The organism is Myxacorys sp., from assembly GCF_059501405.1.
This window is the reverse complement of the sequence record NZ_JCACCM010000187.1, coordinates 1-92,429: the sequence shown is the minus strand read 5'-3', so window position 1 is coordinate 92,429 and position 92,429 is coordinate 1. Positions and strand designations below refer to the sequence as shown.

Here is a 92,429-nt window from a genome sequence, read left to right as displayed (position 1 = left end):
GTGCTTCCTATCCTACTTTCTCTACTCTCACAATGAATTAACCCTGGGGGCAACCCTTCTTCCCGTGGGGAAAGGAGCCAAACTCTTGTTTCCTCTCCTGCGGGAGAGGGCTAGGGTGAGGGCGATTCGGATGGCAAATTAAATATTGTCAGGGTAATAATTGCAATCACCTAATTTTCGCGTAATTTCTATCCCTCACCTTTGTTCATTGTTAGCGTTACATCGCAATTGAGTCCTGCCTGTTGCTGCTCTGCGGTTTTCCGTTCTCATCATTGGGTTTCATATCTTTAACTTTGGGCGTTGAATAGCTAAACTCGCCGCTATCCTTAGGCGTTTGGTAGAGCCGTTTCCAAGGAGGTGCACCCTACGCTAATCGCAGGCAACATCTTGTTCAACTTGATGCCGAAATCAGTAGAATCCTCTGTAGTAGTCGGAGAAGGAGGGAGCATTGCCACTATGAAGAGTATTCCTGAAAGACGTTATGATCTCGATTGGCTCAGAGTGCTAGCGGTGCTGCTCCTGATTTATTTCCACACCGCCGCCATTTTTTATCGGGGCAACTTGGGAGAGTTTTATGTGACGAATGCTGTGCCAAGTCCAGCGTTGGGAGTCTTTATCTCGTTTGTGCATCAGTGGCACATGCCGATGTTCTTCTTTCTATCAGGAGCCGCCGCTTGGTTTTCTCTAGAAACTCGTACAGCGGGCCAGTATGCAAAGGAGCGATTCCAGCGATTGTTTATTCCTTTTGTATTTGGCACGCTGGTTTTAGTTCCTCCCCAAGTTTACTACCGATTGTTAAATACACGTGAATATAAGGCTTCTTATCTCCAGTTTTATCCGCAGTTCTTTAATGGCATTCGCCCAACTGGAAACTTTGAATGGGCGCATCTGTGGTTTATCGTTTATCTTTTTGTGTTTTCGCTCATTGCCCTACCCATTTTTATTTATTTAAAGCAGCAATCTGCACAGCGTTGGTATACCTCGATTGCAACCAGGTTAGAACGATCAGGGGTGATCGCTTATCCTGCGTTGCCTCTAGCGCTGATTGAAGGACTGCTTCGCCCTAGATGGATTGGCTTTCAGAATCTCTACGATGATTGGGCAAATGTCTTGCTCTATCTTTCTTACTTTGGGTATGGCTACATTTTTTGCAGCGATCGCCGATTTGGGCAAATCGTTGATCGACAGCGAGCGTGGATCATGGGGATTGCGATCGCTAGCATGTCAATTTTGGTTGGATTGTGGATCACCGACACGGTTCCAGACCGAAGCTATTCCCCTGCTTATATGAGCTACCAAGCGTTTCGGGGCTTTACTTCCTGGTGCTGGGTGCTGCTGCTGCTGAGTCTAGCGCGATCGCACCTAAACGTTAAGACTCGGCTGCTGCAATACGCGAACGAAGCATCCTACCCGTTCTACATCCTTCATCAAACGGTGGTTGTGATGATTGGATTTCATGTTGTGCAGTGGAATACAGGAATCTTGGAGAAGTTTATCGTCATCAGTACAGGTTCACTTATAGGAACGCTCGGCTTGTATGAGGGGTTGGTTAGGCGCATCAATTTCACAAGATTTTGTCTTGGACTGAAGCCTATTCAGCCGCAGAAAACAACTGATCAATCTATTCAAAAGTAAACAGGTCTAGAATACTTTAGACTGATTGCACGACGCCCGTTCATTTTAAGCTATCTAAAGAATGAGTTTGATTAGCGCCTCATTTTGCCAGAACCTCTGCCTAAGGGGCGATTTGGCTGATGAACCAGATGCAGTAGAACGTTAGAGTATAAATCTTATGGAGATTGTATTCTATGAAACTGAACTATTTAACGAAAACGCTTTCGATGATGGGACGCTGGATCGTTACAACCTTGTTCTGTGTATCCGCGATCGCGTTTGTTTGGCAGGGTGCATTCTTCTCAAACACCTCAGCCCTCGCTAGTCCTGCTGCAACATTGATTGCGGATGCAGGCAGTAAGGCTGAAGGGAAAGTAAATGAATTTGCTGGAGACAACAAGAGTTTTGTCCGAGATGTGAAAGACAAAGTTCAGGACGCTGCTAAGAGCAATGCCGCTAAAGTTGATCAAGCAACTGATGATGATAACCCTATTGCAGGTAAAGCCAAGCGAGATGCGGCTCGAATTCAGAAGAGAGCAGAAGAAGATGCAACTCGGACTCAGGAAGCGATCGACAACAACAAGAACGTTGTTGAGCGAGCTGTAGAAGGTATCAAGGATGCTTTCGGTAACTAGAGAACCGCTACTAGTTTGAACAATCAATGGACGTTGTTTATCACTGCATCTACTCAGATCTGAAGAAAGGATGCACATTGATTGACTATGATTCTATTTCCATAGACAGAAGATAGAATGTGAAGATAAAGCTTAGCGCGATTGTGTTTAGACCAGCGATCGCGCTGAGCTTTTGAATATATAGGTTGTGATAATAAATTCAATACGCAAATTGCACTATCTCCGCTGCTAACTCAATCACGAAACTTAGATGAGGGTTGAAGCATGTTTGTAAGACGTTAAGCTATTGCCCGAAACAACAGCCTTAGTTCAGCAGCTTAGATAGATTAGAGGTTTCTGAGCCTGTAACAACCCTACTAACAGTTAAAAGGGGTAGTGTTCTAGAATTGACCTCAACAAAGGCATATTCGACTGGCGTACGTCAGTTAAGGCGTGAGATAGTGACTACCGAAAGACCAATGGGGGTCAATGAAGAGACGATTGCCAGATTCAACTACTTCCTCGAGTCTTTGCGGTAAACCTTGCTGTTGTCTTGTATCTCTAATGAACAAGCATCAGATATCAAGACGATGAACCGCTTTTTTACTCTGGTTTTGACCACGATTCTTTGGATTGCCGCCTGCTCAGGTGTTGCACAATCTGCTTCTCGGTCTGATGCGATGGCACAACTGCCACGCCCTTTGCAAGCCTGTCGTTCAAATGCTCCAGTATTGTCAGTTGCACCCTTCCCAACGTTGCACCCCGATGCTTTAAACGCGAGAGTGCCAGTCATGATGTATCACGACATTCTACCTGCAAAGAAAGTCGCTTATGACTTGACGCCTCAAGAATTAAGACAGCACTTTGAGCGAATAAGGTCGAGTCAGCTCACGCCAATAAGCCTCGATCGCTTGATTGCTCATCTGCGCACAGGCAGCCAGTTACCTGAAAAACCAATCTTACTGACGTTCGATGATGGCTACGGAGGGCACTATCAATACGCCTATCCGCTCTTGAAAGAATATGGATACCCGGCTGTGTTCTCGATTCACACCAGTTCAGTTGGTGTGAATGTCGGACGAACGCATGTGAGTTGGCAAGACCTGAAAACGATGGCAAATGATCCCCTCGTGACCATTGCCTCTCATAGCAAAACTCATCCTGCGCTAACCAGACTCTCGGATCAAAAGCTGACCCAAGAAGTTGTGGACTCGAAGAAAATTCTTGAATCAAAGCTCGCTCGCCCGGTGCAGTACTTTACTTATCCGTATGGCAATTACGATGCTAGAGTCAAGCGAGTTGTGGCAAATGCTGGCTATCTTGCCGCGATCGCGTTTGCCATGCCGACGGAGCGCTTTGCGAATCAGTCAACAGATTTGTTGAGTCTGGCTCGATTTGAAAAATCTCAGCTCGAAAAAGTGATTCCTCGAGCTTGGGGTGGTTCTTCAAAGTTGTGCCAGTGAACTGCAAACGACTGGTGCGATTTCACTGGGATCAAGCGATCAACAATGCCATGACTAATCCTGTCCGGTATCGTCAACTTAACGCAATCTAGCCCTACTGATTGAGAATAAGTACATTTACCCCGAAGCATCAGCATTCTGGTCTCCGTAAATTAACTATATGTCTCAACCAGAAAACTCTTGAACTGTTAAGTTGACAATCCCAATTGATGTCAAGCCCTCAAAACTGCGAACTCTCTGCGCTGCGAGGACAAGATTCTGCTATTTGATTGACAACGCTACCTGAAGGGCTTGATCTAGAACTTTAGTGGCTTTTGTTCGATTTGCAACTCGGTCTTTAGCATTGTATTGAGCAGCGATCGCGATCAGTGCTCGGCTCTTATACTCTTTTGCTCGTGTCGCTTGGGCAACTCGTAAGGCTTGCTCAAATTGTCCATTTCGAGCGAATGATTGGGCTAAAGCAGGCATCAACCAATCTAAATGAGCAGAATCGTTAGAAGGCGGTTGAATCGACTGCACGATTTGCTTTGCCCGCTCTGGTTTGCCTGCCTCAGCATAAGCCAGCGCGACTTCAGGTAGGATGCCTCTAACCCGCTCCCGTTGAGCAATTTGCAAGGCCTGGTCATACTGCTGGTTCGCCAGATAATATCTGACAATTTCAGAGAGGGTCAAGTCTTTTGCCGTTACGAGCGATCGCGCCAACTTCACCGCTTGAGCGACTTCTCCAGCTTTGGCATACTGCATCGCGATCGCTTGAAATACTCGCTCCCGGTCCATCCGCGTCCCAATTCGACCTGCCAGCTGCCGCGCCGTCTGCAACTGTCCGATTTCAGCATACCCCCTTGCGACTTGTGCCAAGGCAGAATTGCGAAGAGATGGTTTTAATGCCTGTGCTCTGGATTGAGCCATCGCTAAAACCGTCTTGGCTTGGCTCAATTGCCCTACAGCGGCGTACTGAGTCGCCACATTGGTTAGAGAATAGACTTTGTTTGATGGAAACTGAGTCAATCGCAGTGCCTCAATTTCCGGTAGGACTTGATCGAGCAGTGCGATCGCTTGCGGTTTCTGTCCACTCCCAATTAGCATCTCGGAGATTTGCAGTTTTTGAGTGATGTCCCAAGACTTATCCTCTTGCGATTGCGACTGAGGATGAGCGCGGATACTCTCGAGAGCTTGCTGAAGTGTTGGTAGTAGGAATTTTGATTGTCCGATGCGCTTGAGTTCAAAGACCATTCCCAGGAGGATTTGCCGTCCAGTTTGACGATCCGGATTGCGTTGAGCAATGGTGATCGCTTCGTCTAAAATTTGCCTCGCTTGATCGGGCTTTTGGTCTTCTTGATAAGCTGCAGCAATTCTTACCATTGCGATCGGGCGAAACCAATTATCAACTCCTCGGATAATTGCTAGCGCAAAATCGTAATAATCCGCTTTTGCGTATTCACCCGCTCTGTTGAGCAACGATTCTTCCGGTGAGGTCGCGCTGAGGGTACAGTTTGCGATCGTCTGAGCGTGGCCAACTTGAAATGCTTTCGTGAGCAATTGTTGGCCTTTACTTGTTTGCCCCACTAGCGTGTACCCGTTTGCAACTCGCATTAGAGGCACCGCTTTATAACAATCACTCGGCATTGTCTCTGCCATGGATAGCGCTTGGTCCAAAATTTTCACAGCCGCTTGCGGTTCAGTCACTGCATATTGAAACGCAATCTCAGCCACTAAAGGAGCTTTAAACGCGCTTCTTTCCTTATATTGAGAGGCAGTCCCAGCTAAAGGAGCTTTAGACGCGCTTCTCTCCTTCCCAAATCCCGACTGAATCGGCAATAGCACCGTAAGCAGAGCAGCAACTGTTAACACTGTGCCTCGTTTGATCCCTAGCGCCATGTCTCCGTCCTCAATTTTGGAAATGTGGTCATGATTTTGGTGACGCGAAATCAAACAGTAAGTCCGACTTTGTTATCCCAATTTCACTTAAGCTTCATCAATACCTTCAACTAAGCTTCATCAATGCCTTCAACTGGTATCGTCTGGTTCAGCATATTTGTGAATGTTATGTCGTAAGTTCTTAAAATTCTTACAGGAAGTAAGTTGCGTAACTTTTGCACTCTAGACTGAGTCAGCAAGTTAGGTTGGAATTGAGTGATAGTGATGTTGAGGTTCTGTTTGAGACCAATTTCTGCTGCAAGTTTAGTGATTGAATAGAACCAATCAGCTTGTTGCATATTCAATTAAATGTTCATTCACCTCACTGGAATGATGTCAAGCAAGAACCTATGGCATTAGTACATACAATTTTGGCGGTCTTAGTCGAGCAGCCCTGTAGTGGGTATGACTTGAGAAAGCGGTTTGAAGGCTCGGTTGGCTTCTTCTGGAAAACTAGCTTTCAACAGATCTATCGAGAGTTGACCAAATTAGAAGAACAGGGACTATTGCAGTCTCAAGTTGTCCAACAGGAGAATCGCCCCGATAAGAAGATTTATTCGGTCACTGAAACGGGAAAACAGTATTTAAGGGATTGGATCGCTCACCCATCTGAAGTCAGTTCCTTAAAAGATGATCTACTGGTAAAGCTGTTTGCTGGATATTTAGTGCCTACGCAGGCGATCGTAGCGGAGCTCGAGCAACATCGACAGCAACACTTGCAACAGTTATCGACCTATCAAGGAATCGAGCAACGCTATTTTGAGAACCCAGATGCCCTTTCTACACAGAGCAAGTTTCAATACATGACCTTGCGCTATGGCATTCGGCAGGAGATGGAATGGTTGAACTGGTGCGATGAGGCAATTCAGTTTTTGAGCATAGACTCGCACGAATGCTGCTAATGCCGCTTACGACTATTCAACCATATTGCTCCAGTAGAGTGATTAAAGTCGAAATTTTGCACCCCGATTCATTACATCTCTTCCAACTCCATCCCTTTAGTTTCCTTGATGAAAAAGGCCACGAAAAAGATTGAGATTGCGGCAGCTATTGTGTAAAGACCGTAAGCAGTACCCAAGCCAAAATATTGTAATAGCGGAGGAAAAGTTGTAGAGACAATAAAGTTCGCTATCCACTGAGCCGCTGCCGCGATCGACAACGCAGCCGCGCGAATCTTGTTATTAAACATTTCTCCCAGTAGCACCCAGACTACAGGCCCCCAGGAGAACCCGAAGCAGAACACGTAGAGGTTGGCGGCGAGAAGAGCGATGATGCCTGACGACCCAGCTAACGTAGGATTGCCTGCCGCATCTACCTGAGCCTGCCCAAAAATAACGGTCAGTATCCCTAAGGTAATGGTCATGCCAACCGAGCCCAGCAGGAGCAGGGGTTTGCGACCAAATTTGTCTACAGAAGAAATCGCAATCAGGGTTGTAATAATGTTGACGGCTCCGGTCAGCACGGTGAGCTTGAGGGAGTCTTGTTCAGAGAAACCCACAGCTCTCCACAACACGCTGCTGTAGTAGAAGATCACATTAATGCCAACGAACTGCTGCAATACCGATAAGCCGATGCCTACCCAAACGATCGGTAACAGTCTGTTGTTTCTGCCTAACAAGTCAGAAAAGTTGGGCTTGCGCTCTCGTAGGACTGTTTCCCGAATTTCCTCAATCTTTGACTGGACGTTGCCTCCCAAAATCTTGCCAAGAACGAAAGACGCTTCCTGTTCCCGCCCTTGGGCAACCAAGTAGCGGGGAGATTCTGGAATCGATAGGGCTGCCACCCCATAAAGTACGGCTGGAAAGGCTTCCGTCCAAAACATCCAGCGCCAAGCTGCAATTCCGAACAAGAACGGCAACTCTGCTGAACCGGCTGATATAGCAATAAAGTAGTCGGTCAGTAAGGCAATGAAAATCCCAACGACGATCGCGAGTTGCTGAAGAGACCCGAGCCGTCCTCTCAAGTTGGAGGGAGAACACTCGGCAATGTAGGCAGGCGCGATCACGCTGGCCGCACCGACGGCCAGCCCACCTAATGCCCGCCAAAAGATAAAATCCCAAATGGTGAAGGCTATTCCAGAACCAATGGCACTAATGGTAAACAGCACAGATGCGATGACCATTGCCTTGACTCGACCATAGCGGTCTGCAATTTGTCCGGCACAGAAGGCTCCGATCGCAGATGCTAACAGCGCTAAAGATACTGCAAGACCTGTCATCCAACTGGTGGCATTGTAGGCTTTTGTCAAAGCAGCGACCGCACCGTTGATCACAGCAGTGTCAAACCCGAACAAAAAACCGCCGAGAGCAGCAGCCCCAGCGATCAAAATGACATAATATGTGCCAGCTTTACGAGTTGTAGAGGACATGGATATTCCCTTTAGAATCTAGAAGTGTTACGAGCCGCGATGAAGTGCTACGCAGTGGCTGAAAGCTTTCTAGTAAGGCTATTGAGCTTTTCTGCTTCTCAGTCTGTCTAGGAGTTTTGGCATCCTTTAGAAGTTACTCCATGTAGCGTGGATGCCCTTGTACTCAAGATTAGGTTTAGCTGACTGAGATATCCTACCCTCTAGGGTAGGGTTCTAGGGGTTGTTAGGAGTTTTGGAGATGTTCATACCGATCTGCGATCGCAAGTTTATAGCTTGAGTGATCAAATGACGCGATCGACAAAACTCCGTACCCATTTTTAATTGACCGAAACATGATCCTCAGTGAACTCTGGTGGCATACATAAAAAAGCGTCTGATATAAAATATCAGACGCTTTTCATTAAAGACTATAACTAATGGCGAGCTTACTTAGTCTGCTTGTGCAGCGTTGTCCTTCAACGCATCAACGCTCCGCTTAGCCGTATCGGAATACATCTGTCCAAAATCTTTGACAGCTTCTACAGATTCTTTGCCAATTCGTCCCGCCCGTCCGTCAGAATCACCTTTCGTCTCGCGAGCTTCTTTGTTCCATTCTCCGGTCGTTTTGGGTCGATCAGAATCATTTTGGTGAGCTATCTTGTCTATCTCTTTGGTTGCAGCCTGGGCACCGCCCTCTAGATTAGGATTTGTCGTCAGCAATAGAAAACCAACGAGAGCAACGGCCAAGAGGCTTTTAACTTGAAGGGTTTGAAGTAAAGAACCAACGTAAGCAACTGCCTTAGAAATCAAATCTTTCATAATACATTCCATCCATTTTTCAAATGTAGACCTACAACACTGCTTAGCTAAAACACTAACTAAAACAGTCCAACCTTATTGAGCAACACCATAATAAGCACCGGCAGCAACAGCAATCAGAGTGAGGACTCCGATCGAAGTGCTAACGATAAAAAGCAATGAGGGCTTTTGAGGAAGTGGAGTTTCGCTGTCGTGCTGGACTCCAGGAGTTTTAACTTGATCTGAATCTGTTTTCATTGTATTGACCACTTTGTACTGTACTAACCACTTACTACTGAGCTACTGAGCAGCTTTTCCGCCGTTGGTCGGAAGGCTGTCAGTGAGAAAGCTTCTTCAAAATCAACGTCGTTACTCTTAACTCTTAGTTTGTCGTTCTTTTAGTTTGAGTAAGTTCACGATTTTGTACTGTCGTATATCACAGTAATCAAACGCTGCCCTTGACTCTTCCTTCGTAGGTAATAAGAAGCCAGTGAACGTTTGAAAGACTTTTCGGATTAAGCTTCTCTCTCTAGATACGGAGGAAATTTTCTAATAAAGCAAAATACCTGAACTGCAATTAGCGCAAAGCGCAACTTTAGAGGAAACGACTTTGCAGGCTCCGAAGAACCGCGTCATTCTTCCAAATTGCACTGTCGAGTTGCACTGTGCGCTGATCGCACTGGCCCACTAAATTTTTTCTGACATCACTGTTTTGTAGAAGGCGCAGGAGACGCAGGAGGGGGCGCACTCGAAGCTGGAGCCGTTGACGCTGCTGGAGAAGCACCAGGAGAAGGAGAAGCACTCGGAGACGGCGTTTGCTCTCCAGATTGAATAACGAGAGGGACTCCATATCCGCCGCCTGTGCCTTCCGTCACGAGTTGCCTGGGATTTGTGGTTGAGCGAGTTTGAGCATCAGCGAGACTGCGCTGATATTGAGATAGTTTTTGCCTAACAGCCGAGTTTTGATTGGCGATCGGTTTGAGGAGCGCGATCGCTTTTTGCCATTGGCTCACGGCCAGCAGCCAATCGTCTTTAGATTGAGCCGATTCAGCCAAGCTTGAAGCACTCACCGCTTTATCGTCTGCCTGTTCCAGAAGTGCAGCAAGATCTGCCTGAGAGAGCTTCTTTCCAGGTTTGACAGCAACGACTGTCCGAACCGGAGCACCATTACTCGTGAGCGGTGCGATCGTTGGACTCGGAGTTGCGATCGTATAGCCCTTCTTCTCAAACGGGAGCGGCTCCACGGGGCGCGGAGTCGGAGGCGACGAGTAAGCGGTCGGCAAGGTCGAACAACTTCCCATCAGCACCATCAGCAGCGCAAGGCTGGAAGGCTTGATCCAGCTGTCTCTTTGAAAGTTGCGCGTTGCGCTAATCGTACGGTTAGGAGCAGACATCGACGATCACACCATTTCACTACTGCTCGTTATTGTGCCTTCATCTTCTGGTTTGATCGCATCTGCTTCCCTTGGTTCTGCATTACCGTTAAAATCTGTAAAGGATGTTGTAGGTGAAATTGCGGAATGCGTGTTGCGATCGTTGGGGCAGGATTGGCAGGGTTAGCGGCGGCGGTAGAACTGGTAGACGCAGGACACGAGGTTGAACTGTTTGAAGCTCGTCCGTTTGTGGGCGGCAAGGTGGGTAGCTGGGTTGATGCCAGTGGCAACCATATTGAAATGGGCTTGCACGTCTTCTTCAACAACTACTACAACTTGTTTGCTCTACTCAAGAAAATTGGCGCATTTGAGAATTTGCTGCCCAAAGAGCATGTGCATACCTTCGTGAATCGAGGCGGCGAGATTAGTACGCTCGATTTTCGGTTTTTGCTCGGTGCGCCGTTTCATGGGCTGAAGGCATTTTTTACCACCGGGCAATTAACGCTACAAGACAAAGTGCAGAATGCGATCGCGCTGGGCACAAGTCCGATTGTTCCAGGTTTGGTGAATGCTGATGTCGCCATGAAAATGATTCGTGACCTCGATGATATTAGCTTTGCCGATTGGTTTCGCCGTCACGGTGGATCGCAGAATAGTCTCAAGCGGATGTGGGATCCGATCGCACTGGCGCTTGGCTTCATTGACACCGAAGAGATTTCGGCGCGATGTATGTTGACGATCTTTATGATGTTCGCCTCCAAAACAGAAGCATCGCGGCTGAATCTGCTGGCTGGATCACCTGCGGAATACCTGATTAAACCGATTATTCAATACATTGAGTCAAAAGGGGCAACGGTTCACACCCGTCGTCAAACGCGCAAAATTTTATTTGAGGGCGAAGGCGAGCGCACAAAAGTAACTGGATTAGCCATTGCCAACGGCGACTCAGAAGAGATTGTGACTGCCGACGTTTATCTGGCCGCCTGCGATGTTCCTGGCATCCAGCGCCTTTTGCCCAAAGAATGGCGCACCATCAAATCCTTCGACAACATCTACAAACTCGAAGCGGTTCCGGTGGCTACGGTTCAAATGCGATTTGATGGTTGGGTGACAGAATTGAGCGATTCGGAAGCACGTAAACAAGTTGACCATGCAGCGGGCATTGATAACTTGCTCTACAGTGCCGATGCCGATTTCTCGTGTTTTGCCGATCTAGCGCTCTCAAGCCCGAAAGACTACTACCGGGAAGGGCAAGGTTCACTCATGCAGGTTGTGCTGACGCCTGGTGATCCGTTTGTGCCCATGAGTAATGAAGCGATCGCGCAACATGCTCTGAAGCAAATTCACGATCTGTTCCCTTCCTCTCGTGAACTAAATATGACTTGGTTTAACGTGGTCAAACTCGCACAATCGCTGTATCGCGAAAATCCTGGCATGGAGCCTTATCGCCCGGCTCAGAAAACGCCTGTCGAAAATTTCTTCTTAGCGGGTAGCTACACCGCGCAGGATTACATTGACAGCATGGAAGGCGCGACGATTTCCGGTAAGCAAGCGGCACAAGCCATTCTTGAACCGACAGGTCATAAAGTCCAAGGTGTAGGATTGTTCAAGTACTAATTGACTTAACTCTCTAATTAACTTAACTCTATGTCTGACTGGTTGGAACACACGGTTCAAGTTGAAGTCGAGGCTGCGATCGATCAAGTTTGGAGTCTCTGGTCAGACTTGGAGCAAATGCCCAAGTGGATGAAATGGATCGATTCAGTAACGGTGTTGCCAGAAGATCCAGAACTGTCGCGCTGGAAACTGGCGACGGGTGGACTTGAATTTAGTTGGAAGTCCCGTATTACCAAGAAGATTCCGAATCAGATTATTCAGTGGGAATCGGTCGATGGATTGCCCAATCGAGGGGCAATTCGGTTCTACGATCGCGGCGATCGCGGCAGCGTTGTCAAAATGAGCATTGCCTATGCGATTCCTGGATTTCTCGGTCAGTTGATGGATAACCTTTTTCTCGGTCGCGCGGTCGAGGCAACGCTAAAGTCAGACTTAGAGCGCTTTAGAGCCTACGCGCTAAAAGCTCAAAACACGGAGATCTAGGCTCGACCGAAAGCCTAAGAAGATTGACACTGGCGGTCTATTTTCTAGAGCTTATTTTCACCAAATTCTGTAGTTCAAGGCTGCATATTGCCCTGAACTTAATGGGATTTTGATGTGCGGCTCCAATTGGAAACAGAGCTTATTTGCTTGCTGTAGAACTCGTTTGAGTCTGAGCCACCTGAAGCGATTTTGCTAATTCTGCCACGGCTGTCTCTAACGCGAGTCCCGCATCCATCGCGACCCAACCTTCCGTTGTTTCCTGTCGAAACTCAAAGTGGAGGTGCGGTCCGGTAGAATTTCCTGTACTTCCCACTCGCCCGATCGCATTTCCCTGCTTAATCACCTCGCCTGGTTTCACAAACACTTCAGACAGGTGAGCATACAGAGTCTGCTGGCTGCCCTGACCATGCTCTAACGCCACTGCCAATCCATATCCGCCAAAAAAGTCCGCCATAATCACGCGACCCGTTAAAGCGGCTAAGACAGGCGTTCCCATTGGCGCACCGAGATCCGTTCCAGAATGGAAGCGGCTATTTCCGGTGATGGGGTGAATGCGCCAACCAAATAGAGACGTGATTGAAGCGGGAAGCGACAACGGAAATAGCAGCTTAATATCGCCATTGCCGACTTGCCCGATCGGTCTAACCGTGCGATTGTAATAGGCTTTTACCGTACTGTAGGCTTGTCCTACTGACGGAGTGTAGGGCGCTTCAATCTGTGCTGATTCTCCAGAACTCCAGCCGATTCCACTAGAGGATAGATGAATGGGTCCCACTTGAACTGGGGCCACACTCACCGCGTCTCTCGATGACCAGGTGGGAGCGCTGTATTCTGGAGCAGATTGCGATCGCCGGGAAATGCCTTCAGAATTCCGTTCTGCACTGATTGCAGGTGTTTCGTAGCGTTCCGTTGCACCTAAGCTGTAATCGGTGCGATCGATGAATGAACCTGCATCTCCACTGCCAGTCTCACTAGGAGCAACAGATGGCTCTGGTAGTGCCTCAGCGGGGGCAGAAGGGGCAGGAGCCGTTGGTACAGCAAGGTCAGGCTGCACAGCGGGAAGAGTATCGATCGCCTCTTGTGCCAAGCCACTGCTTGTACTCAATACAACTATCCCAACGATCCATCCTAAACCCTGTAGCCCCAGTAAACGTCGAGCCAGAAATGTCTGAGCGGCAGTGCGAAGAGTCATGTCATCAAGTCCTTTAACGTAAAGAAGCAAATACTTACAAGCGTTCTATTTCCAATTGCGACTCTACATATGCACCTAAGAATAAACGTCTGGGAAACAAAAAATGGATCAACGCAAGTCATAAAAGCTTCACATGGTCTATTTTGCCTCATCCATTCAAAATCCATTCAAAAAAATGGCTTCACTCAGCAGAACGGTTTTCTAGTTGCTCAAAAATCAGTCATGTTGAGGCTCTAAACGGAGCACAGGTTAGCCAATACCATTTATCCAGAGGGACACGATTGATAAGGGACACGATTGATGCGATCGCGGATGCCCAATAAGCTTTCACCCTTATTATTGAGCCAGATTGCTAACCGCTCGCCGCAATTGAGCTAGAGAGCGGTTGTAGCCAATGATGGCGCTGACCCGGTTACCACGGGCGCGAGTCAAATCCGTTTCAGCGTTAATTCGCTCAGTCTGCGTTCCGACGCCCGCCTGCAGTCTTAGAACCGCCAATCGTAACGCTTCTAGCGCCTGTGTCACGGCTTGCTCTGTGGTTGCAATGTTAACGAGGTTCGCTTGGAGATTCGCATAGGATTGCTCAACTTGAAACCGAATCGTATTGCGGTTTTGAGCAAACCGGCTTTCAGCAATTTCTTTATCTTTCTCTCGTTGTCTCGCTCTTGCGATCGTCGCTCCCCCATCAAACAGGTTCCACCGCGCTTGCAGCGCAAAGGCGTAGTTATCGCCTGTTGATGCATCGCTGCCAAAGCCTTGAGAAAAGCCGTAATCAGCACTTGCGCTGAGGGTTGGACCATTAGCCGATAAAACCGCGCGGCGCTGTTGCTCGCTAATGTCTCGTTGCACTAGTTGCTCTTCTAACTCAGAGCGATTTCTGTAGGCTAAGACAATGCTATCCTCGAGCGGTAGTGCCCAACTTCCAGCTACTTCCACCGGATCAGCCGCTGTCACATTGGCATATTCAGGTAAACTCAATCGCTGTGATAGCTGACGCCGCCGAATCACCTGGGCGGCTTGCGCATTGGTGAGTTGCTGTTGAGCATTGGCCAGGTTCACTTGGGCACGCAAAACATCAAATCGAGTTCCCAGTCCAGCCCTTTCTTGGGCAAGCGCGTCATTCACGTTTGCTTGGGCATTGGCAACGGCGGCTTGATTGATTCGCACCTGCTCATCGGCATCTTGCAAATCGTAGTAGTCGCCGGATACATCGAGCCGGAGTTGTTCGCGAGTGCGTTCCAAGGCTAACTCAGTCGCTCGCACTTGTCGTTCGGCAGCTCGCAAATTCGCGTTGCGTAAGCCAGACGTATACAGGTCATAGCTTAGTTGCAGTGAGCCGCTCAAGGCAGTTCGCACCGAACTGGTACTGCCTAAATTAGAGAAGTCAGTTACGGTAGTTGGCGATGTAACGCCTGTAGAGGTCTGAGGTTGCTGCACCGTGCCGCTCGTATCACCACCATCAACTGTCTGAGCGGCAACTCGACTAGCACTGGTTAGACTACTCGTTGGGCCAGTTGCGCCAGTCGTAGTACCTGTTGTCGTGCCGCCAGTTGTGGTACCTGTATTGTTTGTAGTAGTACCCGTTGTATTTCCGGTTGTATTTCCCGAGGTAGTACCCGTTGTGTTACCTGAGGTAGTACCCGTTGCGTTACCTGTCGTGTTTCCCGTGGTCTGACCTGAGAGAGGCGACGTTTGGGTTTGCGGCGTTGTCACAATACTACCAAGGCCAGTACCACCAACCGTACTACCTGTAGACAGCCCTGTTCCAGAGGAACCCAAAGAACTAAAGGACGACGATGAGCCGCCCACATTGCTACCGGAGCGAGACAGACGTGCCCCGAAACTCAAGGTTGGCAAAAAGGATGAGCGCGCTTCTCGTAAGGTTGCTTGACTGCGTTCTACCTCTAGGCGAGAAATTTCGATATCTCGGTTGTTGCGCTCGGCAAGTTCAATGGCTTGCTGTAAAGAAATTTGCCGAGTGTCACGAAGCTGGACTTCACTGGGTCGGGTGGGAAATGAAAGCGGATTTGCAGATGGATTAAGTTGTTCTGGAACAGGAACAGATTTAGCCGGTGGAGTAGATGGTGCGCTTGAAGGAGCCGAACCAGGTTGAGGAGTGGGCGTTACGGTTGCTGGGCTGGGCGCAGGGCTGGGTTGAGTAGGGGTTGTTGGGCTGGATGGGGGGGTGGAGGTACCAGCGGGTGGAAACGGAGTGGTTTGGGCTGGAGCGGACGTTGCTTGGCTGATGGTTGCTTGGCTAGTTGGAATAGGCTTGGCAGTGTTACCAGGGTTCGCCGCATTTACCCATAGCTGGTTAACAGACTGAGCCGAGGGCAGGGAAGCGCCAAACTCATTCGCGATTTGAGCGATCGCAGATGGCGTTAACGTCGCCGTTGCAGCTGAAGCAAGCGAGATGGGCGGTTCTGGCTCGTCTTGGGCAGCACGACTAGAAGCAGGCTTTGCGTGTGTCATTTCTGTATGACCCAAGACGATCAACGCTCCTACACCAAATGCAAATAAATGAAGACACGTTTTCATACGATTTCGATTAGCCCACAATGAAACGTCTAGGAGAAACTGAGGCTTTAGGATTAGAGATTTAGGATTATAAGTCAAGCACTCACCTCTCACCCCTTAAGTCCAGATTTAATAGGTTCAGATTTTATCTTGAACGTCAGCAACCTTAAGCAGGATACCGTTTGACGCAGAAAATCGCCAAACCTTTTTGTAATTTGCTCAGAACGGATGATTATTCGCCCTTTAAGTACATTGCTTAGCCTAAAAAAGATTCAGTTGTCTAATTAGGCATCTAACTAAGCTGTGTACGGAATTTATTAGTACTGATCGTTAGGAGAACGATCGCGAACCCAAGTAATGCAAGTGCTTCAGGATACAATACATCAAGACCGTTTCCTTTTAGAAGAACGCCGCGTGAGATGGTGACAAAATGGCGCAAGGGATTCGCAAGCGAGAAGATCTGGAAGAATTTTGGCATACTTTCCACAGGCGCGATCGCGCCTGATAGCTGAATCAGGGGCAGATTGATAAAAAATGAAGTCAGAATTGCCTGCTGCTGCGTCCGACACACCGTTGCGAGTAGAAAGCCAATTCCGATACCGACGCAGGCATACAGCCCCGCAAAAAATAGGTATAAAAAGATATTTCCTCTAAAGGGAACTCGGAAGATAAAAGTGGCAACACTCAGCGCTAAGATCACTTCTCCTAGCAACAGAATAAACAATGGAACCACTTTCGCTAAAATAATTTCCCATGCGGCAGCAGGCGTCATCAATAGCTGTTCGAGCGTACCCGTATCTTTTTCTCGCACAACTGCCGCCGTAGACACCAGAGAACTGCCTAAGTTGAGAACCAACCCAATCACTCCCGGCACAATAAACCAGCTAGACACTAATCCAGGATTGTACAGAATCGTCGCTTGCGTTTGAATCGGCGGCACAACGTCTGGCGTGAACTGGCGACTAAATTGATTGATGATCTGGCTCATATATCCGTTGGCGATTCCTGCTGTATTGGCATCAACCGCATCAATCAGTACCTGAACTTCGGCGGGCTGATCGCTCTTCAACAGACGGTTGAAGTTTGGCGGAATGACCAGCCCAGCGGTGATTTGTCCTCGTCGGACTTGTTCGCCTAGAGCCTGTTCGTCGAGAGTGGCTGATTTCACCTCAAAGACCTCGTTTGCAGTTAAGGCAGAAATTAACTCACGGCTCATGGGTGTATTGGAATAGTCGGTAATGCCCAGTTTGAGATGCTGCACATCGGGGTTGAGTGCAAATCCAAAGATCAGCAGTTGAATGGTGGGAGGAAACACCAGGAGGAAGATGAGTTGCTTGTTGCGAAGAATTTGACTAATTTCTTTGACAGACAGCACCCAAAAGCGACTCTCAATTAACCGTCGAAAAAGTTTCATAGGACCGCATGGGACAAGATTGGCAAAAACCGAAAAACCAGTAATAAAAGAACCATTCGCTCTTTAAAAATCGTGATTGTTAAACTCTATCTACTGCTTCCACCTCCGTTTCCTAACCAGATAGCTGCATTCGACGAATAATTTTGCGAGCAATATTAAATAGAAGAAACGCCAGTAAAGCCAACAGCAAAGGAGCCGACCATACGCCTGACCAACCTGTTCCTCGCACAAAGGCATCACGGGTTAATTCGATGTAGTACCGGGCTGGAACTAGGTTTGTGATCAGCGATAGCGGAAACGGAATGTTGCTGAGGGGATAGATAAAACCAGACAATAACAGGGACAACAGAAAGCCTACAGTGGCTACTCCCTGAACGGCAACCGATCGATTACTCGCACGCACGCCGATAAGCAATCCAAACATGATGTTGGCAGCCAAAAACACAACCGAACCAATCAGCAACGGGGTTGGATCTCCAACAAATCCGAGTTGCCAAATCGTACAGCCTAATCCCAGGACAAATAACGTTTGCCCGATCGCAACGATAAAATAGGCAAGTCCTTTTCCAAGCAGTAGCTCAGCTGCGCTGACGCTGGACGCATAGATTTGCAGAATCGTTCCCTGCTCCTTCTCACGAGACATAGCTAACGCCGCTAACAACGATGGGTAAATCGCCAAAATTACCCCAAAAACACCCGGAACAATATAAAGCGACTCTTGACGCCCTGGATTAAACCAAAGCCTAATGCGAGGTAAAATTTTGCTAGACGACTGCAATAGATTTTGATCTTGGATAAAAACATTCGTGAACGCTTGAATACTATTTTTGATCACACGAGCGTTGTTCACATCGGTTCCGTCAATCAAGACTTGAACAACACTAGTTTTTCCAGCTTTAACATCTCGGCTAAACTCTGGGGAGATAATCACAGCCGCTTTTGCTAATCCTCGTTCAATTCCATCCCGAATCGGATCAGTGCCGCTCCATTGAACGGGAAGAAATTGATTCGTGGCGTATAAGCGTTCAACATAACTTTGGCTAAGATTACTGTGATCAAAATCCTGCACAATCAGGGTGATGTTCTTGGCTTCCAACCGAATTGCAAAGCCGAAGATAAATAGCGTCATCACAGGCAGGATGAACGCTAACGCTAACGTTAGGCGATCGCGCCGAAATTGAGCCAGTTCTTTGCTGCATTGAGCTAAAATTCGCTTCATGGCTTGACCTGCGCGCGTTGAACCACACTGATAAAGGCATCTTCAAGAGAGTAAGGGATTGGGCGGATTGAGGAGATCGTCAGGTGAGCCGCTTGGAGGCGCGATCGCACCGCGTCTATTTCTGCTGGATCCTCGATCGCGACATGTAAGCGATCGGCAAAAATTGACACCCGCCACGACTCCATCTGCTGTTTCAGCACATTAGACGCCGCTTGAGTTGGATTTGGTTCATGACGCTCTGAAGCAGTAACAATCACTTCAACGAGTTGTCCTGGCTGTGCGGCTTTGATTTGGCTAGGAGAGCCCTCTAGCACGGTTTCTCCTGCCACCATAAAGCTCATACGATTACACTGCTCGGCTTCTTCGAGGTAGTGGGTAGTCACAAGAATCGCGGTTCCGTTGCGGGCGAAGTCGTTGATGAGCCGCCAAAACTGACGACGCGCCAACGGATCAACGCCCGATGTAGGTTCATCGAGAAACAGAATGTCTGGTTCGTGCATCACAGATGCCCCAAAGGCGACGCGCTGCTTCCAACCGCCGGGAAGTTGTCCAGTCAGCATGTTTTCTTGTCCTTCGAGTCCGCACGTGGCGATCACCCAATCGATTTTTTCGCGGCGGAGTTTACGCGGCACACCATAGACACCGCTATAAAACTCTAGGTTCTGAAGAATGGTGAGGTCATCGTAAAGCGTAAATTTTTGGCTCATATAGCCGATTCTGCGTCTCAGTTCGCTCGTGCGAAGATTGCCACGCTCTCCGCCTAAAGAGATATCGCCAGCGCTAGCAGGAAGTAAACCACACAGCATTTTGATCGTTGTGGTTTTGCCTGCGCCGTTGGCTCCAAGTAACCCAAAAATTTCGCCATAGCGGATCTCAATGTTGACGTTTTTAACTGCCTGAAAGTCGCCAAACCTACGATCGAGCTTATTTGCGTAAATCGCAATTTGATCGTTGGCGCGTCTTTGTCCGCCTCGCGCTCTTGGAAATTCAAAAAATTCAGGAGCAGAACCTTGTTGACGGAGACGAGTCACGAAGACATTTTCTAGCGTCGGCTCGGCGGATTCAAGGGCAGATAGGTCTAAATTGTGTTGGGCAAAAAGCTGTTTGACTTGAGTTTTCCCAGCTTGAGGATCGCTGACGAGAACATCTAAGCGATCGCCAAAGGTTTGAGTATCAATCAGGTGAGCGGATGGGGCACTCGTGAGAATGCGTTCGGCGCTAGCGAGGTCAGAGGTGTGAACTTCTAGACGGTGCAAGCCTAAGTTGCGCTTGAGTTCGGCGGGCGTTCCGATTTCTTGAATTTGACCGTCGTACATGAGGGCGACGCGATCGCAGCGTTCGGCTTCATCGAGATAGGGCGTGGCAACCACGACGGTGACCCCTTCTGATGCAAGCGCAGCGAGAACATCCCAGAATTCCCGGCGAGAAACCGGATCAACTCCGGTCGTGGGTTCGTCGAGCAGCAGCAGTTCGGGTTGAGACACCAAAGCACAGCAAAGCGCCAGCTTTTGCTTCATCCCGCCTGAGAGTTGCCCCGCTAAGCGATCGCTGAACCGATCCAAACTCATTAACTGGAGATACTTACGCCGCCGCTCTTGAAAAATCTGAGCATCGACTTCGCGCAAGCCTGCAACATAGCGCAAATTCTCATCGAGGCTCAAATCTAGGTACAGCGAAAACTGCTGAGTTAGGTAGCCAATTTTTAGCCGTGCATCTCGCGCAGGTTGCCCCAAGACCTGAACCTCTCCCGCCGTCGCTTCTAAAACGCCGCCAAGAATATGAAAGGTCGTCGTTTTTCCAGCACCATCAGGACCAATCAAGCCAAAAATTTCGCCCCGCTGCACTGTAAAGTCGATTCCTCGAACGGCGGCAACCCGTCCGTAGTGTTTGTGGAGATCGTGAACGTGGAGAACATCGTTGGAGGGATGAGGAATGAGGGAGATCTTCGACCCGCTTCGCGAGGAGGGATGAATTGGGTTTTGAGAATGTATTGGATTTTGAGAATGTGTTGTGGCACTCTGACTCATACAGTTGACCTCACAAATGGCTCTACGCTTAATTTTTCATCCCTCATCTCATCCTTCATTCCTCAACTTAATCTCTCCATCCGCAGGCATTCCAGGTTTTGCAAACCCCGATGGATCGTCAATCGAGAGTTTGATTCCAAAGACTTGTTTCACGCGATCGTCACGAAAATAGATATTCTCTGGCGTGAACGACGCTTTGGGATCGATCGCAGCGACTCTAGCACTCAATGGCTGAGTCGGATTGGAATCGAGAAAGACACTAGCTGGCTGCCCCACTCGAATCTTTCCGATGTCTCCTTCTGGAACGAATCCGCGTAAATAAACCGTGTTCAAATCGATGACTGTTAGTAATGTTCGACCTGTTGCGACAACGGCTCCAGGTTCCACAGGTCGGGCCGTTACGACCCCATGAATGGGGCTTTTAATCTCGAATGAGTCTAAGCGTTTCTGATATTGCTGCTGTTTTGCGATCGCAGTTTTAACGTTGGCTTGAGCCGCCGCGAGTTTGGCTTGGGCTTGCTGACGTTGTTGATAAAGTCCTTCTAGCTGAGCATCTCGGATTTGAGGATTGAGCCGCGTGGTTTCAACTTGAGTCAGGCTACCAGAGGCAGCATTCAGCTGATCACGGGCAGCTCTAGCGGCATCTTGACGAGCTTGTAGGGTGGCTTGAGCCGTTCCAACTGAGGCTTGAGCGACTTCAAAATTGGTTTGCGACTGCTCAAACTGCTGGCGATCGATTGCGCCTTGAGCGACGAGTTGAGCATAGCGATCGCGGTCTTTCTGAGCAAATTTCAGTCGCGACTCGGCTTCTTTTACCTGCGCTTGTGCCTGTTTCACCTGCGCCTCTGCCTGCGACAGTTGCGCCCGCGCAGACGACACGGTAGAAGACGCTTGCTCAATCCGACCCCGTGCATCTCCTCTAGACTGCACTAGATTGAGTTGCGCTTCCTGAATCCGACTATCGACGACAGCAATGTCGAGTTTGGCTTGCTGTTCTGCCTGCCTTGCCGCTGCGACCTCTGACGTTGCCGCTAGCAGTTGAGCATTGACTTCTTCATCGGTGAGTTGCGCCACAACTTGCCCTGTCTGTACTTCATCTCCTTCCCGAAAATTCATTGAGGTGATGCGTCCAGCCGTTTTCGCGCCAATATCGGTTTCATTGGCTTCGATGCGTCCACTCAACTTGAGACTTGTGGCAGCCGGACGCGGAATCAGCAACCAAATGCCATAACCGAGTGCCGCGATCGCTAGCACAACTGGAATGAGTAGTCTAGGATTTGGCTTGCGTCTCGCAGATTTCTGCGGTTCAGCCGCTTGAGGGCTGTCAGCAGGTTGAGGAAGAGTCTGAGTCATAATTAGTACACCTTGCGATCGCGGCAAATCGTGATCGTTTCTGATGATTTATACCAATCATACTAGACCGTCTAGTATGATTAGACAAGTCTGATTTGAAAAAATTAATCTCGATTCGGGTTCCTCACTATGACTAAATCAGCGACTAAATCAGATCCGCCCCTCACCCAAAAGCAAGAACAGATTCTTCAAGGAGCAACGCGGATTTTCTTGACCTTTGGGTATGCCGGAACCAGTATGGATCGGGTGGCAGCCGAAGCAGGCGTTTCTAAGCAGACTATTTACAGCCACTTTGGCGATAAGGAAAAGTTGTTCATCGCGCTGATTGAACGCATCACAATTGGGCGATTTCGGGATCTGATCGGGTCTGAGTCTCACGCAAAAGCGCCTGAAACGTTGCTACGAGAACTTGCAACGACGTATTTAACGAAGGTTGCAGGCAACCCAGAATACATTTCTCTAATGCGGATAACGATTGCTGAATCAGAGCGATTTCCAGATCTTGCAAAGTTGTTTTCTCAAACTGTGATTCTGCGTGGAAAATTCCTGCTAATTGAGTATCTCAAGGCTCACCCAGAGCTGAATATTTCTGATGCAGAAGCGATCGCTCACATTTTCTTTGGCTCCCTCGTCTCTTATGTGATGTTTCAAAACATTATGCACGGTCGAGAATTGATGCCGTTGGAGAGCGATCGCTTGATTAACACGCTGATCGATTTGATTTTAGGACGCTCTAACTGAAGGACGAACGCTTTGATCCTTGCTGACGGTTCCGTACAAGCTACTGCCCTTGTAGCCTTGCAGCCGCATTCTCGGCGCGTTGGCGTTCATCACTCAGTTTCTGCTCTCCGTACAGTCTTGCGGCTTGCTGATAGTCCTGAAGCGCTGCGTTATTGTCTCCAGATGCAAGGTAGGCGTTAGCACGATTGAAATAGGCATCAGCAAACGCAGAGTCGATGCGAATCGCTTGATCGTAGTCTGCGATCGCCCGCTGTCGATCGCCTGCTTTTGCATACTCAATGCCTCGGTTGTAGTAAAAGTTAGGATTATTGGGATTGAGCGTGATCGCTTGGGTGTAGCTGTCGATCGCACCTTGGCGATCGCTTCCCTGGCTTTTGCGATAGGCATCTTGAAAAAATTCTTCGGCGTTAGAGAAGTTATTGGCGGAGCGGGGAAGCAGCGGCAGAAACACAGCAAATAGAACGGCTCCGAGCAATGCTAGAACGGCGAGTCCTGCAAGTGCAATCAACCAACCATCCGAAGAAAAGTCGCGCGGTAAATTTCGCTCTTGGAGAAACTGGTTCATCCGCTCTAAACGAGTGGAAGGGCGATTGTCGAGTTCTGTTGGGGCAACTGGAGGGTCAGGAGCGTTAAGAGACGTTTCGGGTGGGGGAGCTACAGTTTGTTGACCTGGATCAGCCACTCCTGCTGCTGCCATGCCTGCCACAGGGTAAGGAGCGAGAGTAGGAGTATCCCTTCTTGCATTAGAGTCTGGTTGTAGATCGTATCGAGAACCAGAGTCTGGGCTTAGATCGTAGACTTCTTGCAATCGCATCAACTCGGTTTGAGTGTTGTCGCTAATTTGTCCACCTTGGGCAATGTTGGTGCGGAGGTCTTCTAGCTGCTTGCGCTTGTTCTGTTGGATCTCGAACGGCTGAACGACTTCTGCTTTGATTTGATTCGCGATCGCATCTGGAACACCGTGCTTAATTTGTAGTGCATCCAAAATTTTATTTCCGACCGGAGAAATCTCTCCTTGACTTGCCAAACTCAGCGCTTCTTTGCGGAAGTCGAGATATGGAGCCTGAGCGATCGTAATTTCGTAGCCATGACCCATTGTGTAGAGTCTGGGTTTAGCAGCAGGAAGCTTTGTAGCAATGCGATCGCAAATATAGTCATGCAACTCGATGATCGAAATTTGTCCGTCAAGAGTTCGATGCCCGATTCCGTCTGCCATCCCCGTCGATAGACCCTCGATCAGAGATTGAGTGTAGGTAGAGAGGGCAGATTTTTCTTGAGGCGAGTAGTCGAGTGACCACGGCGACGTAAGCAGGACGCGGCGTTTACCGCTAAGCTGCTGTCCGATCTTGTCAATATCGCTGTCTGCAACCATACCTTGAGCATAGGCACCACTAAAACAGCCATCGAGAATGAGAATTTGCTGCTGTGATCGACAGTTCTCTAAGCTCTCTTGCACCTCTGCCATCGAAAGCGCGGTCTCGTTTAGCTTATCGCGTCGGGTCGCGCGGCTTGCTAAAAATAATTGCCCATAGTCATCGACAATGCCATATCCAGAGAAGTAAACCAGAACAACTTCATTGGATGAGCAGTTGGTCAGCATTTTCAGGGCGGAGCGCAACTGTTGCAAATCTGGATCGAGCAGCGACGCCACTTCTAATGCACGAACCGCGCCGATGTGTGGATGTTGCAGAACGTCTTGCAGTTTTTTTACGTCTTCTGTCGCGGCAGGCAACGCGCTAAAACTTTTGTCTTCGTACTGACCAACCCCAATAAGCAGTGCTGCTGTCATGCAAGCCCCCGATCGATGTGCTAATCGTCAAACTATCAAGCAATCCCTTGGTAAAGAAGATTATCAGAATTTCTTCTGAAAAGGGGTGTATCAGCACGAGAAGTAGCCAGAAATAGCGCGAATACAGAAATAGCGCATCCAGATCTGCGATTTCTCGAAGCAGATCTTTGCACAAGATTTTTGCGATTTTTTGCACAGTGGAGGATGCAATTTAGGATGTCCCACTACGCCGATCGAGAATGATGAAGAACTATCGCTTAATCATACTCATAACGACTATGATTAAGGAATTACAGTTTAAATTTGTCGTTTTAATTCTGGATGTCCTATGGCTCACCTCACTGAACGACGCCCTGAAAACGCAGACGGTGATCTTTACGTCGATCGCTCCTGCATCGATTGCGATACCTGTCGTTGGATGGCTCCAGCCATTTTTTCTCGCGATCGCGCTCAATCGATCGTCTATCATCAGCCTCAAACCGAATCCGAACGCCTAAGCGCAATGCAGGCGCTTTTGGCATGTCCTACCGCATCGATTGGAACCGTTGACAAACCGACAGATATTAAAATCGCTCAAGCGAGTTTTCCGATTCTAGTAGCAGAGAATGTTTATCACTGTGGCTATCACGCTGAGAATTCCTTCGGGGCAGCAAGCTACCTGATCCAGCGATCGGAAGGAAACATTTTGGTCGATTCCCCTCGATTTACACCGCCGCTTGTGAAGCGAATCGAAGCGATGGGAGGCGTGCGCTATTTGTATCTAACCCATCGTGATGATGTTGCCGATCACCAGAAATTTCATGATCATTTTGGCTGCGATCGTATCCTCCACACCGACGAAATTACTCGCGGCACGGAGAGCGTTGAACTCAGATTGACTGGGCTCGAGCCAATCCAACTCGATCCAGAATTGCTGATCATTCCTGTTCCTGGACATACCAAAGGACATACGGTTCTGCTTTACCAAAATCGATTCTTGTTCACGGGCGATCATCTCGCGTGGTCTGCCAAGCAAAATCACTTGGTTGGGTTCCGAGAAGCGTGTTGGTATTCGTGGGATGAGTTGAAGAAATCGATGGAAAAACTGAGCCACTATTCGTTCGAGTGGGTGCTTCCCGGTCACGGACGACGCTTTCATGCAGACGAGAAAACGATGCACCAAGAAATGCTGAAGTGTTTATCTTGGATGGGACTAGATGCGCGTACGGGAGAGTGGGATTAAAGAGTGTTGGCAGCAGATTTGGTAGTGGAGGTAGCGGATGAGCAGATGGCAGCAATAATGTCATCTGCGACTGCTAAAAAATCTGTTGTCAACTGGCGATCGCGGGGCGTTTACGATGAGTCCCGCGGTTCCTTCGGAGTTGCGCTCTGCGCTAATTGCATAGAGCATTACGAAAGCCGTCAGTTTCCTTTCTAAACACAATTGATACTATGCTTAGAAATCGACTATCTCGGCTGTAATAGCAAGACACACGGCAATGGCACAGCGTAAACGCTCACTTCCTCTGTTTAGACATTGGCGCATCGGATTTCTCACAACGTTGTTTGCCTTGTCAGTAATCCTGACGAACTGCACTCAAAACCAAAACGCCTCGAATCCTTCTACAAGTGGAGCTGCTGGCTCATCTGGTGTTTTGGTGTATGGTTCGGGTGGGCAGCCTGTGAATTTGGAAGCGGGCAATGTCACCGATGGAAATTCGCTGATTGTTCACAACCAGATCTACAACCGTTTGCTGGAGTTTAAACCTGGAACAACAGAGATACAGCCGAGCTTAGCCACCGCTTGGAATGCTTCTTCAGACGGTAAGACCTATACATTTAAGCTGCGTCAAGGCGTAAAATTCCACGACGGAACTGACTTCAACGCAGAAGCCGTGAAATTTAACTTCGATCGCTGGTGGGACAAAAATAACCCCAATAGTTTTCGCAATGCTGGAAAGACTTACGAGATTTGGGGTCAAATTTTTGGCGGATATAAAGGTGAACCAAATTCGTTAATTCAAGATATTAAAGCTGTTGATTCGTCTACGGTTCAGTTTGTCTTGAAGCAACCGTTTGCTGCCTTTCCATCCACGATCGCATCGGGTTATTTCAGCATCGCTAGCCCGGCGGCAATTCAAAAAGCAGGCGCAAATTATGGCACTCCAGCGGGCGGCGCGGTTGGAACAGGCGCGTTTGTGTTTAAAGAATGGCGAAGCGGCGATCGCATTGTTCTGGAAAAAAATTCTAACTACTGGAAACCAGGGCTGCCAAAATCTAATCAACTCGTCATGCGTTTTGTTACAGATGCCAGCGCTAGACTTGCTCAACTCCGGGCTGGACAGCTTGATTTTACGGTCGATCTTGCTCCTGATCAAAAGGCCGAAATTGAGCGAGATACAGCGGTTTCGGTTGTTACCCGTCCGTCGTTCAATGTTGGTTATTTAGCGCTCAATCCCAGCTACAAACCATTTTCTGATGTGCGAGTGAGACAAGCGATCGCCCATGCGATTAATCAGCAAGCGATCGTTCAAGCGTTTTGGAAAGGAGCAGCCGTCAGTGATGCTCACTTTGTGCCGCCATCGCTGGAGTGGGCGCAGGCTGCAAACTTGCAGAAATACGAGTTTAATGCGCAAAAAGCAAAAGATTTGCTGCGGCAAGCAGGTTATGCCAATGGGTTTGATTTAGACCTGTGGTATATGCCTGTGTCGCGTCCTTATTTTCCAACGCCCAAGCCGATTGCAGAAGCGTTTGCCGCAGATTTGAGCGCGGTTGGAATTCGGGTCAACCTCAAGACAAAAGATTGGGCATCTTATCTGGCCGATCGCATCAAAGCTCCCGGCTATCAATCATTCATGATGGGCTGGATCGGAGACTATGGCGACCCGGATACGTTCTACTATCCTCATTTTGGGCCTGATGCGACGAATGATTTAGGGAAATGGAAAAACGATCAGGTTTTGCAACTGTTAGAACAAGCGAGAACGACGTCAGAGCGACCGGCGAGATCGCAGCTTTATGCCCAAGTGGATGAAATTATTCATCGGGAAGCGGTGAGACTGCCAATCGTTCATGCTGAGCCGTTGTTGGTGCAGCGTAAAACGATTGATGGATGGACGCCTAGTCCATTGGGGACTGAACCGTTTGAAGCGATCGCTAAGAAATAAGGAACGCAGACTTAATAAGTTCCATCATTCCTGTTTCAAATGGAAATGCTCCTGTTTGAAACAGGAACGTTCATATCTGAAGCAGGAATGTTCTTACTTAAAGCAGGAATGCTCCTGTTTCAAATAAGAACGGTGGCTATGCCAAGCTAAAGCAACGCACCTGAAACAGAGATGTTTCAAATGGAAACGGTGGCTATGCCAAGCTAACGTTCTCGCTAACCCTTCACACCACTGCCCGATTCCGTCGGCACGATGTAGTGCTGCATTGCCACAAAAAACACGAGAATCGGCACGATCGAAATGACTGAACCAGCGGCAATCAATCGCCAATCTAAGGTAAACGTGCCAGCAAGATTGGCAACGCCAAGCGGCAAGGTAAACAATTCAGGACGATCTAACACTAAAAGAGGCCACAGAAAATCGCTCCACGAGCCGATAAACACAAAGATCGCTAGGGTGACGAGCGCAGGACGAATAGACGGAATCATCACATGCCACCAGACACCGAGTTCTGAGCAGCCATCCATTCGTGCCGCTTCTTCAAGCTCTTTGGGAACCCCTTGAAAGGCTTGTCGAAGTAGAAAGATCCCAAACGCAGAAGCAATTCCGGGAAAGATTACGCCTAGATAGGTGTTGAGCAACTCCAGCTTCACCGCTAACACGTATAGTGGAATCATCACAATCTGAAACGGAATTAGAATCGTCGCCACGATCGCGCTAAAAATAATTTCTCGACCTCGAAATGCAAGCCTTGCTAGTGGATAAGCAGCCAGTGAGCAAAACAATAAATTTAACGCAACTGTTAATACAGAAACTAACGTGCTGTTAAATAAATATTGCCCAAATGGATTGCTTCGCCAAACAGTAACAAAATTCTCAAATGTCGGCTGAGAGGGAATTAGCTGCGGCGGAAACTGAAAAATATCTTCGGTGGGCGACTTAAACGATGTACTCACCAACCACACTAAAGGAATCAGCATGACTAGCGCGATCGCACTGAGCACACCATACATTCCCCACGATCGCCAACTCTGGTTACGCTGAATCATCGCACTTCAAACGCCTGTCAAAAAATTATTTTGTCGCCACCACTGCCAGATTCCAAGCCATGCGTTTCATCAATGGCAACTTTTTCAGAATCTTATCGAGCTTTTCTAACCGGAGATACGTTTTCTCTAGTCTTGCTTGCTCGACAATGATTTTCTTCCAATACCGTTCTTCATTTGGATTCACTTTTTCAATGAGATAAAACCGCAGAAAAATCCATAAACTGGCTAACCAGAAGGTGTCATAGTTCGTTTGTGAATATAGCGATTTAATGTAATTGACAAGATTGATATCTAACGGCGTTTCATCTTCGGTTCGCACTTCCGTTGCCATTCTGCGATAGACATTAATCACTGGATTGTGTTTTAACGGATCCCAAAAACAGGCTTTGCCACCGGGTTTTAAGACGCGATGCATTTCTCGCAGCGTCACTTTAGGGTGTGGAATATGATGCAACAGGTTAGAAGCGTAAATAATATCAAACGTGTTGTCAGGAAAGTCGATTGCCATCGCATTGATCACTTTACCCTCAACGTGAACTCCATTTCGCGCCGCTAACTTCGTCGCAACCTCCACCATTCCCGGTGAATAATCGGTCGCAACACACCGCGCTCCTAGTTGAGCAAAATAAACGCTATTCTCTCCCGCACCGCACCCCAAATCGAGCAGATATTTCCCTCGCACATCGCCCAACTGCCTCAAAATAAACCGATTTTCAGGAGCAGTACAGGCTTCAAAATAGTCTCTGACTTGAATCCCGTCGATATCGATCGTGCTTGCCCACTGATCGTGAAAATCTTGCTCTCGGCGGAGTAAATCGTCTTGCATAGGGTTCAGGACAACATCAAAAAGGGGCAGCGATAAACCACCCCAAAATAACACTGAATGAAGCTTTGTAGAACCAAGAGTGAAATTCTACAAATTCTTCGTTAGTTAACGGATGCTGCTACAGGCTCAGCAGGCTGCAACGAGGCATACAAGCGATTTAATGCATTCACATAAGCTTGTGCCGACGCCACAATAATGTCTGTATTAGCGGCATGACCAGAGAAAATACGATCGCCATATTTCAGCCGAATCGTTACTTCCCCGATCGCATCAATTCCTGCCGTCACCGACTGCACCGAATACTCAATCAGTTGGTTGGGCACATTCACCACGCGGTTAATGGCTTTGTACACCGCATCGACGGGGCCGGTTCCTGTGGCCGCATCCGTCAATTCTTCACCATCAGGATTAATCAACGATACTGTTGCGGTCGGACAAGAGCGATTTCCGCAGGAGACCTGCACCAACTCCAACCGAAATAGATCGGGAACTTGCTGAACTTCATCATTAACAATCGCTTCTATGTCGCGATCGCCGACTTCTTTTTTCTTGTCCGCCAGTTCTTTAAATCGCAAGAAGGCTTTGTTGAGGTCTTGCTCGGATAGCTCGTAGCCCAATTCCTTCAGACGCGTGCGGAAGGCGTTGCGACCAGAATGCTTGCCCAATACAAGCTGCTGCGTATTGGTTAGCCCGATCGTTTGAGCATCCATAATCTCGTAGGTTTGCCGATTCTTCAGCATTCCGTCTTGGTGAATGCCCGACTCATGAGCAAACGCATTCGCCCCAACGATCGCTTTATTTGGCTGTACCAACATTCCCGTCAAGGTCGAAACCATGCGAGAGGTTTTGTAGATTTCTTGAGTGTTAATCTGGGTCAGAGGCGCTTCCGACTCGACCGGACGCCCTAAGAACGAATTAAAGTACTGACGACGCACATGCAACGCCATCACCAATTCTTCGAGGGACGCATTTCCGGCGCGTTCGCCAATGCCGTTGATCGTACATTCAAGCTGTCGTGCGCCATTTTTAACCGCTTCTAAAAAGCACGCTACGGCCAAGCCCAAATCGTTGTGACCGTGGACGGAAATAATCGCTTGATCGACGTTCGGCACATTGTCTCGGATGCCGCGAATCATCTCACCAAACTCACTCGGCGTCATGTATCCCACCGTATCGGGGATGTTAATTGTGGTTGCACCCGCTGCGATCGCGCGTTCCAACACCTGATACAGATACTCTGGATCGGATCGTGCGGCATCCATGGGTGAAAACTCGACATCATTCACGAACGACTTGGCATAGGCAACCATTTCTTCTGCGATCGACAAGACTTCCGCGCGAGTCTTCTTCAACTGATATTCCAGATGAATATCCGACGTTGAGATAAAGGTGTGAATTCTCCCCTTCGCGGCGGGTTTAAGCGCTTCGGCTGCCGCTTTAATGTCGTTTGGAATAGCCCGCGCCAAACTACAGATAACAGGGCCCTCGGGCGTGCCCACTGTTTGAGCAATTTTTTGCACCGCTTCAAAGTCGCCTGGACTCGCAAACGCAAATCCCGCTTCAATCACATCTACGCCAAGGCGAGCAAGTTGCCGTGCGATCGTCAGTTTTTCATCGACATTAAGCGTTGCGCCAGGGCACTGTTCGCCATCGCGCAAGGTCGTGTCAAAAATGATAATTCGATTCGGCTGTGATTGAACGTTCATGGCTCCAATTAGGGGGTAGAGAACGGGCATAGCAGATCTCAGCAAGTAGCCCTCAAATAGATTGGCAACCTGCATCTCGATCAAACGCTATCGCTAATGGCGATCGTATAGCCCTTATTCTAGACTTTAGTATGGACTTTAATCTCGTTTAGAGACTTTTACTGTAGATAGTAGCGAGATAGTAGGCGGTTTTAATAGTCAGCTTTTTCAATCTTGGCTCGAATATCGTTGAGATCAATATAACGGTCGGTGACATTCCTCAGTTCACGGGCAATCATGCCTTCGGTCGAGACGACCGTAATGTGAGTATTTTTTGACCTAAGAAACTCGATCGCGCGTTCAAAATCGCCATCTCCGCTAAACAAGATGACGCGATCGTACTGCTCGACCGTATTAAACATATCCACCACAATTTCAATATCTAAGTTCGCTTTTTGCGAGTAGCGCCCAGAGGTATCGTCATAATATTCTTTCAATATTTTAGTTCTAACTGTGTAGCCGAGACTGATGAGCGCATCGCGAAAGCCCCGCTGGTCTTGCGGATCTTTCAGCCCGGTGTACCAAAACGCATTGACTAATTCAACGCCGCGCTCAGTTGTAAAATGCTCCAGTACTCGTTTTGGATCGAAGAACCACCCATTTTTCTGCTGAGCATAAAACATATTATTGCCGTCCACAAATATAGACAGACGGTTCATCAAATAACGCATAGCAGGCTTAGACCCAGAATTTGTAGAAACTAGCATGTGAATAATTAATTCTAACAACGGAAAACAAAGGAAAACGCAAAACCAAATTGACTTGGGGATGGCGATTTGCCCCGAATCAGACGTATTTATGTAAAACTACTGACGATATGCTTCTCTTGAAATTTGGAAAGCGCCGCCTGACAAGCCGGAACTTTGCTCTAACCACCGGAGTCGCTGAGCCAGAAAGAGATACAGAGAAACAGTTGGATAGGAAAACGTGGATAGGAAAACGATATAGAGAGTGGATATCAAGAAAATTGACAGCGACTGTAGACGGCGGTTTTTCTAACATTCAGGTTTCTATAACATCAATTGTGCAAGGTAAACTTGCGCTGGATACAGACCCTTTCAATAAAGTGAACTGCGATCAATCAAATGAATTCCTCATCTTATAGATAGATTTCTTTACTTTTGAGAGTACCAATTCTTCACATAAAGGGAGGGAATGGGCAGTTTCAGGATTTATCGAATGCTCGTCGTAGAATTAAGTAGATCAAAGAGCGAGCTTACAGAGAACCGACTGGGACTAGGATGCAGTCTAAATTGATGAGGATTAAATTCTCCTAACACGATTCAGTTGCCCAACGATCTAAACTGATCTAAATTGCCACCCAAACCGCTTATGCCCAAGAAACGATCATCGGCAGGGTTTCTGCAATCGCTGACGCTAACATTGCGGTCAGGCACACTGAAATCAACCGCTCCTAGCTCGTCTACAACGGCTAAGCGCACCCTGATGCTGTCTGACGAAGAAGCAGCCCCCACGCTGCCAGAGCAAGGTCGGGGGTCGCCGCTGAGACTGAAGCCGTTGGGTCATGGATTGATGATGTTTTGGGCGATCGCGGCAGGCTCGGCGATCGCGACTCAGTTTATGCCGCTGCAAGCTTGGGAGCGACAGGCGCAAAGTGTCATCCTGCGCGTCCGGGGAGCAGTTCCTTCCCCAACGCAGGTGGTGATTTTAGCAGTCGATGATGAATCTCTGTTGCAGCTATCCGGGTCGAGTTGGCCGCTCCGGCGAGCGACGTATGCTGAAGCGATCGAGAAAGTACTGCAAGCGGGCGCAAAATCGGTAGCGGTCGATGTTCGCTGGGATTTGCCTAGTAGTTTTGGAGGCGATAGTCAAGCTTCTTCTGATTGCTCTAACGACAATATTCTAGTATCAGACGATGATCAGCAACTGCAATCAGTATTGGAACGCTACGACGGAAAAGTTACTCTCGCGACCGATTTGGATCAATTAGAGCAGCGGCAAGGGGCACAATCTCGCATCAGTCTGCCGTTCTGCCCGTTTCGCACAGCTAACGCTTCCTATGGCTTAATCAAATTTCCTGTAGAGCCGGACGAGCGGGTACATCGGTTTGGAAGTGAGTTCATCCGGCAAGAGTCGTCGGGTATGGACTTGCTGCGAGCCGAAAAGATTGAGTCGTTTGCAGACGCAACGCTGAAAGCGAGTGGTGTCAAGTATGCAAGCCCCCAGGGAGAAAATATTTTTTTCTACGGTGGGGCTGGAACCTTTAAACGAATTCCGTTTTGGACCGTGCTATCGCCAGAAAACTGGAATGATGCTTACCTCCAACAAGGTCGCATTTTCAAAGACAAAATTGTGCTGATTGGTCCGGTCGCCTCTGGAGTAGGGGATGAAATCAGCACGCCGATGGGTACGATGCCAGGGGTTGAGCTTCATGCTAATGCGATCGCATCTCTTCTAGAATTCCGGTCGCTGCGCACTGCGTTTCCCAATCCGGAAATCACCGGCTTAGCGGTATTTTTGATGGTTGCGAGTGCTGGAGGGCTACTCCGGTTAACCAAGCGACCAACTGCTCGATTGGGATGGGCACTTGCGATCGCGCTGTCTTGGTCTGGCGTTGCTTATGTACTGTTAACTCAAGCCTCAATTATCGTGCCGATGGTTGCGCCAATGGGCGCGATCTCGCTTGTCGGCATCTCGTATCTGGGAACGGGACTTGTCAGCGACTACCGAAACAAGCAACTGTTTCGGAAGACCCTCAAGCATTACTCGCGATCTCCCTTGGTGCAAGAACTTATTAGTGGGCAAGACGACTTTAAGGATCTATTGCAGGAACGAGAACTCGAAATTTTGGGCAAAAATTTAGGCGGACGTTACAAAATTACGAAAGTTCTCGGATCGGGCGGTTTTGGAGAAACCTATATTGCAGAAGACATTCAGCGCCCTGGTACGCCTCAGTGCGTGGTGAAGCAATTGCGTCCTAGCACAAATAATCCGAGGCATCTGCAGTTGGCGCGGCGTCTGTTTCAGGTGGAAGCAGAGACGCTCGAACGCTTGGGAGAACATGATCAGATTCCGCGTCTCCTAGCGTATTTTGAGGAAGATCAAGAATTTTATTTGGCGCAGGAATTCATTTCCGGTCCGCCGCTTAGTGAAGAGTTGTCGTTGGGCAGACACTTGCCCGAATCCCGGATCGTCACCATTTTGAAAGAGCTTCTGGAAGTCCTGAGCTTTGTTCACAGCAAAAATGTGATTCACCGCGATATCAAACCGAGTAATGTGATCAAGCGGCAGTCCGATGGCAGACTGGTACTGATTGATTTTGGAGCCGTCAAGGCGTTGCACGATCAGATTTTAGACGATCGTTTGTTTTCAGGAACGATTGGAATCGGCACGCAGGGCTATATGCCACCAGAGCAATGCGCCGGAAATCCCCGCTTTAATAGTGACATTTACGCCGTGGGCATGATGGGCATTCAGGCCCTAACTGGACTGCCCCCCAGCCAATTGAAGGAAGATCCGCAAACGGGCGAGGTGCAATGGCGAGAAAAAGCGATCGTCAGCCATCCCCTCGCCGCCATTTTGACGAAGATGGTGCATTACGATTTTCAGAAGCGCTATCAATCGGCGATCGCGGCACTGCAAGATCTGATGAAGTTAACTGATTTGTCTACACTTTCGTTGATGCTAGACGATTTGCGAATCGAGGGAACGGCTGAGGAAGACATCACGACGACTCGACCTTGGCCTGAAACTTTTGTGTCTGACGAACTACCGCAAACGGAGCCGCCGCCAACAGAATAGAAGGTTTGAGAAAGGGATGAGGGACGCCTTGCGGCAACGTGACGCAGGGATGAATTGGGTTTTGAGAATATATTGTGATGCGTTGACAACACTATCCAGTTAGATCTTTCAGCCCAGTTGACCTTTCGGATAGTGTTGGTCTTTCAAATAAGTCTACTTCTGGTTTCTCATCCCTCACTCTTCCATCTTTGCGTTAAAGGTGTTCCTCTAGTTCAGAGTGGCAGACCAGGAGGACATTGCTCAGTTTCTGTTGTTTGCATGTCCCATGTCACTCAGCGCAGCAACGATCGCTTCTGCTTCTCCGCTGATGCGCCAAAGCGTCCGGCTAGCCTCTTTGCTGACTAATTCATACTCGCCTCTAAACGCTTCGATCAAAGCAGGAATGGCAGACTTGGCATCTGGACCAATGCAGCCTAATGCGTAGGCAGCTACCCACCGCACCTGCCAGTCGTCATCTTTGAGGGCGGCAGTGAGCGCTGGAACGGCTGATCTAGCGGCAGAATTAAAGCTCGCCAGTACCCAGGCGGCTGTACTGCGAACATGGGCAGGCTGAGATTCTAGTGCTGTCACCAAGGCAGGAAGAGCGCCCGTTCCCATTTTGCCCAAGGCCGCGATCGCTTCTCCACTCACTCGTCGATCTGGATCGCGTAATCGCTCCATCAACGCGGGAATTGCCAGTCGCGCTTCTGGTCCAACATGTCCCATCGACCGAGCCACTTCTCGCCGAATTTGCCACTCGCGATCTTGAAGCTCTCGGATCAAAGCAGGCAATACGCCTTTTGCGGCAGCACCCAGTTCGCCCAGTTCTCGAATGGCATCTAGCCGCGCTGTGGTCTCTCCAGTAGATAGGAGCGGCGTTAACCGCCGCATTCGTTGCTCAATTTGAGATTTTCGCAGGGTTTCAGCGCTGAGGCCCACACGCTGACCCAACCCTTCTAATACAAAATCAGGAATATTGATTTCTGTGCCTCGCGTCAAGCAGCAGTCTCGCATTGCTAGGAGAAAGCCTTGAGTACTCTCAGGCGCACCCGGCATCGCATCGGCTAACACTAACCATTCCTGCCACAACGCTCGGTCGCTGCCATAGCGTTCGACAAGGTGCAGTGCTGCCAAACATTCAGCTAACGGGTCGAGGGCAAAGCAAATTTGATCTTGAGCCGGACCGATCGCTTGCACGATCCGCAAGCGTTTCTCTAAATGCTTCAGCCGTGCTTTGGCTGCTTCTTCATTCAGACTGGCTTCACCCTGCGACGCTCCAAAGGATTGCAGTTCTGCTAGAATCGCTTCGCGTTTGGCAGGAGCAGGGCGATAGTATTGCTTCAAGCATTCCCAAGCAATGATTTTCGCGTCTTCATGCACCGTTAGGTTGGTTGGCTCATCGTCGGCGGCGTCGCGATTGAGCTCATTTAAGTAGCTCAGCATCAAATCAGGAATGTTGTCGGGCAGCGTGCTTTCGTCGTTAACACCTTCTTTTTTGCCGATCATTTGTTCAGCATAGAGGGTCGCGAGGAGCACGGTGATGTGGCGCTGACCAACCATTTTTGAGAGTTGGCTACAGGCGTCGAAATATTCAGAATCGGTAAAGAGTTCGCGCTTGCTGCGTTGCATCAAATACGCCTCTAGAAAGGAAGACAGGCGATTGCCTTCAATGCGGAGCGGTTTAATCGTTGTTTTTGGCACTTCGTCGAGCGTTTCTTCAACCCGTGACGTGACGATCAGCGCATTCGCCGGAAAGTCTGGATGTCCAGGACGAATCTGCTGACGAGTTTCTGCACTCAGTTCTGATAAGCGATCGACAATCACCAAGATGCGTCGCTGCCTGAGTAGCTTTTCGAGAAAGTCATCTGAAATCGGTTCTGACGCATCGATCATCGCCTGTAGCTGTCCGCGAATCGCTTCTCGGAAAGGATTTTTGCCGTCAGGAAGTTTAAAGTCTAGTTCCTGCTCGATCAACACGGGCAACATGCGATGACGGCAAAGGCGTTGGGGTCGCTTATCTGCCATTGCCCATTTGGCTAAGTGACACGCCAAACTCGTTTTACCAATTCCCCCTTCTCCCCAAATCAGCAGACATTGCCGCCCGTCCCAAAACGTTGTGTGCAGGTCATGATTCGCTAGTTCCGGAACCGTGTTGCCATCGAGAACGACGGGAATCGGAATGTAGACCTTACGATCGCTGACGGTGTTTTTGTGAGCAAAGCCTTCGCGTGCTCCATCGATTTGCTGACCGACCCATGCATCTAGCACCCTGGGATGGTAGTGAAACCAACCCACAAATAAGACAAACCGCAGGGGTACTTTGATGCTGCCGCCCATTGGACTGGGAATTTCAAAATCGGTGTAGGGCTTGAGGGCGTTGTTCAGTTTGAGCAGCCAAGACGGACGGATCAACAGAATCGCGAGCCATAGGCTCGGCATGGCGATTAGATAGAGCAGCACGCCTGCGATTGCAGGATTGGCCTGTCCCCACTCAACCACGCGCTCAAACGGACGGGAATCTTTTTCGTTTTTCAGTACGCTAATTGATCGCCGCACCGAGGTTACTAATTCTTCGTTGAACTGAGCTTTAGGATCTTCTAACAGAGGTAAGGCAGTTCCCAGAATCGTATAAGCGGTGTGGATTTCGACGACGGATAGGGATGGCGCTTTGTCTTGCAGACTTGCTGCAATCAGGCGGACGGCATTCGCCGTGTTCAGCCGCACTCCAGTATTCTCGTCGCTCAGCAATTTCACTAATTCGGGCAGGGCTTCTTTCGCCTCTAGCCCAATACGCCCCAATGCCACGGCTGATTGCGATCGCACATCTTTGTCAGCATCGCTCAGCGTTTTTGTGAGTTGAGGAACGGCCGCTTTTGCAGGACTGCCAACTCTGCCCAGTGCGATCGCAGCAAACGATCGCGTTTTGTGATCGGCATGACTCAGCGCTCGAATTAACTGCGGCACGGCTGGGCTTGCTTCAGCGCCAATACTACCGAGAGCGCTGGCAGAGTTGAGCCGAATATCTGTGTCCGGGTCAGCGAGCGACTGCGCCAGAAACGGCACGGCTGATTTTGCCTCCGCGCCCAGTTTTCCAAGCGCTGCGATCGCGGCTAAGCGCACCTCTGATTCTGAGGTCGATAGGATTTGAATCAGTTCTGGGATGGCAGGCTTTGCCTCCGTTCCTAGATTAGAAATCGCGGCGATCACCTCCAATCTCACTGATTTACTCGGATCGCTCAAGGCTTCAACTAAACCTGGAACAGCGATTTCTGGGTTACTTCCAATGCTTGCCAAGGCACGGGCAGCCGCGATCTGTACCTCTGGCTGATCATCTTTCAGTGCTTTTGCGAGGCCAGGAACAGCAGCTTTAGCGGCCAGCCCGATTTCTCCTAACGCCTCTAATGTCTTAACCTGAACTTCTTTCTGACTAGAATTGATTCCTTTCGCCAAAACAAGAACAGCGGGTTTGGCATCGGCTCCCCGTTTACCCAGGGCTGCGATCGCGCTCAAACGATCGCCGGGGTTTGCTTTATTGTTCTTGAGAATAAGGATCAAGTCTGCAACCGAAGCGCTTGATTTCTTCGCGGAGGTGCCCGCAAGGTCAAGTGCTTCGTGCTTCGCCTGTTGCCAAGTCCGAGCAGAAAGCTCGATCGCGTCGGCGCGTTCACTCTCATCTCGGTTAGGCGGATGCAGTATTACAGACGTACAGAGGAGGCTGATCTGACACGCAAGTAGGAAAAGTTGTCGGTTACGCACTGCCATAAAAACACTGCAAAGCAAATAGGTGGGCTACGGTACAAGGTTGCCACCTAACACAGATGAAGCAAGTAATACAGACGAAGCAAGGGGCGTTACTCCGTGGAGCTAACCAGATGATGTGACGTTTAAGGATAAGTTTTGATGAAGATGCAACCTTGACCCCGTGATTATTCCCAGTCGGTTGTACGGAGTAACGTCTTGAGAAGTAGAGATTAGGGAAAATGTCTCAAAAATGTTTCAGTAGTGCGATCGTGTCAGGAGCGGAATGTAAAAATCCAGAAAGGGCGGCAATCGGGTTAGAAAGCGATTCGTCTTGTGAAGTTTCGAGTGAAGTTTCGAGTGAAGCTCCGAAGCCCCCAATGACCTCTCATCATTGCTCTACTAATTAATTGTGAATTTTCCGCGCTAATAGTTCACAATTCAATAAATTTATAGTCTTTCTTTAGATGATTGACAAATCAGAGTATCACTGCTTGCATTTATTTTTCAGCGTTTAAACCAAATCTCTGAAAGGCTTGAAATATCAGTAAAAGTGTTTGAATTAGAGCCGAAAATTGCGGTTTTAACCTTAAATTTTACGGAGTAAGCATAATTGCTTAAAAGAGGATTTACGGACGCTGAAGTTTAACTTTTTTTGAACTAGTATTCCCACCCCAAGAAGATTTACCTATACTGAAATTCACTTGAAGCGGTCGCGGGGATCGCTAAAACAGATTTTTAATCACACCAATAAATCTAGCTCTGGGAGAATCGATATGACCTTAGCACGCAGCCAAAATTTGGGCAATTTGTATTTCTTGTCATCAGTCAAAAGCTTTCTGCTTTGGACATTTACCCTGACTGTTTGCATGATTGTTATCGGTTTTCCGCTGTTGGTTTTAGTTGTTTCAGTCGGCGCTTTGTTGGCAGGTGCATTGCACGCTATTCTGCCATTAAGTGGAGTTCTATTTGCCATTATTTCTGTGATCGGCATTCACGCTTTAGCCATTATGTTTATGGCGGGTTTACTAACCGCGAAAGGGATTCATCCCCAAGAAGTTGAGTGGTTGCGTTGGTTGAATGGACAAGCAAATCCATTGCATACGTCTGTTTATGCGTCTTGCCCTTTGACCTGCGATATCAATCAGTTATCGATTTAGCATTACAGATTTAGCATTACAAGAGTTATCGTCTTTCGGTGAACTGGTCTGACTTTTCCTGGCTTCGGCTGGGAATTTTTTTATGAAAATGTAGGATTGTCCTTCCACCTCATTCCTTACCCGGAATTCCTGTACCATAGTGAAGACAATTTCTAGTGAAGACAAGTTCTGCTTAATCGGATTATCGAGGTGACCCAGATTCTGGGGTCAATGCGGAAAGCTTGATTAGCGAAGCGCTGAACGGCTGTGCTAAATATGTTCCTGTTCGTATGACTCGACAAATTCCATGCTGAAGTTTCCAATTCCGGTTTGTCTCATTGTGGGGACTCGCCCTGAAGCGATTAAAATGGCTCCTGTCATTCAGGCATTTCAGCGTTCTGAGGCGTTCAAAACTCAGGTTGTGCTGACGGGGCAACACCGCGAAATGGTGGATCAGGTGATGCAGTTGTTTGACTTATCTGCTGATCAAGATCTGGCAATTATGCAGCCCAAACAAACGCTGACTGATATTACCTGCGGAACATTGCGCGGTTTAGAATCATTGTTTCAATCGCTTCAGCCGCGCATAGTGCTGGTACAAGGCGATACAACAACGGCCTTTGCCGCCGCGTTAGCCGCGTTCTATCAGAAAATTCCGGTCGGACATGTGGAAGCGGGCTTACGGACAGAGGACTTATTCAATCCGTATCCAGAAGAAGCAAATCGACGATTGGTGTCGCAGGTGACGCAACTCCATTTTGCGCCAACATCGCTATCGGTAGAGAATTTACAGCGATCGCAGGTGTTAGGCGAGATTCATCAAACCGGAAATACAGTCATTGATGCGCTGCTGGCAGTAGCAAATCGTCAGCCTGCCTGTGACATTCCAGGGCTAGAGTGGAGCAACTACCGCACAATTCTCGCAACAGTACATCGTCGAGAAAATTGGGGACAACCGTTAGAAGATATTGCTCACGGCTTTCTGAAGGTGTTGGATCAGTTTGAAGACACGGCGCTACTATTGCCGTTACATCGTAATCCGACCGTGCGCGAACCTCTGACGGCGTTGTTAGGCAGTCATCCCCGCGTATTTCTGACAGAACCGCTAGATTACACTCAGTTAGTCGGGGCAATGCAGCGCTGCTATTTGCTATTAACCGATTCTGGCGGCATTCAGGAAGAAGCGCCTAGTTTGGGTAAGCCTGTTTTGGTATTGCGAGAAACCACCGAACGCCCAGAAGCAGTGATGGCAGGAACCGCAAAGTTAATTGGAACAAATCCCGACATCATTTTTCGTGAAGCGGCTGAGTTGTTGAGCAATTCCCAGTCATACGCCGCCATGGCCAATGCGATTAGCCCGTTTGGGGACGGGTTAGCGTCGGAGCGAATTGTGCGAATTGTGGAGCAATACTTATCCGAAAAGTAGGTATCCGAATAGGGTTGTGCCCACTTCATCAGGAGGTCAAATCTACTTGGATTCAGCAACGCCGAAGGATGAAAGAATGACTATGTTCGCTTCATCCTTTTTCTGCTGTTTTGTTAACATCCCGTAACCTTGTTATGGTGAAGAAATGTGAATCGACATTTTGATCATTGTGACAAAAACAGTATTGATTACAGGCGCATCGTCCGGCATTGGGTTAGCCACTGTCCTGAAATTTCAGCAGCAGGGATGGAACGTGATCGCAACGATGCGATCGCTTGAAAAAGCGGGTAAGTTTGCGGCGCTTGGAAATGTTTACTGTTTAGGGCTAGATGTGACAGATCAAAACTCGACTGAAACCGCTGTCAGTGAGGCGTTAGAGAAAGTAGGTGATGTTGATGTCTTGGTGAATAACGCTGGATATTCGCTTGTAGGCGCATTTGAAGCTTGCACACCGGAACAAATTCAACGTCAGTTTGAGACGAACGTGTTTGGGTTAATGAACGTAACGCGATCGCTCCTACCTCATTTTCGCGATCGCGAGTCAGGCACGATTATTAATATTGCCTCGATTGGCGGAAAGATGACGTTTCCGCTCTATAGCCTCTATCACAGTACCAAATGGGCAGTTGAAGGCTTCTCAGAATCGTTGCAGTACGAATTAGAACCGTTCAACATTCGCGTCAAACTGATTGAACCGGGCCCCATCAAGACGGAGTTTTACAGTCGATCTGCCGACATTGCGAATCGTCCTGGGCTAACAGCTTACGATTCGTTTGTGAAGAGGGTCTTGCCCAACCTTACTAGAGCAGGCGAATCTGGCGGCACTCCAGAAACGGTTGCAGAGGTTATTTATCGGGCTGCTACCGATGGCTCGGCTAAACTGCGGTATCCAGCAGGCGGAAATGCAGGTACACTTTTACTACTACGAAAGCTTCTCCCCGATCGCATTTTTACCAGCATCGTTCGCCGTAGCACGGTTCGCTGATCTATGAAAGTTCTTCTATGAAAGTTCTTCACCTCTCCGACATCCACTTAGGTAGCGGGTTTTCCCACGGACGGATCAACCCTGAAACAGGGTTAAATACTCGCTTAGAGGATTTTGTTGCCACGTTGGGACGCTGTATCGATCGCGCCCTGTCTGAACCTGTGGATCTGGTGTTGTTTGGTGGAGATGCCTTTCCCGATGCGACGCCGCCGCCTTACATTCAACAAGCGTTTGCGCGCCAGTTTCACCGTCTTGTGGAAGCCCAAATTCCTACAGTTTTACTGGTCGGGAATCATGATCAGCATTCTCAAGGCGCAGGCGGCGCGAGTTTGTGCATTTATCGCACCTTGGGCGTGCCGAATGTGATTGTTGGCGATCGCCTCGATACTTATACAATTAACACCAAAAATGGTGCCGTCCAGGTGATTACGCTGCCTTGGTTGACGCGATCGACGCTGCTGACTCGTCCTGAAACCGAGGGCCTATCTATGACAGAAGTCGGGCAGTTGTTGCTCGATCGCTTGCGCGTTGCCCTAGAAGGAGAAATTCGTAAACTCAATCCTGACCTTCCGACGGTGCTGTTGGCGCATCTGATGACCGATACAGCCAACTATGGGGCAGAGAAGTTTTTAGCAGTTGGAAAAGGATTTACGATTCCGTTGTCATTTCTTACGCGCGAATGTTTCAACTATGTTGCGCTAGGGCATGTCCATAAGCACCAAGTCTTGTGTGAAAATCCGTTTGTTGTTTATCCCGGCAGCATTGAGCGAGTTGATTTTAGCGAGGAAAAAGAAGATAAAGGATTTGTGCTGGTTGAGCTAGACGGCCATTCTACAACGGTGGAATTTTGCCCGTTGCCTGTGCGATCGTTCCGCACGATCGAAATTGATCTTTCCGAAAAGAAAGATCCGCAAGCGGCATTAATTCGAGCGCTCAAACCTGAGTTGATTGAGAACGCAGTAGTACGCCTCAATTATCAAATTCGCCCTGAACAACTAGATCACCTTGATGATGCTCGAATTCACAAAGCGCTAGAGCTGGCTCACAGCTATACGATTCAGTCAGAATTGACCAACAACTTGTCGCGATCGCGCCTGCCAGAACTGGGAGTGGGATCTACGATCGCGCCCTTCGACGCGCTAAAAGCTTACCTGTCCAATCGAGAGGATTTGCGAGAACTCGAAGAACCGATTTTAGAGGCTGCAAGACGACTACTTGCACAGCAAGAGCCGCTTGTCGAGGTTGTTTTGGCAGAAGAACTAGAGCCCGCCCAAACGCAGTTGCGACTGCTCTAACATTGTAGACAGTCATTCTCTAATCTCTAAATATAAGTAGAACTGATTGAATAACAATTGCGCCGAATTGAAACAGAGTTGTATATTGGACGCTACGCATAGCGTTTCTGCAAAGAAATTGACCCTAGGTATAGCCTATATAGCGTCTCAACATCAGATCTAACTCGATCTGTATTCTACACATGTCATACGGAGTCTCTTATGGTTCAAGACATCGCACGTATACGAGACCGTTCTGGCTCAGATAGTCAGGATACCCCAGTTAAAGACAACTTGAATGGGCAATTTCCGGCAACGGCTCCCGCCGCAAATCCCGTTTTCTACCGCACCTACAGTCGAAAGTTGGGAGAAACTCGTCGCGAGTCTTGGCAAGAGGTGAGCGATCGCACCCTGAACGGACTCGCCGAACTGGGCAAGTTTACCTCTGAAGAAAAAGCTCTAATTCAGAAGATGCAGCAGACGATGCGGTGTCTTCCCTCTGGGCGCTGGCTATGGGTCGGCGGCACAGACTGGATTGCCAAGCCCGAAAACTTTTCCGGTGCTTACAACTGCACCAGCACCAATGTCACTGACTGGCGTTCTTTCGGCTTGATGATGGATCTCGCCATGATGGGAAGCGGCACGGGAGCCGTTTTAGAGCCAAAGTACACCGAGCAACTTCCGGCTATTCGGAACCGACTGAACGTGAACCTCGTGGGCGAGATTGGAACGGCAATAGCCGACCTGCGCCAAGACAAAACCGAGACGACAGTCAACGGCAATCACGTCACAATTCGCGTCGGCGATAGCCGTCAGGGTTGGGTAGAGTCATATCAAAAATTATTAGAGCTATCGAGCGACACTCGGTTTGCGGCTGGAGAGATCGAAGTCTCGATTAACCTTAGCCATGTGCGCCCCGCGGGAGAGCGACTCAAAGGCTTTGGTGGCGTTGCCAATCCGGTGAAGCTCCCCGAATTGTACGATCGCTGTGCAAGGGTTCTCAATCGCGCAATCGGTCGGAAGTTATCGCCCGTTGAGTGTTGCTTACTGATTGATGAAGCGGCGGCCTGCGTGGTTGCTGGCAATATCCGACGATCAGCAGGTATGCGTCAAGGCAGCAGCGATGATGCTGGGTTTGCAACAGCAAAAGATAATTTGTGGCAGCAAGACGCAAACGGGAACTGGAGAATTGACCCCGATCGCGATGTGCTACGGATGGCAAATCACACGCGCGTCTATCACCACAAGCCAAGCCTGCAAGAAGCGATCGATGCGGTTCGCAAGCAATTTTACTCGGGTGAAGGCGCAATTCAGTATGCGCCGGAAGCGATCGCGCGTTCCAATGCCGACATTCTGACTACACCCCAGCAGAAAGCGGCATTTATTGAAGCGTATGAAGCGGGTCAAGGGCAACAGTGGCTTCAGAATAATGACGCCCAAATGCCAGACGCAGAAATTGAACACCGCTTGGGACGCTACGGATTGAATCCATGCGGAGAAATTCTGGGTGAAAATTTCCACTGCAACTTATCCGAAGTTCACCTCAATCAGATTGATCCGCTAGATTATGACGCGCAAGAGCAAGCGTTTACAGCCGGAGCGCTCTCCGTCGCGGCTTTACTGAATCACCAATTCACCGAGCCTCGCTATCAGTACTCTCGCGAACTCGATCCGATCGTTGGCGTCTCTTTCACTGGCTTATTTGACTTCTTTGTTCATGCCATGGGAGTAGAGTGGCTGCGGTGGTGGGAAGCAGGCAGACCGGACACCGTGACAGGCTTGCAGTTCAAGGAGCGTGAGAAAGAGTACCTCAGTCGTTGGAACGCGATCGTGCATCGCGTCGTGTGGGACTACTGCGATCGCCACGGACTGCGCCGCCCCAATCGCTGCACCACCGTTCAGCCTGCGGGGACAAAATCGCTGCTCACAGGCGCTAGCCCTGGATGGCATCCCCCCAAAGCCCAGCGCTTTATTCGCCGGATCACCTTCCGCAAGAACGACCCGGTCGCCATGGCATGTTTAGATTACGGATACAGCATCGTGCCGTCGCAGTCTGACAAAGATGAAAACGGCAATCTGTTAACCGACCCGTTTGATCCCCGGTGTACAGAATGGCTAGTCGAAATTCCAGTCGAAGTGCCGTGGGCAACCCTTCCCGGAGCCGATCAGATCGAGATCGAGAAGTTTTCAGCCGTGGCGCAAATGGATTTCTATCTGCAAGTCCAGAAGTACTACACCGCTCACAACACTAGCGCCACCATCGAACTGCGCGAGGATGAAATTGATGCTTTAGCCGCTCGAATTCATCAAGCGATCGCACAGAATGAGGGTTATATCAGTGCTGCTTTGTTAGCCCGATTTGACGCACCGTTCCCTCGGTTGCCGTTTGAGAAGATTGACCAAGCCACCTACGAGCAGTTGCAAGCGGAAGTGTTAGCTCGTCAGCGCACCAACGATTTTTATAGCGCTTTGAGCCGATACGATTCGGGCGAAGGGATTGCAGAAGGCCCAGCAGGATGCGACAGCGATAAGTGCATGTTGCCTGAGAAGAAAGGGTAGTTCTTTCGTCAATAGCATTTGGGGATAGAGGAGATTTGCGTTTCCTCTATCTTTTTTGATATTGAAAATTAATTACTTCCCCTGCACCCTCAAGCGATAATTTCGGCTTTTATTTGGCTCAACCGTACCGACCCACACCTGATACATCCCTGCTTGCCAGTCGGCATCTTCTAAAGCACCATCGCTGCACCGAAGCACTCCATTCGGTCCCACGATCGCTAGGGTTAGATCACCGCCCCCCGCTGCAATCGCAAATCGCAGGGTTGAAGCGGGCTTTTGCAAAATCAAGGTGTGATCTGGTGTAGGGTCACCATAGCCAAGGCAATTTCGACCGTGGCGATCGCGATTACTGACGACTGCAGGGAGTGATGTATTTCCCCCGGTTGATCCAGACAGCACTCCAGACATCGATTTTGATCCCAACGTGAGCGATCCAAAAGTTGCAGGTTGCGCTAACGTGGGAACTGTTCCTAGAAGAATAAGACCAACACATCCGCTGCTGATATATTGCCGTTTAATAAACCATTTCTGCCAAAGTTTCACTTTCCACTCCTAGTTAAAGTTGTTGATCAATGGGTTTGCAAGCCGACTAGTGTTATGTAAGTTTTTGGCTTAAGAGCTTGGGCTTAAGAACTTGATATGGGCAACGAAATATCGTTCTGGGGGCGATCGCGAAATTTCGGGCCAATTTCTTCCATTCAAAATTTATATGTTGTCCTGATAGAAGCACTCTACAGCTTGAGCCACTTTCTGAGAGTGCCACATGCAATCAAAGTCTCAAAACGCACCTGAAGAGCCATTATGCTGCTAGTTGTTCTCTCACTCTCAGTTTTATTCGTTGGAGTGCTACTCACCCGGATCATCCTAGTTCCTTTAGACTTCCTTCACGGATTACATGTTCCCATCTGGCTCCTGGGAATCAGCATCGTCGCACTGCTGACTTGGTGCGTGGGGGATCCATAACCACTGATACTGTGTAACAATTATTGCAAACGCCTCTGCACGGACCGTTCTGAATAAAAGCTGAGGGAGAAACTAGAGTATTGGGGCGATATCTTAGGAAATTTTCACTTGCATCAAGACCCATGAATTTAGCGATCGATTGGGAGCATCTGCACCAAATTTCCGATGGAAATGCTGCATTTGAGCGGGAGTTGCTAGAAATTTTTGTCGAAGATACTGAGCAGCATCTAGCCACAGCGAAAGTTGCAGTGGCTGCTTGGCATGACGCTCAAGCAACTGCACAGCAAAATAAGGCGCAATTAGCACAAGTAGCACACCACGTTAAAGGCTCTAGTGCCAACGTTGGACTCTATCAAATGCAGAAGGTCGCGCTACAGCTTGAGCAATATGTTGAAGATAATAAGTTGACAGAAATTACAACGCTATTAACACAGCTAAAAAATATGCTAGAAGAAATACAAAAGCATTTGAAGGAATGAGGAATGTTTTACAGCAACCTAATTCAGTATCAACCTGGCTTAAGTTCTTAAAAATCTGTAAAACTCCGTACAAGTCATTGCTTCGATTCAGCAAAGAAGACACATTTGACAACACATAGCTTGGTTCAGGCAACAATGTTAATTTGAGAAACAGAGATTTGCTACCATTCAGAACAGCACCAAAGATAGAATTTTCTTGTTTCAAATCTGTCAACCTATCGCTCAATGCTTAAAGAATTGCCTCGGTCAACACTAGTTCCGAGTTTTTAGATCCGATAGCAGCAATTCAAATTTGATGCTGCAATACCAATATATCAACATTGCCTTGAATGATTTCTCCATCTTCGGCAACCACTTGAATTCCTGTCTCGCCAGCTACTCAAACGGCGACGGACATCGTCTGGCCTTTGCTGTTCTAGTTTGGTTAACTCTGGCAAATCTTCTAACCATTTATAGAAGAACGTTTCATCTTCCGTTCGTTGCACTCCGAATTGAGGAATGAAGGTCTGCTAGTTTAACTGCTTCAGCAAGCTTAGTTTGAACCATAAAAACAGCGTATGGGATCTAAACTTAAAATCGTTGTAGTAGGGCGAGCAAATAACCACCCTACTACAACGATCTTGATCAGATTTAACGGAGAGCCAATTGTTTAGCTTTGAGGCGCCGCCGCATCTTTCTCCTTCGCTAGAAACTTCTCTAGCTCAGTGATGGCATCTGCATCCATTTTGGTTTGCATTGGGCAGAACTTAGGACCACACATCGAGCAGAATTCCGCAGTCTTGTAAATATCTGCCGGAAGCGTTTCGTCGTGATACTCCTTAGCGCGATCGGGGTCAAGTGATAACTCAAACTGCTTATTCCAGTCGAAGTTGTAGCGAGCGTGGGAGAGTTGATCATCGCGATCGCGTGCCCCCGGACGATGCCGCGCAATATCCGCCGCATGTGCCGCGATCTTGTAGGCAATCAGTCCGTTCCGCACATCTTCAGCATTGGGTAAGCCGAGATGCTCTTTCGGTGTGACATAACAAAGCATAGCTGTGCCATACCAGCCCGCCATTGCTGCCCCGATCGCAGAGGTAATGTGATCGTATCCCGGCGCAATGTCGGTCACCAACGGACCTAATACATAGAACGGGGCTTCCGAACACTCTTCCATCTGCTTGCGGACGTTGAACTCGATCTGATCCATTGGCACATGTCCCGGACCTTCCACCATCACCTGGACATCGTGTTCCCACGCTTTGCGGGTGAGTTGTCCAAGGGTTTTGAGTTCGGAAAGCTGTGCATCATCGGAAGCATCGTGTTGACAGCCGGGGCGCAGCGAATCGCCTAGGCTAAACGACACATCGTACTTCTTGAAGATTTCGATAATGTCATCAAAGTGAGTGTAGAGCGGATTTTGCTTGTGATGTTGCAGCATCCACCGGGCAATGATGCCGCCACCCCGAGACACAATTCCAGTAATTCGAGATTTGACGAGGGGCAAATACTCAATCAATAACCCGGCGTGAATTGTCATGTAATCTACGCCTTGTTGAGCGTGCTTTTCGATCACATGCAGAAAGTCATCCGGCGTGAGATTTTCTAAGTTGCCGTGAACGCTCTCTAGTACTTGGTAAATCGGAACTGTACCGATCGGAATGGGAGACGCGTTGATAATAGCAGTCCGAATCTCGTCTAAGTTGCCACCGCCTGTTGATAGATCCATCAGCGTATCTGCGCCATATTTGACGGCTAGATTCAGCTTCGCAATTTCCTCGGAGATGTCTGAGGAATTGGGAGACGCACCGATGTTGGCATTTACCTTACATTTAGAGGCGATGCCGATCGCCATTGGTTCTAAATTAGGATGATTGATATTCGCTGGAATAATCATCCGCCCCCGCGCTACTTCGTCGCGAATTAGCTCGACCGGGAGGTTCTCTCGTTTAGCTACATAGTGCATCTCTTCGGTGATAACGCCCTGCCGTGCATAATGCATTTGGCTGACGTTAGCTTGCCCGCGACGCTTTGCGATCCAGTCTGTCCGCATATTCGGTTCCTCAAATAAACAGCTTCCCTTCGCTGGCATTACCCAGTCTCAGGTTCTAAGAGTTTGTTCTCAGCCCATCTGGACACCCCTAGCTGATCGATAAGCTTAGCACTTTGAGCAGAAACTGGAGTGGGTGTTGAACAAACGTCAATAAGTGCTGCAATATTCTACGAACCCTTGCCTTTTTTTGCGCGACCAAACTTAACCGTGAGTCTGCGTATTCGCTCTTGAAGAAATATTGCGATCGCTGGGCGAACCTTAATTAGCACTTGTTGCAAGAGACGGAATTGAGATATTTCTTCAAAAAAACCAAATTTGTCGATCGCAGAATGGGCCCTGTTGAGAATTGAAGTGAAAAACATTGAGGCACTGTATCAGGAATATTTGAGCCGCGATCGAACGCTGATTTATCTTGATGGAGCGTTAGAGCGTAAAGCGTGGGGTAGCCAAGAGTTCTCAATTCTCGATCCGAATGGCGTTTGCATTGCCTTTTATGAATTTCTAGCCACGGCGTAATGCTGCAAACTGATCATCATCTCTTGAAGGTTCTTTTGCTGTTTCAATGAATAATCTTATTTCTAAGACACGCATTCTTTATAGCTTGGCAGGGCCAAGGGCATACTACCCCTCATTCGGAGACGTTATTATCAATAAATCAATAACAAACTAGCATCATCAACCGCATTGGGATAATTCTGATGACAACGATTACTGCTAAGTGGACGCTAGATGAGTATCACCGCATGGTGGATGCTGGCATTCTCGACGATCGCCATGTTGAGTTATTGAGAGGAGAAATTGTCGAAATGCCTCCTGAAGGAGCACCTCATGCTTATTGCAACAGCGAAGCAAGTGAGTATTTAATTCGTTTACTTGGAGATTGCGCAACCGTTCGGCAGACAAAACCCATTATATTACCCAATAGTTCTGAGCCTGAACCAGATTTAGCGATCGTACAACGCTTAGGACGCGAATATTTTAATCACCATCCTTATCCAGAAAACATCTTTTGGCTCGTCGAATATTCTTGCTCTAGTCTCGATAAAGACTTAGAAATCAAAAGTAAACTTTACGCTGAAGTTGGCATTCCAGAATATTGGGTTGTGAATCTCAAAACATTTAAGTTGGTTGTATTTCGTAATCCACAGGATGGAGAATATGCTTACAAAGTGGCCTTTTCAAGTGGAATAATTCAACCGTTGGCATTTCCAGATGTAGATGTGGAGTGCGATCGCATCATCAATGGATAAAATTAAAGCGGCTTTGGCATTAGCTCAGTGTTCCAAACGCCAAATGTGCCTTTCAAATGAAAGTAACTAAATTCATGTCCATCAGAACTGCGAGTTATTTATACCTAATTTGAATTTAATTACTTAGCATCTGCACCATACTGGTTGATCTTGCCTTAAATGTAACCAGTCGACGCACAATAAAATCTGTATATTAGAGAAAACGCTTATTTCAGTAGTTAGAGATTCCGAACGATCAAAACTGGTTCGAGACTTGCAGACGCGGGCAAAGTTTATAGTGTTATTTAATGCAGGGCTTAGATTAGTGTTTGATTGTGTGACAGGTATTGCATTATTTCAATTGCTTACGTTAGGAGTACCAATTGAAGCGCCTGCCCCACCAAGTTTAGAAATAGGTACAACCTTTAGTTCGGTTCTTGGATTTCCTATCCGTAATGAAATTGGTAAAGGACAAGCTCTACAATTACGTTGAAGGGAAATGTTATTGCTGAAAAGAGCAACAACGATTAATTTTAAGTCTAGCGATCGCACCTTTCGCCTCAAAGCCGCGATCGCTAACTTACTTTCAAAGCGGCAACTCAACAATCAGTTTGGCATCAGCAATCAGGCGACGTTAAATTAGTAGGCTTATTTCGCAATCGCTTCTTCACCCGTCTCGGCTGCCAACTGTTCTAATCGATCCTGCTGGTCTTGCGAGATGCAGGTCTGGATTACTTCTTCCAAGTTACCTTCTAGCACAGGGGCAAGCGCGAAGTTTTGACCCAACCGATGATCCGTCACGCGATTATCTTTGTAATTGTAGGTGCGAATCTTTTCTGAACGAGAGCCTGTACCAACCTGCAATTTTCGCCTTGAGGTCACCTCTGCCTGCTGTTCCCGCAGTTTGATGTCATAGAGTTTTGCGCGTAAGATCTGCATCGCCCGCTCTCGGTTTTGAAGCTGCGATCGCTCCTCCGTGCAAAAGATCCGAATTCCGGTTGGCTTGTGCATCAGGTCAACGGCTGTTTCTACCTTGTTAACGTTCTGACCACCCGCGCCGCCAGATCTTGCAGTCGTCAATTCGATATCTTTTGGATCGATTTTGATTTCGACCTCATCTACCTCTGGCATCACAGCCACTGTTGCGGTTGAGGTATGAACTCGCCCTTGAGTTTCCGTTACCGGAACCCGCTGAACCCGATGAACTCCCGCCTCAAACTTTAACTTGCTGTAGACGCGATCGCCTTGAATCTCCATAATGGCTTCTCGAAAACCACCCAAATCTGCCAGAGATTCGCTCGCCATTTTAATGCGCCAGCCTTCTTGCTCCGCATAGCGAGAATACATTCTCACCAAGTCGCTCGCCCAAATGCTGGCTTCGTCACCACCGGTACCGGCGCGAATTTCCAGCATGATGTTCCGATCATCATTTGGATCGCTGGGCAACAGCAGAATCTTGAGCCGAACTTCGAGATCTTTAATTTTTTGCTGGAGTTCTTCCGCCTCCATCGCCGCCATTTCTTGCAATTCGAGATCGTTTCCCGACTCTTTAACAACCTGACGTGCGCCTGCTAAATCTTCTTCCGCCTTGCGCCATTCTTCATAGGTGTTGACCACCTCTTCTAACGACGATCGCATCTTTGCAACACGCTGAAACTCACCCGGATCTTTTGCAACATCCGGGTCAGCCAATCGCCTTGTCAATTCGTTAAATGTCTGCTCAACCGAGTTGAGTTTGCTTATAAGATATGCTTCAGCCATGAGATTACCGCCAAAATAGGGTTTGCCGCTAGGAGAGGACGATCGGAACGGGGATCGACCGTCAACACAACCTAGCTACCCTAGCCGTTAGCGCGATCGTCGCTCATGCCATATTTGCGTAAGAAGCGCTCAACTCGTCCCTCAGTGTCAATAATCTTCTGAGTGCCGGTGTAGAACGGATGATTTCCAGACCACACATCCACATGTAGTTCAGGCTTGGTAGACCCAACGGTTGCTACCACTTCGCCGTTGCAAATTACTTTTGCTTCGGGATACCACTTCGGGTGAATTCCGTCTTTTGCCATTTTCTGTCTCCTGGTTTAAGTAAGCTACGTTTCTTTCGGAGTTACGCTCGGTGTTAATCGCTTGATCTATTCTAACAATTGACCTAAGCCAAACACTTAGCGCTTCGAGAACTGAGGAGCCTTACGCGCCTTTCTCAAACCGTATTTGCGACGCTCTTTCGCTCTCGGATCGCGAGTTAAGTACCCTTCAACCTTAAGCGGCTTACGATTCTCAGGGTCAAGCTGGCACAAGGCGCGAGCCACGCCCATCCGAATGGCATCCGCTTGTCCGGTCAAGCCACCACCGTGAGCATTTACAAGAATGTCGTATTCCCCTTCAAGACCTAATGTTTCTAAAGGAGCTTTAGCCGCCGCTAGATAACCCGCATTAAATTGGAGATACAAATCGCCAGGCTTACCGTTCACGACGATTTGACCATCACCCGGAACGAGACGAACCCGTGCGATCGAGGTCTTTCGGCGACCTGTTCCTTGATACATTACCCGTCCTTCAGTCGCTTGCATTACCCTTCTCCTCCAGGAATGGTGTTAATTTCTAAAACTTGAGGCTTTTGAGCCGCGTGGGGATGATCGGGTCCCGCGTACACGCTCAGTTTAGTGAATAGCTGACGACCCAACGAGTTCTTGGGCAGCATTCCTTTGATCGCTTTTTCAAGAATCCGCTCAGGCAAGCGAGCTTGCAGCTTATCGAACGTTTCGGTCTTCATACCACCAGGGCGACCCGAGTGGCGACGATAGAGCTTTTGAGTGCTCTTTTTGCCCGTCACAACCACTTTCTCAGCGTTGACGATAATGACGAAATCGCCCGTATCTAAATGGGGAGTAAAGTGAGGCTTATTTTTGCCGCGCAATACATTGGCGACTTCGGTAGCCAAACGACCGAGGCGTTTATCGGTAGCGTCTACGACGTACCAATTGCGCTCCATCGTGGCAACAGAGGGAAGATAAGTTTTGTTGTCCATGAGAGTGTTTCAGGTTGAAGTTGAATTAGGTGAGGCAATATTTGGGCGAGGTGACGGGCGGTAAGGTAAGCTTTGGCTGCGTGTCAAACCAGATGTCTGGCGAGAATGGCGTGTTAGGATATCCCACTCGTAAAAGACATAATCCCTGAGCGGGAGCCGCATATTTAACCTCTTCTCGACATTGCTCCGTCCAGAGCCGAGTAAATTCGCTCAGCGACAGCGCTCCTCGTCCGACTTGCACTAGCAAACCGATCAGAAGCCGCATCATGCCGTACAGAAAGCCACTAGCTTGCACTTCGATATACACAAATGAGCCGTCGCGCTGACAGATCACTTCTTGCACATCGACCCACGAGTGGGGGCGACTCGACCCGGCTCGGTGAAATGCCGCTAGATGATGCCGACCGATTAGCGGATCAAGAGCCTTCTGAATGATCGTCTCATTGATCGGCTCGTAGTAGTAATGCCACGCCTGCGATCGCACAAATAAATTCGGGCGGGGATCAGTATAGAGAGTATATCGATACCGCCGCCAAGACGCTGAAAATCGAGCGTGCCAGGTAGACTCTACCTCGGCAGAAGCCCGGATCAAGATATCGTCTGGCAGCCGAGCATTGATTACACTCGCCCAACGATGCGCCGGAATTTGAGATACGACATCGAAGTGAGCCACTTGTGCTGCTGCATGAACACCCGTATCGGTTCGACCAGCGCCATGGATGACAGCTGGATAGTTGACCACTGATGCGATCGCCCGCTCAATCTCCTCTTGCACCGTGCGCTGATTCGGTTGCCGTTGCCAACCATGAAATCGAGTGCCCAAGTATTGAATCACTAAGGCAACTCGCTGAGTCGTTGGCTGAGGCATCGATTCCATACTGCAATTAGGTCAATTCAATGATTGCCATATCTGCGTTATCGCCTCGACGACTCACCGTTCTTAAAATCCGGGTGTAGCCGCCCTCACGAGCACCGTAGCGCTCCGGAGCTTGCTCAAACAGCGCGTGAACAAGCTGCTTGTCGTAGATATAGCCCATCGCCTGACGACGAGCCGACAAAGAGCCGTCTTTCGCTAGCGTAATCATTTTTTCCGCTTCAGAGCGGACAGCTTTAGCACGGACTTTGGTCGTAGTAATTCGACCATTGCGAATCAGTTCAGTCGTGAGCGCTCGGAGGAGGGCTTTGCGCTGATCCGCAGGTCTGCCCAACATAGGGACTCGGCAACGGTGACGCATGATAGTTTGTTATGAAAATAAGGTTTGACTGGAGGGGAAGGGATGAGAGACGAGGAGTTAAGTCAAGGTAGAAATAAACTGCGGTTGCAGCGTCTTCCCTACTCTCCTTATATGCCTCATCCTCCTTCTATCCTTGACTACTCAGCTTGCAGACTTCGAGTGAGGCAAGGTGATCCCCAACCGCTGTTGCAGGGCTTCGACCACTTCCTCTGCCGACTTTGCACCAAAGTTCTTAATCTCTAGCAAGTCTTCTTGGCTGTAGTCGAGCAAGTCAGCGACTGAGTTGATTTGAGCGCGCTTCAGGCAGTTGTAAGCCCGCACCGAAAGCTGCAACTCTTCAATCGGAATTTGGCTTTCAGGATGGTCATCTGAAGCCGAGTCATCATCTGATGGCTCAAAGGTAATATCCTTAAGAGGATTAAACAGGTCTACCAGAATATTAGCGGCTTGACTCAGCGCTTCTTGCGGAGTCATGCTGCCGTTTGTCCAGATTTCCATGATCAAGCGGTCTTTTTCAAGCGTTCCGCCGACCCGACCATCTTCAACACTGTAGTTTACTTTCCGCACAGGCATAAATACAGAGTCAATTTGCAGAAAGTCCATCGCCGTTTCATCGCGAATTTTCTCGACGCCGCGATAGCCTTTTCCTTTCTCAATCCGAAACTCCATTTCCAGGGTTGCCCCAGCGGAAAGGGTGGCAATGTATTGATCAGGATCAACAATCTCAATTTCCGAGGGCACATCGAACTGCTCAGCGGTCACTGTTGCCGGACCCTGCACCAACAAACGACCAATATGAGGCTGGGAAGAAAAGGTTTTGAATACCAACTTCTTCATGTTCAGCATGATGTCTAACACATCTTCTCGAACACCTGGAACGGTCGCAAATTCGTGAGTGACGCCTGCAATTCTAATGGCGGTCACCGAAGCGCCTTCTAAATTAGAAAGCAGCACTCGACGCAGCGCATTACCGACGGTCATTCCTTGACCCCGATCGAGGGGTTCTAAGACAAATCGGCTATATTGGCTCTGGTCGTTCTCTGAACTAGACTCTACACATTCAACCTGAAACTGTGCCACGGAGTAACCTCCCTTTTCCTTCGTTGCGAGGGTCAACGCCCTCTGTTATGACTCCGAAACTGAGTTTCGCTGCTAAATATCAGCAAAATAAAACAAACACGGCTAGCCCTTTTGCAACGGGCGATCCTTAGACTCGGCGACGCTTGGGCGGACGGCAACCGTTATGCGGAATGGGGGTAACATCGCGAATCAAAGTAATTTCTATTCCAGAGCCTTGCAATGCCCGGATCGCAGTTTCTCGTCCTGCACCAGGTCCGCTCACCATGACTTCAAGTTGGCGCATTCCCTGATCCATCGCTCGGCGCGCGGCAGCTTCGGCAGCAGTTTGAGCCGCGAATGGCGTCCCTTTTTTCGCTCCTTTGAAACCACTTGACCCAGCGGACGCCCAAGAGATCACTTCTCCTTGAACATCCGAAATGGTCACGATCGTATTGTTGAAGGTGGACTGAATATGCGCTACACCGCTCGGCACATTTTTCTTTGCCTTACGCGGTCCCGTTTTCCGTGCTGGTTGTCTTGCCATGTCAAATTCTCAAGTACGTCGATCGAGGAAAATGTTGAATTGTTTCTCTATAAACTCAGGGAAAGCTGCCACAAGCAGACTCACAAAAAGCGTCTCGTGGCAGCTATCCATTATTTCTTACCTGGTGCTTTCTTCTTACCAGCAACGGTGCGACGACCGCCGCGACGAGTCCGGGCATTTGTCCGGGTTCTTTGACCTCGTACTGGTAAACCCATTCGATGACGACGACCGCGATAGCACCCGATGTCCATCAATCGCTTGACGTTCAACGATTCAAATCGTCGCAAATCCCCTTCAATTTGATAGCCCCCTTCAACCGCTTCCCGAAGCGCCGCGACATCAGCATCACTCAGATCCTTCACGCGAGTATCTGGGTTAACGCCTGTTTTTGCGATTACTTCCTGGGCGCGTGTAAGTCCAATTCCAAAAATATATGTCAGACCAATTTCAACCCGCTTATCGCGAGGCAGGTCTACCCCGGCAATCCGTGCCACGCTCGTATCTCCCTAACGTGTGATGACTTAAAATTGTGTGAACAACACTTAAATTGTGTGAACAACACTCCGTGAACAACTCGAAGCGCCTGCTGCAAGAGCAACTCCTTCTTGCAGCAGGCGGCCAATCTTTGACTGCCTAACCTTGACGCTGTTTGTGCTTGGGGTTAGAGCAGATCACCATGACGCGACCGCGACGACGAATGACGCGGCATTTCTCACAAATCGGTTTGACTGATGCTCGAACTTTCATGCCTAATTCCGGCAACGCTACAAACACAGCATCCTAACAATTTTTTATAGCATTTGTCAAAGATATCTTGCTATCTGGCATATTTTGTGATCAATGGAGCGTTTATCTGCCTTTATTTTTGAGGCGATAAGTAATTCTACCTTTTGTGAGGTCGTAGGGCGTCAGTTCGACTTTGACGCGATCGCCGGGAAGAATCTTGATGTAGTTACGACGAATTTTGCCTGAGATGTGGGCGAGGACGTTGAATCCATTGTCTAAATCAACGCGGAACATAGCGTTGGGCAGGGAATCAACAACCGTACCTTCCATCTCAATTAGATCTTGTTTAGACAAACGGAAATTCCTCCAAATACAGGTGGGGTCAAATCATACCCTATTTGAGTGTAGATCATTAAATTGATTTTCAGCAGTGATTCAACATCCGGGATGTCCGTACTCGAAAATGATGCGATGCTCAATCAAAAACTGGCTGAGAATGTTGCATCCTAGCCAGTTTGATTTTCTATTTCAACTCTAAGCGAGACTTTAAGCGAGATTATTCAATGCCGAGGAAACCGCCTCCATCGACTGATTACCATCAACTGTCACAAGCTTTTCACGTGACTCGTAATAGCTGATTAGAGGAGCCGTTTGATCGCGATAGACCTCCAGACGCCGCCGAATTACCTCTTCGTTATCGTCCTTGCGACCGCGGCTGAGCAACCGAGCTACCAGCGTCTCATCCGGAACGTCGAGATTGATCACGCGATCGTAGTCATGACTGAGCTTGCTCAGGATAAAGTCTAGGATCTGAGCTTGAATGACATTTCGAGGAAAACCATCGAGAATCCAGCCAGATTGAGTATCGGGCTTATCTAGCCGTTCTTGAATCAGGTCAACAACTAGTTGGTCAGGCACAAGTTCACCCCGTTCCATGTAGCGTTGAGCCTTCATGCCTAGCGGCGTTTGACTCGTCACTGCCTCCCGCAAAATTTCTCCGGTCGAGATGTGCGGAATCGAATGAGAGTCTGCCAAGATTTTCGATTGTGTACCCTTTCCGGCTCCCGGTGGTCCTAGAAAAATCAGTCGCGCCACTATTGTTTCACCATTCCTTCATATCGCTGAGAAATCACATAGGTTTGAATCTGTTTCGCCGTATCGATCGCAACCCCTACCAAAATCAACAGTGAGGTTGCTCCGAAGCCTTGAAATGTAGGGACTTTCGTTGCAGTTTCAATCACCGTTGGAACGATCGCGACGACCCCTAAGAAGATAGCACCCAAGAAGGTCAAACGGTTTAAAACACGCTCAATATATTCTGTTGTCGCCTTTCCAGGACGAATGCCCGGAATGCTTGACCCCATTTTCTTTAAGTTCTTCGACATGTCCTCTGGTTGAACGACCAGCGACGCGTAGAAATAACTGAAGAACAAGATCATCACGAGATACAGAATGTTGTAGAACCATGATGTTGGGCTGAAGAAATTGGCAAACTGGGCAACCGTGACGTTATTTCTAAACGAGTTAGCAATCAACGCCGGTAGCGTCAGAACGGTAGAGGCAAAAATAATTGGCATCACGCCGCCCTGGTTGAGGCGCAATGGTAGATAACTGCTTCTTTCCATATACTGGCGACGCCCAACCTGACGACGAGCCGAGATAATCGGAATCCGGCGAGTGCCTTCTTGAACGAAAACGATGCCAACAACCATTGCTAGAAAGACGAGCAACAGAACGACGATACCCCCAACAATGGTACGATCGCCCGTCTGCGCCAAGTCGAAGGTTCTCCCTAGCGACTGCGGCAATGACGAGACAATGTTTAGAAAGATCAGCAGTGATGCCCCGTTGCCAATCCCGCGTTCTGTAATCAGTTCGCCAATCCACATGACAAACATTGAGCCGGCCGAAAGTGCCAGAACCGTCTCAACAACGAAAGCAGGTCCCCACTGTTCCGCAAATGGCTTGAGTAATCCGACAGTCAACAGCGTGCTTTGAATAACAGCCCAAGCGGCAGCAACATAGCGGGTAATTTGGGAAATTTTGCGGCGTCCGGCCTCACCTTCATTCTTCTGCAAGTCCTCTAGAGCCGGGATGGCAGCCGTGAGCAATTGTAGAATAATTGATGCGTTAATAAATGGCAGAATACCAAGGGCAAAAATACCGAGGGTTTTCAGACCGCCGCCTGCGAACAAGTCCAAGAAGCCCAAGGCGCTATTACTTGCGATGCTGGCAGAAAATGCCGCCCGATCGATGCCCGGAATCGGAATGAAGATTCCTAAACGAACCAGGATGAGTGCCCCGATCGTCAACAGGAGACGACCCCTCAACCCAGAGGCTTGTGCCATCTGAGCAAAGGTTTCCTGTGCACTGGGCGTTTTATCTCGACTAACGACCATGAAGGGTGTACCTCTTACATTAAATTCGGATGTTCTTAATGACAGTACGATTAGCAGAATTGCAGATGAAATAATCTTAGAACGGCAAAACGTCCCTCAACCAGAACGGCACAGAAGGACGACTTCACCACGCACATTTTAAGGGGTGTCTTAGAGTTAGGTGAAATTATGCTCCAGTCACAACTTCACAGCTTCCGCCTGCTGCCTCAATTTTAGCGCGAGCACCAGATGTAAATGCTGCGGCTCTCACCTTCAGCGCTACAGACAGATCGCCGTTCCCCAAAACTTTAAGCGGAGCGCGATCGCTCGTCAAAATTCCCGCTTCAAGCAATGATTTTAGGGTGACTTCAGCATTAGCAGGTAGCTCAGCCAAATCTTCAACGTTGACAATGGAATACTCTTTGGCATTGATTACCGTAAAGTACTTCAACTTCGGCAAACGACGATAAAGTGGCGTTTGTCCTCCTTCAAATCCAGGTCGAGTCGGGCGACCAGAACGGGATTTCTGACCTCTCATGCCAAAACCGCAGCTTGCCCCCTGTCCCGCCGCGATTCCCCGACCGACCCGACGACCGCGCTTTGTTGACCCCTTTTGGGGTTGAGCATCTTCTATTCTCATGATGTTCGCTTCGGGTAAGTGTTTACAAACGGATTGGATAGCGCATTTTGTAACACGCTTTAGCCATAAAGGTTTTCAACCGGAATGCCACGCTCTTCAGCTACATCCTGAAGGGTACGCAGATTGTCCAATGCCGTGACCGTTGCACGAGCGTTGTTAAGCGGATTATCAGAACCGAGTTGTTTTGCGAGAATATTCTTCACGCCAGCCAACTCAAGCACTGTGCGTACCGCACCCCCAGCAATTACCCCCGTACCCGGAGCCGCCGGGCGCATCATCACTTTCGCGCCACCGCCTGCACCAGTTGCGGGGTGAGGAATCGAATTGGCTCTGGTGAGTGGCACTTCAACCAAGTGCTTCTTGCCGTCCGCCACACCTTTCTTCACTGCGCCGATCACGTCTGCCGCTTTACCAACGCCAACGCCGACTTGACCGCGCTCGTTTCCGACCACAACGATCGCACGGAAGCTGAGCTTTTTACCACCCTTGACCACTTTGGTCACTCGACGGATCTGCACAACGCGCTCTTGCCAGTCGCTTTCCTTTTCACGGGTGCGCTTTTCTTTTCTAGCCTTTGCCATGATTCAAGTTCTCCTAGAAATTTAAGCCCGCTTCACGAGCGGCGTCTGCTAACGCTTTCACACGACCGTGATACAGGTTTCCGCCCCGATCAAACACGACTTGATCGATCCCCTTCGCCTTCGCCCGCTCTGCAATTAGTTTGCCTACTGCTACTGAAGCATCGCAGTTTGAACCCGATTTCAGCTCCTCCTTGAGGTCTTTATCGACTGTAGAAGCAGAAACTAATGTACTTTGAGCGACATCGTCAATCACCTGCACATAAATGTGCTGATTGGACCGAAATACAGCCATCCGGGGACGCTCCGGTGTGCCAGAGAGGGAACGGCGAATGCGGCTGTGACGACGACGAACAGAATCTCGACGACTTAATTTCATAGTTTACTTCTTCCCTTTACCACTAGCCTTACCAACTTTGCGTCTAACCGCTTCACCCGCATAGCGAATGCCTTTGCCTTTATAGGGTTCAGGCGGACGAACGGCACGAATCTTAGCGGCAGTGTTACCAACAATTTCCTTGTCGATTCCGGTCACCGTGACGTTGACATTGTTTTCAACTACAAACTGAATGCCGTCTGGTGGCTCGATCAACACAGGATGGCTGTACCCCATGTTGAGATTCAAATTTTTTCCTTGAACTGCCGCCCGATAGCCGACCCCTTGAATTTCAAGCTTGCGCTGAAAGCCTTGAGATACGCCATCTACCATGTTGGCAACTAAGGTGCGACACAATCCGTGACGCTGACGAGCGGCGCGAGATTCATCACGGCGAGTCACCGTAATCGTGTCTCCTTCCATCACAACAATGGCTTCAGGGGGCAAAACCCGTGAGAGTTCACCTTTCGGTCCTTTGACCGTGACGTGTTGCCCGTCGATTGTGACCGTGACTTTGGCGGGAATGGGGATAGGACGTTTTCCAATCCGAGACATAGCTGATTCCTCGTTTGACTGTTTCTGCTGACTTCTTTTATGGTTGCTCTAGTAAACTGCGACAACAACCTTCTTTACCAGACATAGCAGAGGACTTCGCCACCCACACCCGACCGCCGAGCGTCGCGATCTGTCATCACGCCGCTTGACGTAGAGACGATCGCAATTCCAATGCCGCCTAACACGCGTGGCAAATCCTTGGTGTTGGAGTAAACTCGCAGTCCTGGAGTAGAAACACGCTTCAAGGCGGTGATGATCGGCTTGCGGGTTTTGCCTTTGTACTTGAGGGTGAGGACGATGTTGCGCTTGACGCCTTCGCCAACTTCCTCAACGTCGCCAATAAATCCTTCTGCTTTTAGCACTTGGGCAATGCTGCGAGTCATGCGAGTTGCCGGAATCTCTGTTGTTTGATGCCGCGCCAAGCTCGCGTTTCGGATGCGCGTCAGCATGTCTGAAATTGTGTCGTTAGCTGCCATAGTTTCCTCTGTGATGCTGCATCAGTTGTCCCGGAAAGGCATACCCAATTCCTTGAGCAGGGCACGACCTTCTTCGTCAGTATTTGCAGTAGTGATGATTGAAATGTCCATGCCGCGAATCTGATCGATACTGTCGTATTCGATTTCTGGGAAAATCAACTGTTCTCTCAGACCGAGCGTATAGTTTCCTCGACCGTCAAAACTTTTCGGACTGATGCCACGAAAGTCGCGAATGCGAGGTAAGGCAAGATTCACCAGGCGATCCATAAAGGCATACATGCGATCGCTTCTCAGCGTTACCATGACTCCGACGGGCATTCCCTCGCGGAGTTTAAACGCTGCGATCGCTTTTTTGGCTCTGGTTACGACTGGCTTTTGCCCTGTAATGGTTGCAATTTCTGCTACCGAAGCTTCTAGCGCCTTGGCATTTTGGGAGGCTTCTCCCAAACCCCGGTTCACCGTGATTTTCACGAGCTTCGGAACCTGATGGATGTTCTCATAATTGAACTGTTCCATCATCGTTGGAACGACCTTATCTTGGTAGATCGCTTTTAGTCCTGTCGCCATACTGATTTAATCCTTTCCCTGGGCTTGGTCAGGGAGCTATAGAGAGTATTGGGGCTGAAGCTAGTCAATGATCTCGCCTGTTTTCTTCAGCATTCGCACCTTACGACCGTCTTCGGTAAAGGTGTAGCAGACGCGGCTTCTGACCTTTTGCTTCTCGGAATACAGCATTACATTGGAGCTGTGAATCGGAAACTCTAGGGTCTCAATCCGCCCGGATTCACCTTCGCCTTGAGGCTTAATGTGCTTTGTTTTAACGTTTACCCCTTTAATCAGCACTTTGCTGGTTTTGGGAAACACTTCTTCGATCGCACCGACTTTGCCTTTATCGTTACCTGCAATCACTTGCACCGTATCGCCCTTTTTCACATGCATTCTGTGACGGGTGACGGTCTTCTTTTTCGTCGCCATTACAGCACCTCCGGAGCCAAGGAAACGATTTTGGTGTAGTTCTTATCGCGCAATTCACGCGCAACCGGACCAAAGACACGGGTACCTCTAGGGTTGCCGTCTTGGTTGATAATCACGGCGGCATTATCATCAAACCGAATGCTCATACCGCTATCGCGACGAATCGTTTTTTTCGTCCGCACGACCACGGCTTTGACCACATCCGATTTTTTGACTGCCATATTGGGTAGGGCATCTTTGACAACGGCGACGATGACATCTCCTACAGCGGCGTAACGGCGATTACCGCCGCCCACTACGCGGATGCACATTAGTTTGCGTGCACCGCTGTTGTCTGCCACATTTAAGTAACTTTCTTGTTGAATCATGTCCGCCTCCGGCGACCTTAGATCTTGGAACTGCTTAGAATTTCGGCAACAGCCCAGCGCTTAGTACGGCTCAGAGGGCGAGTTTCCAGAATACGGACGCGATCGCCCATTTTGCATTTGTTTTCTTCATCGTGCGCTTTATAGCGCTTTGTCCGAACCATGATTTTTCCGTATTTGGGGTGTTGAGCGCGGTTTTCCACGGCAACCACTACGGTTTTATCCATTTTGTCGCTGACAACTAAGCCAACTCTTTCCTTCACTGCCATTGGGTTTCGACTCCGTTTAGCTCTGGCCTTGTTTCAACTGTCGTTCGCGTTCAACTGTCAACAACTGAGCTAAGCGGTGCTTGGCGTGTTTGAACAGGTGCGGCTTTTCGAGCTGACGAGTCCCTTTCTGCATCCGCAGCTCGAATAGCTCTCGCTTCGATGCCAAAATTTGCTCAGAAAGTTCTTCGTCGTTTAGTTTTCTTGCATCTTCAACGTTGGGAAGAGACATAAGTTAGGACTCCTCCGTAACTTCAATTTGTTGACGAACAATAAATTTGGTTTTGATCGGCATTTTGAACGAGGCAAGGCGCATCGCTTCCCGAGCGGTTGCTTCGGGTACGCCTGCAATTTCAAATAAGATCCGACCGGGCTTGACGACAGCAACCCAGAACTCGGGCGCACCTTTACCAGAACCCATTCGGGTTTCAGCAGGGCGTGCGGTTACAGGTTTGTCGGGAAAGACGCGAATCCAGATTTTTCCGCCACGGCGAATGTAACGAGTCATCGCACGACGACCCGCTTCAATCTGACGAGCGGTAATCCAAGATGGCTCTAGCGCCTGCAATCCGAAATCTCCAAAGTTCAGATCACTGCCGCGCGTTGCCAATCCTGCCATCCGACCGCGCTGTTGTTTGCGGAATTTTGTTCTTCTTGGGCTTAACATGACTCGATACCAATGAATAAGAGTCAGGAGGCGAGATGCAGAATGGAAGGCCGAAAGAATTTATCTCTCATCCCTCATCCTTCATCCCTCATCCCTCGTTTGATCGGTCTTCAAATTGCTGACGACGACGCTGTTGGCGACGACGCGGCTGTTGATTGGTCGGAGCTTCTTCAACTCGCTCTTGTCCAGGAATAATTTCACCCTTAAAGACCCACACCTTAATACCAAGCGTGCCGTAAATTGTAGCGGCGGTGCAGTAAGCGTAATCGATATCAGCCCGCAGGGTATGTAGCGGAACGCGGCCCTCACGAGTCCATTCAGGACGCGCAATCTCAGCCCCATTCAAACGACCACTAACCTGAATCTTGATCCCTTCAATGCCGGCCCGCTGAGCGCGTTGAATCGCTTGGCGAACCACACGTCGGAAGGAAACCCGCCGCTCTAGCTGCTCAGCAATATACTCCCCGATCAGGGCAGCATCAGCATCAACGCGAGCGACTTCAACGACGTTGATCCGGATGGCGCGATCGCTGTCACCTAATGCGTTCTGCAAGTTCGTGCGCAACACTTCAATCCCAGCACCGCCGCGACCGACAACCACGCCAGGACGCGAAGTGCGAATTTCGAGATCGATTTGATCGGCTTTACGCTCAACCCGAATCTCAGAGATTCCTGGCTTTTTCAGGTTGTCAAGATTTTTCGGATTCTTGAGAAAGAACTCGCGAATCTTGTGATCCTCTTGCAATAGATCAGGATAGCGTTCTGCATCCGCGAACCAACGGGACTGGTGATCTTTAATGATCCCAAGCCGAAAACCGTTTGGATGAATCTTTTGTCCCACAAATATGTCCTCAGAAACGCAGTAAAGAACGGTTATGAATCGGAAGCACCGGGCATCACTGCCACTGTGATGTGACAAGTCGGCTTGCGGATTTGATAGGCACGTCCTTGCGCTCTCGGTCGAAATCGCTTGAGGACAGGTCCTTGATCAGCAAAGGCTTGGCTGACAATCAAATCGGCGCGGTTGTAGCCTTCATTGTGTTCAGCGTTTGCTGCCGCCGATCGCAGCACCTTGAGAACCGGCTCGCAGGCACGATAGGGCATAAATTCGAGAATAATTAGCGCTTCGCGGTACGATAGCCCTCGAATCTGATCGAGTACCCGCCGCACCTTGAACGGTGACATCCGGATGTACCGTGCGATCGCTTTTACTTCTCCTGCTGTTTGAGTTGCCATAATTTATCTCCTATCGACGCGCCTTGCGATCGCCGCCTGCATGACCCCGGAATGTCCGAGTCGGCGCGAATTCACCTAATTTGTGCCCAACCATCTGTTCGGATACAAATACCGGAACATGCTGACGACCGTTGTGGACAGCGATCGTCAATCCAATCATCTGAGGCAGAATTGTTGAAGCACGAGACCAAGTTTTGATCACCTGGTTATCGCCCTTTGCTCTGGCTGCCTCAACCTTTTTCATCAAGTGGTCTGCAACGAACGGACCCTTCTTTAGTGAACGTGCCATATTTACAGTCTCCCTAAATTACGATTCCCGTCCGCCACGTCCGCGCTTCGAGGTCTTCCGACGACGACGCACAATCAGCGCACTACTCAGCTTTTTCTTGTTGCGAGTCTTCGCACCCAAGGTTGGCTTACCCCAAGGAGTTACAGGACCCGGACGACCAATTGGGGCCCGTCCTTCACCACCACCATGGGGGTGATCCACAGGGTTCATCACACTACCACGAACCTGAGGACGACGACCTCTATGACGTGTCCGACCCGCTTTACCCAAGCTGATGTTGCGATGTTCTGAGTTTCCAACTTGTCCGATCGTGGCGTAACACTCTTTACGCACCATCCGAACTTCGGTTGAAGGCAGTTTCAGCGTCACATAGTCGCCTTCTTTCGCCGCCACTTGAGCTTGTGCCCCAGCCGCGCGCACCATCTGAGCGCCTTTGCCAGGCTGAAGCTCGACATTATGAACGATTGTGCCGAGAGGAATCTTCTCCAAGGGTAGCGCGTTGCCCACTTCGATTGGCGCATCCGCACCTGCTTGAATTGTTGTACCCACCTTCAATCCAGCAGGATGAATGATATAGCGCTTCTCACCATCTTGGTAAAACAGCAGCGCGAGACGAGCGTTACGGTTGGGATCATACTCAACAGCAGCAACCTTTGCGGGCATATTGCGCTTGTCTCGCTTAAAGTCGATGATGCGATAAAGCTGTTTGTGTCCGCCCCCATGATGGCGACAGGTGATAACACCGCGATTGTTACGCCCTTTATGTCTATGTTTAGAGATGGTCAAAGACTTTTCAGGGGTTGACTTTGTAATTTCCGCAAAGTCAGAAACGCTGCGCTCTCGTGTGCCAGCGGTGTAGGGTCGATAACTTCGGATACCCATAACTGGTTACTCTCTGAGAATTTATACTTCGGGGAATAGTGTAATCGAGTTGCCTTCGGCAAGCGTGACGATCGCTTTCTTGTACTGAGGCTTAAACCCTTGGTACTTGCCGACTCTACGCTTTTTGCGAGGAGGAAGCATCGTACTTACGCCGGTCACTTTCACATCAAATAGATATTCGACTGCCGCTTTAATTTCAGGCTTCTTCGCTTTAGGAGGAACTTCAAACGTGTATTGGTTGAGTTCCAGCAAGCGGGTTGCCTTCTCCGTAATAATCGGGCGACGAATAATATCCGCTAGGTTGCGGGGGTCGAGTTCAGTCACCATAAACCTCCTGAATTTTCGCGATCGCAGATGCCGTTGCCACAATGTGATCTGCATGGAGCAGATCAAAAATGTTGAGGTTGTCTGCTGAAATTAGTCTGAGATTGGCGACGTTCCGAGCCGAGAGATACACATTCTCGTTGCGCTCTGCGACAATCATCAGCACTTTCGATTCTGGCTCAATGCCCCAACGAGACAATGCTCCAACGAGTTCTTTTGTCTTAGGACGCGCTAAGTTGGAGGCGAAATCCTCCACCACAACCAACTGCTCAACTCGGCTTTGAAAGGCAGTTCTCAACGCCAGTCTCCGCTCTTTGCGGTTCATCTTCAGCGAGTAATCTCTGGGTTTCGGCCCAAAGATCACACCGCCGCCCCGCCATAGCGGAGAACGATTCGATCCAGCACGAGCGCGACCCGTTCCCTTCTGACGCCAAGGCTTCCGTCCGCCTCCGCGCACTTCAGCGCGAGTCTTGGTCGAGACGGTTCCTTGACGAGCATTAGCCAACTGACGAACTAACGCGCGATGAACCACACTTTTTGCGGTTTCTGCTTTCGCCACTTTCAGTTCAAAAGACGCCGTACCGTTCTCGGCTCCCTGCCAATCTTTGACTACACAATCCACCATGTCTCTACTCCTTAGCCCTTCTTGCCACGAATGTTTGCAGGCATAATTTGCACCAAAGCACCGGGCTTACCAGGAACTGCCCCTTTAATCAGGATGAGGTTGCGCTCAGCATCAATACGGACGACGGTTAATTTCCGAATCGTGGTGCGGGTTCCACCGAGGCGACCTGCCATCCGCTTACCGGGATAGACCCGTCCAGGGGTTGTTCCAGCTCCAGTAGAACCGGGGGCGCGGTGGTTTTTGGAACCGTGAGCCATTGGACCGCGTTTGAAGTTGTGGCGCTTTTGGTAGCCTGCAAAGCCGCGACCGATGCTCGTGCCAACGACATCAACTAGTTGACCTGCTTCAAACAAGTCAGCTTTGAGGTGCTGACCGGGTTCATACTCACTAGCATCCTCAACGCGGCACTCAACGAGGTGACGCACAGGATCAGTGTTGGTCTTGGCTAAGTGTCCTAGCAACGGCTTATTGAGAACTTTTGCTCTCGCTTCACCAAACCCAATTTGAATGGCGGAGTAGCCGTCTGTTGCTTTGGTTTTGACTTGAGTAATCGGGCATGGACCGGCTTGAATGACGGTGACAGGAATAGATTTTCCTGTTGGGTCAAACACTTGAGTCATGCCAAGTTTTGTTCCGAGAATACCGACTGTCACGGTAACGGGTCTCCTTTTTCTTACATGTAAACATGTCAAACTTGCGATTTTGAATATCGCAGATTTGAGTCACTCCAATGGACTCTACGGTCTAGAGACCGAAAGAATCTTGCCTCTAGGAGATCAAGAGGTAGCGGATTCCGCTTTTTTGAGTTGAACTTCAGGCAACCGACTCAAAGCTGTTTTGGAGCTAGACTCTAGGATGCTTTCACCAGCGATGGACTTGGCTAGCGCACTAGTCAGTATCCAACGGTTGCTGGGATCAAACGCGAAGCTAAATGGAAACCTTGACGGAATTCTCAGCTTTCTCGCCTGAAGATGCGATCGCTCTAAAATTTTCCTGATTAAACAGCATTTTTTAAAGCACTGCTCAGATTCTCTCTGCAAGAAGCTAATCTGATAGATTTTGTCAGGAAATCGTATAACTGAAATTTTAGCGACAATTAAACACTATAGATTAATAAAGTCAGTATTGTCCACATATTTTCTAAGTTTTTTGGGTGGGATGGTAAATAGAACGGATTTGAGGGTGGCTACTTCCGCCCTCGAAATCGATAAGAACACATATATTATTCAGCTGTAGATGTAAAGAGTGAGGTTGTTTTGACCGCTACCAGTGAAAATAACGCGCGATCGTAGTCTGTGCTCTCCTGTTCGCAAAGCGTTTAACTACTAATACAATCTGTCTTGAGTTATTGCAGTTCGATCAATTCGTTTTGGGCAACGTTCACTAGCGATTAACGTTGTCGATCGCATCAACAAAGCTGAGCAAACGATGCGCCATTTCTAATTTGCTGCACGACGGGATTTCAACATGGCGACCTGTGCGATCAAGGAAAACAGCGTGATTGGTATCGCTGCCAAACCCACTATTAGGTTGATCGACCGGATTGGCCGCGATCGCATCTAGTCCTTTTCGCTCTAGCTTCGCGATCGCAGGGGTGACAAAATCTCCGGTTTGAGCGGCAAATCCAATTAATCGCTGATCCGGACGTTTCAGGGCGGCTAACTCCGCCACAATGTCAGGAATCGGTTCGAGCGGTAGAGCAATCGGCAGATCTTTTTTGGGTAGTTTTTCTGCGCTGTAAAGGGTTGGTTGTACATCTCCAACCGCTGCAGACATAACAATCCAATCGGCGTCTAGTAAGTGTTCTCTCATCACGTGCCTCATGTCGGCAGAACTGGTGACCGGAACAAGACGAATCGATTTGAGGGGAGCCAGCAAATGCGCATCGATTGGGGCATGAACTAGGGTGACGTTTGCGCCGCGATGCAAAGCCGCTTGCGCGATCGCAATTCCCATTTTTCCAGTCGAGGGATTGCCAATGAAGCGCACTGGATCAAAATGTTCGCGGGTTCCGCCTGCGCTGATTAGAATGTGTTTGCCAGTGAGGTCGCGAGTTCCTCCGGTGTAGAGCAGCGATTGGATGTGAGGCAAGAGTTCTTCGGGTTCTGCCATGCGTCCTGTACCGACGCGATCGCACGCTAAAATTCCGGCTCCTGGATTCGCAGCATGATAGCGCGAGTCAAGTAAAAGCTGATTCCAATTACGTTGAACGCTCTGTTGCTCCCACATGTCTGTATTCATTGCCGGAGCTAATAACACTGGACAGATGGATGCTAAAACCGTATTGGTTAGCAAATTATCCGCCATACCGTAACTCAGTTTGGCGAGAGTATTAGCGGTTAACGGTGCGATAACAAAAAGTTCTGCCCATTCACCAAGCTCGATGTGGAGGGGGCGATGATGAGCCGGACTCCAAAAATCATCGTCGGTGTAGGCAGCATGACGACTGAGGGTGGCAAACGTTAGGGGGGTAATAAAGGATTGGGCGGACTTTGTGAGCATGACCCGCACCTCTGCCCCAGATTTTGCCAGCGCTGAGACGAGATGACAGACTTTGTAAGCAGCAATGCCGCCGCCAATGCCAAAGAGAATGCGTTTACCCTGCATGACTTGAAGCGCAATTAATAGATCGAGGCGCGATTAAAATGAAAAACCGCCCGATGAGCGAGCGGCGTAGGCTTAAATTTGTACTTCAAAATTAGGCGGTTATGCTTCATCGTAGGCTTCTAAGTCTAGAAGATAGAGGTAGGGTTCGACTAGTTCAGGACGCTGGAATGCGATCGCTCTGAGCAAATGCCAATCGTTTAAGCCATCGAAGACACTGCTATAGTCATCTTGCTCCAACCGAATTGCCAACGTTTGAATGTCTGACTCTGTGAGCTTAGCCACATCGAGTTCTGTATATTTGAATGTCTGCACGGCTTTCACCTCCCTCTAAATCCATCTGTTGCTGTATTGACTACTGTACTGAACTAATGAAACAGATGGCTGACCCCTAATTAAAGTTTACTTCAGCTTCCCTAGTTGGAACCTAGAGTAAAGGTTTCGTTAATCTCGGTTCGCAATCCTTCAAACTTAGAGCAGAATCTTTTCGACGAATTGCTGCGCTTCATTCAGGACTAGGGGAGAAACTTCGTGTCCCATATCGAATTCTTTGTAGTCCACCTTTGCCCCGATCGCGGTTAGCTGTTGTCTTGAAAAATGGCCAGCGGATAGCGGCACAACGGAGTCTTGACGACCATGCACCAGCAAAATAGGCGGGTAGCTGGGCTGGCGAGAAATTGCGCTGTGCAGATAACCGCTCATCACCATTAATCCAGCTAATGGAAGCTGGGTTCCGACATCGAGCGTCATCGCGCCACCTTGGGAGAAGCCACCCAAAATGGTTCGCGATAAAGGAATTCCGGTGCTGGCTTCTAAAGATTTCAGCCAATCGATTAGGAGTTGACGGCTCTTTTTCAAGTCGGGTTGCTGGCTAATGTCGCTCCGAAAGCTCGCGATGTTTGAGAGGTCGTACCACATTCTTCCGGTGGTGCTGTAAGGATGCGAAAAAGGTGCGTCAGGCACCATAAATTGAATGTTGGGCAGTTTTAGTAGGGAACACAAGAAGGCGACATCTTGAGCACTTGCGCCCCAACCGTGGAGGATGACAATTAAGCCTTTAGGCGACTGACCAGATTGGGGTGGAATGGTGATAGCTTGCAAAGACACTGATTTAGCGGGTAACTCTCCGTTTCCGATCATAGAGGGGATGGAGGGAGTTCGGCAGAGAAGATAAATGAGGGGGATGATTTCTCTGGATCGTTCCTTTCTGAACCTCAAACTATCAGCGACGAAGCTCAAACATTCAATGATGAAGCTTAAACATTCACGCTTGATGCTCAAACATTCAACGATGAAGCTTAAACATTCGCTCTTGATGCTCAAACATTCAACGATGAAGCTTAAACATTCACGCTTGATGTCCAAACATTCAACGATGAAGCTCTGAGTATCAACGATGAAGCTCAAACATTCAGGCTTGATGCTTAAACATTCAACGATGAAGCTCTGAGCATCAGCGATAAAGCTTAAAGGCTTACGTTTGAACTTCAGGTCATTCTTCTATATCGTTTTTGCTCCTCGCGTCTTCCTAATCTCCTTGACCTCTTCGACATTGCCATCATCCCTTATCCTGAGAGAGACCGACTTAACTGACAGGATTGAACTCATGGCACGTTTAGCTCTACTGAGCGTTTCAAATAAAACTGGGCTGATTGATTTGGCTCGGAGTTTGGTAGAAGAATTTGGGTTTGACCTGATCAGCAGTGGAGGAACTGCACAAGCTTTGAAGGAAGCAGGCTTACCTGTCACTAAGGTCTCAGACTACACAGGGTCGCCGGAGATTTTGGGAGGACGGGTGAAGACACTCCATCCCCGGATTCATGGTGGAATCTTGGCGCGGCGAGATGAACCGCAGGATATTGCAGATTTAGAAGCCCAGCAGATTCGTCCGATCGATCTGGTTGTGGTGAATCTCTATCCTTTTGAAGCCACGATCGCTAAAACGGGCGTTACGTTACCCGAAGCGATCGAGCAGATCGACATTGGCGGGCCTGCAATGATCCGCGCCTCAGCTAAGAACTTTGCTCATTTAACGGTTCTCTGCAATTCGGATCAATACAACTCCTATTTAGAAGAGTTGCGCCAGCATAACGGAGTCGCATCATTGGCTTTCCGGCAAACCTGCGCCTTGCAAGCATTCAAACATACCGCCAGCTACGATCGCGCCATCTCGGCTTATCTTGAGAACCAAGGAGCGCAAACAGGCGTTCTCCCCGATGCATTCACCCTCACCGGACAGCAAGTTCAACCCTTGCGCTATGGCGAAAACCCTCACCAAGAGGCAGCTTGGTATCAGACTGGAGCCACTCCGACGGGCTGGGCTGCCGCTACCAAGTTACAAGGCAAAGAACTGAGCTACAACAATCTGGTGGATCTAGAAGCAGCGCGATCGATTATCGCTGAGTTCGCTGATCCAGAGAGCGACCCCACCGCTACCATCATCAAACACAACAATCCCTGCGGCTCAGCAATGGGAGCAACCTTGCTCGAAGCCTACGAAAAAGCCTTTAATGCAGATTCGATCTCAGCATTCGGTGGCATTGTGGCGTTGAATCGTCCGATTGATGCCCCCACTGCTACCGCTATGACGAAAACCTTTCTAGAATGCGTAGTTGCCCCAGTGTGCAACCCTGACGCGCAAGAGATTTTACAGGGTAAGTCAAAAGTTCGGGTGCTGACTCTATCGGATCTGACGACGGGCGCACTTCAACAGGTCAAAGCGATCGCAGGTGGCTTTTTGGTTCAGGCCGCCGATGACATCGTTGCCGATGTGAACCAGTGGAACCTGGTTACCGAGAAGAAACCGACGCCCGAACAACTCGCCGAACTGCTGTTTGCTTGGAAGATCTGTAAGCATGTCAAGTCGAATGCGATCGTGGTGAGCCGCGATCGTACAACGATCGGCGTCGGGGCAGGGCAGATGAACCGCGTTGGCTCTGTCAAAATCGCGCTTGAACAAGCAGGTGAACAGGTTCAAGGAGCCATTCTCGCGAGTGATGGATTTTTTCCATTTGATGACTCGGTTCGCACGGCTGCGGCTGCCGGAATTAGTGCGATCGTTCAACCGGGTGGCAGTTTGCGTGATCAAGAATCCATCGATGCGGCGAACGAGCTTGGAATCGTCATGGCATTCACCGGAATTCGCCATTTCTTGCACTAAAACTGAGCGCAGAAATCTAGAGCAGAGGTTCACAGAGCACCGGGAATTGAGAGGAGGTACGATATGCTAAGTTTTATTAACCTCCTCATTTAGACAAAGAACCTCTATGCCTTCTGAGTTACTTCAGTTCCTCAAAGTTTATAGTCAGTTTGTCCATCCCGTTTTGATGTGGGTGCTACTAGCATTAACCATCTACGCTTTGTATTCGGGACTTCAATGGCGGCGTGCCCGCACTGCCACGGGAGACCTGAAGAAGAACCTTCTCAAAGAAAAATTCAATGTCAAACATTACCAAATTGGCTCGGTAGTGCTTGCCATTATGGTCGTCGGTTCAATCGGCGCAATGGGAGCAACCTACATCAACAGCGGTAAGTTGTTTGTCGCTCCACACTTGCTCATTGGACTAGGCATGACGGGAATGATTGCCGTTTCCGCATCGCTATCGCCCTTTATGCAGAAGGGACAAGACTGGGCGCGGTACAGTCACATTGCAATCAATGTGGCAATTACGGGGTTATTTGGATACCAAGCGATTACTGGCATCACTATTGTGCAGAACATCATCAAACGCATGGGGACGTAGCGACAGTTAGCTAACTTTTATTTCTAATTTTGGGGGTGCATTTGTTGTGCCCCATTATTTTTAGCTGCTAAAGACGGTATGCCCGAACTCAGCACCACTAGTTGAGTTCGTTGAGTAGGATTTCAAAAAATCCGCTAACGTGTTTGAGTCGTTTCCAGCGATCGCCAAAATCGAAGGCGGTCTATCTCATATTGAAGCCGTTGGGTTCTTCGACACGATTAATCAAAACTGATGTGAATAGGCGGAATCTGTCTTCAGATCAACAGACGCGATCGCTATAAATTCGCTATTGTTCCAGCTAAAGGATTACTATGGGGCAAAATTCGTGTTTCCGATCAGCGACGACAATCCAACTCGCATCAAACCCTATGTAACGTATGGGTTAATTGCAGTCAACATTTTAGTTTTTGCATACGAACTCACCAGAACACCACCGCAACTCGAAAACTTCTTCTACACCTGGGCAGTCATACCTCAAGAGCTATCGCGGCACTTTGCCGGTGGAGAACTGGGGTATCAGCCTTTTCCCGAATGGATTACGTTATTCACCTCGCAGTTTCTACATGGTGGTTTTCTTCATGTCGCCGGAAATATGCTGTTTTTGTGGATTTTTGGCAACAACGTAGAAGATCGATTAGGGCACGTCAAATTCTTGCTTTTCTACTTAACCTGTGGAGCGTTAGCTGCCCTTTCGCAATGGTATTTCTCATCCAACTCGACGATTCCATCGCTGGGTGCGAGTGGCGCGATCGCGGGCGTCATGGGCGCATACATTCTGCGATTTCCTAGAGCTAGTATTCTGACGCTCATTCCGCTGGGTATTCTGATTCCAATTCGGTTGCCTGCCTACGCTTACCTTGGCATCTGGTTTCTGCAACAAGCCCTCTATGGCATTGCTAGTCTTGGCGTTCCGGCAAACATTGGCATGGAGCGGGGCGGTGTCGCCTATTGGGCACACGCAGGTGGATTCGTATTTGGAGCCGTTCTTGGACCTTTGCTAGGACTCTTCTCGAATAGCAGTAGCGAGGCAGAAAGAACCTACTAAATTTTAAAAAACTGGGATGAAGTATTGCAAGGAGATCCAGGAGAGACTGATAATGAGATTAAGGAAGTCTTATCTAAATTTGTCTTTCAGTTGGCAGAAACTTCAGGATTCAGCACTCATCCCAGGAGCAGTGATACATGAGCGGTTTAATTAATCTCATCAAAAAACTATTTAGCGGCATTCTTTCATTTGTTGGCGGGCTGCTAGGCGGCAAAAAAAATGGCGGTTACTACATGGAGGCAGACGAATCTAAGTTTGCGCCGCTTCCTAGTACAGACGAAGAGAAATCCGCTAAACCAGAACCCGCTAAAGTCGAGGCTGCCTCTAACGGAGCAAAAGCAGAGCCAATCAAGGCGGCTAAAGCTTCCGTAGCGGAGTTATCAAACGCAGAACCTGTCAAAGCAGTTAAAAACTCTGTAGGGGACTCAGCAAAAGCGGTTCAAGCTTCAGCCAAGTCGGCTACAGGTGCGGATAAAGGCAAAGCAGCGCCTACCAAGGCGGAATCTGCCAAAGTAGGTGCTGCCTCCAGTAATGGTTCGCAGCCTCCGGCCCCTGCCAATGTTGCTCTCAACATGCCGAAGCCAACAGTCAGCTTTGCAACCGAATACTTAGCGCCCAAGCCAACAAGCACTCGTCGTCGGCCTGGTGCAAATATGAGTTCTTTCCTTGAAATGGCGAAGAATGTAAAACCTTCAACCTAATATTCTTCAACGTTGATTGAAGTAGGTGTGCATTAGCAAAAAGCATCTCAGTCCTAGGATTGAGATGCTTTTCTAATTTAGTAAACGCCTTCCCGTCGTTCTTCCGTTTTTTGAATTAACCAAAGGGCGTGAATAATACCCGGAACCCAGCCTAGGGCAGTTAGAAGAACATTAACAATTAAGCCTGTGCTAATGCCTGTAGTAAGAAACACAGCTAGGGGAGGCAGCAAAATAGCCGATACAAGACGTAAAAATTTCATAGGATTTCTCTAAGCATTCGTTTTATACAACATGCTTTAATTCTCATCAATCTGCGATCGCATAGCTTCTCTCTTTAGACAGGATCAAACTTCATTTGCAGATCTTGATCAGGAGTAGAAGCTTCAAGGCTAACCCGCCCGTGAGATAGAGTAGAGGCTGTGCCATTGGCTTTGGCAAGCGCTATAAAATTGCAAGATAAAGATCATGCTCAGTCAGTCTCCAATTGTCTCTGCCAAATGGCTCCAAGAAAACTTAGCTCAAGTCGTTGTGATCGACTGTCGCTTTGCTTTAATGGAGCCGTCACTCGGACGGCAACAGTACGAAGCAGGGCATATTCCAGGAGCCTACTATTTAGATCTCGATCAGGATTTATCGAGCGCGGTTCAAAAACATGGCGGACGACATCCTTTGCCAGATCCGAAAAGGCTAAGTGCCAAACTTTCTGCAATGGGCATTACCGCCTCTAGCTTGGTTGTTGCCTACGATGATTCTCGGTTTGCATTTGCGGCTCGGTTGTGGTGGCTATTGCGATATTTAGGTCACGATTCTACGAAGCTTGGCGAAGCCAATCGCGTTGCAGTTCTAGATGGCGGATTCCAAGCTTGGAAAGCAGCAGGAGGCGCAGTCACTCCTGATATTCCGCCACAGAAATCAGGAGACTTCATCCCAAATCCTCGCCCTGATTGGGTTGTAGACATAGAAGCAGTGAAAGCTAAAAAAGACTCTCCTGACGTTGCATTAGTCGATTCTCGCGAACCAGAACGTTATCGAGGAGAGCGAGAGCCAATCGATCCGATCGCAGGTCACATTCCGGGTGCAGTCAATTATCCTTGGCAAGAGGTGACGACCGAGCAAGGGGAGTTAAAATCAGACGATCAATTGCGCGATCACTGGTCAGATCTTCAGTCCACACCAGAAATCTTGGTGTACTGCGGTTCGGGCGTTTCAGCCTGCGTTAATTTGCTTTCTCTTGCCGCGATCGATCGAGAAGGGAAGCTATATGCCGGAAGCTGGAGTGATTGGTGTTCCTACCAACTGTGACTCTTCTAACAGAAATTATTAAATCAAATTCTGACGGGGATTAAAGCTTTCAAATTGGCGTAATTTCTCGTATAACTCACGCTCTTGCTCGGTTAGTTCTTTCGGAAACGCAATCTGAATTTCAACAATCTGATCGCCTCGCGCGACGCCATCTTCCGCAGAAGTACTTCCGATTGGATAGCCTTTATTCGCTAAGCGCAGTCGTTGCCCCGATCGCACTCCTGCTGGAATATTCATTTTCACCATGCCATCTAACGTTGGCACTTCGATCGCGCCGCCTAGCACCGCTTCACTGGGTGTGATCGGCAACTGGCACACGATGTCAGCATCCTCAACTTTGAAGAAAGAATGAGGAGAAACTTCAATTTTTAGATACAGATCGCCGCCATTTACCCCTTGTCCTTTCAGCCGAACGCGTTGACCCGACACCATTCCAGACGGCATATTAACTTCTAGCGATCGCCCGTCTTCTAGGCGAATTCGCTCCCGCCCACCTGCGTAGGCTTTTTCTAGGGGAACCGTTAACCTGGCTTCGGCATCCCGACGAGCAGGCGGACGCGGGGTACTAACGGTATAACTCGTTTTGCTCGTGCCCGGACGAAAAACATCTTCCACTGGCGCACGGGGCGGTTCACGGCGAGGGGCAGTTCTGGTTGTGGTTCGCGGGGATGCGGCAGAACTGACAGAAGTCCGACTTAAAAACTGATCGAAGAAGTCATTGAAGTTGCGAAACGCGCCAAAATCAACCTCCCCACCTTGTCCGCGCCGTCCATTTTTCTGAAACCCCTGCTGTTGCCAAAAATTTCCATATTGGTCATACTGCGATCGCTTTGCTACATCCGACAGCACGGCATACGCTTCACTGAGGTCTTTAAATTTTTCCTCAGCCGCTTTGTCACCCTGATTAACATCGGGATGATATTGTCTCGCAAGCCGACGGTAGGAGCGCTTGATCTCGTCCATTGACGCATCTCTAGCAACTTCTAAGATTTCATAGTAGTTACGGAAATTTTGCATAGAGGGTAGTTAGAAATAGAGCATGAGTGCGGAGCGAAGACTGAAAGAATACCTCACTTCTTCGCTCTGCACTCACTTTTTTTTACAGCCAATCGTCTTCGTCATCCCAATTATCTTGGGCATAGTTGGGACGAGCGGGACGTTTTTTAGAGGAATCGCTACGATTGGCTCTGCCAAAGTCTGAAGCATCAGGTGAGCGGCGGCTACCAAAGTCAGTTCGACCGGACGAGTAACCAGAACCATTATCGCGCCGAGGAGCCTCTAGATCTGGATTTCGTCGGGGCGGATCTTGTCTCGACGAGCTGTAGTTCTGCTGAGAACCGCGATTGGCTCCGCCCAGATCCGAAGAATCGTAGAAATCAGGATCGCGCCGCGTCCCGTTACCTCGGTTTCTAAAAGTATCTCGACTGCCGTAGGGATCTTGCGACGGGGCACGATTGGCCCCGCCAAACTCCGCAGGATCGCCACCATACTGCAACGGATCGCTGTAGGGATCTCGGCTTCTGGAGCGGTCTGGACTCGCGTATGGATCGCGGCCAGTTGAGGGGCGATTGGCTCTGTCAAACTCTGAAGAATCGTTGTAGGAGTCGCGGTTTATATCAGAGCGATCGGCTCTGCCCAATGAAGAATCGCGGCCTCTAGAGGAGTCTGGATTGGCATACGGGTCACGGCTGGTCGGAGGACGATTGGTTCTGCCAAACTCCGCAGGATCATTATATGGATCTCGATTCGGCGAAGTTTGACCGCTGTAAGGATCGCGGCTGGCTCCGCCAAGCTCTGAAGAATCATAGCGATCGTTGGGTACACCATCGAAGGAAACACGCCTACTGTCGTTCTGGCTGTAGTTATCTCGACCATAGCTATCTCGACTAGGAGCAGCATTATCACGATCGCCGCGATCGTTATCCCGTCCATAGGTGTAGTTGTCACGCCCGTAGGTGTAGTTGTCACGCCCGTAGGTATAGTTATCGCGTTCGTAATTACTTTGCCCATAGCTACTTTGCCCATAGCTACTTTGTCCGGCATTCCAGTAATCACGAGATGATCCATAAGGATCACGAGGTTCGGGGTAGTAGTAATCTTCGTCGTCTTCGAGGAAAAAGTTTTTGATCGACTCGAAGAAGCCGCCTTCGCCTTCGTCGAGTTTGGTCTGTTGATAAACCTCACGGTTGAGGTCATACAGAGCATCTTTGAGATCTGCCTCAGCAATGTCTACACCGCGATCGTCGTTGTTTGCCAATGCTTCTCGTAGACGCTGCACTTGCGGTTCAATCCGATTGCGATAGGGGCTCACAAACGTCATGCCGAAGTCAAGCGTTGCTTCTCGCAGTTGACGCTCAGCTTGAAAGGTCAGCGCTTCTGCCCGATTTCGCTTCTCGACTTTTTCTTTGCGGAGTCGATCGATTTCGGCATATTCTTCAGCGCTGCGAATCATTTGCCGGATTTCGTCTTCGCTCAGATTCGATGCACCTTGAATGGTAATACTCTGCTCGCGCCCGGTAGTACGATCCATCGCGGTCACTTGCAGAATGCCGTTAGCGTCTACATCAAACGACACCTGAATTTGCGGAATTCCACGCGGCGCGGGTGGAATGCCCATCAGCTTGAAGCGCCCCAGCGATTTGTTGCCCGATGCCATCTCCCGTTCGCCTTGCAGAACGTGGACTTCGACCATCGTTTGGTTATCTTCTGAGGTTGAGAAGGTGTCGGATCGGCGAGTAGGAATCGTTGTGCCGCGCGGAATCAGCTTTTTCATCACGCCGCCGATCGTTTCTAACCCGACCGAAATCGGGGTCACATCGAGCAACAAAATGTCCTTTAAATCGCCCGCTAAAATTCCGGCTTGAATGGCGGCTCCGACAGCAACAACTTCATCAGGATTGACATTCTGATTTGGTTCGAGATTGATCAGCGATCGTACGACTTCTTGCACCATCGGAATTCGGGTAGAACCGCCGACTAGCACCACTTCGTCAATGTCATCGGGCATCATTTCGGCATCCCGAAACGCTTGACGCAAAGGACCCCGCAGACGGCTCAAGAGATCACCGCACAATCCCTCAAACTGCGATCGCGTCATCCGGGTTTCTAAATGCTTGGGGCCGTCTTCCGTTGCGGTAATGAACGGTAAATTAATGGCGGTTACACTCACTCCGGAAAGCTCAATCTTGGCTTTCTCTGCAGCTTCCGTGAGTCGCTGAAGCGCTTGACGGTCTTTGCGTAAATCAATGCCTTCTTGCTCTAAGAACTGCTCTGCCAGCCAATCGACAATTTTATTATCAAAGTCATTGCCGCCCAGCTGTGTGTCACCGCTCGTGCCTCTGACTTCAAAGACACCATCGCCCACATCTAGAATCGAGACATCAAACGTACCGCCACCTAAATCAAACACAAGAATTGTTTCTTGACTGACGCGATCGAGGCCGTAAGCCAACGAGGCGGCTGTCGGTTCATTCAAAATCCGCTTTACATCAAGTCCGGCAATCCGTCCAGCATCACGGGTCGCTTGACGCTGAGAATCATTAAAGTAGGCAGGCACAGTGATTACTGCCCCGGTCACGGGTTCTCCCAAATAGCGAGCGGCTTCATCGGCTAACTTCTTGAGAACTAGAGCCGAGATTTCTTCAGGCGAAAAGTCGCGATTGAGGCGAGGGCATTTGATTCGGATGTTGCCCGCCTCATCTTTGCGGATCGTATAAGGAACTCGCTTCGATTCGGGCGAAAGCTCGGCGTATTTGCGCCCCACAAAGCGCTTTACTGCAAAAAATGTATTTTGTGGATCAAGGACGGCTTGCCGTCTAGCGAGTTGCCCCACCATCCGTTCTCCGTCTTTGCTAACGGCAACAACGGAAGGAGTTGTCCGCGTGCCTTCTGCGTTGGCGATGACCACTGGCTTCCCGCCCTCCATGACCGCCACCACCGAGTTTGTAGTTCCCAGGTCAATACCAACGACTCTGCCCATGTTCTTTGCTAAAGCTAATGTTGAGAATTGCTGGATTCATTCTATCTTGCTAGGGCAAGAGGGGATAGGAAAAGGCACGAGGGATGCCCCCGATTATGCTTTACAAGTAGAGGGAACGGAGTGTCGGAGCATCACTTTTGCAAAGAAATTGTTCACCAGAAGATGATAAATGTAGACGCCTGAAGCATAAAGTCTTACATGGTTGCATCAACCTCATCACTCTAAGTTTCTCTGTACAGCTTGGTAAAGCAATATTTGTAGAGCAATACATTGTCAGGCTGATCATTCTGCCAAGCTAAAAATCTCAAGGTAAAATTGTTGCACAGTCTTACATTGGGCAAGAAGCTTGACACATTATCGGGCAGGGGAGCAACGACTAATGAGTAAAGTGAGTAAAGCAACACTTTATGATCAAGATTTCCTGCAATGGACGCAACAGCAAGCGGAGTGCCTGCGGAATGGATGCTGGGCAGGGTTGGACGTTGAAAATTTGGTAGAGGAATTAGAAGCGTTGGGGCGTAGTGAACAGAGAGAACTTGGCAGCTACTTACAGCTCCTTTTGATGCACCTACTTAAATGCCAGTATCAGCCCGAGCGAAGAACCAAAAGTTCGGATGATACCCTCTCCAACTGCCGAGATAAGATTCAGGATTGCTTGGAAGATACTCCTAGCTTGCAACGTTTTCTTCGAGACTCAGAGTGGGTGGAGAAATATTACCGACGCGCTCGCCGAGATGCAGCGAAAGAAACGCAAAAGCCAGTGGAAACATTTCCAACTGAGTGCCCCTACCTTGTTGAGCAGTTTCTTGATTCAAATTTTTTAGTCTGATTTATTTTTTTAGTCTATTTTCTATAGCGATTGAATCTGTCGTCGCGATGGTTCAGTCAACGGGTCACGTCAACAAATACGTTGCTCTACATCAGAAGAATGATTCTTCGCAGCTTGTGATAGCGAAGCGCAGAAATAGGACATTCTATATCTAAGGAAAAGGCGGGAGAGAAAAGATCTTTGCCTTGCTCGAACAGGTGTGTTCCAACGATCTGTAGAAGGCTAAGTTCATGATGTTTGGTTATGGTTCAGCGATCCTTCGGAGCTTGGCAAAGCCAATCGCTTCTAATTCTCAGCATTCTTGTTTTAGGGCTAACACCTTGGGCAGCAGTGGCTCAGTCATTGCCCGATTCACTCGTCGATGCTTCGCCTACGGGTCCAAAAGATGCTTCGCCTGCGGGTCTAACTGATCAAAATCGAACGGTTCGGCTCGTGGTGAAGTTGAAAAAGCGGCGGGTCTATGTGTATGACGGTGAAACCGTGATTGCCAGCTATCCGGTTGCGATCGGCAGATCGGGTTGGGAAACTCCCGTCGGCGAACATCAGGTGCTTAATAAAGAAGTGAATCCTGTTTTCACTAGTTTCAAGACGGGCAATAAAATTCAACCCGGCTATGACAATCCGCTTGGGGTGCGCTGGATTGGTATTTGGACAGATGGTAAAACTCAGATCGGGTTTCACGGCACAAATCAACCCGAGTCAATTGGACAAGCGGTGTCACATGGTTGCCTTCGCATGTGGAATAAGGATGTGACCCAGCTATTTGAGCAGGTTGAGGTCGGAACACCAGTTTCTGTGCAACCCTAGTAGAAGTCACATCTTTTGCAAGGAGCGGTATGGCGAGGTCAGTTCAAATTGGTGCTGTTTTGCTAACTGTATTAAGTAGCTTGATGTCTGCCTCGCACGCGACAGCAGAGTCAACCAAACTGAAGGTTGAAGTCGATGGGTTGCGGAGTCAGCAGGGAAATATCTGCTACAGCATTTTTGCAAGCAATCGAGGATTTCCCACCGAAACGACCAATGCGGTGCGAAATCAGTGCGTTAAAATCACGAACCGTCCGTTTGAAGTCGAGATTCAGAATCTTAAACCTGGGAATTACGCGATCGCGGTGTTGCACGATGCCAATAGTGACAAACAAGCGAATCGAAACGGACTTGGCATTCCTACAGAAGGCTTTGGATTCTCTAAAAATCCGGCGATTCGCTTAAGCGCTCCAAGCTTCTCGGAAACGGTGTTTCGAGTGGCAGGCGCATCAACCAAGGTTCAAATTCAGTTGAAATATCTGTTAGGAGGGTAAATCCGTTGGCTTGGGGCGGCGAAATCGAGCGATTAGCTGCACAAGTTTGTAGAGCGCAAACCCTAACAGCGCAATCACTAGAACGCCAGCTAAGACAGGCACAGTAAAGGCTAACACCGATAGCGAAATAGACATCACCAGTTCTAACGCAGCAAAAATCGGATTAGCCAGTCCGCCTGAAGCTGCCGTTGATGTGCCTCGCAATAGATTTAGCAAACCTTTCGTCAGTCCAGCCGTTCCGCCGCCTGCCACAAGCGCAAGCGTCCACTGGATCAGCGGGTTCATATCAGGTGCAACCGAGGCAGCAACCACAGTGCCTGCAATAATTGCCGCTGGGGTCGCAAGAACGTCCAAGGCGTGATCAAACCAAGGAATCGAGTAGCCAACCACTTCTAAAACCGAAGCGATCGCGAATAGCGTCAAGGCTTGAGGATTCTCAATCCAGTCAAAGTTTGGTGGCAAATCGTAGTGCCCTAATACCGATACGGCGCTCAGAGCAAGTAAGGGCACAAACACTCGAAAGCCAGAAGCAGCGCTGAGGCTGATCGCTAACATCAGTTCAATCAGAACGTGCGGATCAAGCAGTTGAGACACAAGACGTTTAGGCAAACTTCACTTTTAGTGTAAGAGACAAGACCAATCTCTACTACAGGCCAACCGAATCATATCGAGTAGAGGAATCTCCCCCAGACGAGGGAACCAGTTTCTCTCAAACTAAAAGCTATAGAGTTAGAGGTAATGACATGAGTGCGGCGTCTTGGAATCAGCAGGGATGTCAGCTTTGTGAGCAAGAGCAATACAGCGAGGCGATCGCGGCATTTGATCAGGCGATCTCGCTTGCTCCAAGTTTTGCGGAAGCCTGGAACAACCGAGGAAATGCGCTATCGGGTCTAAAGCGGTTTGCTGAGGCGTTGGGGTCGTACGATCGTGCTGTGCTGATGCAGCCTGACCACCATCAGGCCTGGTTTAACCGAGGCTTGCTGCTTACCGAGATGCAGGCGTATGGCAATGCGCTGGAGTGCTTCGATCGAGCCATCGACCTTTATCCTGATCCGTGTTATCTACACGCTAGAGAAACCATTTGGCTTAAGAAAAAACTGATTCCGGTCTATCAGCAGAACGAATCCACTCGTCGAGTCTAGCCGCATAAGCGGCTAATCTAGTCGTCAGGAGCGAGGGAGATGCTTTTTTATCTCTTGAACTCGACTGAGCCAAGCCAGCAGATCTTGAGCACTAAAGTGCAGACCCCGCGGCAAAATTTGCTCTAACTCTTCTTCAGGGCGTCCGGTTTGCTGCATCCACGCAGCCTTTAGCGTTGCGGTATCGACTAGCTGAGAATCGCTCAACCCCAACGATCGCTGGATTCCAAGCTGCTCTTCGCGCCCAACTACATCAACAACGAACTCGCTACGATTCGCTTGATGCAATACTCCTGCTAATGCCTTGATGTAAGCACTGCTATTCTCGGTTGCCAACTCGGTTAGAGGAACAGGTTGCCCAAATCGACGGTTACTCGCCCAAATTAGAACCAGCAGCAAAACGCCAGCTTGCACCGTTACGGGAAGCAACGGTGTTTTGAGCAGGTAGATGAACCAGTTCTGAGCATCTTCTCGTTGTGCAACTTCTGCTTCTTTATATCCGTGCAGATATTCATCTACCCAAATGGCGTTACCGTTCTGTTTGACTAATTTTTCTAAAAGCGCAAAATTTCCCGGTTCGTCTTGATAGGCGTTAGCAGCCAGAAAGGGAGTAATTGAATAGATCACGCGACCTTTGCCGATCGCCGTTTCCCAAACGATTGTGCCATAGCGATCGCGCAACAGCGGCTCACCTCTATAGAACAACGTCTCATTACCATCTGCGATCGGTGACTTTTGATCGGTCAGTTTCTCCCGTCGCCCTGTATCAATCCTGACGCCACCCTCTTGAATGGTGGTGAAGGAAGCCTCCGTTGCGGATGGAGTGCCTGCTCCCAGAACAACCAGCGTGTTTCCCCGCTGCACCCACTCTCGTTCAGCTTGAGAAAAACTGAAGGGCAACCAGCCAGTATTAACTTGCAAAAAGGTTGTTTTCGTACCCTTACGCGAACTGACAAAGGCTTCAGAGGGCTTTTGCCAGCGACTAATGGGTGTCCCTTGGCGCTCCATATAGGCAGACCACGCTCCGTAGCCATCGGGCGCACGACTGAACGTAGAGCCGCTGATTTGAGGGTTGCTTTTAGGAGCAATGAATAGCGTTAAAAGAATGAGGGTTGCGATCGCAAGGCCTCCCGCCAGAATTCTTCGATCAATACGCTTCAGCACGCTTTCCTTCCTCATCTAAAGAATTGCGCTCAAGGTCGCTATAAGCTTGCTGACATTGATTAAAAATTTCGGCTGAAATGGTGGCGTTGCCAAAGCAAAGCTGCTCATGAGTTCTGAGCAGCGTTTGATAAGCGTGAGATCGCGGCAACAGCTGCACTAGATTCCAATATTCGTGATCGGTGCGACTGGCTTGATGAGGAGCAAGTTTTGTATCGTTGAGTCGCTGTAGCGTGGCCATATAAAGGGCACGACAGGCTTCTCGGTAGTTTCCCTGCTGCTGAAACCGTTGAACCTCATGCATCCAAAAGGCGATCGTGCGATCGCGATCGTTAGACTCTACTTTGCGATCTAGCCGCTTAGAGAGCCTCGGACGGTTTGGATCAAAATATGGATTAAGCCATTGATACAGTTGCCAACCTAGCCACAAGACCAAGGCAGCTACAATCGCCCAAAACGTCCCTTGAAACCACCACATCGGGAAGTTCCACTGGGGCGCATTCGGAACCGTAGGGGCGTCAAATTTGGGAAAATGCAGCTCAATCCATTCGCCCAATCGCCACCAAAACTGTTGAAACTGCCAATCTAAACTATCTTTCTGGAATGTCCCCGCCGCCATCGCTTTGCTCTTCGTGAGGTGAAGCTACCACGCGATTGTGTGAAGCTATTTTGTGAAGCTGCTAACGAGCCACAGAATTAGAAACGTCACCAAGCTGATGAAGACATCATCTCGCGGTAGACCGGGTACATGCGGGAGAATCAGTCCGTATAGTAGACCCCCAATCGCAAACCCTAGCACCAATCCTCCAACCCCTAGCAGCACGGCTCGCCCCAGCTTTTGCTCTTTTCGATAGATGAAGTAGAGCGTCGAACCCGTCGCGATCGCCATCGCCACTTGTAGCACAGAATCTACAGGGTAGAAATAAATAGCAGTCCCCATGGCTGCCAAGATGCCACCCGGTAGGGCAATATCAACAGAACTGGGCGAATCAATGAAATTCTGTAGCCACTGAGAGGATTTGGCAGGCGCAAGGGCTTGCGGCGGTGCGGCTGGCGCGGCCTTTTCTGGAAATCGAATTCCTTCTGGAACTTTTATCTTGCCTTCTTGTCGTAGACGCAGGCGATCCATTAAGACGGCATCGTAGGCAGCTTCAATCTCAGAAATCTTACGCTGATCCCCAGCTAGCTCTGCTACTAGCCGAGTCCGGGCGGTTTGGATTTCTTCAAACGAAGAACCTTCGGGAACACCAAGTTTTTCGTAGGGACTGTCGCTCATTCGCTGTTACTCCACCTTTTCCTGAAGGTTATGTCGCCTCACAGGTCATCGCACGTGTGATTACACTTAGAGTCTAGACCATTAGAGTTTAGACGATGAATCTTTGACTTTAGAAAGATTTGAGGTCTTAAACAAAATCGTTTATTCTCTCGTATTTCTATTCTACTTCGCCAGCTTTTTTTACGGAAACCAAGGTAAGACTCGATATTTTCGTCAAAAGCTAAGGCATACTAATGCTGATGCTCAATATATCTTGTGTAATACAGAATATCCTGTGTCATACAGATAGACCTGGATACCCGAAGCTCCGCAAGTCCGACTGTCCTTCTCAATTCACGATTGCAGCGCAAAGTTATGGTCATGGCTCCAGCCAAGATACTCGTAGTTGACGATGACCCGGCTATCCGGAATCTCATTCACCGTTTTCTTTCCAAACAGAGTTACCAAATGGAATCTGCGGAGGACGGAAAAACCGCAATGGCAATGTTTGAGCAGTTCAATCCTGATTTAGTCATTTTGGATGTGAATTTGCCTGATGCTAATGGTTACAGCCTGTGTCAAGAGATGCAGAGCCGCACAAATGTTTTTGTGCTGATGCTAACCAGCCGGACGGATGAAGCCGATAAGCTCCGTGGCTTCGCTCAAGGTGCAGATGATTACATTACAAAACCGTTTAGCTTAGGCGAACTCGGTGGGCGGGTTGGTGCAATTCTTAAGCGTCAGCGCATTGTGACAACCGCTGAGCAGCAGTGCTTGGTGTTTGACAAACTGCTGATCGATCCAGTCCGACGCGAAGTCAAGCTGAATGAAGATATTGTGCCCTTGACGGCATTAGAATTTGATTTGTTACATTTCTTAGCAAGTCATCCGGGTCGAGTTTGGCGACGAGCTGAACTGATTCAGGAGGTTTGGGATTACGAATATGTGGGCGATCAGCGCGTGGTTGATGTCCATATTGGTCAGATCCGCAAAAAGATTGAAATCGATACGAGTCAGCCTGCTCTCATTCAAACTGTTCGCGGGGTTGGCTATAAGTTTGAGTCACCTGCGGCGGTGAGTTAGCCCTATGAGCCGTTGCAGTTATCAATCCGTCGCCAAGCTTAGCGGCGGAATTGTTGGGTGTTGCTGCTTTAGCCCTCTCGGTTTCAGCCCTATGAAGAAACTGTTTTTAGCGAATCAGACAATTCTTTGAATTGCGCTGGGCGCTAATCGCTTCTCTCATGTTTCCAGCATTGAAGTTAAACGCAGAGGTGCTTAGGGGAGAATAGCTGTCTACAAGCGATATTGGCGGTAGAGATCACTGGCAGCGCGATGCACGAGAGAATGACGATAGACCAAAGCATCCATATCATCTCCGTAACCGCCTCCAATCACACATGCGACCGGGTAGCCTTGCGAAAGACAAGTTGTGAGGACTTGCATATCACGACGAAATAATCCTGAATCGGTGAGGGCGAGTTTACCTAAGCGATCGCACGAGTGCGGATCAACGCCAGCATCATAAAATACGAGATCCGGCTTCTCTTGAGTCAGTAGATCCGGCAAATATTCTGCCAATGTCTGCAAATATTCGTCATCTTCCATGCCTTCAGGCAAGGGCACATCTAGATCGCTCTGCTGCTTTGTACCCGGAAAATTGATTTCACAATGCATGGAGAAGGTAAAGACGCTGGAATCATCTTGAAAGATGAAGGCGGTTCCGTCGCCTTGATGCACATCGAGATCAACAATGAGAATTTTTTGAGCAAGCCCCAGGGTTTGCACGACTCGAGGCGCGATCGCTAGATCATTAAAAATGCAAAACCCCGAGCCGTAGCTGGGAAACGCATGGTGAGTACCACCTGCAGTGTTACATGCTAGTCCGCTCTCTAAGGCCAATTTAGCGGTGAGAACCGTTCCTCCAACGGCAACGCACGTACGATTTACAAGAGCTGGACTCCACGGTAATCCAATGCGCCGTTGAGCTTTCGGATCTAGCGTGCCTTCACAATAATCGTTCACGTAGTCAGATGTGTGAACGAGTTCAAGCCACTCTTGGGGCGATCGCTGTGGGCAATGAAATTGTGATCCTGTTGCGACATCATCCACTAATAGCAACTCGTAAAGTTTCTTAAATTTTGACATTGGAAACCGATGATCTAATGACCAAGGCACAACGTAATCAGGGTGATAAATCAGCGGTAAATCCATTTAGTAATTCGACTGATATCTGTCTTTACTTTTGTAAATTAATCTCGTCAAATATTGCTGTTTGTAAGAGTTTGTAGAAGATCTCCAGCCTCATCCTTTAGACTGATTGCCAGTCCGAAATTTTTTATCTGAAACGCTCATGTCTCATCCTGTTTGGCACGAATATCTAAAGCTTCTTTCATTCTTTGCAAGTGTCATTGGTCTATACATTGTAGTGAATCGAAAATCGGCTCAGGCAGATGATGCTGATGCGGCAGATCTAACGCTATTCGCTATGAGTTTTGCCTACTGGATTGTGCATCTTGTGGCGGTGGGTGCCCAGAAGTGGATTTCTCCTGATTGGGACATCTTTATGCTCAGTCTGAAGTGGACAGCGGTGATTTCCTACTTATTAACCTTCTCATGTGCCCTGAGTTTGCCCATGCACCGCTTCTCCGCTTCTCAACGGCAAACGGAGTAATTTTAGTTATTTGGAGTTGAAAATGTGAGCGCTTGGCTTAGGCCAAGCTCTGCAAGATCGCCACTTCGAGCTGAGTTTGATCAAGAGTCGTCAGCACAAACACTTCTTGCACGGTCTTTCCTTGACGCGCAATTACTTTATAGCCGCCGCGAATTGGCACAGAGATTTTTAGCTTTAACTGAGGCGCGTGAGAGCGGACGGAGCTAATCACGCCAGGGGTAATCGTCTGAATTCCAGGGCATTGAGTGAGCCGCTTTAGAATAGGAATTAGCCCCGGAATGTGAGTCGAATGATTCCACACGAGTCGCCCCTGCTTTTCCTCGTCTCCCATGATGTCTCCTCAGTTAACCCGCTTCCAGCGGAGCCAGTGTCAGTCCTTCCATACCAAGCTGCATGTGGTACAGTTCCGCTTGTTCTAGCGGTCCTGACCATACGATCGCTTGTCCATCAAAATGGACTTGATTAGTAAGTTTCCAAGCCAAATCGCCGTTCATGTTTGGGATGTACTTCATCAAACACTCGGCGACGTGCTCAAACGTGTTGAAATCGTCATTCAACACAATGATCTTATAGTTTGGATAAGTTTGCCGCGTCGTTTGACTAGTTTTTTCGGGCGTTGTGACGGCTCCAGCCATCACCACAATTGTTGCATCCTGGAGGTGTCTAGTCATGGCTTACTTAGAATTGAAACAATCAAAATTTCATACCAAAAATTGTAGAGTACCTGACTCAAAGTACAAGGGATTTCTAACCAACATCGTTAGAAATCCTGTTGTCAATGCTTTGAAACTGATTTAATCAATATGTACTCAATTAAAATTTCCCCTATAAGAATTTCTTTTTCTGCTTAACTGAGGACGGGGATAGGCGTTGAGGTGGGGCACATGCGCGGTAAAAAGCGTCCAAATCGGGGAACTCCTCTATTGTTTAAAAATTTAAGTGGAATGCTAACGCTAAGCTTGGCGTTGGTTGGTATCGTCACGCTGGTTAATTTAGGACGCTCGGGCAACAACGTACTAGAGCGGTTAACCTCGCTGTTTAATAGTCAGCCACCTGCACCAAAGGTGGATACTCGTTCCGTGGTGATTCAGCAGGTTCGGGAGGCGAGCGAACTAACAACCGCCGTTTATACAATGGAAGCGGTGGTGCCGACGCAGCAGGACGCCGCGATCGCAGGTGTAGTTGTGGGAACCACGAAGCTGCTCTACATTGCTCGGGGTGAGGTTCGGGCAGGGGTCGATCTGAGCGCGCTTAACCCTTCCGATGTGCAAGTGACAGGAGATACGCTGCGGTTACGTTTACCGCCACCGCAATTATTAGATAAAAAAATTGATGTCACGAAATCAAGCGTTTATGATTACAATCGCGGATTTTTAGGGTTAGGACCCGATACAGCTCCAGAATTGCAGCGATTGGCACAAGAAGAAGCATTGAAGAAGATTCAAACTGCCGCATGTGCGGATGGAGTGCTGGAGAAGGCCAGCGATCGCGCCAAACTAGTCGTCACTCAATTGGTTCGTGTGTCAGGTGTCAAAACTGTTTTAGTAGAAACTCAAGCGCCTGCTCCTAATGCCTGTCCTTCTTCGTAGATTGATCTCAGAGAATCATCTCTGACTTTTGTAGTTTATGTGTCCTGAACCGTTAGATTTCTTAACGAGCCGTTTCCTAAAAATGAAACGCCAGTAACGTCTTTGTATTGATTTTTATAAGGGATATTACGCAAGTTTTAGCGATTAGCTTCTTGGCCTAGAGCCCTTTCATAGAGCAGAATCACTCTAGTTCTTGAGCGAGTATTTTTGCATTTCGTATCTTAAACTACAGCTTTCTCAAACTTGGGGATCACACTCCCGATAGGTGATCCCAGCCTTAGAAGAATTTAAAATAAAAATAGATTTTAGAGATCAAATTAAAAACTCTGGCAATAATAGACAAACAAGCAGTGTTCTCTATCAGTAGTAATTTTCAGAATTTGGTATCTGACAATACCGGACTTTGAAAATTAATATCTGGGACCTTAGGCAGACCTTTTTTATCGATCAAAATTAGCTAAACATTAAGGAAGATGAAGATGAAAACAGTTCAAACGGTTCGCTGCCCAAACTGCGGTAGTTATGCTGAACGCATCCATGTTCCGGTGGGACAACTTACTCGCACTCAATGTCACAGTTGTGACTATTTAATGATTACCTGTTCTCAAACAGGAAAGGTTATTGAAGCGTATGCACCCGGAATTTATGCTCAGCGCTTAGCATTATCCTAATGGCTTAGAGGCACAGTCTAATAGAATTTTTTAGAAGAAATGTGGAGATTGCTTAATGCTGTCCCCACATTTTTTATAGCAATACATTTATAAGGATTGCTCAGGTAGAAAGCGTAGCCTAACTCAGGTAGAAAGCGTAGCCTAATTAGTACAAAGCACAGTAAAAGAACCGCGCCAGACTTCTAATATCCGAAGAGCTCTAATATTCTTTCTGAGAACTTCGACATGACGTTATCTTCTACAACATCTACAAGCTCTCTCTACGTTATACGAGCAAGATTATTACCTCTGGCTACAAGTAACCGTACAGCTTCTGGAGAAGGGCGAACTTTCTGCACTTGATGTTACGAACTTAGAGCTGATTCATAAAGTAAATCTTAAGCAGCCAATCGTCGTACCATCAGACGAA

The 92,429-nt window shown here is 48.8% G+C and carries 96 protein-coding genes, 1 pseudogene and 1 riboswitch; of the genes and pseudogenes, 33 read left to right on the top strand and 64 right to left on the bottom strand.

Annotated elements, in window-relative coordinates:
- The first annotated feature begins 456 nt into the window (after positions 1 to 456).
- The 3 genes from AC5I6P_RS26415 to AC5I6P_RS26405 all read left to right on the top strand — a co-directional run bounded on the left by AC5I6P_RS26415 (position 457) and on the right by AC5I6P_RS26405 (position 3,691).
- Positions 457 to 1,635 (top strand): acyltransferase family protein, encoded by a 1,179-nt coding sequence (locus AC5I6P_RS26415; RefSeq protein ID WP_495696757.1) that lies wholly within the window; start codon positions 457 to 459, stop codon positions 1,633 to 1,635.
- Between the two features lie 173 nt (positions 1,636 to 1,808).
- The gene (locus AC5I6P_RS26410) at positions 1,809 to 2,249 is read left to right on the top strand and encodes a hypothetical protein (protein ID WP_495696756.1); all 441 of its coding nucleotides are present in this window, start codon (positions 1,809 to 1,811) and stop codon (positions 2,247 to 2,249) included.
- A 569-nt stretch (positions 2,250 to 2,818) separates the two neighbouring features.
- On the top strand, positions 2,819 to 3,691 hold the full coding sequence (locus tag AC5I6P_RS26405) for a polysaccharide deacetylase family protein (RefSeq protein WP_495696755.1): 873 nt from the start codon (positions 2,819 to 2,821) through the stop codon (positions 3,689 to 3,691).
- Between the two features lie 261 nt (positions 3,692 to 3,952).
- On the opposite strand, the gene AC5I6P_RS26400 is transcribed toward AC5I6P_RS26405, so the two are convergent.
- Complete coding sequence (locus AC5I6P_RS26400) at positions 3,953 to 5,569, bottom strand: tetratricopeptide repeat protein (protein ID WP_495696754.1); 1,617 nt, start codon at positions 5,567 to 5,569, stop codon at positions 3,953 to 3,955.
- Positions 5,570 to 5,679: 110 nt separating this feature from the next.
- On the bottom strand, positions 5,680 to 5,907 hold the full coding sequence (locus AC5I6P_RS26395) for a hypothetical protein (protein WP_495696753.1): 228 nt from the start codon (positions 5,905 to 5,907) through the stop codon (positions 5,680 to 5,682).
- Between the two features lie 51 nt (positions 5,908 to 5,958).
- Between AC5I6P_RS26395 and AC5I6P_RS26390 the strand changes: the two genes are divergently transcribed.
- Positions 5,959 to 6,510, top strand: a complete 552-nt coding sequence (locus AC5I6P_RS26390; protein ID WP_495696752.1) for a PadR family transcriptional regulator — start codon at positions 5,959 to 5,961, stop codon at positions 6,508 to 6,510.
- Positions 6,511 to 6,581: 71 nt separating this feature from the next.
- Here AC5I6P_RS26390 and AC5I6P_RS26385 read toward each other — a convergent pair whose 3' ends face one another.
- From AC5I6P_RS26385 to AC5I6P_RS26370, 4 genes are all read right to left on the bottom strand, one after another.
- A complete protein-coding gene (locus tag AC5I6P_RS26385; RefSeq protein WP_495696751.1) occupies positions 6,582 to 7,976 on the bottom strand; it encodes a sugar porter family MFS transporter in 1,395 nt (464 codons plus the stop codon).
- Positions 7,977 to 8,405: 429 nt separating this feature from the next.
- Positions 8,406 to 8,774, bottom strand: coding sequence for a hypothetical protein (locus tag AC5I6P_RS26380; protein ID WP_495696750.1), 369 nt, complete (start codon positions 8,772 to 8,774; stop codon positions 8,406 to 8,408).
- A 75-nt stretch (positions 8,775 to 8,849) separates the two neighbouring features.
- Positions 8,850 to 9,011 (bottom strand): hypothetical protein, encoded by a 162-nt coding sequence (locus AC5I6P_RS26375; RefSeq protein ID WP_495696749.1) that lies wholly within the window; start codon positions 9,009 to 9,011, stop codon positions 8,850 to 8,852.
- A 446-nt stretch (positions 9,012 to 9,457) separates the two neighbouring features.
- Positions 9,458 to 10,147 (bottom strand): hypothetical protein, encoded by a 690-nt coding sequence (locus AC5I6P_RS26370; RefSeq protein ID WP_495696748.1) that lies wholly within the window; start codon positions 10,145 to 10,147, stop codon positions 9,458 to 9,460.
- Between the two features lie 126 nt (positions 10,148 to 10,273).
- Between AC5I6P_RS26370 and zds the strand changes: the two genes are divergently transcribed.
- Both zds and AC5I6P_RS26360 read left to right on the top strand, forming a co-directional pair.
- Positions 10,274 to 11,743 carry a 9,9'-di-cis-zeta-carotene desaturase gene (gene zds / locus AC5I6P_RS26365; protein WP_495696747.1) on the top strand — a complete coding sequence of 490 codons (1,470 nt, stop codon included), beginning with the start codon at positions 10,274 to 10,276 and terminating at the stop codon, positions 11,741 to 11,743.
- A gap of 30 nt (positions 11,744 to 11,773) precedes the next feature.
- Positions 11,774 to 12,226: an SRPBCC family protein gene (locus tag AC5I6P_RS26360; RefSeq protein WP_495696746.1), complete on the top strand. Its 453-nt coding sequence runs from the start codon at positions 11,774 to 11,776 to the stop codon at positions 12,224 to 12,226.
- A gap of 139 nt (positions 12,227 to 12,365) precedes the next feature.
- Here AC5I6P_RS26360 and AC5I6P_RS26355 read toward each other — a convergent pair whose 3' ends face one another.
- The 6 genes from AC5I6P_RS26355 to AC5I6P_RS26330 form a co-directional block, all read right to left on the bottom strand.
- Positions 12,366 to 13,418, bottom strand: a complete 1,053-nt coding sequence (locus tag AC5I6P_RS26355) for a M23 family metallopeptidase (RefSeq protein WP_495696745.1) — start codon at positions 13,416 to 13,418, stop codon at positions 12,366 to 12,368.
- Positions 13,419 to 13,754: 336 nt separating this feature from the next.
- Positions 13,755 to 15,956, bottom strand: coding sequence for a TolC family protein (locus AC5I6P_RS26350; RefSeq protein ID WP_495696744.1), 2,202 nt, complete (start codon positions 15,954 to 15,956; stop codon positions 13,755 to 13,757).
- Between the two features lie 271 nt (positions 15,957 to 16,227).
- On the bottom strand, positions 16,228 to 17,349 hold the full coding sequence (locus tag AC5I6P_RS26345; RefSeq protein WP_495696743.1) for an ABC transporter permease: 1,122 nt from the start codon (positions 17,347 to 17,349) through the stop codon (positions 16,228 to 16,230).
- A 112-nt stretch (positions 17,350 to 17,461) separates the two neighbouring features.
- Complete coding sequence (locus AC5I6P_RS26340) at positions 17,462 to 18,568, bottom strand: ABC transporter permease (RefSeq protein WP_495696742.1); 1,107 nt, start codon at positions 18,566 to 18,568, stop codon at positions 17,462 to 17,464.
- Positions 18,565 to 20,595, bottom strand: a complete 2,031-nt coding sequence (locus tag AC5I6P_RS26335; RefSeq protein WP_495696741.1) for an ATP-binding cassette domain-containing protein — start codon at positions 20,593 to 20,595, stop codon at positions 18,565 to 18,567. The genes AC5I6P_RS26340 and AC5I6P_RS26335 overlap by 4 nt, the downstream gene beginning before the upstream one ends.
- 48 nt (positions 20,596 to 20,643) lie before the next feature.
- Complete coding sequence (locus AC5I6P_RS26330) at positions 20,644 to 21,948, bottom strand: HlyD family secretion protein (protein WP_495696740.1); 1,305 nt, start codon at positions 21,946 to 21,948, stop codon at positions 20,644 to 20,646.
- Positions 21,949 to 22,077: 129 nt separating this feature from the next.
- On the opposite strand from AC5I6P_RS26330, the gene AC5I6P_RS26325 reads away from it, so the two are divergent.
- Positions 22,078 to 22,689, top strand: a complete 612-nt coding sequence (locus tag AC5I6P_RS26325; protein WP_495696739.1) for a TetR/AcrR family transcriptional regulator — start codon at positions 22,078 to 22,080, stop codon at positions 22,687 to 22,689.
- A 40-nt stretch (positions 22,690 to 22,729) separates the two neighbouring features.
- Here the strand turns inward: AC5I6P_RS26325 and AC5I6P_RS26320 are convergent, their stop codons facing one another.
- Positions 22,730 to 24,478 (bottom strand): caspase, EACC1-associated type, encoded by a 1,749-nt coding sequence (locus AC5I6P_RS26320; RefSeq protein ID WP_495696738.1) that lies wholly within the window; start codon positions 24,476 to 24,478, stop codon positions 22,730 to 22,732.
- Positions 24,479 to 24,806: 328 nt separating this feature from the next.
- Here AC5I6P_RS26320 and AC5I6P_RS26315 point away from each other — a divergent pair, with 328 nt between their 5' ends.
- Positions 24,807 to 25,700 carry an MBL fold metallo-hydrolase gene (locus AC5I6P_RS26315; protein WP_495696737.1) on the top strand — a complete coding sequence of 298 codons (894 nt, stop codon included), beginning with the start codon at positions 24,807 to 24,809 and terminating at the stop codon, positions 25,698 to 25,700.
- Positions 25,701 to 25,956: 256 nt separating this feature from the next.
- The gene (locus AC5I6P_RS26310) at positions 25,957 to 27,624 is read left to right on the top strand and encodes an ABC transporter substrate-binding protein (protein ID WP_495696736.1); all 1,668 of its coding nucleotides are present in this window, start codon (positions 25,957 to 25,959) and stop codon (positions 27,622 to 27,624) included.
- 215 nt (positions 27,625 to 27,839) lie between these two features.
- On the opposite strand, the gene AC5I6P_RS26305 is transcribed toward AC5I6P_RS26310, so the two are convergent.
- The 4 genes from AC5I6P_RS26305 to labA form a co-directional block, all read right to left on the bottom strand.
- Positions 27,840 to 28,673, bottom strand: a complete 834-nt coding sequence (locus AC5I6P_RS26305) for a carbohydrate ABC transporter permease (RefSeq protein ID WP_495696735.1) — start codon at positions 28,671 to 28,673, stop codon at positions 27,840 to 27,842.
- Positions 28,674 to 28,698: 25 nt separating this feature from the next.
- A complete protein-coding gene (locus tag AC5I6P_RS26300; protein WP_495696734.1) occupies positions 28,699 to 29,499 on the bottom strand; it encodes a class I SAM-dependent methyltransferase in 801 nt (266 codons plus the stop codon).
- Positions 29,500 to 29,600: 101 nt separating this feature from the next.
- Entirely contained in the window at positions 29,601 to 31,205 is a 1,605-nt protein-coding gene (locus AC5I6P_RS26295; RefSeq protein ID WP_495696733.1) for a 2-isopropylmalate synthase, read from the bottom strand.
- Between the two features lie 191 nt (positions 31,206 to 31,396).
- Positions 31,397 to 31,915, bottom strand: coding sequence for a low amplitude/bright protein LabA (labA, locus tag AC5I6P_RS26290; RefSeq protein WP_495696732.1), 519 nt, complete (start codon positions 31,913 to 31,915; stop codon positions 31,397 to 31,399).
- A 661-nt stretch (positions 31,916 to 32,576) separates the two neighbouring features.
- Here labA and AC5I6P_RS26285 point away from each other — a divergent pair.
- Positions 32,577 to 35,006, top strand: a complete 2,430-nt coding sequence (locus AC5I6P_RS26285) for a CHASE2 domain-containing protein (RefSeq protein WP_495696731.1) — start codon at positions 32,577 to 32,579, stop codon at positions 35,004 to 35,006.
- A gap of 240 nt (positions 35,007 to 35,246) precedes the next feature.
- Here the strand turns inward: AC5I6P_RS26285 and AC5I6P_RS26280 are convergent, their stop codons facing one another.
- On the bottom strand, positions 35,247 to 38,747 hold the full coding sequence (locus tag AC5I6P_RS26280) for a HEAT repeat domain-containing protein (protein WP_495696730.1): 3,501 nt from the start codon (positions 38,745 to 38,747) through the stop codon (positions 35,247 to 35,249).
- Between the two features lie 752 nt (positions 38,748 to 39,499).
- On the opposite strand from AC5I6P_RS26280, the gene AC5I6P_RS26275 reads away from it, so the two are divergent.
- From AC5I6P_RS26275 to nrdJ, 5 genes are all read left to right on the top strand, one after another.
- The gene (locus tag AC5I6P_RS26275; RefSeq protein WP_495696729.1) at positions 39,500 to 39,883 is read left to right on the top strand and encodes a hypothetical protein; all 384 of its coding nucleotides are present in this window, start codon (positions 39,500 to 39,502) and stop codon (positions 39,881 to 39,883) included.
- 286 nt (positions 39,884 to 40,169) lie between these two features.
- On the top strand, positions 40,170 to 41,288 hold the full coding sequence (wecB, locus tag AC5I6P_RS26270) for a non-hydrolyzing UDP-N-acetylglucosamine 2-epimerase (RefSeq protein WP_495696728.1): 1,119 nt from the start codon (positions 40,170 to 40,172) through the stop codon (positions 41,286 to 41,288).
- Positions 41,289 to 41,457: 169 nt separating this feature from the next.
- Entirely contained in the window at positions 41,458 to 42,273 is an 816-nt protein-coding gene (locus AC5I6P_RS26265; RefSeq protein WP_495696727.1) for an SDR family oxidoreductase, read from the top strand.
- 17 nt (positions 42,274 to 42,290) lie between these two features.
- Positions 42,291 to 43,568, top strand: a complete 1,278-nt coding sequence (gene sbcD, locus AC5I6P_RS26260) for an exonuclease subunit SbcD (protein ID WP_495696726.1) — start codon at positions 42,291 to 42,293, stop codon at positions 43,566 to 43,568.
- Between the two features lie 201 nt (positions 43,569 to 43,769).
- Complete coding sequence (nrdJ, locus tag AC5I6P_RS26255) at positions 43,770 to 46,106, top strand: ribonucleoside-triphosphate reductase, adenosylcobalamin-dependent (RefSeq protein WP_495696725.1); 2,337 nt, start codon at positions 43,770 to 43,772, stop codon at positions 46,104 to 46,106.
- A 72-nt stretch (positions 46,107 to 46,178) separates the two neighbouring features.
- On the opposite strand, the gene AC5I6P_RS26250 is transcribed toward nrdJ, so the two are convergent.
- Positions 46,179 to 46,649, bottom strand: coding sequence for a hypothetical protein (locus AC5I6P_RS26250; protein ID WP_495696724.1), 471 nt, complete (start codon positions 46,647 to 46,649; stop codon positions 46,179 to 46,181).
- A gap of 542 nt (positions 46,650 to 47,191) precedes the next feature.
- Between AC5I6P_RS26250 and AC5I6P_RS26245 the strand changes: the two genes are divergently transcribed.
- Positions 47,192 to 47,548, top strand: coding sequence for an Hpt domain-containing protein (locus AC5I6P_RS26245; protein WP_495696723.1), 357 nt, complete (start codon positions 47,192 to 47,194; stop codon positions 47,546 to 47,548).
- A 649-nt stretch (positions 47,549 to 48,197) separates the two neighbouring features.
- Here the strand turns inward: AC5I6P_RS26245 and thiC are convergent.
- Positions 48,198 to 49,580 carry a phosphomethylpyrimidine synthase gene (gene thiC, locus AC5I6P_RS26240; RefSeq protein ID WP_495696722.1) on the bottom strand — a complete coding sequence of 461 codons (1,383 nt, stop codon included), beginning with the start codon at positions 49,578 to 49,580 and terminating at the stop codon, positions 48,198 to 48,200.
- A gap of 7 nt (positions 49,581 to 49,587) precedes the next feature.
- A riboswitch (TPP riboswitch) is annotated at positions 49,588 to 49,680 on the bottom strand.
- Between the two features lie 251 nt (positions 49,681 to 49,931).
- Here thiC and AC5I6P_RS26235 point away from each other — a divergent pair.
- The 3 genes from AC5I6P_RS26235 (at position 49,932) to AC5I6P_RS26225 (ending at position 51,452) form a co-directional block, all read left to right on the top strand.
- Positions 49,932 to 50,096 carry a VOC family protein gene (locus tag AC5I6P_RS26235; protein ID WP_495696721.1) on the top strand — a complete coding sequence of 55 codons (165 nt, stop codon included), beginning with the start codon at positions 49,932 to 49,934 and terminating at the stop codon, positions 50,094 to 50,096.
- A 182-nt stretch (positions 50,097 to 50,278) separates the two neighbouring features.
- Positions 50,279 to 50,830 carry a Uma2 family endonuclease gene (locus AC5I6P_RS26230; RefSeq protein ID WP_495696720.1) on the top strand — a complete coding sequence of 184 codons (552 nt, stop codon included), beginning with the start codon at positions 50,279 to 50,281 and terminating at the stop codon, positions 50,828 to 50,830.
- Between the two features lie 478 nt (positions 50,831 to 51,308).
- Positions 51,309 to 51,452: a hypothetical protein gene (locus AC5I6P_RS26225; RefSeq protein WP_495696719.1), complete on the top strand. Its 144-nt coding sequence runs from the start codon at positions 51,309 to 51,311 to the stop codon at positions 51,450 to 51,452.
- A gap of 5 nt (positions 51,453 to 51,457) precedes the next feature.
- Here the strand turns inward: AC5I6P_RS26225 and prfA are convergent, their stop codons facing one another.
- From prfA to AC5I6P_RS26055, 34 genes are all read right to left on the bottom strand, one after another.
- On the bottom strand, positions 51,458 to 52,570 hold the full coding sequence (prfA, locus tag AC5I6P_RS26220) for a peptide chain release factor 1 (RefSeq protein WP_495696718.1): 1,113 nt from the start codon (positions 52,568 to 52,570) through the stop codon (positions 51,458 to 51,460).
- 80 nt (positions 52,571 to 52,650) lie between these two features.
- Entirely contained in the window at positions 52,651 to 52,875 is a 225-nt protein-coding gene (gene rpmE / locus AC5I6P_RS26215) for a 50S ribosomal protein L31 (protein WP_495696717.1), read from the bottom strand.
- A gap of 96 nt (positions 52,876 to 52,971) precedes the next feature.
- A complete protein-coding gene (gene rpsI, locus AC5I6P_RS26210) occupies positions 52,972 to 53,379 on the bottom strand; it encodes a 30S ribosomal protein S9 (RefSeq protein WP_495696716.1) in 408 nt (135 codons plus the stop codon).
- Complete coding sequence (gene rplM, locus AC5I6P_RS26205; RefSeq protein ID WP_495696715.1) at positions 53,379 to 53,837, bottom strand: 50S ribosomal protein L13; 459 nt, start codon at positions 53,835 to 53,837, stop codon at positions 53,379 to 53,381. Before rplM ends, rpsI begins: the two co-directional genes overlap by 1 nt.
- A 25-nt stretch (positions 53,838 to 53,862) precedes the next feature.
- Positions 53,863 to 54,714 (bottom strand): tRNA pseudouridine(38-40) synthase TruA, encoded by an 852-nt coding sequence (gene truA / locus AC5I6P_RS26200; protein WP_495696714.1) that lies wholly within the window; start codon positions 54,712 to 54,714, stop codon positions 53,863 to 53,865.
- A gap of 7 nt (positions 54,715 to 54,721) precedes the next feature.
- Entirely contained in the window at positions 54,722 to 55,072 is a 351-nt protein-coding gene (gene rplQ, locus AC5I6P_RS26195; protein WP_495696713.1) for a 50S ribosomal protein L17, read from the bottom strand.
- Between the two features lie 141 nt (positions 55,073 to 55,213).
- The gene (locus AC5I6P_RS26190; protein ID WP_495696712.1) at positions 55,214 to 56,152 is read right to left on the bottom strand and encodes a DNA-directed RNA polymerase subunit alpha; all 939 of its coding nucleotides are present in this window, start codon (positions 56,150 to 56,152) and stop codon (positions 55,214 to 55,216) included.
- A 127-nt stretch (positions 56,153 to 56,279) separates the two neighbouring features.
- Positions 56,280 to 56,675, bottom strand: coding sequence for a 30S ribosomal protein S11 (gene rpsK, locus AC5I6P_RS26185; protein WP_495696711.1), 396 nt, complete (start codon positions 56,673 to 56,675; stop codon positions 56,280 to 56,282).
- A gap of 110 nt (positions 56,676 to 56,785) precedes the next feature.
- On the bottom strand, positions 56,786 to 57,169 hold the full coding sequence (gene rpsM / locus AC5I6P_RS26180; RefSeq protein ID WP_495696710.1) for a 30S ribosomal protein S13: 384 nt from the start codon (positions 57,167 to 57,169) through the stop codon (positions 56,786 to 56,788).
- 139 nt (positions 57,170 to 57,308) lie between these two features.
- A complete protein-coding gene (gene rpmJ / locus AC5I6P_RS26175) occupies positions 57,309 to 57,422 on the bottom strand; it encodes a 50S ribosomal protein L36 (protein WP_162424848.1) in 114 nt (37 codons plus the stop codon).
- Between the two features lie 102 nt (positions 57,423 to 57,524).
- Positions 57,525 to 57,755, bottom strand: coding sequence for a translation initiation factor IF-1 (gene infA / locus AC5I6P_RS26170; RefSeq protein ID WP_026148794.1), 231 nt, complete (start codon positions 57,753 to 57,755; stop codon positions 57,525 to 57,527).
- Between the two features lie 192 nt (positions 57,756 to 57,947).
- Entirely contained in the window at positions 57,948 to 58,496 is a 549-nt protein-coding gene (locus AC5I6P_RS26165) for an adenylate kinase (protein WP_495696709.1), read from the bottom strand.
- The gene (secY, locus tag AC5I6P_RS26160) at positions 58,496 to 59,800 is read right to left on the bottom strand and encodes a preprotein translocase subunit SecY (RefSeq protein WP_495696708.1); all 1,305 of its coding nucleotides are present in this window, start codon (positions 59,798 to 59,800) and stop codon (positions 58,496 to 58,498) included. Before secY ends, AC5I6P_RS26165 begins: the two co-directional genes overlap by 1 nt.
- A gap of 166 nt (positions 59,801 to 59,966) precedes the next feature.
- Positions 59,967 to 60,419 carry a 50S ribosomal protein L15 gene (gene rplO, locus AC5I6P_RS26155; protein WP_495696707.1) on the bottom strand — a complete coding sequence of 151 codons (453 nt, stop codon included), beginning with the start codon at positions 60,417 to 60,419 and terminating at the stop codon, positions 59,967 to 59,969.
- 59 nt (positions 60,420 to 60,478) lie between these two features.
- Positions 60,479 to 61,000, bottom strand: a complete 522-nt coding sequence (rpsE, locus tag AC5I6P_RS26150) for a 30S ribosomal protein S5 (protein WP_495696706.1) — start codon at positions 60,998 to 61,000, stop codon at positions 60,479 to 60,481.
- Positions 61,001 to 61,013: 13 nt separating this feature from the next.
- Entirely contained in the window at positions 61,014 to 61,376 is a 363-nt protein-coding gene (gene rplR, locus AC5I6P_RS26145; RefSeq protein ID WP_495696705.1) for a 50S ribosomal protein L18, read from the bottom strand.
- 3 nt (positions 61,377 to 61,379) lie between these two features.
- Complete coding sequence (gene rplF, locus AC5I6P_RS26140; protein ID WP_495696704.1) at positions 61,380 to 61,928, bottom strand: 50S ribosomal protein L6; 549 nt, start codon at positions 61,926 to 61,928, stop codon at positions 61,380 to 61,382.
- A gap of 74 nt (positions 61,929 to 62,002) precedes the next feature.
- Entirely contained in the window at positions 62,003 to 62,404 is a 402-nt protein-coding gene (gene rpsH / locus AC5I6P_RS26135) for a 30S ribosomal protein S8 (RefSeq protein WP_495696703.1), read from the bottom strand.
- Between the two features lie 21 nt (positions 62,405 to 62,425).
- A complete protein-coding gene (gene rplE, locus AC5I6P_RS26130; protein ID WP_495696702.1) occupies positions 62,426 to 62,971 on the bottom strand; it encodes a 50S ribosomal protein L5 in 546 nt (181 codons plus the stop codon).
- Between the two features lie 60 nt (positions 62,972 to 63,031).
- Positions 63,032 to 63,379 (bottom strand): 50S ribosomal protein L24, encoded by a 348-nt coding sequence (gene rplX, locus AC5I6P_RS26125; RefSeq protein ID WP_495696701.1) that lies wholly within the window; start codon positions 63,377 to 63,379, stop codon positions 63,032 to 63,034.
- Positions 63,379 to 63,747, bottom strand: a complete 369-nt coding sequence (gene rplN / locus AC5I6P_RS26120) for a 50S ribosomal protein L14 (RefSeq protein ID WP_495696700.1) — start codon at positions 63,745 to 63,747, stop codon at positions 63,379 to 63,381. Before rplN ends, rplX begins: the two co-directional genes overlap by 1 nt.
- A 17-nt stretch (positions 63,748 to 63,764) precedes the next feature.
- Positions 63,765 to 64,013 (bottom strand): 30S ribosomal protein S17, encoded by a 249-nt coding sequence (rpsQ, locus tag AC5I6P_RS26115; RefSeq protein WP_495696699.1) that lies wholly within the window; start codon positions 64,011 to 64,013, stop codon positions 63,765 to 63,767.
- Between the two features lie 16 nt (positions 64,014 to 64,029).
- On the bottom strand, positions 64,030 to 64,242 hold the full coding sequence (gene rpmC / locus AC5I6P_RS26110; protein WP_495696698.1) for a 50S ribosomal protein L29: 213 nt from the start codon (positions 64,240 to 64,242) through the stop codon (positions 64,030 to 64,032).
- Positions 64,243 to 64,245: 3 nt separating this feature from the next.
- Positions 64,246 to 64,677 carry a 50S ribosomal protein L16 gene (gene rplP, locus AC5I6P_RS26105; RefSeq protein WP_495696697.1) on the bottom strand — a complete coding sequence of 144 codons (432 nt, stop codon included), beginning with the start codon at positions 64,675 to 64,677 and terminating at the stop codon, positions 64,246 to 64,248.
- Positions 64,678 to 64,765: 88 nt separating this feature from the next.
- Positions 64,766 to 65,518, bottom strand: a complete 753-nt coding sequence (gene rpsC / locus AC5I6P_RS26100) for a 30S ribosomal protein S3 (protein WP_495696696.1) — start codon at positions 65,516 to 65,518, stop codon at positions 64,766 to 64,768.
- Positions 65,519 to 65,550: 32 nt separating this feature from the next.
- Positions 65,551 to 65,913, bottom strand: a complete 363-nt coding sequence (gene rplV, locus AC5I6P_RS26095; RefSeq protein WP_495696695.1) for a 50S ribosomal protein L22 — start codon at positions 65,911 to 65,913, stop codon at positions 65,551 to 65,553.
- A 10-nt stretch (positions 65,914 to 65,923) separates the two neighbouring features.
- Complete coding sequence (gene rpsS / locus AC5I6P_RS26090) at positions 65,924 to 66,202, bottom strand: 30S ribosomal protein S19 (RefSeq protein ID WP_495696694.1); 279 nt, start codon at positions 66,200 to 66,202, stop codon at positions 65,924 to 65,926.
- A gap of 18 nt (positions 66,203 to 66,220) precedes the next feature.
- The gene (gene rplB / locus AC5I6P_RS26085) at positions 66,221 to 67,084 is read right to left on the bottom strand and encodes a 50S ribosomal protein L2 (RefSeq protein WP_495696693.1); all 864 of its coding nucleotides are present in this window, start codon (positions 67,082 to 67,084) and stop codon (positions 66,221 to 66,223) included.
- Between the two features lie 21 nt (positions 67,085 to 67,105).
- Positions 67,106 to 67,411 carry a 50S ribosomal protein L23 gene (locus tag AC5I6P_RS26080; protein ID WP_495696692.1) on the bottom strand — a complete coding sequence of 102 codons (306 nt, stop codon included), beginning with the start codon at positions 67,409 to 67,411 and terminating at the stop codon, positions 67,106 to 67,108.
- A complete protein-coding gene (rplD, locus tag AC5I6P_RS26075) occupies positions 67,401 to 68,033 on the bottom strand; it encodes a 50S ribosomal protein L4 (protein ID WP_495696691.1) in 633 nt (210 codons plus the stop codon). Before rplD ends, AC5I6P_RS26080 begins: the two co-directional genes overlap by 11 nt.
- A gap of 11 nt (positions 68,034 to 68,044) precedes the next feature.
- A complete protein-coding gene (gene rplC / locus AC5I6P_RS26070; RefSeq protein ID WP_495696690.1) occupies positions 68,045 to 68,686 on the bottom strand; it encodes a 50S ribosomal protein L3 in 642 nt (213 codons plus the stop codon).
- Between the two features lie 730 nt (positions 68,687 to 69,416).
- Positions 69,417 to 70,640, bottom strand: coding sequence for a bifunctional phosphopantothenoylcysteine decarboxylase/phosphopantothenate--cysteine ligase CoaBC (coaBC, locus tag AC5I6P_RS26065; RefSeq protein ID WP_495696689.1), 1,224 nt, complete (start codon positions 70,638 to 70,640; stop codon positions 69,417 to 69,419).
- Between the two features lie 99 nt (positions 70,641 to 70,739).
- On the bottom strand, positions 70,740 to 70,952 hold the full coding sequence (gene isiD, locus AC5I6P_RS26060; protein WP_495696688.1) for a protein IsiD: 213 nt from the start codon (positions 70,950 to 70,952) through the stop codon (positions 70,740 to 70,742).
- Positions 70,953 to 71,108: 156 nt separating this feature from the next.
- Positions 71,109 to 71,744, bottom strand: a complete 636-nt coding sequence (locus AC5I6P_RS26055; protein WP_495696687.1) for an alpha/beta hydrolase — start codon at positions 71,742 to 71,744, stop codon at positions 71,109 to 71,111.
- Between the two features lie 499 nt (positions 71,745 to 72,243).
- On the opposite strand from AC5I6P_RS26055, the gene purH reads away from it, so the two are divergent.
- The 4 genes from purH to AC5I6P_RS26035 all read left to right on the top strand — a co-directional run bounded on the left by purH (position 72,244) and on the right by AC5I6P_RS26035 (position 76,126).
- Positions 72,244 to 73,797, top strand: a complete 1,554-nt coding sequence (gene purH / locus AC5I6P_RS26050; RefSeq protein ID WP_495696686.1) for a bifunctional phosphoribosylaminoimidazolecarboxamide formyltransferase/IMP cyclohydrolase — start codon at positions 72,244 to 72,246, stop codon at positions 73,795 to 73,797.
- 106 nt (positions 73,798 to 73,903) lie between these two features.
- Positions 73,904 to 74,380 carry a DUF4079 domain-containing protein gene (locus AC5I6P_RS26045; protein WP_495696685.1) on the top strand — a complete coding sequence of 159 codons (477 nt, stop codon included), beginning with the start codon at positions 73,904 to 73,906 and terminating at the stop codon, positions 74,378 to 74,380.
- Between the two features lie 325 nt (positions 74,381 to 74,705).
- Positions 74,706 to 75,425: a rhomboid family intramembrane serine protease gene (locus tag AC5I6P_RS26040; RefSeq protein ID WP_495696684.1), complete on the top strand. Its 720-nt coding sequence runs from the start codon at positions 74,706 to 74,708 to the stop codon at positions 75,423 to 75,425.
- Between the two features lie 137 nt (positions 75,426 to 75,562).
- Positions 75,563 to 76,126, top strand: a complete 564-nt coding sequence (locus tag AC5I6P_RS26035) for a hypothetical protein (RefSeq protein ID WP_495696683.1) — start codon at positions 75,563 to 75,565, stop codon at positions 76,124 to 76,126.
- A 77-nt stretch (positions 76,127 to 76,203) separates the two neighbouring features.
- Here the strand turns inward: AC5I6P_RS26035 and AC5I6P_RS26030 are convergent, their stop codons facing one another.
- Entirely contained in the window at positions 76,204 to 76,386 is a 183-nt protein-coding gene (locus AC5I6P_RS26030) for a YqaE/Pmp3 family membrane protein (RefSeq protein ID WP_495696682.1), read from the bottom strand.
- Between the two features lie 205 nt (positions 76,387 to 76,591).
- Between AC5I6P_RS26030 and AC5I6P_RS26025 the strand changes: the two genes are divergently transcribed.
- Positions 76,592 to 77,428 (top strand): sulfurtransferase, encoded by an 837-nt coding sequence (locus tag AC5I6P_RS26025; protein WP_495696681.1) that lies wholly within the window; start codon positions 76,592 to 76,594, stop codon positions 77,426 to 77,428.
- 18 nt (positions 77,429 to 77,446) lie between these two features.
- On the opposite strand, the gene AC5I6P_RS26020 is transcribed toward AC5I6P_RS26025, so the two are convergent.
- Positions 77,447 to 78,445: a DnaJ C-terminal domain-containing protein gene (locus AC5I6P_RS26020; RefSeq protein WP_495696680.1), complete on the bottom strand. Its 999-nt coding sequence runs from the start codon at positions 78,443 to 78,445 to the stop codon at positions 77,447 to 77,449.
- Between the two features lie 82 nt (positions 78,446 to 78,527).
- Complete coding sequence (gene dnaK, locus AC5I6P_RS26015) at positions 78,528 to 81,407, bottom strand: molecular chaperone DnaK (protein ID WP_495696679.1); 2,880 nt, start codon at positions 81,405 to 81,407, stop codon at positions 78,528 to 78,530.
- Between the two features lie 379 nt (positions 81,408 to 81,786).
- Between dnaK and AC5I6P_RS26010 the strand changes: the two genes are divergently transcribed.
- From AC5I6P_RS26010 to AC5I6P_RS26000, 3 genes are all read left to right on the top strand, one after another.
- Positions 81,787 to 82,236 carry a DUF29 domain-containing protein gene (locus tag AC5I6P_RS26010; RefSeq protein WP_495696678.1) on the top strand — a complete coding sequence of 150 codons (450 nt, stop codon included), beginning with the start codon at positions 81,787 to 81,789 and terminating at the stop codon, positions 82,234 to 82,236.
- A 243-nt stretch (positions 82,237 to 82,479) separates the two neighbouring features.
- The gene (locus AC5I6P_RS26005; RefSeq protein WP_495696677.1) at positions 82,480 to 83,043 is read left to right on the top strand and encodes a L,D-transpeptidase; all 564 of its coding nucleotides are present in this window, start codon (positions 82,480 to 82,482) and stop codon (positions 83,041 to 83,043) included.
- Positions 83,044 to 83,072: 29 nt separating this feature from the next.
- Positions 83,073 to 83,534 carry a DUF2141 domain-containing protein gene (locus AC5I6P_RS26000; protein WP_495696676.1) on the top strand — a complete coding sequence of 154 codons (462 nt, stop codon included), beginning with the start codon at positions 83,073 to 83,075 and terminating at the stop codon, positions 83,532 to 83,534.
- Here the strand turns inward: AC5I6P_RS26000 and AC5I6P_RS25995 are convergent.
- Positions 83,523 to 84,143, bottom strand: a complete 621-nt coding sequence (locus AC5I6P_RS25995) for a DUF4126 domain-containing protein (RefSeq protein ID WP_495696675.1) — start codon at positions 84,141 to 84,143, stop codon at positions 83,523 to 83,525. The two genes, AC5I6P_RS26000 and AC5I6P_RS25995, sit on opposite strands and share 12 nt — an antisense overlap.
- Before the next feature lie 134 nt (positions 84,144 to 84,277).
- On the opposite strand from AC5I6P_RS25995, the gene AC5I6P_RS25990 reads away from it, so the two are divergent.
- Complete coding sequence (locus tag AC5I6P_RS25990) at positions 84,278 to 84,676, top strand: tetratricopeptide repeat protein (RefSeq protein WP_495696674.1); 399 nt, start codon at positions 84,278 to 84,280, stop codon at positions 84,674 to 84,676.
- A 24-nt stretch (positions 84,677 to 84,700) separates the two neighbouring features.
- Here AC5I6P_RS25990 and AC5I6P_RS25985 read toward each other — a convergent pair whose 3' ends face one another.
- From AC5I6P_RS25985 to AC5I6P_RS25975, 3 genes are read right to left on the bottom strand one after another with little or no spacing between them, the layout of a single operon-like run.
- A complete protein-coding gene (locus tag AC5I6P_RS25985) occupies positions 84,701 to 85,837 on the bottom strand; it encodes a DUF4350 domain-containing protein (protein ID WP_495696673.1) in 1,137 nt (378 codons plus the stop codon).
- Positions 85,821 to 86,453, bottom strand: a complete 633-nt coding sequence (locus AC5I6P_RS25980) for a DUF4129 domain-containing protein (RefSeq protein ID WP_495696672.1) — start codon at positions 86,451 to 86,453, stop codon at positions 85,821 to 85,823. The genes AC5I6P_RS25985 and AC5I6P_RS25980 overlap by 17 nt, the downstream gene beginning before the upstream one ends.
- A gap of 45 nt (positions 86,454 to 86,498) precedes the next feature.
- Positions 86,499 to 87,110 carry a CPP1-like family protein gene (locus AC5I6P_RS25975; protein WP_495696671.1) on the bottom strand — a complete coding sequence of 204 codons (612 nt, stop codon included), beginning with the start codon at positions 87,108 to 87,110 and terminating at the stop codon, positions 86,499 to 86,501.
- 402 nt (positions 87,111 to 87,512) lie between these two features.
- Here AC5I6P_RS25975 and AC5I6P_RS25970 point away from each other — a divergent pair, with 402 nt between their 5' ends.
- Positions 87,513 to 88,172, top strand: coding sequence for a response regulator transcription factor (locus tag AC5I6P_RS25970; protein ID WP_495696758.1), 660 nt, complete (start codon positions 87,513 to 87,515; stop codon positions 88,170 to 88,172).
- A 210-nt stretch (positions 88,173 to 88,382) separates the two neighbouring features.
- On the opposite strand, the gene AC5I6P_RS25965 is transcribed toward AC5I6P_RS25970, so the two are convergent.
- A complete protein-coding gene (locus AC5I6P_RS25965; RefSeq protein ID WP_495696670.1) occupies positions 88,383 to 89,300 on the bottom strand; it encodes a histone deacetylase family protein in 918 nt (305 codons plus the stop codon).
- A gap of 139 nt (positions 89,301 to 89,439) precedes the next feature.
- On the opposite strand from AC5I6P_RS25965, the gene AC5I6P_RS25960 reads away from it, so the two are divergent.
- Positions 89,440 to 89,760 (top strand): hypothetical protein, encoded by a 321-nt coding sequence (locus tag AC5I6P_RS25960; protein ID WP_495696669.1) that lies wholly within the window; start codon positions 89,440 to 89,442, stop codon positions 89,758 to 89,760.
- Positions 89,761 to 89,797: 37 nt separating this feature from the next.
- Here the strand turns inward: AC5I6P_RS25960 and AC5I6P_RS25955 are convergent, their stop codons facing one another.
- Positions 89,798 to 90,091: a DUF2103 domain-containing protein gene (locus AC5I6P_RS25955; RefSeq protein WP_495696668.1), complete on the bottom strand. Its 294-nt coding sequence runs from the start codon at positions 90,089 to 90,091 to the stop codon at positions 89,798 to 89,800.
- 13 nt (positions 90,092 to 90,104) lie between these two features.
- Complete coding sequence (gene clpS / locus AC5I6P_RS25950) at positions 90,105 to 90,431, bottom strand: ATP-dependent Clp protease adapter ClpS (RefSeq protein ID WP_495696667.1); 327 nt, start codon at positions 90,429 to 90,431, stop codon at positions 90,105 to 90,107.
- Between the two features lie 213 nt (positions 90,432 to 90,644).
- On the opposite strand from clpS, the gene AC5I6P_RS25945 reads away from it, so the two are divergent.
- From AC5I6P_RS25945 to AC5I6P_RS25935, 3 genes and pseudogenes are all read left to right on the top strand, one after another.
- Positions 90,645 to 91,349 carry a DUF4230 domain-containing protein gene (locus tag AC5I6P_RS25945; protein ID WP_495696666.1) on the top strand — a complete coding sequence of 235 codons (705 nt, stop codon included), beginning with the start codon at positions 90,645 to 90,647 and terminating at the stop codon, positions 91,347 to 91,349.
- A 479-nt stretch (positions 91,350 to 91,828) separates the two neighbouring features.
- Positions 91,829 to 92,020: a replication restart DNA helicase PriA gene (locus tag AC5I6P_RS25940; protein WP_495696665.1), complete on the top strand. Its 192-nt coding sequence runs from the start codon at positions 91,829 to 91,831 to the stop codon at positions 92,018 to 92,020.
- Between the two features lie 277 nt (positions 92,021 to 92,297).
- Positions 92,298 to 92,429, top strand: a pseudogene (locus AC5I6P_RS25935) (DUF29 family protein); the annotation flags it as partial.

Coding starts and splice junctions, on each gene's coding strand:
- AC5I6P_RS26390 (WP_495696752.1), top strand. CDS start 5,959: ATGGCATTAGTACATACAATTTTGGCGGTCTTAGTCGAGCAGCCCTGT.
- AC5I6P_RS25975 (WP_495696671.1), bottom strand. CDS start 87,110: ATGAGCGACAGTCCCTACGAAAAACTTGGTGTTCCCGAAGGTTCTTCG.
- AC5I6P_RS26400 (WP_495696754.1), bottom strand. CDS start 5,569: ATGGCGCTAGGGATCAAACGAGGCACAGTGTTAACAGTTGCTGCTCTG.
- AC5I6P_RS26350 (WP_495696744.1), bottom strand. CDS start 15,956: ATGAAAACGTGTCTTCATTTATTTGCATTTGGTGTAGGAGCGTTGATC.
- AC5I6P_RS26405 (WP_495696755.1), top strand. CDS start 2,819: ATGAACCGCTTTTTTACTCTGGTTTTGACCACGATTCTTTGGATTGCC.
- AC5I6P_RS26355 (WP_495696745.1), bottom strand. CDS start 13,418: ATGACTCTTCGCACTGCCGCTCAGACATTTCTGGCTCGACGTTTACTG.
- AC5I6P_RS26080 (WP_495696692.1), bottom strand. CDS start 67,411: ATGGTGACTGAACTCGACCCCCGCAACCTAGCGGATATTATTCGTCGC.
- AC5I6P_RS26025 (WP_495696681.1), top strand. CDS start 76,592: ATGCTCAGTCAGTCTCCAATTGTCTCTGCCAAATGGCTCCAAGAAAAC.
- coaBC (WP_495696689.1), bottom strand. CDS start 70,640: ATGCAGGGTAAACGCATTCTCTTTGGCATTGGCGGCGGCATTGCTGCT.
- purH (WP_495696686.1), top strand. CDS start 72,244: ATGGCACGTTTAGCTCTACTGAGCGTTTCAAATAAAACTGGGCTGATT.
- AC5I6P_RS25980 (WP_495696672.1), bottom strand. CDS start 86,453: ATGGCGGCGGGGACATTCCAGAAAGATAGTTTAGATTGGCAGTTTCAA.
- AC5I6P_RS26410 (WP_495696756.1), top strand. CDS start 1,809: ATGAAACTGAACTATTTAACGAAAACGCTTTCGATGATGGGACGCTGG.
- AC5I6P_RS25960 (WP_495696669.1), top strand. CDS start 89,440: ATGTCTCATCCTGTTTGGCACGAATATCTAAAGCTTCTTTCATTCTTT.
- rplN (WP_495696700.1), bottom strand. CDS start 63,747: ATGATTCAACAAGAAAGTTACTTAAATGTGGCAGACAACAGCGGTGCA.
- rpsI (WP_495696716.1), bottom strand. CDS start 53,379: ATGCAAGCGACTGAAGGACGGGTAATGTATCAAGGAACAGGTCGCCGA.
- prfA (WP_495696718.1), bottom strand. CDS start 52,570: ATGGCTGAAGCATATCTTATAAGCAAACTCAACTCGGTTGAGCAGACA.
- rplE (WP_495696702.1), bottom strand. CDS start 62,971: ATGGCGACAGGACTAAAAGCGATCTACCAAGATAAGGTCGTTCCAACG.
- AC5I6P_RS26000 (WP_495696676.1), top strand. CDS start 83,073: ATGGCGAGGTCAGTTCAAATTGGTGCTGTTTTGCTAACTGTATTAAGT.
- AC5I6P_RS26375 (WP_495696749.1), bottom strand. CDS start 9,011: ATGAAAACAGATTCAGATCAAGTTAAAACTCCTGGAGTCCAGCACGAC.
- AC5I6P_RS26005 (WP_495696677.1), top strand. CDS start 82,480: ATGGTTCAGCGATCCTTCGGAGCTTGGCAAAGCCAATCGCTTCTAATT.
- rplM (WP_495696715.1), bottom strand. CDS start 53,837: ATGGACAACAAAACTTATCTTCCCTCTGTTGCCACGATGGAGCGCAAT.
- AC5I6P_RS26345 (WP_495696743.1), bottom strand. CDS start 17,349: ATGAAACTTTTTCGACGGTTAATTGAGAGTCGCTTTTGGGTGCTGTCT.
- AC5I6P_RS26280 (WP_495696730.1), bottom strand. CDS start 38,747: ATGGCAGTGCGTAACCGACAACTTTTCCTACTTGCGTGTCAGATCAGC.
- rpmC (WP_495696698.1), bottom strand. CDS start 64,242: ATGTCTCTTCCCAACGTTGAAGATGCAAGAAAACTAAACGACGAAGAA.
- AC5I6P_RS25965 (WP_495696670.1), bottom strand. CDS start 89,300: ATGGATTTACCGCTGATTTATCACCCTGATTACGTTGTGCCTTGGTCA.
- AC5I6P_RS25940 (WP_495696665.1), top strand. CDS start 91,829: ATGAAAACAGTTCAAACGGTTCGCTGCCCAAACTGCGGTAGTTATGCT.
- AC5I6P_RS26380 (WP_495696750.1), bottom strand. CDS start 8,774: ATGAAAGATTTGATTTCTAAGGCAGTTGCTTACGTTGGTTCTTTACTT.
- AC5I6P_RS26335 (WP_495696741.1), bottom strand. CDS start 20,595: ATGAGTCAGAGTGCCACAACACATTCTCAAAATCCAATACATTCTCAA.
- AC5I6P_RS26275 (WP_495696729.1), top strand. CDS start 39,500: ATGACCTTAGCACGCAGCCAAAATTTGGGCAATTTGTATTTCTTGTCA.
- rplO (WP_495696707.1), bottom strand. CDS start 60,419: ATGAGAATAGAAGATGCTCAACCCCAAAAGGGGTCAACAAAGCGCGGT.
- AC5I6P_RS26035 (WP_495696683.1), top strand. CDS start 75,563: ATGAGCGGTTTAATTAATCTCATCAAAAAACTATTTAGCGGCATTCTT.
- rpsE (WP_495696706.1), bottom strand. CDS start 61,000: ATGGCAAAGGCTAGAAAAGAAAAGCGCACCCGTGAAAAGGAAAGCGAC.
- rplR (WP_495696705.1), bottom strand. CDS start 61,376: ATGAAATTAAGTCGTCGAGATTCTGTTCGTCGTCGTCACAGCCGCATT.
- labA (WP_495696732.1), bottom strand. CDS start 31,915: ATGCGTTATTTGATGAACCGTCTGTCTATATTTGTGGACGGCAATAAT.
- AC5I6P_RS25945 (WP_495696666.1), top strand. CDS start 90,645: ATGCGCGGTAAAAAGCGTCCAAATCGGGGAACTCCTCTATTGTTTAAA.
- rpsS (WP_495696694.1), bottom strand. CDS start 66,202: ATGGCACGTTCACTAAAGAAGGGTCCGTTCGTTGCAGACCACTTGATG.
- secY (WP_495696708.1), bottom strand. CDS start 59,800: ATGGTCGTTAGTCGAGATAAAACGCCCAGTGCACAGGAAACCTTTGCT.
- dnaK (WP_495696679.1), bottom strand. CDS start 81,407: ATGGGCAGAGTCGTTGGTATTGACCTGGGAACTACAAACTCGGTGGTG.
- AC5I6P_RS26225 (WP_495696719.1), top strand. CDS start 51,309: ATGTTATTGCTGAAAAGAGCAACAACGATTAATTTTAAGTCTAGCGAT.
- rplQ (WP_495696713.1), bottom strand. CDS start 55,072: ATGCGTCACCGTTGCCGAGTCCCTATGTTGGGCAGACCTGCGGATCAG.
- rplP (WP_495696697.1), bottom strand. CDS start 64,677: ATGTTAAGCCCAAGAAGAACAAAATTCCGCAAACAACAGCGCGGTCGG.
- rpsQ (WP_495696699.1), bottom strand. CDS start 64,013: ATGGCAGTGAAGGAAAGAGTTGGCTTAGTTGTCAGCGACAAAATGGAT.
- AC5I6P_RS26295 (WP_495696733.1), bottom strand. CDS start 31,205: ATGAACGTTCAATCACAGCCGAATCGAATTATCATTTTTGACACGACC.
- AC5I6P_RS26340 (WP_495696742.1), bottom strand. CDS start 18,568: ATGAAGCGAATTTTAGCTCAATGCAGCAAAGAACTGGCTCAATTTCGG.
- AC5I6P_RS26305 (WP_495696735.1), bottom strand. CDS start 28,673: ATGATTCAGCGTAACCAGAGTTGGCGATCGTGGGGAATGTATGGTGTG.
- rplD (WP_495696691.1), bottom strand. CDS start 68,033: ATGGTGGATTGTGTAGTCAAAGATTGGCAGGGAGCCGAGAACGGTACG.
- zds (WP_495696747.1), top strand. CDS start 10,274: ATGCGTGTTGCGATCGTTGGGGCAGGATTGGCAGGGTTAGCGGCGGCG.
- rpsH (WP_495696703.1), bottom strand. CDS start 62,404: ATGGCAGCTAACGACACAATTTCAGACATGCTGACGCGCATCCGAAAC.
- wecB (WP_495696728.1), top strand. CDS start 40,170: ATGCTGAAGTTTCCAATTCCGGTTTGTCTCATTGTGGGGACTCGCCCT.
- AC5I6P_RS26370 (WP_495696748.1), bottom strand. CDS start 10,147: ATGTCTGCTCCTAACCGTACGATTAGCGCAACGCGCAACTTTCAAAGA.
- rpsK (WP_495696711.1), bottom strand. CDS start 56,675: ATGGCAAGACAACCAGCACGGAAAACGGGACCGCGTAAGGCAAAGAAA.
- nrdJ (WP_495696725.1), top strand. CDS start 43,770: ATGGTTCAAGACATCGCACGTATACGAGACCGTTCTGGCTCAGATAGT.
- AC5I6P_RS26325 (WP_495696739.1), top strand. CDS start 22,078: ATGACTAAATCAGCGACTAAATCAGATCCGCCCCTCACCCAAAAGCAA.
- thiC (WP_495696722.1), bottom strand. CDS start 49,580: ATGCGGACAGACTGGATCGCAAAGCGTCGCGGGCAAGCTAACGTCAGC.
- AC5I6P_RS26395 (WP_495696753.1), bottom strand. CDS start 5,907: ATGCAACAAGCTGATTGGTTCTATTCAATCACTAAACTTGCAGCAGAA.
- AC5I6P_RS25955 (WP_495696668.1), bottom strand. CDS start 90,091: ATGGGAGACGAGGAAAAGCAGGGGCGACTCGTGTGGAATCATTCGACT.
- AC5I6P_RS26300 (WP_495696734.1), bottom strand. CDS start 29,499: ATGCAAGACGATTTACTCCGCCGAGAGCAAGATTTTCACGATCAGTGG.
- sbcD (WP_495696726.1), top strand. CDS start 42,291: ATGAAAGTTCTTCACCTCTCCGACATCCACTTAGGTAGCGGGTTTTCC.
- rpmE (WP_495696717.1), bottom strand. CDS start 52,875: ATGGCAAAAGACGGAATTCACCCGAAGTGGTATCCCGAAGCAAAAGTA.
- AC5I6P_RS26320 (WP_495696738.1), bottom strand. CDS start 24,478: ATGACAGCAGCACTGCTTATTGGGGTTGGTCAGTACGAAGACAAAAGT.
- AC5I6P_RS26360 (WP_495696746.1), top strand. CDS start 11,774: ATGTCTGACTGGTTGGAACACACGGTTCAAGTTGAAGTCGAGGCTGCG.
- rpmJ (WP_162424848.1), bottom strand. CDS start 57,422: ATGAAAGTTCGAGCATCAGTCAAACCGATTTGTGAGAAATGCCGCGTC.
- AC5I6P_RS26045 (WP_495696685.1), top strand. CDS start 73,904: ATGCCTTCTGAGTTACTTCAGTTCCTCAAAGTTTATAGTCAGTTTGTC.
- AC5I6P_RS26230 (WP_495696720.1), top strand. CDS start 50,279: ATGACAACGATTACTGCTAAGTGGACGCTAGATGAGTATCACCGCATG.
- rplB (WP_495696693.1), bottom strand. CDS start 67,084: ATGGGTATCCGAAGTTATCGACCCTACACCGCTGGCACACGAGAGCGC.
- AC5I6P_RS26030 (WP_495696682.1), bottom strand. CDS start 76,386: ATGAAATTTTTACGTCTTGTATCGGCTATTTTGCTGCCTCCCCTAGCT.
- rplF (WP_495696704.1), bottom strand. CDS start 61,928: ATGTCTCGGATTGGAAAACGTCCTATCCCCATTCCCGCCAAAGTCACG.
- clpS (WP_495696667.1), bottom strand. CDS start 90,431: ATGACTAGACACCTCCAGGATGCAACAATTGTGGTGATGGCTGGAGCC.
- AC5I6P_RS26310 (WP_495696736.1), top strand. CDS start 25,957: ATGGCACAGCGTAAACGCTCACTTCCTCTGTTTAGACATTGGCGCATC.
- rplX (WP_495696701.1), bottom strand. CDS start 63,379: ATGGCGACGAAAAAGAAGACCGTCACCCGTCACAGAATGCATGTGAAA.
- AC5I6P_RS26330 (WP_495696740.1), bottom strand. CDS start 21,948: ATGACTCAGACTCTTCCTCAACCTGCTGACAGCCCTCAAGCGGCTGAA.
- rplV (WP_495696695.1), bottom strand. CDS start 65,913: ATGGCAACTCAAACAGCAGGAGAAGTAAAAGCGATCGCACGGTACATC.
- AC5I6P_RS26010 (WP_495696678.1), top strand. CDS start 81,787: ATGAGTAAAGTGAGTAAAGCAACACTTTATGATCAAGATTTCCTGCAA.
- AC5I6P_RS26285 (WP_495696731.1), top strand. CDS start 32,577: ATGCCCAAGAAACGATCATCGGCAGGGTTTCTGCAATCGCTGACGCTA.
- AC5I6P_RS25990 (WP_495696674.1), top strand. CDS start 84,278: ATGAGTGCGGCGTCTTGGAATCAGCAGGGATGTCAGCTTTGTGAGCAA.
- AC5I6P_RS26020 (WP_495696680.1), bottom strand. CDS start 78,445: ATGCAAAATTTCCGTAACTACTATGAAATCTTAGAAGTTGCTAGAGAT.
- AC5I6P_RS26245 (WP_495696723.1), top strand. CDS start 47,192: ATGAATTTAGCGATCGATTGGGAGCATCTGCACCAAATTTCCGATGGA.
- AC5I6P_RS26385 (WP_495696751.1), bottom strand. CDS start 7,976: ATGTCCTCTACAACTCGTAAAGCTGGCACATATTATGTCATTTTGATC.
- AC5I6P_RS26415 (WP_495696757.1), top strand. CDS start 457: ATGAAGAGTATTCCTGAAAGACGTTATGATCTCGATTGGCTCAGAGTG.
- truA (WP_495696714.1), bottom strand. CDS start 54,714: ATGGAATCGATGCCTCAGCCAACGACTCAGCGAGTTGCCTTAGTGATT.
- AC5I6P_RS26315 (WP_495696737.1), top strand. CDS start 24,807: ATGGCTCACCTCACTGAACGACGCCCTGAAAACGCAGACGGTGATCTT.